Annotated in this window: 98 protein-coding genes and 1 tRNA gene (1 of these 99 only partly in view); 20 read left to right on the top strand and 79 right to left on the bottom strand. The window is 49.9% G+C overall.

Translation table 11 applies throughout. The features are described 5' to 3' along the window. The 4 genes from RN22_RS02500 to fabB all read right to left on the bottom strand — a co-directional run. Positions 1-2,971, bottom strand: a 2,971-nt coding sequence (locus RN22_RS02500) for a FimV/HubP family polar landmark protein (RefSeq protein WP_046302954.1), incomplete at its 3' end; no start/stop codon positions are given. 233 nt (positions 2,972-3,204) lie between these two features. Next, the gene (locus RN22_RS02495) at positions 3,205-4,230 is read right to left on the bottom strand and encodes an aspartate-semialdehyde dehydrogenase (RefSeq protein WP_046302949.1); all 1,026 of its coding nucleotides are present in this window, start codon (positions 4,228-4,230) and stop codon (positions 3,205-3,207) included. A 2-nt stretch (positions 4,231-4,232) separates the two neighbouring features. After that, positions 4,233-5,372: a 4-phosphoerythronate dehydrogenase gene (locus RN22_RS02490; protein ID WP_046302948.1), complete on the bottom strand. Its 1,140-nt coding sequence runs from the start codon at positions 5,370-5,372 to the stop codon at positions 4,233-4,235. A 229-nt stretch (positions 5,373-5,601) separates the two neighbouring features. Beyond that, positions 5,602-6,813 carry a beta-ketoacyl-ACP synthase I gene (gene fabB, locus RN22_RS02485; protein ID WP_046302947.1) on the bottom strand — a complete coding sequence of 404 codons (1,212 nt, stop codon included), beginning with the start codon at positions 6,811-6,813 and terminating at the stop codon, positions 5,602-5,604. Positions 6,814-7,012: 199 nt separating this feature from the next. On the opposite strand from fabB, the gene mnmC reads away from it, so the two are divergent. Next, a complete protein-coding gene (gene mnmC / locus RN22_RS02480) occupies positions 7,013-9,016 on the top strand; it encodes a bifunctional tRNA (5-methylaminomethyl-2-thiouridine)(34)-methyltransferase MnmD/FAD-dependent 5-carboxymethylaminomethyl-2-thiouridine(34) oxidoreductase MnmC (RefSeq protein WP_046302946.1) in 2,004 nt (667 codons plus the stop codon). 65 nt (positions 9,017-9,081) lie between these two features. Here mnmC and RN22_RS02475 read toward each other — a convergent pair whose 3' ends face one another. Continuing rightward, complete coding sequence (locus tag RN22_RS02475; protein WP_046302945.1) at positions 9,082-9,348, bottom strand: YfcL family protein; 267 nt, start codon at positions 9,346-9,348, stop codon at positions 9,082-9,084. A 9-nt stretch (positions 9,349-9,357) separates the two neighbouring features. Then, the gene (locus tag RN22_RS02470; RefSeq protein WP_046302944.1) at positions 9,358-9,882 is read right to left on the bottom strand and encodes an elongation factor P hydroxylase; all 525 of its coding nucleotides are present in this window, start codon (positions 9,880-9,882) and stop codon (positions 9,358-9,360) included. Between the two features lie 224 nt (positions 9,883-10,106). Here RN22_RS02470 and RN22_RS02465 point away from each other — a divergent pair, with 224 nt between their 5' ends. Beyond that, positions 10,107-10,766 carry a trimeric intracellular cation channel family protein gene (locus RN22_RS02465; protein ID WP_046302943.1) on the top strand — a complete coding sequence of 220 codons (660 nt, stop codon included), beginning with the start codon at positions 10,107-10,109 and terminating at the stop codon, positions 10,764-10,766. A gap of 120 nt (positions 10,767-10,886) precedes the next feature. Here the strand turns inward: RN22_RS02465 and aroC are convergent, their stop codons facing one another. Together aroC and prmB are read right to left on the bottom strand one after the other, a co-directional pair. Beyond that, positions 10,887-11,972, bottom strand: a complete 1,086-nt coding sequence (gene aroC / locus RN22_RS02460) for a chorismate synthase (RefSeq protein WP_002537805.1) — start codon at positions 11,970-11,972, stop codon at positions 10,887-10,889. Between the two features lie 220 nt (positions 11,973-12,192). Continuing rightward, on the bottom strand, positions 12,193-13,125 hold the full coding sequence (gene prmB / locus RN22_RS02455; protein ID WP_046302942.1) for a 50S ribosomal protein L3 N(5)-glutamine methyltransferase: 933 nt from the start codon (positions 13,123-13,125) through the stop codon (positions 12,193-12,195). Positions 13,126-13,234: 109 nt separating this feature from the next. On the opposite strand from prmB, the gene smrB reads away from it, so the two are divergent. Beyond that, positions 13,235-13,768: an endonuclease SmrB gene (smrB, locus tag RN22_RS02450; RefSeq protein ID WP_002537807.1), complete on the top strand. Its 534-nt coding sequence runs from the start codon at positions 13,235-13,237 to the stop codon at positions 13,766-13,768. A gap of 76 nt (positions 13,769-13,844) precedes the next feature. Here smrB and sixA read toward each other — a convergent pair whose 3' ends face one another. Beyond that, a complete protein-coding gene (gene sixA / locus RN22_RS02445; RefSeq protein ID WP_046302941.1) occupies positions 13,845-14,339 on the bottom strand; it encodes a phosphohistidine phosphatase SixA in 495 nt (164 codons plus the stop codon). 141 nt (positions 14,340-14,480) lie between these two features. On the opposite strand from sixA, the gene RN22_RS02440 reads away from it, so the two are divergent. Next, positions 14,481-17,258 carry an insulinase family protein gene (locus tag RN22_RS02440; protein ID WP_046302940.1) on the top strand — a complete coding sequence of 926 codons (2,778 nt, stop codon included), beginning with the start codon at positions 14,481-14,483 and terminating at the stop codon, positions 17,256-17,258. 74 nt (positions 17,259-17,332) lie between these two features. Here the strand turns inward: RN22_RS02440 and fadJ are convergent, their stop codons facing one another. Then, positions 17,333-19,453, bottom strand: coding sequence for a fatty acid oxidation complex subunit alpha FadJ (gene fadJ, locus RN22_RS02435; protein WP_046302939.1), 2,121 nt, complete (start codon positions 19,451-19,453; stop codon positions 17,333-17,335). Further along, a complete protein-coding gene (gene fadI, locus RN22_RS02430; protein WP_039849816.1) occupies positions 19,453-20,763 on the bottom strand; it encodes an acetyl-CoA C-acyltransferase FadI in 1,311 nt (436 codons plus the stop codon). Before fadI ends, fadJ begins: the two co-directional genes overlap by 1 nt. 777 nt (positions 20,764-21,540) lie before the next feature. Here fadI and RN22_RS02425 point away from each other — a divergent pair. The 4 genes from RN22_RS02425 to RN22_RS02410 all read left to right on the top strand — a co-directional run bounded on the left by RN22_RS02425 (position 21,541) and on the right by RN22_RS02410 (position 25,963). Next, positions 21,541-22,110 carry a sigma-70 family RNA polymerase sigma factor gene (locus RN22_RS02425; protein WP_002537816.1) on the top strand — a complete coding sequence of 190 codons (570 nt, stop codon included), beginning with the start codon at positions 21,541-21,543 and terminating at the stop codon, positions 22,108-22,110. Continuing rightward, positions 22,103-22,828, top strand: a complete 726-nt coding sequence (locus RN22_RS02420) for a DUF3379 family protein (RefSeq protein WP_002537817.1) — start codon at positions 22,103-22,105, stop codon at positions 22,826-22,828. The genes RN22_RS02425 and RN22_RS02420 overlap by 8 nt, the downstream gene beginning before the upstream one ends. Before the next feature lie 208 nt (positions 22,829-23,036). After that, the gene (locus tag RN22_RS02415) at positions 23,037-24,311 is read left to right on the top strand and encodes an outer membrane protein transport protein (RefSeq protein ID WP_046302938.1); all 1,275 of its coding nucleotides are present in this window, start codon (positions 23,037-23,039) and stop codon (positions 24,309-24,311) included. Positions 24,312-24,631: 320 nt separating this feature from the next. Beyond that, positions 24,632-25,963 (top strand): outer membrane protein transport protein, encoded by a 1,332-nt coding sequence (locus tag RN22_RS02410; protein ID WP_046302937.1) that lies wholly within the window; start codon positions 24,632-24,634, stop codon positions 25,961-25,963. Positions 25,964-26,026: 63 nt separating this feature from the next. Here the strand turns inward: RN22_RS02410 and RN22_RS02405 are convergent, their stop codons facing one another. The 10 genes from RN22_RS02405 to ccmA all read right to left on the bottom strand — a co-directional run bounded on the left by RN22_RS02405 (position 26,027) and on the right by ccmA (position 33,879). After that, positions 26,027-26,815 carry an MlaA family lipoprotein gene (locus RN22_RS02405; protein WP_046302936.1) on the bottom strand — a complete coding sequence of 263 codons (789 nt, stop codon included), beginning with the start codon at positions 26,813-26,815 and terminating at the stop codon, positions 26,027-26,029. A gap of 79 nt (positions 26,816-26,894) precedes the next feature. Beyond that, entirely contained in the window at positions 26,895-28,109 is a 1,215-nt protein-coding gene (gene ccmI / locus RN22_RS02400) for a c-type cytochrome biogenesis protein CcmI (RefSeq protein ID WP_046302935.1), read from the bottom strand. After that, positions 28,106-28,597: a cytochrome c-type biogenesis protein gene (locus RN22_RS02395; protein ID WP_002537826.1), complete on the bottom strand. Its 492-nt coding sequence runs from the start codon at positions 28,595-28,597 to the stop codon at positions 28,106-28,108. Before RN22_RS02395 ends, ccmI begins: the two co-directional genes overlap by 4 nt. Next, positions 28,597-29,151: a DsbE family thiol:disulfide interchange protein gene (locus RN22_RS02390; RefSeq protein ID WP_002537828.1), complete on the bottom strand. Its 555-nt coding sequence runs from the start codon at positions 29,149-29,151 to the stop codon at positions 28,597-28,599. Before RN22_RS02390 ends, RN22_RS02395 begins: the two co-directional genes overlap by 1 nt. A 2-nt stretch (positions 29,152-29,153) precedes the next feature. Further along, complete coding sequence (locus RN22_RS02385) at positions 29,154-31,130, bottom strand: heme lyase CcmF/NrfE family subunit (protein WP_046302934.1); 1,977 nt, start codon at positions 31,128-31,130, stop codon at positions 29,154-29,156. Continuing rightward, positions 31,130-31,612, bottom strand: a complete 483-nt coding sequence (ccmE, locus tag RN22_RS02380; protein ID WP_002537831.1) for a cytochrome c maturation protein CcmE — start codon at positions 31,610-31,612, stop codon at positions 31,130-31,132. Before ccmE ends, RN22_RS02385 begins: the two co-directional genes overlap by 1 nt. After that, positions 31,609-31,815, bottom strand: coding sequence for a heme exporter protein CcmD (gene ccmD / locus RN22_RS02375; protein WP_002537832.1), 207 nt, complete (start codon positions 31,813-31,815; stop codon positions 31,609-31,611). Before ccmD ends, ccmE begins: the two co-directional genes overlap by 4 nt. A gap of 2 nt (positions 31,816-31,817) precedes the next feature. Continuing rightward, a complete protein-coding gene (locus RN22_RS02370; protein WP_046302933.1) occupies positions 31,818-32,555 on the bottom strand; it encodes a heme ABC transporter permease in 738 nt (245 codons plus the stop codon). Positions 32,556-32,596: 41 nt separating this feature from the next. After that, positions 32,597-33,265 carry a heme exporter protein CcmB gene (gene ccmB, locus RN22_RS02365; RefSeq protein ID WP_039849818.1) on the bottom strand — a complete coding sequence of 223 codons (669 nt, stop codon included), beginning with the start codon at positions 33,263-33,265 and terminating at the stop codon, positions 32,597-32,599. Then, positions 33,265-33,879, bottom strand: a complete 615-nt coding sequence (gene ccmA, locus RN22_RS02360; protein WP_046302932.1) for a cytochrome c biogenesis heme-transporting ATPase CcmA — start codon at positions 33,877-33,879, stop codon at positions 33,265-33,267. Before ccmA ends, ccmB begins: the two co-directional genes overlap by 1 nt. Before the next feature lie 167 nt (positions 33,880-34,046). On the opposite strand from ccmA, the gene RN22_RS02355 reads away from it, so the two are divergent. Both RN22_RS02355 and RN22_RS02350 read left to right on the top strand, forming a co-directional pair. Continuing rightward, positions 34,047-34,826, top strand: coding sequence for a flagellar hook-length control protein FliK (locus tag RN22_RS02355; protein ID WP_046302931.1), 780 nt, complete (start codon positions 34,047-34,049; stop codon positions 34,824-34,826). Then, positions 34,823-35,116, top strand: a complete 294-nt coding sequence (locus RN22_RS02350; protein WP_002537839.1) for an EscU/YscU/HrcU family type III secretion system export apparatus switch protein — start codon at positions 34,823-34,825, stop codon at positions 35,114-35,116. The genes RN22_RS02355 and RN22_RS02350 overlap by 4 nt, the downstream gene beginning before the upstream one ends. A 17-nt stretch (positions 35,117-35,133) precedes the next feature. Here the strand turns inward: RN22_RS02350 and RN22_RS02345 are convergent, their stop codons facing one another. The 36 genes from RN22_RS02345 to RN22_RS02170 all read right to left on the bottom strand — a co-directional run bounded on the left by RN22_RS02345 (position 35,134) and on the right by RN22_RS02170 (position 71,314). Beyond that, entirely contained in the window at positions 35,134-35,559 is a 426-nt protein-coding gene (locus RN22_RS02345; RefSeq protein WP_002537840.1) for a DUF2802 domain-containing protein, read from the bottom strand. Continuing rightward, positions 35,559-36,047 (bottom strand): chemotaxis protein CheW, encoded by a 489-nt coding sequence (locus RN22_RS02340; RefSeq protein ID WP_002537841.1) that lies wholly within the window; start codon positions 36,045-36,047, stop codon positions 35,559-35,561. Before RN22_RS02340 ends, RN22_RS02345 begins: the two co-directional genes overlap by 1 nt. 33 nt (positions 36,048-36,080) lie before the next feature. After that, positions 36,081-37,250, bottom strand: coding sequence for a chemotaxis protein CheW (locus tag RN22_RS02335; protein ID WP_046302930.1), 1,170 nt, complete (start codon positions 37,248-37,250; stop codon positions 36,081-36,083). Next, complete coding sequence (locus RN22_RS02330; protein WP_002537843.1) at positions 37,240-38,019, bottom strand: ParA family protein; 780 nt, start codon at positions 38,017-38,019, stop codon at positions 37,240-37,242. The genes RN22_RS02335 and RN22_RS02330 overlap by 11 nt, the downstream gene beginning before the upstream one ends. Before the next feature lie 9 nt (positions 38,020-38,028). Then, positions 38,029-39,180, bottom strand: coding sequence for a chemotaxis response regulator protein-glutamate methylesterase (locus RN22_RS02325; protein ID WP_046302929.1), 1,152 nt, complete (start codon positions 39,178-39,180; stop codon positions 38,029-38,031). Between the two features lie 16 nt (positions 39,181-39,196). After that, positions 39,197-41,371: a chemotaxis protein CheA gene (locus RN22_RS02320; RefSeq protein WP_002537847.1), complete on the bottom strand. Its 2,175-nt coding sequence runs from the start codon at positions 41,369-41,371 to the stop codon at positions 39,197-39,199. A gap of 9 nt (positions 41,372-41,380) precedes the next feature. After that, positions 41,381-42,115 (bottom strand): protein phosphatase CheZ, encoded by a 735-nt coding sequence (locus RN22_RS02315; RefSeq protein WP_002537848.1) that lies wholly within the window; start codon positions 42,113-42,115, stop codon positions 41,381-41,383. A gap of 32 nt (positions 42,116-42,147) precedes the next feature. Next, positions 42,148-42,516: a chemotaxis response regulator CheY gene (gene cheY / locus RN22_RS02310; protein ID WP_002537850.1), complete on the bottom strand. Its 369-nt coding sequence runs from the start codon at positions 42,514-42,516 to the stop codon at positions 42,148-42,150. 49 nt (positions 42,517-42,565) lie between these two features. After that, a complete protein-coding gene (locus RN22_RS02305; protein WP_039849820.1) occupies positions 42,566-43,288 on the bottom strand; it encodes an RNA polymerase sigma factor FliA in 723 nt (240 codons plus the stop codon). Continuing rightward, positions 43,281-44,168 (bottom strand): MinD/ParA family protein, encoded by an 888-nt coding sequence (locus RN22_RS02300; RefSeq protein ID WP_046302928.1) that lies wholly within the window; start codon positions 44,166-44,168, stop codon positions 43,281-43,283. The genes RN22_RS02305 and RN22_RS02300 overlap by 8 nt, the downstream gene beginning before the upstream one ends. Then, the gene (gene flhF, locus RN22_RS02295; RefSeq protein ID WP_046302927.1) at positions 44,161-45,789 is read right to left on the bottom strand and encodes a flagellar biosynthesis protein FlhF; all 1,629 of its coding nucleotides are present in this window, start codon (positions 45,787-45,789) and stop codon (positions 44,161-44,163) included. The genes RN22_RS02300 and flhF overlap by 8 nt, the downstream gene beginning before the upstream one ends. A gap of 31 nt (positions 45,790-45,820) precedes the next feature. Next, positions 45,821-47,926 (bottom strand): flagellar biosynthesis protein FlhA, encoded by a 2,106-nt coding sequence (gene flhA, locus RN22_RS02290; RefSeq protein ID WP_002537856.1) that lies wholly within the window; start codon positions 47,924-47,926, stop codon positions 45,821-45,823. 118 nt (positions 47,927-48,044) lie between these two features. Further along, positions 48,045-49,178 carry a flagellar biosynthesis protein FlhB gene (gene flhB / locus RN22_RS02285; protein ID WP_046302926.1) on the bottom strand — a complete coding sequence of 378 codons (1,134 nt, stop codon included), beginning with the start codon at positions 49,176-49,178 and terminating at the stop codon, positions 48,045-48,047. Further along, entirely contained in the window at positions 49,178-49,975 is a 798-nt protein-coding gene (fliR, locus tag RN22_RS02280) for a flagellar biosynthetic protein FliR (RefSeq protein ID WP_046302925.1), read from the bottom strand. The genes flhB and fliR overlap by 1 nt, the downstream gene beginning before the upstream one ends. A gap of 13 nt (positions 49,976-49,988) precedes the next feature. After that, positions 49,989-50,258, bottom strand: coding sequence for a flagellar biosynthesis protein FliQ (gene fliQ / locus RN22_RS02275; protein ID WP_002537861.1), 270 nt, complete (start codon positions 50,256-50,258; stop codon positions 49,989-49,991). Positions 50,259-50,267: 9 nt separating this feature from the next. Then, positions 50,268-51,101: a flagellar type III secretion system pore protein FliP gene (gene fliP, locus RN22_RS02270; protein WP_046302924.1), complete on the bottom strand. Its 834-nt coding sequence runs from the start codon at positions 51,099-51,101 to the stop codon at positions 50,268-50,270. Further along, the gene (fliO, locus tag RN22_RS02265) at positions 51,091-51,480 is read right to left on the bottom strand and encodes a flagellar biosynthetic protein FliO (protein WP_046302923.1); all 390 of its coding nucleotides are present in this window, start codon (positions 51,478-51,480) and stop codon (positions 51,091-51,093) included. The genes fliP and fliO overlap by 11 nt, the downstream gene beginning before the upstream one ends. 121 nt (positions 51,481-51,601) lie before the next feature. After that, positions 51,602-51,991: a flagellar motor switch protein FliN gene (fliN, locus tag RN22_RS02260; protein ID WP_005506661.1), complete on the bottom strand. Its 390-nt coding sequence runs from the start codon at positions 51,989-51,991 to the stop codon at positions 51,602-51,604. Positions 51,992-52,012: 21 nt separating this feature from the next. Continuing rightward, positions 52,013-53,080, bottom strand: coding sequence for a flagellar motor switch protein FliM (gene fliM, locus RN22_RS02255; RefSeq protein ID WP_046302922.1), 1,068 nt, complete (start codon positions 53,078-53,080; stop codon positions 52,013-52,015). Between the two features lie 7 nt (positions 53,081-53,087). After that, positions 53,088-53,585 (bottom strand): flagellar basal body-associated protein FliL, encoded by a 498-nt coding sequence (gene fliL, locus RN22_RS02250; protein WP_002537867.1) that lies wholly within the window; start codon positions 53,583-53,585, stop codon positions 53,088-53,090. 65 nt (positions 53,586-53,650) lie between these two features. Further along, positions 53,651-55,600 (bottom strand): flagellar hook-length control protein FliK, encoded by a 1,950-nt coding sequence (locus RN22_RS02245; RefSeq protein WP_046302921.1) that lies wholly within the window; start codon positions 55,598-55,600, stop codon positions 53,651-53,653. A gap of 89 nt (positions 55,601-55,689) precedes the next feature. Further along, complete coding sequence (gene fliJ, locus RN22_RS02240) at positions 55,690-56,139, bottom strand: flagellar export protein FliJ (protein WP_002537869.1); 450 nt, start codon at positions 56,137-56,139, stop codon at positions 55,690-55,692. Positions 56,140-56,146: 7 nt separating this feature from the next. Continuing rightward, positions 56,147-57,463 (bottom strand): flagellar protein export ATPase FliI, encoded by a 1,317-nt coding sequence (gene fliI / locus RN22_RS02235; RefSeq protein ID WP_002537870.1) that lies wholly within the window; start codon positions 57,461-57,463, stop codon positions 56,147-56,149. Beyond that, complete coding sequence (gene fliH, locus RN22_RS02230; RefSeq protein ID WP_046302920.1) at positions 57,447-58,466, bottom strand: flagellar assembly protein FliH; 1,020 nt, start codon at positions 58,464-58,466, stop codon at positions 57,447-57,449. Before fliH ends, fliI begins: the two co-directional genes overlap by 17 nt. A 58-nt stretch (positions 58,467-58,524) precedes the next feature. After that, on the bottom strand, positions 58,525-59,565 hold the full coding sequence (gene fliG, locus RN22_RS02225) for a flagellar motor switch protein FliG (RefSeq protein WP_046302919.1): 1,041 nt from the start codon (positions 59,563-59,565) through the stop codon (positions 58,525-58,527). Continuing rightward, positions 59,558-61,318, bottom strand: a complete 1,761-nt coding sequence (gene fliF / locus RN22_RS02220) for a flagellar basal-body MS-ring/collar protein FliF (protein ID WP_046302918.1) — start codon at positions 61,316-61,318, stop codon at positions 59,558-59,560. The genes fliG and fliF overlap by 8 nt, the downstream gene beginning before the upstream one ends. 15 nt (positions 61,319-61,333) lie before the next feature. After that, positions 61,334-61,645: a flagellar hook-basal body complex protein FliE gene (gene fliE / locus RN22_RS02215; protein WP_046302917.1), complete on the bottom strand. Its 312-nt coding sequence runs from the start codon at positions 61,643-61,645 to the stop codon at positions 61,334-61,336. Positions 61,646-61,771: 126 nt separating this feature from the next. Further along, the gene (locus RN22_RS02210) at positions 61,772-63,193 is read right to left on the bottom strand and encodes a sigma-54 dependent transcriptional regulator (protein WP_046302916.1); all 1,422 of its coding nucleotides are present in this window, start codon (positions 63,191-63,193) and stop codon (positions 61,772-61,774) included. After that, positions 63,190-64,239, bottom strand: coding sequence for a PAS domain-containing sensor histidine kinase (locus RN22_RS02205; protein ID WP_046302915.1), 1,050 nt, complete (start codon positions 64,237-64,239; stop codon positions 63,190-63,192). The genes RN22_RS02210 and RN22_RS02205 overlap by 4 nt, the downstream gene beginning before the upstream one ends. A gap of 174 nt (positions 64,240-64,413) precedes the next feature. Next, positions 64,414-65,889, bottom strand: a complete 1,476-nt coding sequence (locus RN22_RS02200; RefSeq protein ID WP_046302914.1) for a sigma-54 dependent transcriptional regulator — start codon at positions 65,887-65,889, stop codon at positions 64,414-64,416. Positions 65,890-66,061: 172 nt separating this feature from the next. Then, positions 66,062-66,466, bottom strand: coding sequence for a flagellar export chaperone FliS (gene fliS, locus RN22_RS02195; protein WP_046302913.1), 405 nt, complete (start codon positions 66,464-66,466; stop codon positions 66,062-66,064). 12 nt (positions 66,467-66,478) lie between these two features. After that, positions 66,479-66,772 (bottom strand): hypothetical protein, encoded by a 294-nt coding sequence (locus tag RN22_RS02190; RefSeq protein ID WP_002537880.1) that lies wholly within the window; start codon positions 66,770-66,772, stop codon positions 66,479-66,481. 11 nt (positions 66,773-66,783) lie between these two features. Next, positions 66,784-68,154 (bottom strand): flagellar filament capping protein FliD, encoded by a 1,371-nt coding sequence (fliD, locus tag RN22_RS02185; protein ID WP_046302912.1) that lies wholly within the window; start codon positions 68,152-68,154, stop codon positions 66,784-66,786. 16 nt (positions 68,155-68,170) lie between these two features. Then, positions 68,171-68,593, bottom strand: a complete 423-nt coding sequence (locus RN22_RS02180; RefSeq protein WP_039849824.1) for a flagellar protein FlaG — start codon at positions 68,591-68,593, stop codon at positions 68,171-68,173. Between the two features lie 66 nt (positions 68,594-68,659). Beyond that, complete coding sequence (locus RN22_RS02175) at positions 68,660-69,799, bottom strand: flagellin (protein ID WP_046302911.1); 1,140 nt, start codon at positions 69,797-69,799, stop codon at positions 68,660-68,662. A gap of 372 nt (positions 69,800-70,171) precedes the next feature. Continuing rightward, entirely contained in the window at positions 70,172-71,314 is a 1,143-nt protein-coding gene (locus tag RN22_RS02170; RefSeq protein ID WP_046302910.1) for a flagellin, read from the bottom strand. Between the two features lie 492 nt (positions 71,315-71,806). Here RN22_RS02170 and RN22_RS02165 point away from each other — a divergent pair, with 492 nt between their 5' ends. After that, the gene (locus RN22_RS02165; RefSeq protein ID WP_046302909.1) at positions 71,807-73,903 is read left to right on the top strand and encodes a tetratricopeptide repeat protein; all 2,097 of its coding nucleotides are present in this window, start codon (positions 71,807-71,809) and stop codon (positions 73,901-73,903) included. Positions 73,904-73,957: 54 nt separating this feature from the next. On the opposite strand, the gene RN22_RS24445 is transcribed toward RN22_RS02165, so the two are convergent. Continuing rightward, a complete protein-coding gene (locus tag RN22_RS24445) occupies positions 73,958-74,962 on the bottom strand; it encodes an AraC family transcriptional regulator (protein WP_052737478.1) in 1,005 nt (334 codons plus the stop codon). Between the two features lie 109 nt (positions 74,963-75,071). Here RN22_RS24445 and RN22_RS02155 point away from each other — a divergent pair, with 109 nt between their 5' ends. Next, entirely contained in the window at positions 75,072-76,274 is a 1,203-nt protein-coding gene (locus RN22_RS02155; protein ID WP_046302908.1) for a hypothetical protein, read from the top strand. Positions 76,275-76,348: 74 nt separating this feature from the next. Here RN22_RS02155 and RN22_RS02150 read toward each other — a convergent pair whose 3' ends face one another. Beyond that, a complete protein-coding gene (locus RN22_RS02150) occupies positions 76,349-77,569 on the bottom strand; it encodes a sugar efflux transporter (RefSeq protein ID WP_046302907.1) in 1,221 nt (406 codons plus the stop codon). Positions 77,570-77,784: 215 nt separating this feature from the next. Between RN22_RS02150 and RN22_RS02145 the strand changes: the two genes are divergently transcribed. After that, positions 77,785-78,672 (top strand): AraC family transcriptional regulator, encoded by an 888-nt coding sequence (locus tag RN22_RS02145; RefSeq protein ID WP_046302906.1) that lies wholly within the window; start codon positions 77,785-77,787, stop codon positions 78,670-78,672. Positions 78,673-78,707: 35 nt separating this feature from the next. Here the strand turns inward: RN22_RS02145 and flgL are convergent, their stop codons facing one another. The 14 genes from flgL to RN22_RS02075 form a co-directional block, all read right to left on the bottom strand. Further along, positions 78,708-79,901 carry a flagellar hook-associated protein FlgL gene (gene flgL / locus RN22_RS02140; RefSeq protein ID WP_002537895.1) on the bottom strand — a complete coding sequence of 398 codons (1,194 nt, stop codon included), beginning with the start codon at positions 79,899-79,901 and terminating at the stop codon, positions 78,708-78,710. Between the two features lie 11 nt (positions 79,902-79,912). After that, on the bottom strand, positions 79,913-81,790 hold the full coding sequence (gene flgK, locus RN22_RS02135) for a flagellar hook-associated protein FlgK (RefSeq protein ID WP_046302905.1): 1,878 nt from the start codon (positions 81,788-81,790) through the stop codon (positions 79,913-79,915). Positions 81,791-81,960: 170 nt separating this feature from the next. Further along, positions 81,961-82,419, bottom strand: coding sequence for a hypothetical protein (locus RN22_RS02130; protein WP_046302904.1), 459 nt, complete (start codon positions 82,417-82,419; stop codon positions 81,961-81,963). Positions 82,420-82,473: 54 nt separating this feature from the next. Then, the gene (flgJ, locus tag RN22_RS02125; protein ID WP_046302903.1) at positions 82,474-83,454 is read right to left on the bottom strand and encodes a flagellar assembly peptidoglycan hydrolase FlgJ; all 981 of its coding nucleotides are present in this window, start codon (positions 83,452-83,454) and stop codon (positions 82,474-82,476) included. A gap of 3 nt (positions 83,455-83,457) precedes the next feature. After that, positions 83,458-84,549 carry a flagellar basal body P-ring protein FlgI gene (locus tag RN22_RS02120; RefSeq protein ID WP_002537900.1) on the bottom strand — a complete coding sequence of 364 codons (1,092 nt, stop codon included), beginning with the start codon at positions 84,547-84,549 and terminating at the stop codon, positions 83,458-83,460. 28 nt (positions 84,550-84,577) lie between these two features. After that, positions 84,578-85,369 carry a flagellar basal body L-ring protein FlgH gene (gene flgH, locus RN22_RS02115; protein WP_002537901.1) on the bottom strand — a complete coding sequence of 264 codons (792 nt, stop codon included), beginning with the start codon at positions 85,367-85,369 and terminating at the stop codon, positions 84,578-84,580. 15 nt (positions 85,370-85,384) lie between these two features. Continuing rightward, complete coding sequence (flgG, locus tag RN22_RS02110) at positions 85,385-86,173, bottom strand: flagellar basal-body rod protein FlgG (RefSeq protein WP_002537902.1); 789 nt, start codon at positions 86,171-86,173, stop codon at positions 85,385-85,387. A 16-nt stretch (positions 86,174-86,189) separates the two neighbouring features. Then, positions 86,190-86,939 carry a flagellar basal-body rod protein FlgF gene (flgF, locus tag RN22_RS02105; protein WP_002537904.1) on the bottom strand — a complete coding sequence of 250 codons (750 nt, stop codon included), beginning with the start codon at positions 86,937-86,939 and terminating at the stop codon, positions 86,190-86,192. 177 nt (positions 86,940-87,116) lie between these two features. Next, the gene (gene flgE / locus RN22_RS02100) at positions 87,117-88,424 is read right to left on the bottom strand and encodes a flagellar hook protein FlgE (RefSeq protein WP_046302902.1); all 1,308 of its coding nucleotides are present in this window, start codon (positions 88,422-88,424) and stop codon (positions 87,117-87,119) included. 21 nt (positions 88,425-88,445) lie between these two features. Next, a complete protein-coding gene (flgD, locus tag RN22_RS02095) occupies positions 88,446-89,201 on the bottom strand; it encodes a flagellar hook assembly protein FlgD (protein ID WP_002537906.1) in 756 nt (251 codons plus the stop codon). A 17-nt stretch (positions 89,202-89,218) separates the two neighbouring features. Further along, the gene (gene flgC, locus RN22_RS02090; protein WP_002537908.1) at positions 89,219-89,629 is read right to left on the bottom strand and encodes a flagellar basal body rod protein FlgC; all 411 of its coding nucleotides are present in this window, start codon (positions 89,627-89,629) and stop codon (positions 89,219-89,221) included. Between the two features lie 3 nt (positions 89,630-89,632). Then, complete coding sequence (gene flgB / locus RN22_RS02085) at positions 89,633-90,028, bottom strand: flagellar basal body rod protein FlgB (protein ID WP_002537909.1); 396 nt, start codon at positions 90,026-90,028, stop codon at positions 89,633-89,635. 198 nt (positions 90,029-90,226) lie between these two features. Beyond that, on the bottom strand, positions 90,227-91,054 hold the full coding sequence (locus RN22_RS02080; protein ID WP_046302901.1) for a protein-glutamate O-methyltransferase CheR: 828 nt from the start codon (positions 91,052-91,054) through the stop codon (positions 90,227-90,229). A gap of 3 nt (positions 91,055-91,057) precedes the next feature. Beyond that, positions 91,058-91,996, bottom strand: coding sequence for a chemotaxis protein CheV (locus tag RN22_RS02075; RefSeq protein ID WP_046302900.1), 939 nt, complete (start codon positions 91,994-91,996; stop codon positions 91,058-91,060). A 132-nt stretch (positions 91,997-92,128) separates the two neighbouring features. On the opposite strand from RN22_RS02075, the gene flgA reads away from it, so the two are divergent. The 3 genes from flgA (at position 92,129) to RN22_RS02060 (ending at position 93,665) form a co-directional block, all read left to right on the top strand. Next, positions 92,129-92,827: a flagellar basal body P-ring formation chaperone FlgA gene (flgA, locus tag RN22_RS02070; protein WP_046302899.1), complete on the top strand. Its 699-nt coding sequence runs from the start codon at positions 92,129-92,131 to the stop codon at positions 92,825-92,827. A gap of 85 nt (positions 92,828-92,912) precedes the next feature. After that, positions 92,913-93,230 (top strand): flagellar biosynthesis anti-sigma factor FlgM, encoded by a 318-nt coding sequence (flgM, locus tag RN22_RS02065; protein WP_039849825.1) that lies wholly within the window; start codon positions 92,913-92,915, stop codon positions 93,228-93,230. A 6-nt stretch (positions 93,231-93,236) separates the two neighbouring features. Beyond that, positions 93,237-93,665 carry a flagella synthesis protein FlgN gene (locus tag RN22_RS02060; protein ID WP_046302898.1) on the top strand — a complete coding sequence of 143 codons (429 nt, stop codon included), beginning with the start codon at positions 93,237-93,239 and terminating at the stop codon, positions 93,663-93,665. A 69-nt stretch (positions 93,666-93,734) separates the two neighbouring features. On the opposite strand, the gene RN22_RS02055 is transcribed toward RN22_RS02060, so the two are convergent. Next, on the bottom strand, positions 93,735-94,163 hold the full coding sequence (locus tag RN22_RS02055; protein WP_002537919.1) for an LPP20 family lipoprotein: 429 nt from the start codon (positions 94,161-94,163) through the stop codon (positions 93,735-93,737). A gap of 13 nt (positions 94,164-94,176) precedes the next feature. After that, positions 94,177-94,812: a FlgO family outer membrane protein gene (locus RN22_RS02050; RefSeq protein WP_046302897.1), complete on the bottom strand. Its 636-nt coding sequence runs from the start codon at positions 94,810-94,812 to the stop codon at positions 94,177-94,179. 200 nt (positions 94,813-95,012) lie between these two features. Between RN22_RS02050 and RN22_RS02045 the strand changes: the two genes are divergently transcribed. Both RN22_RS02045 and RN22_RS02040 read left to right on the top strand, forming a co-directional pair. Beyond that, positions 95,013-96,146 (top strand): flagella assembly protein FlgT, encoded by a 1,134-nt coding sequence (locus RN22_RS02045; protein ID WP_046302896.1) that lies wholly within the window; start codon positions 95,013-95,015, stop codon positions 96,144-96,146. A 79-nt stretch (positions 96,147-96,225) separates the two neighbouring features. Next, positions 96,226-96,301: transfer RNA gene (locus tag RN22_RS02040), tRNA-Arg, on the top strand. Positions 96,302-96,429: 128 nt separating this feature from the next. Here RN22_RS02040 and RN22_RS02035 read toward each other — a convergent pair. Beyond that, positions 96,430-97,530, bottom strand: coding sequence for a porin (locus RN22_RS02035; RefSeq protein ID WP_046302895.1), 1,101 nt, complete (start codon positions 97,528-97,530; stop codon positions 96,430-96,432). Between the two features lie 566 nt (positions 97,531-98,096). Between RN22_RS02035 and RN22_RS02030 the strand changes: the two genes are divergently transcribed. Next, positions 98,097-98,279 carry a hypothetical protein gene (locus tag RN22_RS02030; RefSeq protein ID WP_046302894.1) on the top strand — a complete coding sequence of 61 codons (183 nt, stop codon included), beginning with the start codon at positions 98,097-98,099 and terminating at the stop codon, positions 98,277-98,279. 58 nt (positions 98,280-98,337) lie between these two features. Here the strand turns inward: RN22_RS02030 and gltX are convergent, their stop codons facing one another. Beyond that, positions 98,338-99,762 carry a glutamate--tRNA ligase gene (gltX, locus tag RN22_RS02025; protein ID WP_046302893.1) on the bottom strand — a complete coding sequence of 475 codons (1,425 nt, stop codon included), beginning with the start codon at positions 99,760-99,762 and terminating at the stop codon, positions 98,338-98,340. A 211-nt stretch (positions 99,763-99,973) separates the two neighbouring features. Here gltX and RN22_RS02020 point away from each other — a divergent pair, with 211 nt between their 5' ends. Further along, positions 99,974-100,660, top strand: coding sequence for a DUF2057 family protein (locus tag RN22_RS02020; protein ID WP_046302892.1), 687 nt, complete (start codon positions 99,974-99,976; stop codon positions 100,658-100,660). Positions 100,661-100,780: 120 nt separating this feature from the next. Here RN22_RS02020 and tnpA read toward each other — a convergent pair whose 3' ends face one another. Continuing rightward, entirely contained in the window at positions 100,781-101,227 is a 447-nt protein-coding gene (tnpA, locus tag RN22_RS02015; protein ID WP_046302891.1) for an IS200/IS605 family transposase, read from the bottom strand. Positions 101,228-101,401: 174 nt separating this feature from the next. Further along, positions 101,402-101,619, bottom strand: partial view of a porin gene (locus RN22_RS02010; RefSeq protein ID WP_046302890.1) — the 3' portion only. It continues 802 nt past the right edge of the window; only the last 218 of its 1,020 coding nucleotides appear in the window; the start codon falls outside the window, past its right edge; the stop codon is at positions 101,402-101,404.

The raw sequence follows: 101,619 nt of genomic DNA, 5'->3' as shown, positions 1-101,619 counted from the left end.
CTTCTGCTTCTGCTTCTGCTTCAAAAGCGTCCTGTGGCTCTTCTTCTATTGCAAGGTCTTCAGGCTCTTGATCCGGTAATTCAGGCGCTTCAAGTTCAACTTCTTGCTCGGTGCTTTCTGTTTCTGGCTCAGCGCTCTCCAAATCCAGTGCTTCATCTGCAATGAGGTCTTCAGCATCTGTCGCCTCTTCAGAATCAGCAATGTCTTCTGACTCCGCTGACGTTTGCTCCGGCTGTTCCAGATCGGTAGGTTCTACGTCAGCTTGCTCAAATTCTTCAGAAGCCGTTTCTTCATCCAACAGACTGTCGAGAAGTTCTAAGTCATCAGCAGTGGCCTCTGGCTCTTCAATCGCCGTATCTTCGGCTAAAGGCTCGTCATCTTGAGGGGCTTCTACGTCTGTTTGCTCTTCCTGCTCAAGAACATCGTCAAGCAATTCCAAATCAGATTCAGACGCTTCTGGCTCTACCTCAAGGTGATCAGGGGTTTCCTCAACGAGAGCGTTCAGCTCATCAAGTGCTTCTGTGTCGTCAGCAACTAAAGACTCATCTGACTCTGGAATATCCAGTTCGTCTGAGGTTTCAAGGACATCATCCAATACATCCACTGGACTTTCATCGGCTGCTTCATCGAGAAGATCGCCATCAATATCGAGTTCATTGTCGATATCCAGCTCGTTATCGATATCAAGCTCACTGTCAACATCGAGGTCATTACCGAGCAAGTCATCGTCAGGGACTTCATCCAGCAATGCACTTTCGTCTTCAAGTGTGTCGCCATCATCAATCAGTTCGTCGAGCAGTACATCGGTTTCGCCAAGATCAACGTCTTCCTGCTCTTCCGAGTCACCCAGTACATCACTCAATAGGTCATCTTCATCGATAGACTCGTCAAGTAGTGCGCTTTCATCCAGCGGATCTATGTCGCCATCTTCACTGACCAGTTCATCAAGCAAAGCATCCGACTCAGACAGATCAGCTTCTGGTTCAGTGTCCAATGACAAATCATCGATGTCATCTTTTACTTCTGCCTCAACCGTATTGCCATCTTCATCAATCAGGTCATCGCCCAGCATTTCATCCAGAAGTGCGTCCGGATCTGCAATATCTTCATCTTCTGAGACACCATCACTGATGAGATCAATGTCTTCATCGAGCAGCCCATCCAGCATGGCAGAATTATCATCTGCGCTTTGTTCTGGTTCTGCGGCATCGCCGATAAGGTCATCGATATCGTCATCAGACAAATCGATATCCTGAGACAAATCCACTTCTGGCTCATCATCAAGTACCTTATCGAACAGGGCTTCATTGGTTTCAAGATCACCTTCTGAAGTCTCTTCTTCCTGTGCTTCCAGAGCGGGTTCAACATCTTCAGAATCCGTTTCTTCCGCAGTGGCTTCTTCGCTGCCACCTGACTGCTCTGCATTCAACAGAGCGTCAATGTCATCGACTTCTTCATCGTCGCCGCCACCCAGAGATTGCTCCCACATTGCAGCCAGTGCTTCATCAGGGCTCAGCTCGGACTCTTCTGGTTGGGAAGACATTTCATCAAGCGCGCGCTCCATGTCTTCAAGGCCGATTGCACCGTCAGTGTTGGCTTCGATATCTAAATCAGTGCTGGTATCGAAGTCATCATCCAAGCCAACATCCAGATTCGATGTCAGGTCAGTATCTGCATCAATGTCGAGGCCACCCTCTTCGGGCTCCTCTGAAAGCTCAAGGGTGTCTGACAGGTTAATGTCATCAAGATCATCTCCCATGTCATCGCCAAAGAGCTGATCGGCATCGATATCATCGGTAACTTCGAGTTCGTCATCTTCCAGAACCAGTTCGTCGGTGTCATCGTCCGCCACCATCACAGCGTCAAGTTCCGGATCTTCGCCGTCTAAACCTTCCGGCTCTTCCACATCAACATCTTCGTCTTTACGACGACGCATGATGAAGAAGGCAGCAGCACCAATCACTAGCAGTGCGGGAATAATCGCCATGGTCGCCAGCATCAGCGGGCTAGCCATCAAGGATTCAAAGAACGAAGGTTCTTTCATTTCCATCTGCGCCTGACGTAGACGCTGGATTTCGAGGAATTCGCGAATTTCTTCTGTCAGTTCTTCATCCGCGGACATTTGGTCTTTGAGAACAGCCAGTTCGTTTTGAACTTCAGCCAGACGGATTTTGAGGATGTGATTACTTTCAACCAACTTGCCCATTTGCAGGTCAGATTCATTAATCTGATTCTGAACGGTAGACATATTTGGCTTGGCTGGTGCACCGGATGTGTCCCCTTCAGGCTCCATCATCTCCTTCTCTTGCATTGGCTTGTTCTCAGCCATGGAATCCGTTTCAACGGATTCCATTTCTGGCTTCGCAGTTTCTGCCATTGCAGGTTCAGGTTTCGGCGCTGGCTTAGGCGCAGGTTTTGGTGTGGCAGCAGGTGCTTTAACTTGCTGACTCAACGGCTGGTTAGCAACGCGTTGTGCGTCTTTTCGCGCCTGATCAATTTGCAGGCGACTTGCTACGTCATCCGTACTTTCGCGGCGAATTTCCGTCAGGGTTGGCATCAACAAAGTGCTGCCAGGAGTCAGACCGTGAATATTGGCATCTTCGAACGCGCCTGGATTGAGGCGGAAAATGGCACCAATGGTCTGATAAACAGTCACAGAGTTATTTGGCTGATAACGCGATGCAATCGACCACAATGTGTCCGAGTCACGGGTTGGACCAACCGATTGGCGTCGGTTCACCGAAGATAGTGGCGCCTGATTTTGTTGAGCCAGAGGTGCAGCAGCATTAGGCGGAGGAGATTCTTCCACCGGGCCAAGAATACGAATAGCAGAGTGCGCAGAGAACGGAACACCGAGGCTCAGCAATAAAGACGAGACGACAAGCGTTTTGCCGAGACGACCACCTGATAAGTATGAAAAAAGAGTTCGCTTCATCGCGTTATAAAAATCTGGGTCAGACACTGCCCGCATTCCCCTATGGCAGAATAAAAGGCTTTTCACAATCGCGGCGCGTTTCCCTACTGAAGTCGTTGGGAGGTAAGGCGTTAAACACCTGCTGCGATTGATATTACTGGTTATTTCCCTAACTATATCGGAAGCCCAGCTGAAAACTGTAGTGTGAAGAGATAAAACTGTGTTTTGTGATCAAACAACCGGCAACAGATCACTGCTGCCGGCTGTTAGGTTGAATCAATCAAGGATGATTACAGGTAATCGCGGATCAGAAGTTCAGCGATTTGCACTGAGTTTGTCGCGGCCCCTTTGCGGACGTTGTCAGCAACAACCCACATGTTCAGGCCGTTCGGGTGGCTGATATCATTACGTACACGACCGACCATCACATGGTCTTTACCTGTCGCTTCTTTAACCTGCGTTGGGTAATCTTCACCGTAGTAGACTTCAACGCCTTCAGCACGGGATAGCAAGTCCATCGCTTCGGTGGCATCCAACGGCTGCTGACATTCAATGTGTACCGCTTCAGCGTGACCATAAAACACCGGCACGCGCACACAGGTTGGGTTTACCGCTACGGAGTCGTCACCCAGGATTTTCTGAGTTTCCCACACCATTTTCATTTCTTCTTTGGTGTAGCCGTTGTCCATGAACTCATCAATATGTGGCAGACAGTTAAACGCAATCTGCTTTTTGTAAGTGCTTGGCTCAGCTTCCTGACTGTTCAGCAGTTTCACTGTCTGGCCTGCCAGTTCATCAACGCCTTTCTTACCTGAGCCAGATACTGACTGGTAGGTTGCTACGTTGATGCGCTCAATACCTGCAGCATCGTAAATTGGCTTCAGTGCCACCAGCATTTGGATGGTCGAACAGTTAGGGTTCGCGATGATGTTACGGTTACGGAAATCCGCAATCGCTTCCGAGTTCACTTCTGGCACCACTAGCGGAACATCGTATTCATAGCGGAAACGTGAGGTGTTATCGATAACCACCACGCCTTCGTCTGCGGCAATCGGTGCCCAACGGTCTGAAGATTCCGCACCCGCTGAGAACAGTGCGATTTGAACCTGGCTCCAGTCAAAGTCTTCCACGTTTTTCACGCGGACGCTTTTACCGTTAAAACGGATGGTTTCACCGGCACTGCGCTCACTTGCCAGCAAGTGAAGGTTGCGCACAGGGAATTTACGCTCTTCCAACACCTCGATAATGGTGCGCCCTACCGCGCCTGTAGCACCTAAAACAGCGACGTCATAAGCCACATCGAATTCTTGTGTCATGATTATTCCTCTACGGTAAAACCTAAATTAGCGAGCGACTCTAACCCAAACGCTGCCTCGCCCGCTACTGTAATTGCACTGTACTCGCGTCTGTCCCAGTAATTCTTACGCAAGCGGTCAAAGCTTGCGCGTTGCTGCTCAACGTCGGCCACCGCTCGGCGAAACTCGGCATCATCACGGCGAATGTCATAAATGAGCTGGCACAGTGCCATCAGATCGCTTTCTTCCCAAGGTTTGCTCAGAGATACCTTTGGAATTGGCGCGACCGGCAGCAAAGACGCCGCTTCGACTTTTTCTTCCTGATTACCCAGAAACTCGCAGTAACTGTTGTAGATCATGGTGGTGCCGCGTGCTTTGCCTTCCAGTCCGTAACCCGCAACGTGCGGGGTGGCGAAAGCCAGCATAGGAAGAAGTTCCATGTCCACTTCCGGCTCAAACTCGAAAACATCCAGAACGGCAGTTAGCTGCTGTGTTTTCAGCGCAGCTTTCAATGCGTCATTACTGACCACTGGGCCTCGAGCCGCGTTGATAAGGATTGAACCAGGCTTCAGTGAAGCGATCTCCGCTTCACCCATCAGATGATGCGTTGGGTGTTCACCGTTTTTGGTTAGCGGCGTATGGAAGGTCAGAACATCACACTCTGCAATCAACGTCTGTAGAGGATGAAACTCGCGTGTGTCGCCTTCCGCTTGTTTGAGCGGGTCGCACAAAAGGTGTGGAATGCTTAGCGCTGACAGACACTTCGACAGGTAGCTACCCACCTGACCTGCGCCCACAATGCCGACCTTACGGTCAGCAATAGAAAAGCCCTGTTGTTGACTCAGCACCAGCAGCGCGCTTATCACGTATTCAGCCACACCCACTTTGTTACAGCCTGGCGCAGCAGTAAAGAAGATGCCTTTGCTGGCAAGCAGCTCCGCATCAACATGGTCGGTGCCTGCGGTTGCCGTACCGACAAATTTCAGTTTGCTAGCTTTTTCCAGCAGCGCTTCGTCAACCTTGGTGACGGAGCGAATCATCAGCGCATCAACGTCAATCAAGTCTTCTGCGGTCAGGGTACGACCTGCTTTTGCGGTAACCGTACCCAGCTTGCTGAACAGCTCAGCGGCATACGGCATATTTTCATCAATCAGAATGTTCAAGTGCGTTTACTCTTACATTTATTCCATTGGCGCTATTGTGACGGTTTTCTGCGCCAGATAAAACGAAAAAACCCGGCCAATTGGCCGGGCAAAATCCAGGATCTGAAAGGTAGAGATCGGCTCTCAACGATCTAAACCTGCGTCTGTTGTAGGCATAAAGCCAACGTCCCGGAAAACTGAAGAGCCTTTTGACTTTGATAGTCAGTGGCTCCGGGGACAAGTGAGACGCTTATCCCTCGTATTTTTTGATAACCAGCGTGGCGTTGGTACCACCGAAGCCGAAGCTGTTAGACATGACTGTCTTCAGCTCTACTTCACGGGTTTCCGACACGATATCCAGACCTTCAGCGGCTGGGTCCAGATTTTCAATGTTGATGCTTGGTGCAACGAAGTTGTTTTCCAGCATAATGGTGGAGTAAATCGCTTCGTGAACACCTGCCGCACCCAGCGCGTGACCGGTCATGGCTTTGGTTGCAGAAATGGCAGGGCTGTTGTTGCCGAACACTTCCTGAATCGCGCCCAGCTCTTTCACATCACCCACTGGCGTAGAGGTGCCATGCGTGTTGATGTAGTCGATTTGATCAACGTCCTGCATCGCCATCTTCATACAGCGGATCGCGCCTTCGCCTGATGGCGCTACCATGTCGTAGCCATCTGACGTTGCACCGTAGCCCACGATTTCACCGTAGATTTTCGCACCACGCGCCAGCGCATGCTCAAGCTCTTCGATAACCATCATGCCGCCACCACCAGAGATAACGAAGCCATCGCGGTCTGCATCGTAGGTACGTGATGCTTTTTCTGGGTTGTCGTTGTATTTGGTCGACAGCGCGCCCATAGCGTCAAACATCATGGTCAGTGACCAATCAAGCTCTTCACCACCACCTGCAAAAACAACGTCTTGCTTGCCCAGTTGAATCAGTTCAACAGCGTGGCCAATACAGTGTGCTGATGTCGCACACGCAGAGCTCATGGTGTAGTTCACACCACGGATTTTGAATGGTGTTGCCAGACAAGCTGAAACCGTTGAAGACATGGTACGTGGCACCATGTAAGGACCAACACGTTTTACGCCTTTCTCACGTAATGTGTCTGTGGCTGCAACCTGGTTAATTGACGATGCGCCACCTGAACCGGCAACCAGACCGGTGCGGTCATTAGACACCATATCTTCTGTCAAACCGGCATCTTCGATAGCCTGTTCCATTGACAGATAAGCGAAGCCCGCAGCATCGCCCATAAAACGAAACTTTTTGCGATCAATGTGATCAGCAGGATTGAGCTTTAAATCACCCCAGACATTACTGCGAAGCTTCATGTCTGCGAACTGTTGGGAAAAGCTAATCCCTGATTTACCCGTCTTTAATGACTCCAGCACTTCTTTAACGTTGTTACCGATGCTGGAAACAATTCCCATACCTGTAATTACGGCTCGTTTCATCTTTTGTTCCTACAATTCGAGTTCGCACCGATGATAGCGGTTTTGATACGCCTAAGTGGTCAGCTTTCCTAGAGTACAGGTGTAAGCTGAAATTTTTCACATACTGACACAGACCCGTTGTCGGTTCTGTATATTCCGTCGAATTGGCGATAGAATCCGCGCTCGACGTGCAACCCCCGTTTTTATTAAGGTAAGGCTTGTGACCCAAACCCGTATTGAACACGCCCAAATTCACTGGAATGACGCCGGAACACCGGTCTCTGACAACTTTGACGATGTTTACTTTTCCAATTCCAATGGTCTGGAAGAAACGCGCTACGTGTTCCTACAGCAAAACCAGCTACCAAACCGCTGGGATACCTTTTCACACGACCGATTCGTGATTGCGGAAACCGGGTTTGGTACAGGCCTTAACTTCTTGGCTGTGTGGCAGTGGTTTGCCCAATTCCGAAAGGAAAACCCTGAGGCTCAAGTCAACCAGCTTCATTTCATCAGCTTTGAGAAGTTCCCGGTCTCCGTCACTGACTTAGAAAAAGCCCACGCAGCCTGGCCAGAGTTGGCGGATTTCGCCGAAGCACTACGCAAACACTACCCAGCAGCAGTTTCTGGCTGCCACCGTTTGGTACTGGCAGATGGCATGATCACGCTGGATTTGTGGTTCGGCGACATCAAAGACTGTATGCCGCAAGTATGGACGTCTGATGACGGTATTGTGGATTGCTGGTTTCTGGACGGCTTTGCACCGAGCAAGAACCCAGAAATGTGGAGTCAGGCGCTGTTCGACGGCATGGCAAGACTGGCCAAACAGGAATGTACCGTGGCCACTTTCACAGCAGCTGGCTTTGTGCGTCGCGGCTTAATTGACGCGGGCTTTGAAATGAAGAAAGCCAAGGGCTATGGCACCAAACGCGACATGATTGTCGGCACCATGGTCGAACGTAACCAGCCACGCCAACAGGCTCCTTGGTATAAACGTACTGCACCACAAAATAGCAATGACATTGCGATTATTGGTGGCGGTGTGGCGAGTGCCACCTTGGCACTGTCACTGGTACGTCGTGGAAAATCAGTCACCCTTTATTGCGAACATGACAAGCCTGGACTTGCCGCATCTGGCAACCGACAAGGCGCGGTGTATCCACTTCTAAATGGCAGTGACGATGCCCTTTCTCGCTTCTTTGCGCCGGCATTTCTGTTCTCCCGTCAGTTTATTGAACAGGCAGCAGAAACGGTTTCGTTTGATCACGATTTTTGTGGCGTTACTCAATTAGGGTGGGATGAAAAAAGCGCGGACAAATTGGCGAAGATGCTGACAGGTGGTTTTCCGGAATCTCTTATCCACGGCATCACCAGAGAAGACGCCAAATCACTGACTGGCATTGAAACCGGGCACGGCGGCGTCACCTATTCTCTCGGCGGTTGGTTGTGTCCTCAGCAGTTAACCCAGGGCTTGATAACCAATGCGGAAAAAACTGGCCTGTTGACCTGTCATTACAATACCGAAGTGACGAAAGCCAGTTATAAGGACGGGTCGTGGACACTGGCTTCAAACCAAGGCGAACGGACTCACGATACCGTGGTGATCGCTAACGGTCACAAGTTCACCCAGTTTGAGCAAACCTCACCCATCCCGGCCTATGCGGTTCGTGGTCAGGTGTCCCACATCAATACCACGCCAGCGTTAAAGCAACTCAAAACCGTGTTGTGTTATGACGGTTACCTGACGCCGGCCAACCCAAAAAATGATACCCACTGCATCGGTGCCAGCTACAGCCGGAATGATACTTCCATGGACTTCCGCATGGACGATCAGGCTGACAACAAGCAGCGCCTGGTCGATTGCATTCCTGCTGAATGGCCAAAAGAGATTGATACTGACCATGGTGGTGGTCGCGTAGGTATTCGCTGTGCCAGCCGCGATCATTTGCCATATGTTGGTGATGTCTGCGACTTTGAAGCTTTGAAAACCCTATACAGCGAATTGCGTGACAAAAAAGACAGTGCCGAAGATGTGCCGGTTTACCCGAACCTCTATAGCCTGTTGGCACTCGGTTCCCGCGGTTTAACCTCAGCACCCATCCTCGGTGAGCTTCTGGCTTCACAGCTTTGTGGCGACCCACTACCCATGCCGGTTGATGTGCTTAACGCCTTGCATCCAGGACGTATGTGGGTAAGAAAACTGCTCAAGGGTAAAGCGCTTTAGTAGGGAATGATAATTCAAACAAAGAAGGCGCCAATTGGCGCCTTCTTCTTATCTGGATGCAGTGTTTAACCCGCCTGTTCTTGTAACGATGCCCAGAGGTTGCCCACCAGCACTTGATCAGAAGGGTTCAGCTCGTTTGAATTTTCTTTCAGGCTTTCGTCAACACGTACCTTCAGCGCAGACACATCTTCGATGCCGTCCTGCTCACAATCTGCGGCCGCCAGCGAGACATGACCACGCAGATAACCGCTGGCAAACAACTCATCATCAGATGCGGTTTCTACCATGGCATCAATCAGGTCGAGGATTTTCTCTTCGTATTCTTGGATCATTTTTAGCTCTCAGGAAAAGTCTGCTGGCGTTAAAGGAGGACGATTATAAAACGTTCGAAGGGCGTCTGAATAGGTTTTGGCGCGCGTAGGCATGCCGTCTTCCAGATATTTCATCACTTGCTTACGCACTTTTGCGGTAAATACCGGGCGGTCAGGTTCGAAAGAACCGTTTAGATTGTCGCAGCTTACCTGGAAGCGAAAGCCACAACTGGCCGACAGAATCCACTCTACCGCCTGAGGTTTGATTTCTACCTTTTCAAACTCGGCTTGCGTCTGCTCATCGCGTCCATCCGGTAGATACCAGTAGCCAAAGTCTTCCAGCAAACGGCGTTCGGGCCCGGCAATGCACCAGTGTGACACTTCATGAAGCGCAGAGGCATAAAAACCACGGGCGAAGATGATTCGGTGGTGTGGGTTGTCATCATCCGCAGGCAGATAAATCGGCTCATCGCCGCCCAGCAGCAATTCTGTATTGAAAGAATCAATAAAAGTCTGATTAAAGACAGAAATAAGATCGTTGTAATCGTGTTGCATGGCGCGAATTGTAATAATGAAGTTACAGCAAATTCAGTTAAGCGGGCATTTTACCTGCCAAAGCCCCCATTGTCGCAGCAAAAAGCGCCGTTTTAGGCCAATTCCACCATCAAAAGCATGAATTCAATTCATGCGTGACCTCACAACCTTTCATTGGATTGAGAGGTTAATCACAACTATGATTGCGCGAAATTATCCCATTCAAATGCAAGTTACTGAATATCATGTTGTTGTCCACGTTATACATCGTTGGAATTACCGCTGAAGCCATGACAGGCGCACTGGCGGCTGGACGCAGGAATATGGACTGGTTTGGCGTCATGCTGGTCGCAGCCTGCACAGCCATTGGCGGCGGTACCGTGCGTGATATTTTGCTCGGTCATTACCCCCTTGGTTGGGTCGCTAACCCGCACTATCTGGTGATTGTCTGCGTTGCCGGTATCGTCACGACCTGGATGGCATCCTGGGTGGCCCGCAATCACAAGCTTTTTGTTTGGCTGGACTCACTCGGTCTGATTGCTTTCAGCATTATCGGTTGCCGTGTGGGTATGGACATGGGGTTGTCGCCGCTGATTTGTGTGGTGTCCGCGCTGGTCACAGGCATCTTTGGTGGCCTTTTGCGCGACTTACTGTGTCGCCGTCAGCCAATGGTGCTGCATAAAGAGCTTTATGCTTCTGTCGCTTTCTTAGCAGGCGCTATGTATTGGGCACTGATGACCTACGGAAACCAGTTTGGCATTGATGAGAACATCGCGACCATTTCTACGCTGGTGACTGGCTTTGTCTTCCGTATGTCGGCGGTGAAGTTTGGCTGGAGCCTGCCGGTGTTTAGTTTTGAAGCGGAAGAACAAACCATTCTGGGAAAAGAAGGACCTAGATCCTAGGTCCTAGGAAGAGCAAAGAACAAAAAGAAGGGCTGGCGGTGTAGACCGTCAGCCCTTTTCTCTTGTATTGGCTTTTGCTAATTCTAGGACCTTCTTTTCCTAGGCCCTAGGATATTTCATTTAAATCTTCGGCGTATTGGTATGCACACCCGCATTCTGCGCGCGGTGGCGCAGCAGGTGGTCCATCAATACAATCGCAACCATGGCCTCTGCAATTGGTACCGCGCGGATACCGACACACGGGTCATGACGACCTTTGGTAATCACATCGACGGTTTCACCATCTACGTTGATGGTTTCACCCGGTACCGTGATGCTTGAAGTTGGCTTCAATGCAAGGTGCGCAACGATATCCTGACCAGATGAAATCCCACCAAGGATGCCACCCGCGTGGTTGGATTTAAAGCCTTCCGGCGTCAGTTCATCACGGTGCTCGCTGCCGCGCTGGTTGACGACGTCAAAGCCATCGCCCACTTCCACGCCTTTCACGGCATTGATACCCATCAGCGCGTAAGCAATGTCTGCGTCTAAACGATCAAACACTGGCTCGCCAAGACCAACAGGTACGTTATTCGCGACCACGGTCAATTTGGCACCAATAGAATCGCCTTCTTTTTTCAGCGCACGGATCAGTTCATCCAGCGCTTCCAGCTTTGTTTCATCCGGGCAGAAGAATGGGTTTTGCTCAACTTGATCCCAGTCGACCTTGTCGATGGTCACATCACCCATTTGAGAGAGGTAACAGCGGACTTCAATACCAAACTCTTGCTTGAGGTATTTCTTTGCAATCGCACCCGCAGCAACACGCATCGCCGTTTCACGAGCTGAAGAGCGGCCACCACCACGGTAATCGCGGTGTCCGTATTTTTGGTGGTAAGTGTAATCAGCATGACCAGGACGGAAGCGGTCTGCAATCTTGGAGTAATCCTGTGAGCGCTGGTCGGTATTTTCAATAACCAGGCCAATCGACGTCCCTGTCGTTTTACCTTCGAAAACGCCAGAAAGGAACTTCACTTCATCCGGTTCACGACGTTGAGTCGTATATTTTGAGGTACCCGGACGACGACGGTCCAGATCGACCTGTAAATCTGCTTCTGAAATTTCAAGTCCCGGTGGGCAACCGTCAACAATGCAGCCCAACGCCAATCCATGACTTTCACCAAAAGTGGTGACCCGAAAAACCTGACCTATTGAATTGCCTGCCATTACTTCCTCTGTTTCTCTCCGGTCGACGTATCACAACCGCATTAGCATGCACCTAATGAAACATAACCGCGATTGAGAAGCAAAAGCTTTTTTTATGTACAGGTGGAAACTCCCTGTAATACTGGGCTGGTTTCAAGAAATGAGGCAAAACCGGAAAGAGAGATACAAAAAAGGCCGAAATCTATAATTTCGGCCTTTTTCTTAGGGGCAAAGACAACAATTAGTCTTTATAGATAGAAAATTCGTCGGCAACACTGACCAGATCCTGATAAGTCATCAGGAAGACACCGTGGCCGCCATTTTCAAATTCCAGCCAAGTCAGTGGCAGGTGCGGATACTGCTCCTGAACGTGAATCATGGAGTTGCCCACCTCACAGATCAGAATGCCCTGCTCAGTCAGGTAATCCGGTGCATTGGCGATGATGCGGCGCATCAGTTTCAAGCCATCGGTCCCTGCAGCCAGACCCAACTCTGGCTCGTGACGGAATTCATCCGGCAGCGAGTTCATGTCTTCTTGATCCACGTATGGTGGGTTAGAGACAATCAGGTCGTATTTGTCTTTTGGAAGATCGCGGAACAAATCTGAGCGGATTGGGAAAACCTGCTGCTCCAGGCCATGCTCCTGAATGTTCATCTCTGCCACTTCCAGCGCATCGGTAGAAATGTCCACCAGATCTACTTCAGCGTCAGGGAACGCGTAGGCACAGGCAATACCAATGCAGCCACTGCCAGTGCACAGATCCATGATACGGCTTGGCTCGACTTCCAGCATTGGGCTGAACTGATTCTGAATCAGCTCACCGATTGGTGAACGTGGCACCAGCACACGCTCATCCACGTAGAATTCCAAATCGCAGAAGTACGCTTTGTTTGTCAGGTAAGCCACTGGCGTGCGCTCGTTGATACGACGGATTACGCGTTCAACAATACGGTGACGTTCACTGGTGGTCAGACGCGCAGTTTGCGTTTCTGCAGGCACATCGATTGGCAGATAAAGTGTCGGCAGTACCAGTTGTACCGCTTCGTCCCATGCATTGTCCGTTCCGTGACCGTAATAAATTCCTGCTGCATTAAAGCAACTTACCGTCCAACGTAGCATGTCTTGCAGCGTACGCAGCTCGTTGACGACTTCATCAACAATAATTCTATCCAAAATGGCCTCCAGTAGCCTCAACACATCACCGTCAGGGCGATTCCAACAGGAAAGCAGACATTGTTCTTATTTTAAGTAAAATGCAGCTAACAGAATTTGGAAATGACTTATGAGTAAGAAATCCCCGATCCCAGAAGATGACGACATGTCATTGTTCCGCGATGCGGTGAAAGGCGTTAAAAAACTGCAGCAGGATACCATAAACCCGCCAAGACGCCAGACAACAGAGCAAGCACGCAAAAAGCAGACAGAGTCCGCGGCGCGCGACCACACCTTCTATTTCTCAGACGAGTTTGAACCGCTGCTGAAAGAAGATGGGCCAACTCAATATGCGCGCACAGGTGTCTCCAAATACGAAGTAAAAAGACTTCGCCGCGGTGTTTACGTGCCGGATATGTTCCTGGACCTACACGGCATGACGCAACTGGAAGCCAAGCGAGAGTTAGGCGCACTGATTGCAGCTTGTATAAAAGAAGGGATCAGTTGTGCCTGTGTCATGCACGGTATTGGCAAACACATACTGAAACAGAAGACACCACTTTGGCTGGCACAGCACCCAGACGTGTTGGCATTCCATCAGGCACCACTGGAATTTGGTGGTGATGGCGCTTTACTGGTGCTGATTGAAATCCCGGAAAAATAGCCTGAAGCACAGATGCAAAAACGCCCTGTGTTGGGCGTTTTTTTATGTCTGCTTAAAGCTGTTTTCAACCAAGCGGTCAGGATGCGTAACCCATCACTTGCGACGGACTTTTCATCCACAGCACTTCGCTCTGTTCTGTTTGCGGATTGTATTCAATGCAGGAGATCGAAGAAGTCGGGAACATCGGCGGCTGAAGATCGGTTTCAAACTCTGCGGTGAGGTAACCCACCAGCGGGAGGTGCGACACCAAAAGAATCGACGCCGGATTATCAACGGAAACTAACGCGCGCAGGTAAGAAGCAACGTGCTCGCTGTCGCCATACGGCGTGATACCGTCTTCAGTCAAAACACTTTTCGCTTCAGGCAAAACGGCAGCACATGCCGACCAAGTCTGCTGTGCGCGTAAATAAGGACTCACCAAAACCAAGTCCAGTTTTCCCTCTGGCAGCTCTTGTGCCAGCCAGCGTGCCATTTCAACCGATTGTTGCTCACCACGATCGGTCAGCGGACGTTCTTCATCACTGGCGGCGAAGGTGTGTGCCTCACCGTGGCGCATAATATAAATTCGCATATCACAACAGCTGATTTTGAGTATTCTTCGATATGCTACCAGTCAATTCTTTAATCTGGAACGACTGATCGCACAGATGTTTGCCTCAATTTACTTACGTGGTCATAATTAAGACCTTGCCACTACCAGTGAAGGTGCTTTGTGCAAATCAGTCCCAACGATCATCGTAGCTACCGCCTTATTACTCTCGCCAACAATTTGAGGGTGCTTCTGGTAGAAGATGTGCAAGCACCGCGCAGTGCTGCTGCGTTAACCGTGAATGTGGGACACTTCTGTGATCCCGCTGATCGTGAAGGTTTAGCGCACTTTTTAGAACACATGCTGTTTCTCGGTACAGAGAAATATCCTGATGTCGGTGAGTTCCAATCTTTTATCAGTCGCCATGGTGGTAATAACAACGCCTGGACGGGAACCGAGAACACCACCTTTTTCTTCGATATCCGACACGACCATTTCGAAGAAGCGCTGGATCGATTCGGCCAATTCTTCTCTGCGCCTTTGTTCAATGCAGACGCAGTCGACAAAGAGCGCAACGCGGTTGACTCAGAATATCGCCTGAAGCTTCAGGACGATGTGCGCCGGATTTACCAGGTGCAGAAAGAGACCATCAACCCGGCTCACCCTTTCTCCAAGTTTTCTGTCGGTAGCCTCGACACCCTTGCCGATCGCGAGGGCAGTTCGGTGCGTGATGAGCTGATTGCTTTTTACAAGGCCCATTACAGTGCCAACCTGATGGCAGCCTCTATCACTGGTCCATTCAGGCTGGACGATTTGGAAACGCTGGCAAACCAAACTTTCAGTAATATTCCAAACCTTGACCTGTCGCCGTTTGTGCCAGACGTCCCGTTTGTCGATAAAGCCCAGTTGCAGCAGTTTGTCTGTATCGAGCCGCTCAAAGATGTTCGCAAGCTGACACTGGCATTTTCAATGCCAGCGACCGATGAGCATTACAAAATCAAGCCACTTTCCTACATTGCCCATCTTCTCGGTTATGAAGGTACTGGCAGTGTGATGTCTTTGCTCAAAGCAAAAGGGCTCATCAATAATCTGTCAGCAGGTGGTGGGATCAGCGGTTCGAATTTCCGAGAGTTTTCAGTCAGTGTCAGCTTGACCGAGGCGGGACTGACCAAGATTGACGATATCGTGACTTACATTTTTCAGGCTATCAGTCTTATCCGCGAGCAGGGGCTCGATGATTGGCGTTATGCAGAAAAACGTGCGGTGCAGGAAATGGCGTTTCGTTATCAAGAGCCGTCACGCCCTATCGATACCGTGAGTCATATGGTGCTCAACATGCAGCATTATCAGGATGCGGATGTGCTATATGGCGACTACATCATGCAGGAATATGACGAAGCCTTGATACGCCAGATGCTTGGCTATCTAACACCCGATCATCTTCGCCTGACGTTGATTGCCAAAGGTGGCAATTATGACCGCACGGCCAATTGGTACGACACCCCTTACAGCGTGAAACCATTCACTGAAGCTCAGCTCGAAAAATGGCGTGCGGCACATATCTCTCCCGCGCTGGCTTTACCAGAGCCAAACCCTTTTATCAGTTATGAACTCGACCCTGCAGATCTAGAAGCGCCAGAACAGCAACTACCTGAGATGATTCAGGAGTTACCGGGCTTTCGTTTGTGGCACTTGCAAGATACCGATTTCCGCGTCCCGAAAGGCGTGGTTTACGTTGCGATAGACAGCCCGCATGCAGTGCAATCGGTCGAGAACATCGTAAAGACCCGCGTCAGTGTTGAAATGCTGATGGAGTCGATCAATGAGACAGCCTATCCTGCCGAAGTTGCAGGGCTCAATTACAATCTCTATGCCCATCAAGGAGGTGTGACTTTGAAGCTCAGCGGCTTCAATGAAAAGCTGCCACTCCTGATGGACTTGGTATTGGATAAGTTTGCCAAGCGCGATTTCAACCCAGAGCGCTTTGAAATCATCAAAACCCAATTGCTACGAAGTTGGAACAACGCCACTCAGAACAAAGCCATTAACCGCTTATACAATTCGATGACCGGCATCTTGCAACCGAACAATCCAACGTATGAAGAGCTCATCGAAGCGCTGGAACCACTGCAGGTGACAGAGCTACCGGACTTTGTGCATCGCGTGATGTCGGAACTGCATGTTGAGATGTTTGTTTACGGTAACTGGCAGAAACAGCAAACACTGGATTTGGCTGAGCCTGTAAAAGATGCGCTTCGTGTGCACAATCAACGCTACCAGGAGTCCACCCGACCACTGGTTCTTTTGAAAGGTGCTGGTAGCGCGTCCTATCATCTGGGATGTGACAGTCAAGATTCAGCCGTATTGGTTTACTACCAGAGCCACGGCACTGAACCTCAGGATGTCGCCTTATTTACATTCGCTCAGCATTTGATGTCTGCCATCTTCTTCAACGAGCTGCGTACCAAGCAGCAACTTGGCTATATGGTTGGCTCAGGCAACATGCCAATGAACCGGCACCCAGGTTTGATCTTCTACGTGCAGTCGCCTCAGGCGGGACCGGCGAAATTGATGGAAGCAATAGACGACTTCCTCAACGCCTTCTTCCTGGTGCTGCTAGAGCTTAACGAAGCGCAATGGCAAGCCAGTAAACAAGGATTACTCGGACAGATAGAAGAGCCGGATGCCAATCTCCGCGCCCGCGGACAGCGTTTGTGGATCAGTATTGGCAATAAGGATGCAGAATTCACCCAGCGTCAGAACGTTGCAGCTGCTATCCGCGATATGGATCGCGCCGATATGGTGAAGTTTGTGGTCGAGCAATTGAAACCGCGCACATCAGATCGTCTGATCATGCACAGTTGCGGTGGCGCTCACCCTGATGAATGCAGCCTTGAAGGCACAAAGGAAATCGAATCTGTCACAGCGTTTCGTCGCAATCGCACCGAGCGAATTAACTAAGTGTTGATGGACTTTCCATGCTTCAGATATAAAAAATCCCCGGGCCAGCCGGGGATTTTTTGTTTAAAGCTTAATTAGTGGAACGTCTTACCTTCCGCAGCCATGGCTTTAAGCAGCTCACACGGTGCAAAGCGCTCACCATATTTGGCTTCATGCTGCTCAAGCATTTCCACCAAGCGCTTAATGCCAATGTGGTCCATATAGCGGAATGGACCACCAAGGAATGGTGGGAATCCGATACCGAACACAGCACCAATATCACCGTCACGCGCAGATTTCACCACACCTTCATCCAGACACTGGGCAGCTTCATTCAGCATCATCAGCACACAGCGGATGGCCAGTTCATGTGCGGATAGCTGACTTTTCAGCTCAACACCCAGTAAGGTGTAGACACGCTTATCGACTTCTTTTTTCTTACCGTTGTAAACGAAGAAGCCTTTGCCACTCTTACGACCTTTACGGCCATCATTGAGCATCACGTCGAACACATCCGGTGCGCGGAAACGCTCACCCAGTTCGTTCAACAAGATTGGGCTGATCTTCGCGCCAATGTCGATACCCACTTCATCCAGCAGTGTCACTGGGCCAACAGGGAAACCGAAATCCAACAGCGCATTGTCAATGTGCTCAACCGACTCACCGGACAGTAAGGTTCTTGCCGCTTCATTCATGTAAGGCGCAAGAATACGGTTCACATAGAAACCAGCCTTGTCAGCGACCACAATCGGCGTTTTACCTTGCTTCTTCGCAAGCTTCACCACAGTCGCAACGGCTTCTTCGGACGTGCCCGCATGTGGAATCACTTCTACCAGTGGCATTTTATCGACCGGCGAGAAGTAGTGCAGACCCACGATATTTTCAGGACGCTTTGCACCCTCGGCGATTTGATGGATTGGCAGTGACGAAGTGTTGGTGGCGAAGATGGTATCTTCAGCCAGATTCTCTTCTACTTCCGCAACCATTTGGTGCTTCAGTTTCAGATCTTCAAATACAGCCTCAACAACCACATTGTTACGGCTCATACCGGAATAGTCAGTCGTACCGCTAATGCGATCCATCTGCTTTTGCATTTCGGCTTTGGAAATGATGCGGCGCTTGCGCTTTTTATCCAGCAGTTTGTAGCTGTAAGCCATGGCATTCAGAATGCCATCGTTGCTGACATCTTTGACGCGCACTGGTGTATTCGCTTTGGTCGCAGACACATTAGCGATGCCAGCGCCCATCAAACCACCGCCCAGCACAGTCACGCCTGTCACAGTGCGAGGCTCAGCATCAGCGCCGGTTTCTTTTTTCATTGCTGTTGTCGCAAAGAAAATGCTGCGCAGTGCGGCAGATTCTGACGACATCACCAGCTCACCAAAGCGTTTTGCTTCCAACGCCAGACCTTTCTCTACGCCTTTATCCAAGCCGTGTTTGATGACTTCGAGGATAGCTTCAGTGGCAGGGTAATTACCGCGAGTTTTCTCACGGGTTTTCTTTGCAGCCTGATCGAACACAACAGAACGGCCAAGTGCATTGCCGCCCATCGCCCAATCCTGCCAGCTGCCTTTGCGCTTTGGCTTACCTTTCAGCGCCAACTCTTCAGCTACGCGAAGCAACACAGACTGGGGAGCCACATCATCGACAACGCCCATTTTCTTCGCTTTCTTAGCGCGAAGTTGTTTGCCCGTCAGGATCATATCCAACGCCCCCGGCACACCAATCAGTCTTGGAAGACGTTGCGTACCGCCGGAGCCTGGCAACAAGCCAAGCTGCACTTCCGGCAAACCTAAACGGGTTTTATCATCATCACTCGCGACTCGGCTATGACAAGCCAGAGCGAGCTCCAAACCACCGCCCAGCGCTGGGCCATGGATCGCTGCGACGACATGGAATGGCAGTTTCTCAATGCGGGAAAAAAGCTTCTGGCCATGCTCAGCTATGGCTTGTGCATCTTCTGCGGTATTGCAGGCATCCAACATGCGAACGTCAGCACCGGCCACAAAGTTATCCGGTTTTGCAGAGTGCAGCACCAAACCTTTAATATCACTTTTGCTTTCAAGCTCGCTCAGAATTGCACTGATTTCATCAACAAAGGTGGCTTGCAGGGTATTCATGCTTTCGCCAGGGACATCAATGCTCAGCCATGCCACACCGTTGTCACCGTAGCGCAGCGAGAACGCACCGTTTGTTGGGGTTGTTTGTTCCGTCATTATTCTGCCTCCAAGATCATCGCTGCACCCAGACCACCTGCTGCACAAGCAGTATTCAATGCCAAACCACCTCCACGGCGGCGAAGTTCATTCAAGGTTTGGGTTATCATGCGCGCACCGGTTGCGGCAAATGGGTGACCGTAAGCAATCGAGCCACCCAACACATTGAACTTGTCCATGTCGATTTCACCAATTGCCTGGCTACGACCGAGCTTCTGTTCTGCAAAGCTTTTGGACGCAAACATTTTTACGTTAGCCAACGTCTGCGCGGCAAACGCTTCATGCATATCAATCAGAGTTAGATCAGACAGCGTAATGCCAGCGCGATCTAACGCGATTGGCGTTGAGTAAGACGGCCCCATCAGCATGTCATGCTCAACCTGAATTGCAGAAAACGCGTATGAGCGGATGTAACCCAGTGGCGTTAGGCCAAGCTCTTTGGCACGCCCTTCACGCATCAGCATCACTGCTGCAGCACCGTCGGTCAGTGGCGTACTGTTTGCCGCAGTCACAGAGCCGTGCTTACGGTCAAAAGCAGGACGCAGTTTCGCGTAGCCTTCAACCGTGGAGTCTTCGCGAACATTGTTGTCTTTATCAATCCACTGGCGATAAGGTTCTGGGAAAGCCGTCATCACCTCATCACGAACCAATCCATCCGCCCAAGCTTTCGCTGCCAATGAGTGAGAGCGGTGTGCCAATGCATCTTGTTCCTCACGGGTGATGCCATGGCTCTTTGCCATTTGCTCAGCGGTTTGTCCCATGCTGAGGCCGGTCGAATATTCCGCTACAGCTGGTGGAACAGGCGCTAAGTCTTTGAGGGAGAGTGAGCTTAGGAGTTTTAAGCGCTTGCTCATCGTCTTAGCTTTGCTAAGCGCCAGCAGTGTCGCTGCCATGTGCTTAGAGACACCAATTGGCAGCACGGAAGAAGAATCTGCGCCACCTGCGATACCGATATCAACAGCACCGGCCATGATGCTTTCGGTGACGTTGACGACAGATTGGAAGCTGGTCGCGCAAGCGCGGCTGACACTGTAAGCATCAGTGTGAACATTCATACCTGTGCCAAGCACTATTTCACGTGCGATGTTCGGTGCTTCCGGCATTTGAACAACCTGTCCAAAAACCAGCTGGTCGATTAGCTTAGGATCAATGTCGGTACGGTTTAGCATTTCGCTAACAACCATCTTTCCGAGATCAACAGCAGGCACATCCGCATACGCGGTGGATTGTCGTGCAAACGGGGTACGTAAACCCGAGACGACAGCTATACGTTCACCCTGACGCGTAGTCAGATTCTGGGGAGAGTTCATTGCCGCTCCTTGCAATTATTAGAGGTCAGACCAGAAGAGTGTAACCAATTTGTTATCAGATTAAAACGTGCGTTTTAATTAAATCTGCCAAGCAAACATAGACCGTTACGACATTTTTGAAAATAAAAACTGAGCGAGAAGCGAAGTTGGAGAGTGACTAGAAACGAAAAGCAAAAAAAAAACCACACCTATCAGGTGTGGCAACGTATGTGGAAAGCAATCACGTATAAAATCAATTAACGTAAAGCCAATTGCAAATCAGGTCATAGACCTGAGGAGAAAGTAAAGTCAGCCTTCAAAAAGGAAGTTTGTCATCTTGCTCAACACGGTTTCATGCAACAGATTCGGTAAACCAACGAAGTCTGTAACACGTCACCAGATGACAGTGCCTACTATACCCACGCATCAGGAAGCGATTTTGAAGCAGATCAATTTTTTGTTTGATTACTCATCAATCGAAGGAAAGAGAGGCTAAAGCGAAGGGAAGATTGCGAGTTAGGTTGGATAAATATGCACTTGGTTGAATTTGTTTAATTCTTAGAAAGCTGTCTAAAACACTACAACCACTGCCTAATTGATTAAATTCAAACCAAATTACCTTCAGAAGGCAGGCTCCGTACATTTAACATGGTTATTTATTAGCCCAATCAACACTACAATTACAGCAAAGCGGCTAACCGTCTTAAAGCCAGATTGCTCACTTAGGGGCTGTTGACCTTTGGTGATGATTTTTGCAGCAATTTGGCATTTAATATCCTAAATAATCAGGATGATAGAATGGTTTTGAAATTATTTGGAAATAAAAAGTCAGAAACCAAGGTCTCTAGTGATATGGAAAAGCAGAGACGATACGAAGCGCTCGTGAGAGCCTGGCACAGAGACCTCTACCGTTATGCATACTGGTTGACGAAAGACCAGCACGTAGCGGAAGATTTGGTGCAGGAAACCTGCCTACGTGCATGGCGCTCGCTTGATAGCCTTCAAGATGACAACGCCGCCAAAGCTTGGCTGATCACCATCCTTAGGCGCGAAAATGCACGCCGTTTCGAGCGTAAACAGCTCGAATTGGTAGATATTGATGACCATCAGGTTGCAGACGATGCACGCCCTAGTGAAGAAGCCTCGGTAGAACAGCAATGGCTTCACAAGCAAATCATGCGTCTGTCACCAGAATATCGAGAACCGTTGGTGTTACAGGTCGTTGCCGGATTTAGCGGTGAAGAAATCGCTGAGATCTTAGACCTAAATAAAAACACTGTTATGACGCGTTTGTTCAGAGCGAGAAACCAATTGAAAGAGTTCATGGACAATCAAACTTCAGGCCAGCGAGGTGCGCTAAATGGATGAGCTCGAATTTCGTCGACGCCTTCTGGCGGACCCTCAGGATAAAGATCCTGAGATTCTGGCAGCAAAATCAGAGTCGCCAGCTAATCAAAAATTAGCATCAGAGCTAGATCAGCTAGATGCGCTATTAGATCAAACCCTGCGCGTGGATGTACCGGATGATTTGGTCGACAAAGTCCTGTTTAAACAAACCAGTGACGTAGTGCGAGAAGCAAGGAAGCCGCGCTTTCATCTGGCTATCGCTGCTTCTGTTGCATTTGCTTTCGGCATTATGCTGGGCCAATTCAATTGGCAGGCGCTACCGGTCTTGCCAGGACAAGCAAGCTTGGGACAAATTGCCCTAGAGCACTATTACCATGAAGAAGACTTCACCAATAACGTGTTCGAGGGTGCAACCTTGACCCAAGTGAATGCCAAGCTGTCACCATTAGGTAAAACCTTTAATGGTCAGTTACCTGGCGAAGTGTCGTACATCAACCATTGCAGCTTTGCCGATAAGCATGCTGTTCATATGGTGCTTAAAGGTAACAATGGCGAAGATTTCACTGTTTTTGTTGTGCCGCAGCAATCCAAAGCTATGGAAAACTATAGCGATGGCAATATGGAAGCTATTTCATTGCCAGCAGCCAATAACAGCAGTGTGATTGTAGTAGGCAAAGAAGGCGCAGATATCATGCCTGTCGCTGAACAATTGAAGCAACATCTCAATCAGAAGGCCTGATACAATCCATTACAAAATCTAGGGGAGCAGACGCTCCCCTTTTTCTTTTCCCGCAATTACAACCACCTAGCGCCACCTCAAGCATTTACAAAACAGCATGTTATAACTGGTCAGATTTCCAATAAAGCACCTACACAATAGAATTTGCGCAGCTCATTTTGAGCATAAATATCAAAAAAATTATAATTTTATTCGGAATATTCACATTATGAATAAGAAGCGTCTGTTTATCCGCTCAGCAGTGGCAATGGCTGTTGCAGCGAGCTCCACGTCAGCACTGGCTGCTGGCTTCCAACTTAACGCACAATCAGCAACAGGTATCGGCCGTGCTTTTGCCGGTGATGCTGTGATCGCAGATAACGCAGCTGTTATGGCACGTAACCCTGCGGCAATGGCCCTGTTTGATCAGAAGGCCTTCTCGATTGGCTTTGAGACCATCACAACTGATATCAAAGTCAGTGACGCTGAGTACTGTGGTGCGGCTTGCGAATTCACAGGTGGTTTGGTTCCTGCCACTCAAGTTGAGGATACTGACGATGTAGGCGGCACATCCGTCGCACCAAACGTCCACTTTATCATGCCACTTAACGAAAAGTTAGCTGTGGGTATCAATGCCTATTCTAACTTTGGCACCAAAACTGAGTTCTCTGATGACTATGTGGCAACTGAATACGGTGGTTTGACCGATGTGAAGAGCTTTAACCTCGGTCTTGCAGGCTCATATCGCTTGAACGACCAATGGAGTTTTGGTGCAGGTCTCGACATCATTTACGGTCAAGGCACAATGAAGCGTACCGCCAATAAAGATATTCCAGATATCGGAGGAATGGATCTGCTGAATGTTGACGGTGCCGACGGTTTTGCTGTGGGTTTCAATGTTGGTACGGTATACGAGCTGGATGAAAACAACCGATTCGGTTTTGCTTACCGTTACAGTCCAGAATTTGAAGCCAAAGATGACAAAGGCCAGAAGATCACTCTTCCTCTGCCTGATATCGCAGAATTCTCTGGCTTCCATAAAATTGAAGACACCAAATTCGCCGTCCACTATAGCGTTCAATACATTGGTTGGGGATCTTTCGATAAAATCGAATTTGAAAACCTTCAAGGCACAGTCTTGACTGGTTCATATAGCAAGCCGTACGAATGGCAAGATGGCTGGCACTATAGCATCGGTGGTACCTACTACCTGAACAATGATTGGACATTACGTGCTGGCTATATGTACGACACCAGTGCTCAAGATGAACTGACATCAATTTCTGTTCCAGACTCTGACCGTCAGTGGTTCTCTGCAGGTTTGACTTACAACCTTGATCAGAGCTCTACCATCGACTTTGGCTTTACTTATCTGATGGGTGAGAAGGTTTCTGTAAACGAAAGTACGCCAAACCCACTTAATGGGTCCACGCTGTCTTCTGTTTCCGCAACAACTCAAGCAAATGCGATTCTTATGGGTCTGCAATACAGCCGCAGCTTCTAATTGAATTAGAACACAGTGACTAAAGGGGAGCATTCGCTCCCCTTTTTGTTCGCTCAAATAAGTCCTAACGCAAACAACTTCAGTAAAACCAAGGCTTTTCAGCGTACACCAGTGCGCTTAACTGGCATTTATAATTAACACGTGTTCGCCGAAACTCAGCGTACACCTGTTCCAAACCACCGAACTTTCAGTGTCTTTTACTGAAATATATCAATCCGTCGATATATTTATCTAAATACATTCTCTCCCTATCATCAAAATTGCATATTGATTGCCTGTCAGTACCCTGTACCGACCACAATAATCAAGTAAATACTCTAATGAACAAGAACAAACTTCTTCCGCTGGCAATTGCTGCAGCACTTGGCTCTCTTTCTTCAACGTCTGCAATCGCAGCAGGTTTTCAACTGGCAGAGTATTCTGCAACTGGTCTTGGTCGCGCATATGCGGGTGAAGCTGCGATGGCAGATAATGCATCAGCCCAGTTCCGCAACCCAGCCATGATGACCTATCTGGAAGGCACCCAAGTTTCTACTGGCCTTATCTACGTTGATCCAAACGTGGATGTGGAAGGCACCATCACACAAACTGGTGAACACACATCATCTAAAGACTTTGCTGACTCAGCCTTTATCCCAAACTTTTACTTCTCTCATCAATTGAACGAGAAGGTTTATCTGGGTCTGGCACTGAGCTCCAACTTCGGTATGCACACTAAGCTGGATGACAACTTCAAAGGCACCCAGTTTGGTAATGAAGCGTCGGTCATGACCATGGAAATCAATCCAAACATCGCATACAAAATTAACGACCAGTTCTCTGTTGGTGCTGGTGTTAGATACGTATTGGGTGAAGGTAGCATTGGTGCAAAAAGCTCTGCAGATACAAAGCTTCTAAACATCATTCCGGTTGAAAAAGGTACAACCCTAAAATACATGGAAGGTGATGATACAGCTTGGGGTTGGCAGGCAGGTGCTGCATGGCAGATCAATGAGGACAGCCGTATTGGCTTTAACTATCGTTCAGAAGTTGACCTTAAACTTGAAGGTCACGCTGAAGGGCTAGGATTTAACCTATACAACGGCGGTACTTCCCCTTTAACCGAAATGGTGAAGTATGCAGGAAGCATGGATCTCACTCTACCTGCAACAGCAGAGTTGGCTAGTTTCCATCAACTCACTGATAAGGTTGCTATCCATGCTAGTGTAAACTGGACAGACTGGAGCACCTTTGAAAAGCTTGAAGCCAATGTTCCATCGCTAACAAAACCTAACCAACTGGTTAAACAAGAAAACTGGAAAGATAACTATCGTTTTGCAGTGGGTGCTACTTACCAGCTGAACACTAAAACCCAACTGCGCTCAGGTGTAGCATATGATACAGCTGCGGTCGACGACGCTAACCGCACCATTACAATTCCAGAAACTGACCGTCTTTGGTTAAGTCTAGGTGCAGGTTACAACTATTCAGACAACCTAACTTTGGACGCAGGTTTCACATATATCTTTGCAAAAGATGCAGACGTAAAAGAACCTCGCCCTCACATCAAAGATGAAGAAGAAAAACTTCCAGTAGCTTTCGGTGGTTCTTTCGAAGGCCAAACCTCTGGTAACGTTTGGCTGGCTGGTGTTCAAGCAACTTACCGCTTCTAATTACTGAGTAAATGTCAGATACAAAAATGCCACTCAATTGAGTGGCATTTTTTTGCGTAATTTTTAGTAGTCATCAATTTCGTCGAGCAGGTCATCATCAAGATAACTCTCATCTAGCTCTGGTAAATCGGCCGCCTTGCCGCCTCGGGCTTTAAACTCTTTATTCTGGAGGTAAGCATCACGTGCAAAGGCGTATGGATCCGGTGAGTTGGTCAGCAAGCTTTCCTGTTGAACCAGAGCCGCTCTGTCTTCCATCCCTTCAAACATCCATTTGAGGATAGATTGCGGAAGCGTTAACAGAGACAGCGGCGGATAAAGGCCATCGACCATATCCCCTGCTCCCTCACGCAACGTGATGGGTCCGTAAACGGGGAACATAAAGTAAGGCCCTTGCCCTATGTCGTAGTAACCCATGGCGTCACCAAACTGACGGTCAGAGATTTTCGGAACATTGGCAGCCGAAGCGATATCGATTAAACCACCAATACCAAAGACAGTGTTTAGCCAAAAGCGGTTAAAGTGGGTGAGAGCAGCATCACCATCAAGCATGACAATGCTGTTCACCATGCTTGCTGGCTCTTCGAGGTTACTGAGGAAATTAGAGATACCCGTTCGTGTCCAGCTTGGTACATAGTCGACATAAGCCAACGACACAGGCTTCGCGATATAAGGGTCTAGATAATCATAATTGACCGTCCACATCGCCCTGTTGAATCCTTCAAAAGGATCATTGGGATGCGAAATGTCGAATTCAGCATTGGTTTCAGCGTCAGCCTGAGATTCTTCCGGGGATTGGGCACAACCACTCAGTAAAACCAGCACGCCAACTGCCAGAATAAGTTGTTTCCACATTGTTATAACTTGTCCTTTAGGTAAAAAAGAGGCCGGTTAAATACCGACCTTTTGTCATTATTTTGGCAGTATAAAGCACTTACTGCTTTTGGTTAATCACTAACTGTGAACTTCCGCCGAGCTCAAACGGTACGGTTTCCCCAAACCAGTCACCGTCACGTGTCATTACGTTGCCGTCGTTGTCAATGCGGGCTTTCACCATCACCTCTGGCAATGAAGACATCAAACGCTCTGGGATCATGCTGTCCGCATCTGTCAGTTCAACTTCTACCGGGAAGCGGCTCAGCGGCAAACGCTTCGCTGCAACCGGCATTGGCGCACCATCCGCAGAGTGAACCGAAACAATCAATACACCTTCACTTGGCAATTGGACTTGTTCATCCAGCGAAATTGTCACAGAGACGGACTGCCCTTCGCCAGCGCCCATTTGTGCTTCTGCACGTTGAATGCTGCGATCCAACATAGAAATACGTGGATCGTCCGCTGGCAGCAGTTGTTTCATGGTAGACCAAGCAGCAACAGCCTCTTCATAAGCTCCGCGCTCAAAAGCATCAAAGGCCAGCAAAGAGAACGCTTGAAGGTTAGCGTGATCGACTCTGATCACTTCGCGCAGCAAGTTGCGTGCGGTATTGCTGTTTTGCTCGTCACCCGACAACATCAATGACTGTGCGTAACCCAGCTTCACGTCGCTGTCGTCAGGCATCAGGTTATAGGCTTTTGCCATCGCGCCTTCTGCTGTTTGTACATCACGGTTTGCAAGACCAATTCGGCCCAGCAATAGCCAACCCATCGCGTCATCTGGGGTTTGATGAAGCTTGGTACGAAGAGACAGCGTCAACTCCGCCATTTCCTGATCTGTCATCGGCTCATTGGTGTCAGACATCAAACGACGAGACAGATCCGGCAAGCGTGATGCCGTCTCCTGCCAGGAAACCACTTCACGATAGTTGCCCATAGTGTCGTACAAGCCATAGCTCATCAACACCATGATAAGGATGCCTGGCACCAAAACGACAAAAGGGACCTTACTTTGTGTCGCTGACTTCTCGTTGGCTGGAATGTCATCCAGCAATGACTGCTTAAGCTCAACTGCCAATTCATTCTGGTTTTCCACCAGACCTTCCTCGGCTTCTTCGTTAAGCTCTTCCATACGATCACGGAAGAAGGCTTTGTTCAGTTCATCGCGGCTCGCCGCTTCGTCCTGTTCCTTACCGCGGTAAATCGGCAAAACAAATAAGCCAACAGAGACCACCATCATTAAGGCTGTGATCAGCCAGAACCACATTTCAGTCATCCGTTGTTATCCTTATTTTTATTGTCAGCCGAGCCTTCATTGAGCAACGCATCCAGACGTGCCTGCTCTTCGCTATCTAGTTCAGCTTTAACGGTTTTCGCTTTAGGCTTGCGGCTGCGCATCACCAAGACAGTGAATCCGACCACCACAAACAATGCCGGGCCAGCCCAAAGAATCAATGTCGACGCCGTCAGTGGCGGGTTGTAAGTCACGAAGTTGCCGTATCGGTCAACCATGTAATCGACAATCTCGTCTTCGTTCTTACCTTGCTTGAGCATCTCATAAACCTTCAAACGAAGATCCTGAGCCAAGCCAGCATTGGAATCGGCAATATTATTGTTCTGACACTTAGGGCAGCGCAGTTCTTTGCCGAGTTTTTTGAAGGCCTCTTCTTGTTCAGGTGTGTCAAACTCATAAACTTCGATCGCTGCAGAGACTGTGAACGCAGCACTTGCAGCCAGCATGATTGCTAACAGAAAACGTTTCATTAGCCTTTTGCCTCCGCCAGCATTTGCTCGTACATCGGGCCTAATTTTTCGTTCCAGTTTCTATCATTCACATCACCGACATGACGGTAGCGAATCACACCATTGGCATCGATAAGGAAAGTCTCTGGCGCGCCGTAAACACCAAGATCCAGACCTAGCATGCCATCACCATCAAACAGGCTGACCAGATAAGGGTTACCTAATTGGTTGAGCCAGCCGATCGCTTTTACGCGATCGTCTTTGTAGTTAAGGCCAATGATTTTCACGCCATTGGCTGCCAACTCATTCAGGTAGGTGTGCTCTGCATAACAGGTAGGGCACCAAGTTGCCCACACGTTCAAAAGCAGAGGTTCGCCTTTGAAAATGTCCTGATCGTAAAGCTTGCCGGCTTGCGCCAAATCTTCCAGACGGAACGAAGGCACTGGCTTACCTACCAGCACTGACTCTAACTTAGTCGGATCATCACCTTCGGCGTTCTTGCCCAATTGCACAAAGAAGACACCAACCAACACCATAAACAGTGCAAACGGAATAAAGAGTAAAGGTTTGTTCACCCTTAAGCCTCCTTCACTGGCTCAGCAGACACTTCTGATTGAGCCTTCTTACGAAAACGGTAACGCTTGTCCGAAATAGCCAGCAAACCACCCAGTGACATCACCAGTGAGCCGAACCAAATCCAACGAACAAATGGTTTGTAGTAGATACGCACTGCCCAAGAGCCATCGTCCAAACGTTCACCCATTGCCACATAGAGGTCACGGGTAATGCCGCGGTCAATCGCCGCTTCGGTCATCATGGAACGCTGAACCGTGTAGAAACGTTTCTCAGCATGCAGTGTGTTTACGCGCTTATCGCCACGGTAAATATCAAAGTCCGCGATGTAACCGTCGTAGTTCGGACCATCTTTATCGCGAAGACCTGCGAAATGGAAATCGTAGCCTTGCAGTTCAATGCGATCGCCTGGTGCCATTTTCACGTCGCGCTCAATGTCATAGTTCTGAACCATTGCAATACCAAGCACGGTGATTGCCAGACCGATATGACCAAGCACCATTGCCCAGTGACTGCGACCCAGCTTACCGAGACCGGTGACGAAATCATGACGGTGAGTCGCACGCTGATACACCTCGATGCATGACAAAGTGATGACCCAAAGGCCCATCACCGCACCCAGCGCTGCCAACGGCATAAAGACATCAGCGAAAATCCACACCAGTGCAACACCCAGAACGACTGAAAGCACACCACTAAACAGCAGTTCCTTTTTCACGTTCTTTAGGTTGTCACGTTTCCAGCGGATCAGCGGGCCAATACCGAGAAGGAAGGCAAACGGAACTGATAGCCAAGTGAACAGAAGGTTGAAGAAAGGTTCACCAATGGAAACCGACCCCAGGCCAAGCTGTTTGTGAACCAATGGCAATAAAGTACCCAATAGAACAACAACCAGTGCAGCAACCAACAGAATGTTGTTTGCCAGCAGGACATTCTCTCGGGAGACCAGTTCGAAGTTACCGCGCACACGGACTTCTGACGCACGCAATGCATAAAGCAGCAGCGAGCCGCCGATAACCACCACAAGGAAGCCAAGAATAAACAGGCCACGGCTTGGATCAGAAGCGAATGCATGCACAGAAACCAGTACACCAGAACGTACCAGGAAAGTACCCAGCAAACTGAGTGAGAATGCAGACAATGCCAACAGTACAGTCCACGCTTTGAACGTGCCGCGCTTTTCCGTCACCGCCAATGAGTGCATTAACGCGGTACCCGCCAGCCAAGGCATAAAGGAGGCGTTTTCTACTGGATCCCAGAACCACCAGCCGCCCCAGCCAAGTTCGTAGTATGCCCACCAAGAGCCCAGTGCGATACCCAGTGTCAGGAATACCCAAGCTGCAGTCGTCCAAGGACGAGACCAACGTGCCCACGCCGTATCAAGGCGACCTGCCATCAAGGATGCAATCGCAAAAGCAAATGCCACAGAGAAACCCACATAACCCATATAAAGCATCGGTGGGTGAACAATCAGCCCCGGATCCTGAAGAAGCGGGTTGAGGTCACGACCATCAACAGGGAAATAAGGCAGTGTGCGCTCAAACGGGTTCGAAGTCAGAATGATGAACAGCAGGAAGCCGACACCAATCATGCCCATCACTGCCAATACGCGGGAGACAGACTCCAGTGGCATGCCACGGCTGAAAATGGCAACGGCCAGTGTCCAACCCGCTTGGATAAGCACCCAAAGAAGCAACGAGCCTTCGTGTGCACCCCAGACTGCCGTCAGACGGTAGTACCAAGGCAAGGCACTGTTTGAGTTACTCGCCACATAAGTGACCGTAAAGTCGTTAACGTAGAATGCCCAGCTCAATGCGATAAAAGACATCAATAGCATCAGGAACATGCCGATAGCCAATGGACGCGCGGAACGCATCATGGCCTGGTTTCCGACGTGAGCCCCCCAAAGAGGATAGATGCTCAGAAGGACGGAAAAACCAAGAGAGATAATAAGGGCGAAATGCCCTAATTCAGCAATCATTAGTAGCTACCCTGTTTTTGCTGCTCGGTGTATTCAAGCGGTTTATGCCCCTTGTTCATCGCTTCTGCGATTTCAGGCGGCATATATTCTTCATCGTGTTTCGCCAATACTTCGCTTGCGAACACGGTACGTTCATCAACCAGCACACCCTGTGCAACAATTCCCTGACCTTCACGGAAAAGGTCAGGCAGAATACCTTCAAATTCCACGGTGACTTCAGGGCCAACATCCGCAACACGGAAGCTCACTTTCAGAGATTCTGGGTCACGCTCCACTGAGTCAGTCACCACCATGCCACCAATACGCAGACGTTGACCGACCTCAGGTTTGGTACCATCCGGCTTACCATTCACCAATTCAGTCGGCGTGTAGAACAAGTCCATGTTTTGGTTCAATGCGTAAAGCACCAATCCAATCGTCGCGCCTACACCAAACACCAGGGCAAGAGCCAGCCCCAGTCGTTTCTTGCGTCTCGGGTTCATAGCGTGTTCTCCATTTTTTGGGCATTCTTAATACGTTGCTCTCGGGCAACTTTGTTTTTAATTTCTTTAAACAGTTTGCGTCGGGTGAAACGGGTCGCCAATGCTACCCAAGCCATCGCCACGAATGTAATGCCGAAGGCGCCCCAAACGTAACCAGCGTAACCACCCATCGCCAGAAATTCAGAGAAAGAATCGAAGTGCATGGTTATCCCCTCTCAACCAGTTCACGAACCCAAGGACGGTGCGCTTCACGTTGTAGAATTTTGTTTTTCAGCCCCATCAGCGACACGGCACCAAAGAACATAGCAAAGCCCAGAATATTCAGAAGCAAAGGCCACAACATATCTGATGCAATGGAAGGTTTCGCAAATTTAGTGATCGTCGCGCCCTGATGCAGCGTGTTCCACCATTCGACTGAAAAGTGAATGATAGGCAGATTAATCACCCCCACAATCGCCAGAATACCCGCAGCACGACCTGCAGTGCGGTCATCATCAAAGGCGTTGTAAAGCGCGATCACACCAAGATACAGGAACAGGAGAATAAGCTCAGAAGTCAGGCGTGCATCCCATACCCACCAAGCGCCCCACATTGGCTTACCCCAGATAGCCCCAGTCACCAGTGCAATAAAGGTAAATACCGCACCTACAGGCGCCATCGCCGCGGCTGCCCAATCAGACGTTTTGATTTGCCACACTAAGCCGATAAATGCCGCAATGGCCATCGACATATAAGCGCCCATAGACCAAATCGCTGCCGGAACGTGAATATAGATGATTCGGAAACTGTCACCTTGCTGGTAGTCCGAAGGCGCGAATGCCAGTCCCCAGATGGTGCCGGTGACCAAAGACAGGGCTGCCAAAACCACAAACCATGGCAACAATGTGTTACAGAGTTGGTAGGTTGCCTCGGGCTTGGCATAGGGGTGAAGCCATTTCCACATTGCAGATATCACTCTCAGTTAATATGTTGTAATAATTAGTATTATTGGACACTCACCCGCAGAGCAGCAGACACCGCAAACGGGGAAAGCGTGGCCGAACCTGCCAGCATCGCGCCCAAAATGGCTAGCTGACCGTTTATCGGAAATCCACCGGCTGCCATATCAATCGCCGATGTCGCGAAGATAAGCACCGGAATAAACAACGGTAAGACCAGAAGGCTTAGCAATGCGCCGCCCTTTCTCAGCCCTACCGTCAATGCCACACCAATCGCGCCAAGGAAGCTCAGCGTCGGCGTGCCTAACAACAGTGTTAGCACAACGGCTTTGTAAGCTTCCCAGTCTAAAGACAGTAATACCGCCAGAAGCGGACTTATGATCAATAGTGGCAGACCGGTCAGCAGCCAATGTGCGACAATTTTTGCGAAAACCAGAACTGACAAAGGTTCTGGCATCAGCAGCATCTGCTCTAACGAGCCATCCATAAAGTCATCACGGAACAAACGATCCAATGACAATACCGCCGCCAACAACGCAGCCACCCAGATAATCCCTGGTGCTATTTCAGCCAGTAAGTTGGGACCAGGTCCGACACCCAATGGAAACAAGGTGATGACAATGATGAAAAACCACAGTGGGTTCAGCATGTCAGATTGGCGACGAAACGCCACGAGCAACTCGCGACGGATCATGTGAAACATAGCTGATCCCATTACGCCCCCAACCTGATCCGGCGCAAACCCGGGTTGCCTTCGAACATATCTTGGTGGGTGGTAAACAACACCATGCCTCCATTATTTACATGCTGTTGAAAAAGGCTCTCAAGCACCTTTACACCCTGTTTGTCGATGGCGGTTAACGGCTCATCCAAAATCCAAAGTTTAGATTGGCTAATCCAAAGCCTTGCCAATGCAACCCGACGGTTCTGACCAGCAGACAGCTGCGCGGCAGGCACATCTTCCCGGCCAGCTAGCCCGACACGTGCCAATGCGTCCCAAAGACTGGCTTCATCCGCGTCACCATGCATACGCTGGTAAAATGCCAGATTTTCAAACGCAGTCATCTCACGTTTTACGCCAGTACTGTGGCCAAGAAACAGTAAATTGCCATAAAACTCTTCTCGGGCTTTATTCACCAATTCTCCGTCCCAGAAGACTTCGCCAGATTCCGCCAGCCCCAACCCGGCAATGATCCGTAACAATGTTGTTTTACCCGCGCCGTTTGGCCCTTCAATTTGGACAAGATCACCGGATGACACCGTAAAACTGAGATCTTCAAACAGCACCCTTTCATCACGGATACAGCTGAGCTCGCGCACTTCCAACATGAGAAATTGGCTTTCCCGATAAAGTTATGAAAAATTTGCCCGATAATACCATAGAGGCGTTTAAAGTCGTTAGCCGCGAGGTCTCGCTAATGTCACTCAAGCAATCAAATCCTACTGATTGATGAGGGCTGGGTATATGCGCTAAGCGTTAATAATTGTGAGTAAATATGAAAATCGACAATATCAATCACATCAATGCATTAGCGCAGGAAACATTGAAGAATGTTCCGGTTAAAAGCCTGCTTGATTTAGGGAAACCATTACAGCAACCCGGTCAGCAGCCCAATCTGAGCGATGGTCAGCGCTCCCAACTCTCTCAACTCTTGGCGCTTTTACCACTCCATTCACTGTTGAAAGGCACACGCAACGAAAACGGATCATTGCCGCCTGTGATGTTAACGCTGCTGAAGCAGCTCACCATGCCCGCTGATACAAAACAGGCCGCTAAATGGCTTGCGGAGCAGAAAGCGGATAAAGGGTTGCTGGAAGCATTGCGCCAGGCAACCGCACCAGCCAATGAGCAAGAAGGTTCGGGAAAGTTGAAATCTTTGCTGATGCTAATGGCTGAGCAGCGCATCAACGAGCAGACCAAACCCGGTGACTACCATTGGCTGTTTCCCTTCAGGGACAACAACCTCTCCCCGGTACACATTAACGTCGAGAAAAAGACCGGAAGAAAGAAGAAAAAGTTGCGCTGGTGCATCACGCTCAACCTGACTCTGGCAAAGAACCGTCACCTCACTGCGACAGCAGAACTTGAGGACAATTCACTTTCTCTCAGTTTTTCCACCGATGCTGAAGGCTTGAAAAAGCAGATTGAAACCGCCATGCCCAAACTCGAAGAAAAACTCGCCCAACATCAAATCGCGCTGCAGCAATGTGAAATCAATACGTTAGAAAGCGCACAGACGGAAACCATCTCGTCAGGAGTGAATATTCAGGTATGAAGAAAGCCAAAAGCGCAGTGGCGCTCAAATACGATGGTGTTAATGCGCCAAAGGTCTCTGCCAAAGGCTACGATGCGTTGGCTGAAAAGCTCATAGAGGAAATGGAGAAGAATGGCGGACTCATACATAGTGACGAAGCCCTGATGAATTGGTTGGCGGCATTGGAAGTGGGTGACGAAATCCCTGAACAACTCTACTTGGTGATCGCAGAATTAATTGCTTTTGCCTGGTACTTAGATGGAAAAACCCCGCCCGGATGGGAAGGGTCCATGGTCAACAAAACAGTTTGACGCTTTGGAATATCCGATTAACGCGTCATGCGTTGCTTTCTGATATTCAATAGAAGTTCTGCTTCTGCTTTCGGCAGATCACACTCTTCCATCAGTTCCCGCAGATCGGCACCAAGCTCCACCATTTTACTGGCACGGCTGTAGAGGCGACCGTCTGGGTCCTGCATTTCCATCTCGTTCTGTTTGTCGAGCAACTCATCAAAGCGCTGCGAGAGCTCAGCAAGTTTCTGGCTCATGCCAATAGAGCCTGCACGCAGTTCATTAAACTGCTTGGACAGGCCCTCATGCTGTTGACGGGCATTTTTATAAAGTAGCTCCATGGCCTGGAATTTTGCTTCCAGATTCTGGCGCGCTTTTTTTTCCCGTCTCAACATCAACAAGGCAACCACCGCGACACTCAGAGAGATGCCCAGTGGTAACCATTGCAACACCAAGTCGAGCATTACAGCATTGCCATCTCAGACCACTCTTCATCAGAGAGCAGTTTGTTCAGGTCAACCAGAATGAGCAGATGACCGTTACGGTTGCTCACACCTTGAATGAACTTGGCGCTTTCATCGGTACCTACGCTTGGCGTGGTGTCAATTTCAGACGTTTTGAGGTAAACCACCTCAGCCACACTGTCGACCATGATGCCAATCACTTGAGATTCTGCTTCAATCACGATCACACGTGTGTTGTCGGACACTTCACCTTGGGCAAGACCAAAACGTGAACGGGTGTCGATAACCGTCACGACATTACCACGCAGGTTAATGATGCCAAGAACGTAGTCTGGCGCACCTGGTACCGGCGCAATTTCGGTGTAGCGCAATACTTCCCGAACCTGCATAACGTTAATGCCGTAGGTTTCGTCTTCCAGCTGGAAAGTCACCCACTGCAAGACTTCGTCATTCACGTTTTCTTTTTGAACTTCAGCTACCTGAGACATTTATTTTCCTCTTTTCGTGCTGTGCTGCGTCACTTACGCCAACGCATTGGCATCAATACCCTGATTCAGCATGGCAATCAGCGCTTCGACGTGGATCAAGGCGCACATTTTTTCTTTGACTAATCCGGCCAACCAAGGCCGTTTGCCAGCTTGTTCGCGCCATCGCACTTGTTCTCCGTTGAGTGACTCTGTCCCCAGGAGGGCATTGCAAGCCAAGCCCCATTTGCTGTCACCCAAGATCACAATATAACTATAGTCATCGCGATGGTTGTTATCCGCTATTTTTTCCGGCATCACCCATTTGGCGGTATCGACGACATCCAACTGCTGATCCCGCTCTGTTTGCAGACCCAAATACCAATCGGGTCTGCCAATCAGGTGATTGCAGTCTTCGAGTCGGTGAATTCCCCCTAGTTCGGCAAGAGGAACGGCGTATGTCACGCCAAACGATTCGAAGAACAACACCTGAAACGCATATTCAGAAGCGATGTTTTGCCAAGGTGGTGCAACATCTTCCTCGGCCTGAGTTTCCGGCTCGTATGCGGTATCAGTCTCTATATCGACAGTTTCTGCCACTTCTTCAGCAACAGTTTCTTCAATTGCGACTTCAACCTCAGGCTCGGTGATAACCTCAGTGTCGAACGCTTCTTCGGCCACAGTATCCACTTCCGTTTCAACCATGGTTTCAAGCTCTTGCTCAACAGCGGTTTCCACTTCAACCGCCACTTCAGTATCAACGACAGTTTCTACTTCAACAGCAACGTCTGTTTCAACGTCCGTCGCGACTTCGGTTTCCACTTCCGTCTCAACGGTCGTTTCAACAAGCGCTTCCGTGAGAGTCTCGGTGTCCGTTTCTGTCAGAGTCAGCGCTTCAGTATAGGTTTCGACTGCCAGTTCGCTGTCGACAAGCACGTCCGTTTCCGTCAATTCCTCGACTTCCACTTCCATGTCTTCGTCCAACTTAAGCTGGCTCAGCAGTTTTTCTACCGAAGACATATCGCGTTTGTCTTTCGTCAGCGTCGCACCGCTGAATTTTTCAATCGGTTCCATCACCACAGGTTGCGGCTTCAGCTCAACGCTGGTCTCGCTGTCCTGCGGTGCTACATCCGTGTCATGCTGCTGGGAAAAGTAGTCTTCTTCCAGCAGGGCATCAAAATAGTCATCCAGCGCCTGAACACTGGATAAGGCACGGCTATCTTTCATCCTGTTCAAGTCGCTCCAGATAAGAGAGCAGCGTTTTATAGGCAAACACGCCGCGACAGTTTTTTGCGTAATACGATGGCGGCATGTGTTTTAAACTGGCATCGCGGAATTTGGTATCAATCGGTACCGCGGACGTCCAAACCTGATCCGGATAACGCACTTTAAGCTCTTGCAGTGTTTCCAAAGAAGCGCGGGTACGCTTGTCGTACATGGTCGGGATTATGCAAACCTTGAACGCTGACGCGCGGGACTTTTGCATGATTTGCAACGTCCGCACCATTCGCTCCAAACCTTTCATGGCCAAGAACTCGGTTTGCACAGGGATCAGAATACGGTTACTTGCTGCCAGCGCATTCACCATCATCACGCCGAGAATAGGCGGACAATCAATCAACGCATAGTCATATTCATCTTCAAGACATGCCAGGGTTTTCTTCAGCATCAAACCCATACCACCGCGGTTGCCCATGGCGCGATCAAGCGTTGCCAGAGACATGTGCGATGGCAAAATATCGAGGTTTTTGTACTCGGTATTCAGGATCAGCGGTTTGACGGTATCACGATTGATAGTTTGCAATTGGAACAGGTCGAACAAGGTGCGTGGCAACTGCTCCGAATCGTAATTCAGATACGTTGTCAGCGAAGCATGCGGATCGGTATCGATCAGCAATACACGCTTGTTCTTTTCACTGAGAAGCCCAGCGAGGGTAATGGTGGTGGTGGTTTTCCCCACGCCCCCTTTCTGGTTTGCAATGCTCCAGACTATCACAGCCGCTCCTTAAACGAGGTTGAGCTCAACGAGAATACGCTCGGTGATACGATCCAACGGCAAGTCTTCGGTTGAAATTCCCGCTTTAGCAACGGCTTGCGGCATACCGTAAACAACACAGCTTTCTTCGTCCTGTGCCCATACCGTTGAACCTTGTTGTTTCAACAATCTTGCACCGTCTCGGCCATCTGCGCCCATACCCGTCAACACCATCGACAATACTTTGTCGTTGTAGACTTTGGCTGCAGAGCCGAAGGTTACATCTACGCACGGCTTATAGTTCATACGATCGCCGCCGTCGATAATTTTCACACGTGCCGCCCCAGGGCGTCCATCGATCATCATCTGCATGCCACCCGGTGCCAGATAGGCGGTTCCCGGTTGCAATGGGTCGCCATCTTGCGCTTCTTTCACTGTAATTTTGCAAAGGCCATTGAGGCGCTGGGCAAAAGCTGCCGTAAAGGTGGAAGGCATGTGTTGAATAAGCACGATAGGCATCGGGAAATTCGCAGGAAGTCCCGTCAGCACTTTTTGCAGTGCGACCGGGCCACCTGTTGACGTACCAATCGCAACCAACTGGTAACGCTTGCCACTGGCTTTGAAGCGTGCTGCAGCAGAAGCGGGCCTAGTAGCTGGTGCAGTAGGCGCAGGTGCCGCTGTGCTTCCCCCGGTTGCCGGGCGCACTGGCGCTCGCGCAGTAGGAGCCGCCGTTGGCGCAGCCGTAGCAGGTTTTGCAGATGGGGCTGGTCTTCGCATAAACGCGCGCTTGCGGGCAATTTCGCTTACGCGCTGTTGTAGCAACGAGACCGCCTCATCACGGTTACGAGCAATGTCTTCGAATTTCTTTGGCAGGAAGTCGAGCGCGCCCGCGTCCAAGGCATCAAGTGTGGCTTTTGCCCCATCGTGCGTTAGCGAAGAAAACATCAGTATCGGCGTTGGATTGCTCTGCATGATCTCTCGAACCGCAGTAATACCATCCATCACAGGCATTTCGATGTCCATCGTGATGACATCAGGTTTCAGCTGTGCTGCCTTTTCAACTGCCTCTTTCCCGTTAACCGCACAATCAATGACTTGAAGGCGAGGATCCCCGTTAATAATTTCACTAACACGGCGGCGGAAAAAACTTGAATCGTCCACCACCAAAACTTTCACTGCCATGTCATTCCTTATGATTTTATCGGCCTGCGTATCGCTTGAGCAGATTCGGCACATCAAGAATCAAAGCGATGTGACCATCACTGGTGATGGTTGCACCCGCCATACCCGGCGTACCTTGCAACAATTCATCCAGCGGTTTGATAACCACTTCTTCTTGCCCAATCAGCGAATCGACCACGAAGGCTACTGGCTGGTGTCCCATTTGAATGATAACCACATGCCCGACCTCGCGATTCACCGAACCACGGCGAGGACACAGCCAATCTTGCAGATAGAAAAGCGGAATCGCTTTCTCTCTCACAATCAGGGTCAGTTGACCATCAACCGTATTGGTTTTAGATAGGTCCAAACTGATGATTTCATTCACATTCGACAATGGGAACGCGTATGGGTTGTCACCGATACCGACCATCAGAGTCGGCAGGATTGCCAGCGTCAGAGGCACTTTGATTGAGATAATGGTGCCGCGGCCCAGCTCTGAGTCGATAGAAATGGTACCGTTCAGTTGGGTAATCGCCGTTTTCACCACATCCATGCCTACACCACGACCTGAGATATCTGAGATCTCGGTTTTGGTTGAGAAACCTGCTGCAAAAATCAGGTTGTAGGCTTCGGTATCGCTTAGGCGTGCAGCTGCATCTGCATCCATCACACCACGTTCAACGGCGATGGAGCGAAGTTTCTCTGCATCCATACCGCCACCATCATCTTCGATGGTCAACAGAATGTGGTCACCTTCCTGCGAAGCCGCAAGGGTAATCGTACCTGTACGTGGTTTGCCTTTTTCCTCTCGGACATCCGGCATTTCAATACCGTGGTCAACCGAGTTACGCACCAAGTGGACCATTGGGTCTGCCAGTGCCTCAACCAGGTTTTTATCCAAGTCGGTTTCTTCACCGCGCATTTCGAGCACGATGTCTTTTTTCAGGCTTCGCGCCAAGTCACGAACAACGCGAGGGAAACGGCCAAACACCTTCTTAATTGGCTGCATGCGCGTTTGCATCACAGCACCTTGCAGGTCAGCGGTCACCACGTCGAGGTTGGTCACGGCTTTCGCCATGTTTTCGTCGTCGCTGCTTGCACCAAGGCTGACCAGACGGTTACGCACCAGTACCAGCTCACCCACCATGTTCATGATGGTGTCGAGTGTTGAGGTGTTAACACGTACAGTCTGTTCGACTTGAGGTGCAGGCGGCTTTTTGTCGTCAGTTTTTGCTGGCGGCTTAGCAGCCGGCGCAGGCGGTTTCGCTGCAGCAGGCTCTGCTTTTGGTGCTGGAGCTGGTGCAGGTTTTGGCTCTGCTTTCGGCGGCGGAGGTGGTGCCGAAGCCGCAGGGGCTGCACCACTGGCAATAGGGCTTTTACCCTTGCCGTGCAAATCATCCAACAGCTTTTCAAATTCATCGTCAGTTATTTCATCACTGGCAGGGCTTTCTACTGACGCGTTTTGTGGCGGTGGTGTTGCTGCTTCTGCCGCGCCGCCAGCCAGTGGGCCTTTACCCGTGCCATGCAAGTCATCCAGCAGTTTTTCGAATTCATCGTCAGTGATGTCATCGCCACCACCCGCCGCGTCGGCTGCTGGTGCAGGTGCGCTGCCACCGGCTTGCGGGCCTTTGCCTGCGCCGTGAAGTTCATCCAGAAGTCGATCAAATTCGTCATCTGTAATTTCGTCGACAGAGTCACCAGCAATCGCTTCACCGCCTTCAGCAGGGGCTTCAGCCACCACTTCTGGTTCAGGTTCTGGCTCTGGTTCCGGCTCGGGTTCTGGTGCAGGGGCAGCCGCTTCTACCGCTTCATCTTCTGATGCAGGACGGCTGTATCTGTGTAGTGCCTCAATCAGTGCCGGGTCTGCCGCTGGGACTGGCTCGCGCTCCTGAACACAAGCGAACTGCTCGTTAACCGTGTCCAACGACTGGAGGATAGTATCCATGACATCCGCAGTGAGTTCGCGGCCACCGTTACGCAGGTTATCGAAGATATTCTCTGCACCGTGACAGGTTTCTACCAGTTCGGTGAGTGAAAGGAAACCTGCACCACCTTTAACGGTATGGAAACCACGGAAGATTGCATTGAGCAGGTCTCTGTCATCCGGTGTTTTTTCCAGATCGACGAGTTGCTCCGACAGCAACTCCAAAATCTCACCGGCTTCAATTAAGAAGTCCTGGAGGATTTCTTCATCCATTTCAAAACTCATAACGCACCCCTAAAAGCCCAGGCTGGAAAGCAGGTCATCGACGTCATCCTGACTTTGCATCACTTGTTTCTCTTGACGCTCTTTCTCGGAGACCACTGGACCTTCAGCCACAATGCCAGATTGCTGTTGTTCTGCTTCTGTTTCTGGTTCTTTCTGCTCTTCGTCAAGACCAAAGGCAGTGAGGATTTCAACCAGTTGTTTTTCTACTTCTTGCACCAATTCGATGACGCGGCGAATAACTTGTCCAGTCAGATCCTGGAAGTCTTGAGCCATCAGAATTTCGGTCAGTTGACCGTGGAGTTTGGTGGTATCTCCTTCGACTTGTGTCAGTAAACCATCGATTTGGTGACACAAATCTTTGAAACTTGTTATGTCAATCCGCCCCCCCATAAGGTTGTTCCACTGAGGTCGAACCTGGGCAAGGCATTCTTGTAGGTTGTCGGCGATAGGAAGGGTTGCTTCCACTGCATCCATAGTTCGGTTCGCAGCAAGTTCCGTTTTTTCCATCACGAAGTTCAGGCGATCTTTCGCATCTGGAATCTCGCTGGTAGCCAGATCACTGACGCGAGGATCTAAACGGAAGTTGGACAACGAGTCATGCAGTTGCCGGGTCAGTTTTCCTACCTCATTGAAGAGCGGATTGCGCACATCACTGGCCAGCTTAGCCAGTAATTCATTCGCGCCGTCCTGATTCCCTTCTTCGAGCAAACTGACCAATTCTTTAGCTTGGTCGAGAGTTATCATCTAAATAATCCTTCACTGCGCGAAGAGGAAAATCACATGCGCTCGAAAATCTTGTCCAGCTTTTCTTTGAGCGTAGCGGCAGTAAACGGCTTGACGATGTAACCATTCACACCAGCCTGAGCAGCTTCAACAATTTGCTCACGCTTAGCTTCTGCGGTGATCATCAGCACTGGAAGATGCTTGAGCTCATCATCAGCACGGATGTTCTTCAGAAGGTCAATACCCTGCATGCCAGGCATGTTCCAGTCAGTAACGACGAAATCAATACCGCCTTTCTTGAGGATTGGCAGTGCTGTTAAGCCGTCATCTGCTTCAACGGTGTTGTTGAAACCCAGATCTCGAAGGAGGTTTTTTACGATACGGCGCATTGTTGAAAAGTCATCAACAACGAGGATTTTCATATTTGTGTTCAAAGTGGCCTCCAGTGAGGTTCCTTATTATTGTAGAAACTTACTTCGACCAAGCGGAAAGCTTGGTCCGTAACCGCTGCATTGCCTGATTTTGTATCTGGCAAACCCGGGATTCACTCACCCCGATAATGGCCCCTATCTCCTTGAGGTTAAGTTCCTCGTCGTAATAGAGAGAGAGTACCAAAGCTTCTCTTTCAGGAAGTCCGCGGATGGCATTCGCTAAGTGCGATTTGAAGCTATCCCCGGCAACCTCCTCAAAGGGAAGGTTTTCGTCGCGATGACTTTCTGTTACGAAAGCATCTTCTGAGACGCCCAGATCATCGATACCAATGAGTCTGCCTGCATTGATGTCGTTTTGAGCCTGATAGTATTGATCCAGACTCATCCCCAGGCGTTTCGCTATTTCTTTATCGTTAGGGTCTCGCCCTAACTCGCCTTCCAGCTGTGAAATCACTTCGCTGATCTGACGGTTATTCTTATGTACCGAGCGCGGTACCCAGTCACCTTTGCGGATATCGTCCAACATCGCGCCGCGAATGCGGATACCGGCATAGGTTTCGAAACTCGCCCCTTTTGAAGGGTCGTAGTTTTGTTGCGCTTCGAGCAGGCCAATCATGCCCGCCTGAATGAGATCTTCAACCTGCACATTCGGGGGCAAACGGGCGATCAGGTGGTGGGCAATTCGCTTCACTAATGTGGAGTATTGCTCAAACACCGTCTCCGTTGATGCTCCAGTCCTGCTGTAGGTGAGCGCCCTATTCACTGAGGTAATCCCCCGCTGCTTCGTCTCGAACCAGCAGTCTCTCAACAAAAAACTCTAAGTGTCCGCCCGGGTTTCGTGGCACAGGCCAGGTTAGGGCCTTGTTTGCCAGCGCATTGAGTGCAAGCGCGGCTGGAGACTTAGGGAACGCATCAATCACGACACGTTGCTTCTTCACAGATTGACGCACATGCTCGTCAAGTGGAACACATGCTACTAATTCTAGATTAGCATTTAAAAATCTTTCTGTTACACGAGTTAATTTTGTAAATAAATCGCGACCCTCGCGATAACTGCGCACCATGTTGGCGACAACCTTGAAGCGGGTCACGCCATGTTCACGGCTCAGCAGCTTGATCAGGGCGTAGGCATCAGTGATAGAAGTTGGCTCATCGCAAACCACAATCAATACGTCCTGCGCCGCGCGGGAGAAGCTCAACACCATGTCAGAGATACCTGCCGCGGTGTCCACCAGCAGTACATCGACATCTTCTTCAAGCGTACCGAATGCACGGATAAGACCTGCATGCTGCGCGGTGCTCAACTCTGTCATTCCACGCATGCCTGAGGACGCAGGAATAATTTTCATGCCATGTGGACCTTCAACAATAATGTCTTTCAGGTCGCAGACGCCTTGCATCACGTGGCTGAGGTTTTTACCTACCCGCAAGCCCAGCAGGACGTCGACATTGGCCAATCCTAAGTCAGCATCCAACACCATCACTTTTTTACCTTGCTTGGCCATGGCTGCTGCCATACCCAAAGTGATGTTGGTTTTACCCACCCCGCCTTTACCACCAGTAACAGTAATAACTTTGGTGCGAGTCGGGTTGGTCAGGCGGCGGAGGCCGCTTGCTTGATCATGCATGGTTGTCTCAATCATAAAAGTCCGCCGCATTCGACTCTGGTACATCATGACTCCAGAAATGGTTTCGCTGCTCTGAATCTTGATCCATCAGTTCACTCGCCTTGTTAACCAGGTATCTCCCACTTGCCTGGCGAATGTCCTCGGGTACACGCTGGCCATCAGCCAGATAGGTAACCGGAAGGGCGTTTTCTATGGTCACACTCAATAATTCCCCCAGACTGAGGGATTCATCCAACTTCGTCAGTACACACCCGGAGAGGGGAATACGTCGGAAGTGATCAATAGTCTCCTGCAGCACGCGACGCTGAGAGGTCGCTGGCAATACAAGAAGGCTTCGGATATGTGAACCACTGTTTTGGATAAGAGTATCAAGTTGTTCTGATAGCCTCAGATCTCGCTGGCCCATGCCTGCGGTATCCAACAGGATCAGTCGACGGTGACGTAACTGATACAGTATATCGGCCAGTTCATCCGCATCTTTAGCAACTTTTACGGGGCAACCCAAAATTCTGCCATAGGTTGCCAATTGCTCATGTGCGCCGATACGGAAGGTATCGGTTGTCACAAGGGCAATTTCTTCAGGGCCGAAGTCCATTGCGGCTCTGGCTGCTAGTTTTGCGATGGTCGTTGTTTTGCCCACACCGGTAGGACCAAGCAGTGCAATCACACCGCCTGACTCCAGTAGGTTCTCACTGGTGGTAATGACTTGATCTGCCACTAAATCCAGTAACTCCGACCACGCTTCATTCGGTGGTGTGTCTTCTGGGATATAACCCGCTAGCTGGTCAGCCAGTACCGGAGAGATACCCATTTTTTCCAGACGTTTGATCAGCATGGCGCGAAGCGGTTCTTTGCGCTCCACTTCCTGCCACATCAGACCGGAAAGCTGGTGCTCAAGCAGGCTGCGAATCGTCGCCATTTCTTTGCGCATCGCTTCAATTTCTTCGTTGCCCTGACGCGAAGGCTGACGACGCTGTTCGGTGCGCAACTCAAAACGGTCATCGCGACCCGGTGCGCGGCGATCCTGCTCGTCACGTTTTTGACGTAACAGGCGCTCAATCTCTTGCCCTTTTGCCTGTTGCTGAGCGCGGGAGAAACCATTGTTGCCGTTGTTTGCCCCGTTGCGGTTGCCGTTGTTCTGTCCGTTGTGACCATTTTGGCCATTCGGACGGCGGGCAGGCGCAGCGTTGTAGGTATTTTCGTTTTGACGAAGACGGGCATCATTTTGACGCGCCAACAATGCGCTTAAAGAATCGGCTTCCTGCTGAGGTTCATCGGTTGCGCTATTTTCCGGCAGTTGCGACTGATAGCGGTCAAGCAAGCTGGAGAACTTGCTGCCCAGTGCGCCGCCAAGTGGTTTGCGCGCAGCTTCTTTGCTGATGTCACGGCGCAGATGCACAGTATCGTCAGCGAGCCGGCGTGTTTGTTGAGCGCGGTCCATGCTCTGCGCCATCTGCGTTCTAGCCGCTTCTTTGCGCACATCACGGGTTGGTGCGTCAGTATCTACTGCCGCCACGATTTCGACACCGCCAGTCACTTTTTTGTTGGACATGATAACTGCGTCTGCGCCGAGTGCTTCTTTCACTTCGGCCAGCGCTGTTCGCATGTCTTTGGCAAAAAATCGTTTAATCTTCAAAATCGTCGTCCTGAGTTACTGATGCCGCACATCAGTTGCCAACCGCTCTTACAATTCTTATTTGTTTTTCATCCGGCACTTCCTGATAAGACAGGACTCGCAGCGACGGAATGGTGTTCTTCACAAATTTCGCCAGTGTGGAACGCAGTACCCCTGAAGTCAGCAGAACGGCTGGTTCGCCTTGCAGTTCCTGATGCTGGGTTGCTTCTGACAGACTTTGTTGCAATCTTTCTGCCAGTCCCGGTTCAATACCGGTTGATTCACCACCTGACGCTTGCATAGTTTTATGCAATATCTGTTCCAGTTCAGGAACCAAAGTAATAACCGGCAATTCTGGCTCTACCCCATTGATTTCCTGAACAATCAGACGTCGCAGTGAAATTCGGACTGCCGCCGTCAAAATGTCGGGATCTTGACTCTTCGGCGCGTACTCAGAGAGTGTCTGTATAATAGTCCGTACATCGCGGATAGGAATCGCTTCATTGAGAAGGTTCTGCATAACCTTGACCACAGCACCAAGGGTGATTTGATCAGGAATAAGGCCTTCCACCAATCGAGGTGATTGCTTAGCCAGCATATCAATAAGGTTCTGCGCTTCTTCGTGGCCCAGCAGTCGTTCAGCGTTGTTGGTCAACATCTGGCTTAAGTGGGTTGCCAGCACGGTCGCGGAATCAACCACCGTGTAGCCAAGTGCCTGGGCATGTTCACGCTGTGATTTTTCAATCCATACCGCTTCCAGTCCAAATGCCGGGTCAACCGTGCCTTCACCATCAACCGGCCCAAACACCTGACCCGGGTTAATCGCCAGTTCTTTGTCAGGGCGGATATCCGCCTCACCGACCGCAACGCCCATCAGAGTAATGCGATAGCTGTTCGGTGGCAGTTCCAGGTTGTCACGGATGTGGACAGGAGGGATAAGGAAGCCGAAGTCTTGCGACAGCTTCTTACGTACACCTTTCACGCGATCAAGCAACTCACCACCTTGGTCACGGTCAACCATAGGGATCAAGCGATAACCCACTTCCAAACCAATCACATCAACAGGCTGCACGTCGTCCCAAGACAGCTCTTTCGGCTTCGGCGGTGCCACTTCTTTGGTCGGCGCGGCTTCCGCTTCTTTCTTGATTCGGGCTTGCTCTTTGGTTTTCCAGTAAGCGAAACCACCACAAACTAGCGCTAGCGTTAAAAATGGAATGTGAGGCATGCCAGGCACAATACCCATCACGGTCAGAATGCCGGTCGCAATGATCAGTGCACGAGGGTTATCTACCAGTTGGAAGACCAGCTGTTGACCCATGTCTTCGTCAGTGTTCTGACGGGTCACCATGATGGCGGCGCCAATCGACAGCAAGAGTGAAGGGATTTGAGCAACCAGACCATCACCGATGGTCAGAAGGGTGTAGATTTCAATCGCGTCAGAGAAACTGACGTCATGCTGAATCATACCGATGGAGAGACCACCGATAATGTTAATCGCCAGGATCAGAATACCGGCGATGGCATCACCTTTAACGAATTTTGACGCACCGTCCATCGAACCGTAGAAGTCAGCTTCTTTGGTGACTTCCTGACGACGGGTACGTGCCTGATCCTGATTAATCAGGCCAGCATTCAAATCCGCATCGATAGCCATTTGCTTACCCGGCAAGGCGTCGAGGGTGAAGCGCGCGCTCACTTCGGAGATACGGCCCGCACCTTTGGTCACAACCATGAAGTTGATGATCATCAGGATAAGGAACACCACCAGACCAACGGCGTAGTTACCGCCAATCACCACCGAACCAAACGCATCAATCACCTGACCCGCTGCGCCTGGGCCTTCATGGCCATGAAGCAGCACCACACGAGTGGAAGCCACGTTCAATGCCAGTCGCATCAGGGTAGCTATCAGCAACACTGTCGGGAATGCGGCGAAATCGAGCGGTCTACGGGTGTAAACGGTAACCAACAGCACGACCAGAGAAAGGGCAATGTTAAAAGAGAACATCAGGTCGAGCAGCAACGGCGGCATAGGCAGCACCACCATCGCAAGGGTTGAGAGTACGAGGAGCGGTGCACCAATCGCTGGGAATGCATTCCCTCGCTTGAATGGGTTTTTGTCCTGTACCTTGTCGTAGAACGGCAAAGAAAGCTTCATGTGTCGTTTTAGGTTCTTCTGGGCTTAATCACTGAAGACCTCAGAAGCAAAAAACGAACCAGTTTTACTCTGCCTATTTATCAATAAGTTATTGGCAAATAAAAAGTGCAGTATCACATCAGCGACGTAAATCCGGCGGTATTGGCAGTTGTTGATCCGCCAGCGGGTTTGGCCGTCGTCCACGACCTTTCTTGTACTGTTTAAGCTGGAAGACGTAAGCAAGCAGCTGGGCGACAGCCGTAAACAGACCGTCAGGGATTTGTTGTTCAAGCTCCGTGCTGTAATACACCGCACGGGCAAGCGGTGGAGCCGGCACAATCGTGATGTCATGTTCTGCTGCAATTTCCCGGATTTTCAGCGCCAGGAAGTCAGAACCTTTGGCGACAACTACCGGTGCTTTGTCAATTTTACTGTCATAGCGAAGCGCGACCGAATAGTGCTCCGGGTTGGTAATAACAACGTCGGCAGACGGCACTTCTGCCATCATTCGCCGTTGTGCCATTTCGCGCTGAAGCATACGGATCCGCCCTTTCACCTCAGGCTTACCTTCAGTTTCCTTGTATTCGTCTTTGATTTCCTGCTTGGTCATCTTGAGCTGTTCGTTGTGCTGCCAGATTTGGAAAGGCACATCTATCGCGACGACCACCAGCAGGGAGCAACAAATCAACAATACGAAATTCAGCAGAATATCGAGGGCGTGATAGAGGTTGGTCGGGAAGGTTTCGATGTTCAGTTGGTAGAAATCATCAAGACTCACCCACATCAGATAGAAAGCCACACCAGACACCAGCGCCACTTTCAGTATCGACTTAAGAAGCTCAACCCAACTTTGTTTGCCGAACATGCGCTTGATGCCCTGCAACGGGCTCATTTTGGACAGCTTTGGTCTGGCGGCTTCCCAAGAGAAAGAAACCCCGCCAAGCGCGGAAGCACCAATCAAACCGGCGATAAACAGCATCAAAAGTACAAAGGTGATCGGCCAGACAATATGGAATATCGCGCCGTAAGAAATCAGCCCCAACGAGGTGACATCAAATATCTCTTCCCGCGTCAGCGTGAAGAGCTTCCGCATCATCTCCATCAAGGCTTTGCCAAGACTCTCGCCAAACCACATCAATGCCACTGCGCCCACGACGAGCACGGCGACTGATGCCAGTTCTCTTGAGCGCGGTACCTGACCTTTCTCCCGCGCCTGCTGTCGCCTTCGGGGCGTCGCGTCTTCTGTGCGTTCCTGACCGTCGTTCTCTGCCATCAGGCACCTCCCTCGACATAACACTCGAGACGGATAAGATCACAGATAGTCTTAAGTCCTGTGTCCCAGTGATTCAGGTAATGCGGCAAAATGCCGTTGAGCAGGTACATACAGATCAACAAGCCCACCAGCAAGGCGAACGAAAAACCAAGTGAGAATATGTTCAACTGAGGCGCGGCGCGGGTCATGACACCGAAAGAGAGGTTGACCGTCAGCAAAGCGATGATGCCCGCCAATGCCATGCCAAGCGCCACACTGAACATGATGCCAAACCAACTCGCCAGTGCGCGGTAATCGGCAACACCCAGCATTTCACCCACTGGCAGGGTTTTAAAACTCATCACCACCAGATTGAGCATCTGAAGATGTCCATCGGTGGAAAGGAAAATCATGGTGGCAACGAAGAGATAGAACTGACCCAGCAAGGGGGTGTTCTGACCGTTGGCCGGGTCGACCATGGAGGCAAAACCCAAGCTCGATTGCATACCGATAATTTGACCGAGCAACACGAAGGTTTGAATCACAAACTGGGTCACCGTCCCCATCGCGATGCCAATCAGGATTTGTTGCGCCAACACCACAAAGCCGCCAAAAGAAACCAACTGGATGGTTTCAGGCACTTGAGGAAGCGCGGGCATCACCGCAAAGGTGATAGCCAGAGACAGATACAAACGGATTCGAACCGGCACAAACCGGGCACCGAAAAACGTCATCGTCATCATCATTGATGAAATGCGCGTAAACGGCCAGAAGTACTGTGCCAGCCAATTGAGAATGATATCTGCCGGGTATTCCATGCCTGATGCTCAGTCAGTAAAGCAGCAGGGGTATTTCTTCAATCAAGCGGAAGAAATACTCCATCAGCATGCGCGTCATCCAATGGCCAAACACCATCAGAGCAACCAGTGTCGCAATCAAACGCGGCAGGAAGCTTAAGGTCTGTTCGTTAATTGAGGTTGCAGCTTGGAAAATTGCCACCAGCAAACCAACAATAAGACCGGGAATGATAATGGCGCAAACCATGACCAGGATGAGGTATAAGGCATCCTGGAACAGTTCGACAAACGCTTCTGGTCCCATGGCTCACTCCTACCCGAAACTGCCTGCGAGGGTCGACAGGATCAGGTTCCAGCCGTCCACCAGCACAAACAACATCAGCTTAAATGGCAGTGATACAATCATTGGCGAGAGCATCATCATACCCATCGCCATCAGTACCGAGGCTACCACCAGGTCGATAATCAAAAACGGCAGGAAAAGCATAAAGCCTATCTGGAACGCCGTTTTCAGCTCTGAGGTAATAAACGCAGGGATAAGCACCGTCATCGGTACCTCTTCCGCTTCAGTCACTTGTGAGCCAGACATATTCACAAAGGTTTCGAGATCTTTGACTCGCGTCTGTTGCAACATGAACTCACGGAGGGGCACCTGCACACGGTCAAACGCTTCGCGTGAAGTGATTTCTTCATTGAGATAAGGCTGCACCGCGGTCACGTTCATACGGTCAATCACCGGTGACATGATGAAGAAGGTCAGGAACATGGCGATACCGATGATCACCTGATTCGATGGTGTCTGCTGCAAGCCCATGGCTTGACGCAAAATCGCCATCACCACCACGATACGGGTGAAAGAGGTCATCAGGATAACAATCGCTGGCAGGAAGCCGAGCGCTGTCATCAACGCCAGGATCTGCAGGGTGACCGAATAATCCTCGCTGCCATCCGGGTTAACGGTCATGGTCAGCGCAGGAATACCGCCACCGTTGCGCGCCTGAATCATCGAGGCTTCGCCTGCATCGTTGATCAGGGTTTCAGTAATGGTTTCTGACGCTGGAGCTGGCTCTTCTTCAGCCAGCGCAAACGGGGTGACAAAAAAGCAGCAAAGCGCCAGAAAAATGGCAGTGACGGATTTAAGACGCATCATTTTTCTTCAGAATCTGGTTGAATTGGGAAGAGAAAGATTTGGTGGACTCCGCTTCAGTGATCGGATTTTCCAATGATTTAATCAGCGTGATTTGCTGAGGTGTGACACCCACGAGCACTTGCTCACCGTTCACATCCAATACCACGACACGCTCTTTCTGGCCTAACGGCAGTTGGCTCACCACCTTCAGCCCAGATTTCGCGCCCATCAGCGAAGGAACCTGCATGCGTTTGAGCGCCCAAGCCAGGCCGAAGATCACGCCAATCACCAGTACTAACGCACCGAGTGTCGTCGCCAGATCCTGGCCATCAGGCGCGGCGGCGTAAGCGCCCGGGGCAAACGTCAATCCAATTACAGCTCGTCGCAGAAATACCATGAACTCTCTTTCTCAGCCTGTGTTTTTCGGGTAATACACCCTTTAAGCAAAATCCAGGCCTAAAAAAACGCCCACCGCAAAGCGGCAGGCGTCTTCCATTCAACAAGCGAAGGGGTTGTCGTTAACGCAGCTTTTTAATTCGTTCTGTTTGGCTGATAACGTCAGTGAGTCGGATACCGAACTTGTCGTTCACCACCACGACTTCGCCATGGGCAATCAGGGTTCCGTTAACCAGCACATCCAGTGACTCACCGGCCAGACGGTCCAACTCGACCACCGAGCCTTGGTTCAGCTGAAGCAGGTTACGAATGTTGATGTTGGTGCGTCCCACTTCCATCGAAATGGTCACCGGAATATCAAGAATCGCGTCCAGCTTTCGGGCTTCATCCGCATTGATGGGTGGTGTTTCATCGACCAACTCATCTAAAGGGGCAGTTTGTACATCATCACCGCCTTCCACTTCCGCCTGTTCGGCAAGCGCTGCAGCCCAATCGTCTTCTACATCACTCATGATTATCTACCAACGTATTAATTAATCTTCAGAATTTTGTCCATCGGTGCCCAAGTCTTCAAGCAGCTCGATTGGATCGTCTTCTAACAAGGTCACTGAACTCTTCATCACTTCCGGTCGTTTGAGTTTGTCAGTGATCTTAATCGCCAGATTGTCGTTTGACTGGCCCATCTTGCCCCGGAAGGTCGGCAAGTCTTCAATATAAATCGTGCAGGCATCCGGCATTTTTACCGGAATCACATCACCGGCTTCCAACTCCATCAAATCACGGAGTGACAGTTGGGTTTCCAGCAGCTTAGCCGTCAGCCCCACTTCCACATCCATCACTTCATCCTGCAGCGCTTTCGACCAGCGCTTGTCGGTATCCATCTTGTCACTCTGGATACCTGCGTCGAGCAATTCACGGATAGGCTCGACCATGGAATAAGGCATGACAACGTGGAAATCACCGCCACCACCATCAAGCTCGATGTGGAATGAGCTCACAACAATCACTTCTGTCGGGCTCACGATGTTCGCCATCGCCGGGTTCACTTCTGAGTCGAGATATTCGAACTCGACCTTCATGACCGGTGCCCAAGCGTCTTTGTAGTCTTCAAATATCAGCTTGAGCAGCATTTGAATGACACGACGCTCGGTTGGGGTAAATTCGCGCCCTTCGATACGTGCGTGGAATCGACCGTCACCACCAAAGAAGTTTTCTACCAGAATGAACACCAGGCGCGCTTCCATGGTGACCAACGCGGTCCCTTTCAGCGGACGGAAGCGAACCATGTTCAAACTGGTTGGGACAAACAGGGTGTTTTGGTATTCACCAAACTTCACCATTTGTACCCCGTTAATCGACACTTCAGCCGTTTTGCGCAGCATGTTAAACAAGCTGATACGCATATGACGCGCAAATCGCTCGTTTATCAGCTCCAGGGTGGGCATGCGCCCACGGACGATTCGGTCTTGAGAAGAGAAGTCAAAATTCGAGGCCGAGGCGATATCGCCGCCACCGCCGCCGGAATCCTGTTCCTCTTCTTCAACGTCGTCTACACCATGAAGAAGCGCATCAATTTCGTCTTGACTGAGGAGATCGGTCACATTGCACCTATTGCATTACAAAGCCAGTAAATAACACCCGCTCAACCACTGTTTTGCCGGTGACTTTTTCCATTGCAGCCTGCACGGTATCGACAGCCTGCTTGCGGACTTCCACCTGTCCTTGCGGCGTGCGCAGTTGCTCAACGGTTGCCGCCCCGAACGTTGTCAGAAGGCTGTGCTCAACCAAAGGCAAATTCTGCTTCGCCAATGTTTCGTTCTGGTCGCCACGCACCAACAGCTGAACTTTAACTTGTACCAACCGTTGTTGCATGTCGCCGGTTACGTTAAACACAAAAGGCTGCGGTAACGTAACGTAAATTGCTTGAAGGTTCACTGGTTCAGGCTCTTCAATCACAATGTCTTCCTGTGGCGCGCTTTCACCGCCCATCAGGAAAAAGAAAGCACCTGCACCACCACCGAGTAACAACACTGCCGCCACGATGATAATGATCAGTTTCTTTTTACCGCCACCACCGCCGCCAGCTTCAATATCTTCATCTGCCATGATTCACCTCAGTTTCGGGTTAATTCGATTTCCAGTTTCAAAACAAGCGCAGCAAGAATGCTACATTAAGCATAATAGTCAACACGATCTTTTGATGTATTGACATAGAGCTCAGTGTTTACCACAGAGTGATCTGCGTCCTGTTCATTTCCCCTGCCAAATCGAGATGAGTCACCTTGTCCACTCTGCCCGCTCTGACCTTCACCCTGCTGGGCTTGGTTACCTGCAAATTGCTGTCTGCCGCCTGCATCCTGATGTTGAACAGAGGACTGGGACAATTGCAGACCTTGCTGCTGCATCATTTCACGAAGACGCGGCATGGACTGTTCCACCAAATCCCTTGCGGCCTGATTCGCCACCGTAAACTGCACCGAAGCCTGATCGTTATTCACCGACAGTTTGATTTGCAGCCTGCCCAATTCAGGTGGGTCGAGACGAATATCCACATGCTTGAGGTTTTTCGACATCATCATGTTGACGCGCTCAGACAAGGCATTCGCCGCTTCTGTCTGGTTTTGGCTCATTTGTAACGGTGTTTGCGCCGCTGCGGCATCCAGTTTTGCTGCTGTGGTTCCCGCTTGCTGACCAAAGCTTGAGGCCAGTTGCTGAGCAAGGTGATCCGCTTTTGCTTCACCCGGACGCGCGGTTTCCGTCAACTGTTGGGCGGCTGTCGCTTCAAGTACTGCTTGGCTGGCTGCAGGCTGTGGTTGGTTAGCACTATTTTGCATCCCTGCCGGCGTCCATGGGATTGCGGCAAACGCTGACATTGGGGTAGTTTGCTGAGCTTGAGGGTTCACCGCTGCTTGTACCGCAGAGGCGGCTTGACTCATGTTTGCCTGTGCAGTCGGCGTTAACCCTTTCGCCTGCAGTTCTGCCGCGAGTGCTTTCTCTGGCTCACCATTCATCGTCGATGCTGCCGCCATTTGGGCTCGCATCATCATATCCTGCTGGGCTTTTGTTCCCGCCCACTCAGGTGACTGACTGGCTTTCGCCATCATTTCCGGTGTAATTTCCACGTCACCGTTCGCGGCTACCATTGAAGCTGCCTGAGCCACTACCGGCGCTGCGACAATCGGTGAATCGGGTTGTGTGATTTCTTGTGCTGTCGATGCGCGAAGGGTATCCACTGCCGCAATCAGTTCTGCGTCGCTCAGAGGTTTGGCATCAGCCTCAACACTGCTTTTTACGGGTGAAACGTTCAGGGAATCCGCTTCTACCTTGGCAACCAGTTGTTGAATGACAACTTTTTCTTCATCGGTGAGCATATTGACTGGCTTAGAAAGCAAGGCATCCACTTCGGCTTCAACAGCTTTATCCAATGCTGGCTTGGCGCCATCTACCTGTGTTTCTGTATCAAGCTGAGAAGCCCCCTTTGCCAATGCTGGCTTTAGCATTTCAGCCTGTATTGCCAACGCGGGTTTTACCTCTTCAGGCATAACTTCGGTGTTGGCTTTCTGTGGCGGCAAGCTTTTGCCATCAGCCATCACGGGTTCAACCTGCACGGCTTTAAGTTCTGGTGATGAGGTATCGGGTTTGGCCTGAAGTGCCTGATTGGACTCATTAAGGCGCTGCAACAAGACTTCGCCATCTTGCTTAGCGACCTGTTGACGTGTCACAACAGCGTCTTCGCCATTTTCCTCAGAAGCCGTGGCTTTCAGCACCTGTTCTTCAGCTTCTCCGTTTGCCACTGGCTTGGTGACGACTTCTTCGCCTTCAGCGTCAAAAATCACTTCGTCCAGCGCCAACTTTTCGGCATCTTCACCTTCGCCACTGGCGAGTGCTTTCGTCAAAGCGGCATTAATCGCCTCTTCACTCGCAGCATCACCTTCGGCAGAAACAGCTTTTTCACCAACAACCACGTCGGCTTCACCATCACCAGAAACCAGCTGCGTCAGTTGTGCAAAGAAACCTTCTCCTTCACTTTCAGACACTTCTGGAGACATGACAGCTTTACCCTCCCCAACAGGGGCTTTGCTGCTTGATAAACCGGAAAGTAAGAAACTGGTTTGGCTCATAATTATCCCGCTTCAGATTCTTTATCGTTTGACGCCGGCAACCTTGCCCGGCAACGTGTTACAAAGGTAAAAGCAATTATCAGGCCAGCTTAGAATTTCGTGGCATTTTGACGGGTATAAATGAGGGTGGCGAACTCGTCCATCTGTTTTTGCTCCAGACGTTCAGCCCGCATTTTTGCTTCGTTCTGGCGTTTTTCAACCAGCCATTCGAGGGACTTGGTTTTCTGTCGACATTGCTGCCAGTGCTCTCGGCACTGCTCGACATTGTCTTCGAAATCCATTGCAGCCTGGCGTTGTTTTGCCAGTGTTTCATCCAGTTGGACAATAAAGCGGTTCAAGTGACCATAGCTGCTGGCACTCAGGCCCGCCTGTCCACGCTCGGACATTTGGCGGAAGTAATCCAGACGGTAACGCTCAATCTGTTCTACCTGAAGGTGGTAATTTTGAAGTTCTTGCTGGGCAGCTACCAAAGCCAGCTGAGCCTGTTGTTCCTGCTCTTTGGCTTGGTCGATCAGAAGGTTCATTGCGGCTTCAGACATGGCTCACCTACTGAAGCGTTGAACGCAGCATGTTGACGCACATGTCGTAAGGCACCACATCTTTCATCCCCTGTTGCAGATACATGTCCAAACGGGGTTTGAGGGTGAACGCCTGATCGATCCCTTGATCGGTGCCCGGCTTATACGCGCCAATCGACACCAAATCCTGATTTTTACGACACACGGAAAGCACTTGCCGCACAGCTCGCGCCATCAGCATATGTTCGTCATCAACAATATTAGGCATCACACGACTGACTGAGCGTTCGACATCGATCGCCGGATAATGCCCAGCGTCTGCCATTTCACGGGACAGTACAATGTGACCATCAAGAATCGCACGCGCAGCATCTGCGATAGGATCCTGCAGGTCATCCCCTTCGGTTAACACGGTAAAGAATGCCGTGATAGAGCCCTGCCCTTCATTGCCGTTACCCGCACGTTCTACCAGTGCAGGCAGTTTCGCAAACACCGAAGGCGGGTAACCTTTGGTGGCAGGCGGTTCGCCAACAGACAACGCAATCTCGCGCTGCGCCTGAGCGAATCGGGTCAGTGAGTCCATAAGAAGCAGGACATCCAAACCCTGATCACGGAAAAACTCGGCAATAGTGAGTGCAGTCTGACAGCCCTTTAAACGCATCAAAGGTGACGCATCGGCAGGGGCCGCAATCACCACTGAGCGCTCACGGCCTTCTTTGCCAAGGATTTCATCAATGAATTCTTTCACCTCACGGCCACGCTCACCAATCAACCCCACCACAACTACCTGTGCAGTCGTGCCTCGGGTCATCATGCCGAGCGTCACCGATTTACCGACACCAGAGCCAGCAAACAGACCAATACGCTGACCTTTACCTACGGTTAACAGGCCATTGATGGCTTTAATGCCGACATCCAGCGGTGTATCAATAGGCTTTCTTGCCAGTGGGTTGATGGCCGCAGGCGTAAAAGGCGCCGTTTGTCCGGTAAAGATATCCCCCAGTCCATCCAGCGGATTGCCCACACCATCAATGACGCGACCAAGTAACTCTAGGCCAACAGGAATGCCCTGTTCGCCAACCATAGGGGTGACGCGCGCGCCCGGTAATACACCGGAGATTTGCTCGCTTGGCATCAGATATAGGGTTTCGCCAGAAAAGCCCACAACTTCGGCTTCAATGGTGCCGTTGAGGGTTTCGACTTTGCACAGGCTGCCAACCGGGGCGCGGCAACCAATGGCTTCTAAAGTCAGACCAACCACACGCACCAGTTTGCCTGAGGCTACCGGACGAGTGGAAAGATTATCGGTTTTCAGCGCGGCGAGGCGCTCAGACAGGCTGACCATCGTCTTCTCCTGCCTGAACGTCTGCATCAGGAATTTCTTCGATGGCAGGTTCAACATCTTGTGCTGGTTCTGGTTCACCGGCAGAAGCGAGCGCGTCCTGTGGTTCAGACAAAGATTCTTCTGGCTGCTCAGGCATCTCACCTGTCACCACTTTGTCTGCACCTTGAAGAACGTCAGCACCCAAGCCATCAGCAGGTGCTTCTGGATCTCTCGCCATATTCTGGCCAGCAAATCGGGTCAGCATTTCACGGATGCGATCTTCCATGCGGTAGTCCACCACAGAGTCGCCGCATGCCACCTGAATATCACCACGGTTAATCGAGGGTTCTGCAATCAAACGCCATTCGCGGTCGCGAAGGGATTCAACATTGTGCGCGGTTGTCACCACATCCAGATCTTCCGGATGGAGGTAAATGGTAATTTGACGCCCACTCATCGGCAGCGCATTGACGGCCTCACGTAAGGTGTTAAGGATCACCTGGGGATTGGTTTGCACTTCAGTTTGAATCACGGCTTTTGCTAAGTGCAGCACCAGTTCAACCATCTGGTTTTGTACCTGATGATCAACCTGTACCAAAGGGAATGCTAGCTTGGAAAGAATGGCATCAAGTTGGTGACAGCGGTTTTCAATTAACTGCTGACCTTCTTCCATGCCTTGCTGATAGCCTTCTTCCTTACCTGCATCAAAGCCTTCTGTTTTGCCTTCTTCAAAGCCCGCTTCTTTGCCTTCGGTAAAGCCCGCTTCACGCCCTTCTGCCATACCTTCTTCAACAGCAGATTGGCGGATTTGCTCAAGCGCATCAGCAGTCAGCATGGAAAGATCGAGTTCAGGCTCCTGGTCGTCTTCTTCCAGTTCAGCAGGTTCCCAACCCGGATCGTAGTTCATTGCGGTATCGCGCGGAGGGGCATTCGCTGGGTCATAGTTAGGGATGTCCCAACGCTCCAGAACGTCTTCTGTTTGCTCGCTTGCGCGAATGTATCCGCGACGACGTTCTAAACTCATGCTGTTACCTTATAAAACGCTGTGTTCAAGCTTGGTTGATTGGACAAAAAGTACGGAATTACAGGAATTCGTCCGCACCGCCGCTCGCCAGCATGATTTCGCCAGCATCGGCCAGTTTGCGTGCCACAGACAGAATTTCTTTCTGCGCCGCTTCCACATCTGCCACGCGAATTGGACCCATGGCTTCGAGATCGTCCTGCAGCATTTCTGCAGCACGTTTCGACATGTTGCCCAAAATCTTGTCGCGGAGCCCTTCCTCTGCACCCTTGAGAGCTTTGAGCAGTGCTTCCTGAGGAACGTCTTTGAGGATAGCCTGAATACCGCGGTCGTCCACGTCTGCCAGGTTGTCGAAGACGAACATGAGATCCTGAATTTGCGATGCCATTTCTTCGTCGTTCTGACCAATTTGCTCCATCAGCGCAGACTCGAGCGCGTTGTCCATGTAGTTCATGATATCGGCAGCCGCTTTCAGGCCACCAATCTTCGCGGCCTGTGCACCTGCTTGACCCGCGAACTGTTTCTCCATGATTTCATTCAGCTCATGCAGTGCCGCAGGCTGAACTTCTTCAAGGTTGGCAATACGCATCACCAAATCGAGGGCATCACGTTCGGCAAACTGAGAAAGAATAACCGCTGACTGCTCCGGTTCCAGGTAAGAAAGTACGATGGTCTGGATCTGCGGGTGTTCGTTGATGATGATGGAAGCCACCTGACGAGGATCCATCCATTTGAGTGAATCGAGGCCTTTTGAGCCACTGCCAAGCACAATCTGATCAACCAGATTGTTGGCTTTGTCCTCACCCAATGCTGCAACCAGAGCATTACGAACGAAGTCTTCACTGCCCATGCCAATAGCCGTGTAGCCCTGAATGTCTTCAAGGAAGGCGCGATGGACAGCATTCACTTTGTCCTGATTAAGATCAGCCAACTGGGTCATGGCACTACCCACCTTCTGAACCTGTTTTGGTTCAAGGTGGCGGATGATGCTGGCTGCGTCCTGCTCAGTGAGACTGAGAAGGAGAATAGAGGCCTTTTCTATGCCTGATAGCTGCGACACATCAAAGGTGTTCGCAGGTAAGTCTTTTTCGTCTTTAGCCATCGTTGCTTACCCAGCTTTTCACTACCTGAGCTGCCAAATCAGGTTCATTGGCAACCAGTGCCCGAACTGCTTTCAGCAGGTCTTCATCTTTATGGAGGTCTGGCAGGTTCAGGTTCGAAGAACTCATGCCGAAGTTGTTCGAGCCATCGAGCTCTGCACCAATCAGGCCAATATCGTCGTCTGGGCTGAGAGGCAAGCCATCTGGCCCCAGCATCTCGCCGTTTGGTCCCAGTAAGCTGTCGTCGTCTTTCGCTGGGTTGATAAGTTTGGACATCGCTGGGCGAATCAACACCAATACCACCACTATGATAACCAGAGAGGCCGCCAGCCAACGCACCCAGTCGTTGAAGTTCTGGTGTTCCCAGATTGGCACGTCACCCAAGGCCACTTCTTCCGGCGTCACGAACGGTACGGAAATCACTTCCAGAATATCGCCGCGGTTTTGCGCGTAGCCTACACCACCGACAAGCAGGCGGCGGATTTTTTCCAGCTCTGCGTCTCCAACAGGCGTACGGGTAATTTCACCGGTTTCAGGATTGGTGGAAGCAATGTAATCCACGGCCACTGACACCGTTTGACGGGCAATGGTGCCTGTCTGTCCGCGGCGGTGACTGATCGTAGTATCCAGCTCGTAGTTTCGGGTCGCTTCGCGGCTGAGTGAACCCTTGTCACCCGCACCGCCGTTTTTCAGATCCTGCACGTCTTGCGGAATCGCTGAATCAGCGGGTGGCTGGTTACTCAACGCGCCCGGAATACCGGCAACATAGTCGGTATTGTTGTAGTTCTCACGGGTGTATTCGCTTCTGGTCGAGGACGTAGCCGGGTCGAAACGCTTACGGGTTTCTTCAATGGAGCTGAAATCCATAGTGACATCGACCTGAGAGGTGTAATTACCCAAGCCCAGAACGGGGATCAGAATCGCGTCAATTTTGTCTCTAAGCGCCTGTTCTTGCTTGCGCTCCAACTCATATTCTTTGCGGCGTTGAGAAGCCATTGGGTCCTGACTGCCTGAACTTAGCAAACGGCCATGTTGGTCAGTCACTGTCACTCTGGAAGGCTTCAGGCTTGGTACTGCAGACGCCACCATATCAACAATCGAGTCCACTTCTTCCTGACCCAGCTGAGTGGTACCGCGCACGGTAAGGAACACGGTTGCGGAAGCTTCTTGGTTGTGGCGAACGAACACACTTTGTTTTGGCATCGCCAACAGCACGCGGGCTTTGCTGACTGCACGGATTTTCTCAATCGCTGCTGCAAGCTGACGTTCTCGGCTCAGTTTAAGACGCTCACGTTCAAGTTGCTGAGAAACACCAAAACCCATGTCCTGCATCAGAATATCGTCACCGGCCTCGGTAACAGAATTCAGACCGGCACGGCTGAGGTTGAGTTTGATGGTCGAGTAATCTTTCGCAGGCACACGAATCGTGTTGCCTTCCAGCTTGTAATCGATTTTCTGTTGGTCAAGATGGTCAAGAACCGGGATCAGCTCTTCCGTTTCGTAGGTGCCCAACGGGCGCATTTCTGGTTCTTGAACCCAAAGGAAAAGCAGCACAACAAGAGAAATACAAATAGCGACGGCTGCAACGAGGATCAGTTGGCGTGCAATATCAATCCCACCCAGTGGACCGGTTGGGGTGACATTTCGCTCCATCATGTCCGGATCGGCAAGCGACGATCCGCCATCGGTGGTGGCAGGTAATGCTGCTGCACCATCGTTTAGAGCGAGTTGTGTGTTGTCGTTGTCTTCCGCCACAGGTTACGTCCTACGTTAAACAGGCATGTTCATCAGTTCTTTGTACGCTTCGACCAGCTTGTTGCGGGTCTGCACCGTTGCTTCAAAAGCAACGCTGGACTTGTTACGCGCAATCATCACGTCTGAGAGGCTGACGCTGCGGTCGCCTTCGTCAAAACGTGTCGCCAACTCACTGGACGTCTTTTGAATGCCATTCACAGAATTGATGGCACCGGACAAAAGTTCGCCAAAGTCTTGAGAGACTTGTTGACCAGTCGCAGCACGTGACATGTTCTGCGCTTCCAATGCCATGGTCTGCATTTCATGCTGCATCGGGTTAATTTTCATAGGTCGTCCTCGCTGTCAAAACTTTGGCAATTCCCGTCAGTTCGGGCTTCTTGGGCTATCTGATTACTATTTATGCAATTATTAAGCCAGTTATTATAACGTAGTCACTCAGCAAAAAGCACCGATTCACTGAGGAATGTCGATCCCTGCATCACGCATTTTGGCGAGTTTATAGCGCAAGGTTCTTGGACTGATGCCTAAACGCTCAGCCACATCTTTCCGGCGACCTTCACAGGCACGAATCGTATCCAGAATGATGGCGAACTCCTGATCGCGAAGTTCACTCCCCAGACTGTCAGAAGATGCAGTAACAGGTTCGGAATGGTAAGACTCAACGCGATTTGGCATGGCTTGTGGTTGAATAGTCGGTGACACAGCTTCACTGCCCGAGACCAGATTCTGCAAGCTGCCAGCGTCTTGCCAGTCAACGCCTTCCAGAAGGATGTCGACAGCTTCAATCACTCCCTGATTGCAAAGGATCAAAGCGCGTTGCATCACGTTGTCCAGTTCACGCACATTCCCCGGCCAGCGATACTGTGTCAGTTTTTCGGCAGCGCCTTGGGTCAGTTGCGGAACCGCTTGTCCCAGCTTGCAGCAATGGCGTTTCAAAAGGTGTTCGGCAAGCGGAATAATATCTCCAGCGCGCTCACACAGCGGCAACCAGGAGATTGGGAAAACATTCAGACGGTAGTAAAGGTCTTCTCGGAAATTTCCTTCTTCCACGTACTGGCGAAGATCGCGGTTACTGGTTGCAAGTACGCGCACATCCAACTTGATGCTCTTGCGGCTGCCCAGACGCTCGACTTCGCGCTCCTGGAGCACGCGCAGCAGCTTGGCTTGCAGTGCCAAGTCCATTTCACTGATTTCATCCAGCAAGATGGTGCCGCCCTGAGCCTGTTCAAATTTACCCGGGCACGCCTGAACCGCCCCGGTAAATGCGCCTTTCTCGTAACCAAACAGGGTCGCTTCCAGCATATTTTCTGGAATCGCCGCACAGTTGATGGCGACAAAAGCTCCTTCAGAACGCAAAGACTGACGGTGAATATGGCGCGCCATGACTTCTTTACCTGAACCGCTTGGGCCAAGGATCATCACGTTGGCATCGGTCTTCGCTACACGGTCAGCCAATGCAATCAGTGCCTGACTTTTCGGGTCAGCGACCACAGCATCACTCGTGTCAGCCTTAACCGGCGCATAACGGCTCACCATATTCAGCAGCACTTCGGGCGCAAACGGTTTGGCCATGTAATCAATCGCGCCTTCTTTCATGGCGGCGACTGCATCCTGAATATTGGCGTACGCCGTCATCAGCAGCACTGGCAGGTTGGGGTAATTCAACTTGAGGTTTCTCAAAAGCCCCAGACCGTCCATCCCTGCCATCTGAACATCAGAGACCACGATGTCGACAGTTTCATTTTTCAGCAGTAGCAGAGCCTGTTCGGCGCTGTCTGCTTCAAGCCACTGGTAACCTGCAAGTGCAAGGGTATCCACCAAGGCTTCACGCAAGCCTTCATCATCTTCAACGATAAGTACTTTGCTCTGATTCATTGTGCTTCTCCTGATACCTCTTCCTGCGTGGTATCGCAGTTGTCTGCCAGCGGTAGGCAGAGCGTAAAACAGGCACCCTGGCCCGGTTGAGATTGAAGAGTCAGCCTGCCTTTATGGGCATGACAGACCATTTGAACAACAGCGAGACCAAGGCCAGTGCCTTGCTGTCTCGTTGTGAAAAAGGGTTCGAGAATTTTGCTTTGAAGTTCCGGCTCGATACCGGGACCATTGTCGGCAACCGACAAGAAGAGTTGTCCTTGTATTTCGCGGGCATCGACAACCACTTTGCTGCCTTTACCCGCCACCTGAATGGCGTTAACCACCAGATTCGACAGGGCGCTGGCCAGCGCATTCATATTGCCGAGCAGCTGGTGGGATTCATCATCACAGTTGATTTCAAAGTCGACTTGCTGACTGCTCACTAGGGCTTCGACCATAGGCTCAAATTCATTCAGCAGGTGCTCGAGGGTAAAAGTGTTCACGACTTTGTTGTCACCACCTTTGGCAAACAACAACATGTCATTGACCTGCTTTTCAAGATCGTGAAGCCTGTCCACCAGCTTCATCTGGAAGCGTTTACGGGTAGGCTCATTAAGGTTTGGCGCGCCAAGGTTTGCCGCATAGAGCAAAGCACTGGAAAGCGGGGTACGCACCTGATGGGCCAGTGAGGCGACCATCTTACCCAACGAGGACAGACGCTGGAGATCGCTCACACGTGATTGCAACAGGCGGGTTTCTGTCATATCGGTGATCAGAATGAGCTGACCGGAATCAGAGGCGGAAATGCCGAGTTTCACCTTGCGTCCGTCACGCAGTGAAACTTCATGACCATCATCTTCACGGGGCGAGAAGGCCCGGTTGATCACATCAACCCAACGCTCTTGTGTTAACGGTGTACCAAGCAAGCGAAATGCTTCCGGGTTGGCTTCCGCCACACGGCCATAAGGATCGAGCAGAATCACGCCTGCTGGCATGACATCTAACACTTGTTTGTATCGTAGAACCTGCTGATCAACGGTTCCCAAAGGAGAATGATTCGCTTCCATGATGCTCGACTATTTAGCTCTCTTTTTCTGACGCTAAGTAGCTCTAAGCAGGGAATGTGCCAATTATTAAATCATTGAAAATCAGTAGATTAAACAAGGTGGAAACAAAAAAGCGAAGTCAAAAAAATGACTTCGCTTTACGCGGTTAACCTTTTTAATGAAAGATGTTTACAATCAGGTCACGTCTTCTTTGTTGAGGCCGTACTTACGCATCTTCTCAACCAGCGTGGTACGTCGCATACCCAGCATGTCGGCTGCACGGGCAACAATACCCATTTGCGCTTCGAGTGCCTGACGAATCATTTCCACTTCCAGATCTGCCAGCATAGCTTTCAGATCAACACCTTCCGGTGGTAGCCCTGCTGCAGAAGGACTCGTAAAGCCCGGCATTTCTTCTTCCGGCTCGTCCATCGCAAACACCGCGTGCAGTGCGTCACGCTCCAGGTCTTCCTCGGCTTCCAAACCGCCCAAGGTTTCTGGTTGGAATTCCGGGATATCGCTGTAGCGATATTTCTTCGGCAGTCGGTTTACATCCACCATCTGACCCGGGTACAGAATCACCATGCGCTCGATGAGGTTAGCGAGTTCGCGGACGTTGCCCGGCCACTCGTGCTCCATCAAAGAACTGATCGCACGTGGCGTCAGGTGAACCTGATTGGCTCCTTCTGCTTCCAAACGCGCCATGAGTTCTTGAATCAAAAGCGGAATGTCTTCAATACGTTCGCGTAGCGCTGGCATTTCGATCGGGAACACGTTCAGGCGATAGAAAAGGTCTTCACGGAACGAGCCCTCTTCAATCATGGTATCGAGGTTGCGGTGTGTCGCCGCGACAACGCGCACATTCACCTGAATGGTCTTATTGCCGCCAACTCGCTCGAAACAACGTTCTTGAAGTACACGCAGCAGCTTAACCTGCATTGGCTGCGGCATATCACCAATTTCATCCAAGAACAGCGTACCACCTTCTGCTAACTCAAAACGGCCTTTACGCGCAGATATCGCGCCAGTAAATGCCCCTTTTTCATGGCCGAACAGCTCACTTTCCAGCAGCTCAGGTGGAATCGCACCACAGTTTACAGGCACAAATGGCCCTTTTCCGCGTTGCGAATGGTAATGGATGTTACGTGCGACAACTTCTTTACCGGTGCCGGATTCACCCAGAATCAGTACGCTGGCATCGGTACCTGCAACTTGCTCAATAAGATGACGAACATCGGCGATCGCTTCACTGCGACCGACCATGCTTCTGAATAGCGTATTTTTTCGGCTAAGTTGAGGAATATTGAATGCGCGCTTGCCGGAAAACTCCTGACAATGTCGGAGTGCATCAGCAAGTTGGGGATAATTTAGTGGCAGCTCAAGCTCACCGACGAAGTTTGGCAGTCCAGACAATTCCGCTTTGTGTTTTGCAAGCGCAATAATAGGAATGTGATTATTAATCGCCAAACTATCCAGCACTTGGGATAAGCGCTGCGGTGAGTGGATGTTACCCAGAAAACAAGCACCCTCGGCCTGCTTCCAGTGCGAATCATTTAGCTCAGTGGTTGAACATAGCAGGTATTGCTCACCAATAAACTCCAAGATAACGCCTAAATCGTGACGAAATTTTTCATCATCCTCGATAACAAGAATCTTCGTTAAACCTTGCATGTGTGAGATATATCTGCCCTAAAACCATCTAAGTCATCGGCGCGACGGATGTCACCAATAACAGAATAATCCAGCTATTGTAATTATTGCTTGGTATAAGGCAACTAGAGACACAATAAAGCTGTGACTCCAGTGCCAAGACAGATTAGATTGTAGTGAATCTGACGCGTTTTTATGCGTCTGCAGAGGTGATATTGTGATACTCAGCCGGTATTTGATCCCACGCTGATTTAATTTCGCGCAAAATATCGACAACTTCATCGATCGGCGCTTCCAGGTTGTCTCGGTTAGCCTCTGAGATTTGGCGGATCATGTAGTCGTAAAGCGCATCAAGGTTAGAAGCAATCTCCCCCCCCTCTTCCATCGACAAACAAGTACGCAAGCTGATGATAATATCCAGCGCCTTACCCAGACGTTCACCTTTCACTGCAATGTCGCCTTGCAACATCGCTGCTTTGCCCTGAACCAAACGTTCAATAGCACCTGCCATCAGCATTTGAATCACTTTATGTGGTGATGCCGCACTCAACTGGCTGTCTATTGAAACCTTTTTGTAGGCCTGAAGTGACCCTCTCATAACATTCCTCACCTACTCGAACTTTTTGTAAATTTGCACTGACTGACGCCCTTTCTTAAAACGACTGGCATGGGCTGCAGCACTATCACGTTGTACTTTTATAAGGCTAAATAACTGCTCAGTTCTGGCAATAGCCTGTGACCAAGCGGCTTGTTCCGGCTTCTCCGGCAACATCGTGATTTCTGCCAGACATTGTTTTCGAATATTCAATAACCGTGCCATCTCATTGGAGTCAACAGGGTCTGAATTCAGTACTGCCAGAAGCTGTTCATCAATCTCTGACAGTTGGGATAGCAAAGCGTGCATCGTTGTCTCGCTTACATCGACGGCATGATATTCATCATGGCCGACAGTTGAGATTGCATCTCTGCCATCGCGTTATCCATGGCGGAAAACTGCTTTAATGTGCGGTTTTCCAAATCTTCCATTCGGCGATCCAATGTTTGCTGCTCATCTTGCAGGCGCATACGCTGATCGCCCAAGCTGGATTCGCGGTTGCGAATAGCACCGCCAACACCAGTAAAGTTCTGTACGGTTTCTTCCACCTTGCGAGCGAAACCCTGATTACCACCGAAGAAACCTTCCAATGCCCCGAAGTTGCGTGTCAATTGTTTGTCCAGCAGGTTGTAGTTGATTTCCAACCGGCCATCCATCGTGGTGGAGATACCGAGCTCGCTCAATGTTTTGAGCGAATCAGGCGCACCTTCAATTGGCGTAGAAAACAAAGAGCGCATCTGGTTAACCGCGGAGCGAATCACGCTGTCACCCACCAAAGGGCCGCCCTGTTGGGTTTCAGGGTCGTACTTCGACAACGCTTTTGTCACTTGGTAGAACGCGTTGTAGGCGTCCACAAACTCTTCCAGTGACCCTTTCACCGTGTCCCTGTCTTCGTCCACAGTGACAATCACAGGGCCATCTGACGGCGAAGTCAGCTGGGACACATCGATGTTGACGCCGCGAATGGCATCAGAAAACGTATTGGTGTCGCTGGACACAGATGCCAGACCATCAATCAGAATGCGGGCATCCAACGCCGCCTGCATCTCATTCATTGAGTTGCTCGGGCTGGCAGGGTCATAAGCCAGTGCTTGCAGCGGTGACGTCACCGGTGCGTTCACACTGACGGAAATTTGGTTATCGACACCGGTTTTATCACCACCAAGGATCAATCGCGCACCGCTGTCATCATTGATAACGGACGCTTTGATACCAGGATTATTCGCACTGCTGTTGATGGTGCGGACGATATCGAGTAAGGAGCTGCTGTTTTCGTCGATATCAATGGTGGTGGTTCGGCCGCCCAGACTCAGCGTGATTTGCCCTGCGCCAAAATCAGCTTTGGCATCTAAACCGTCAGAGACGAGTTTATGAGACTGTGCGAGTTGCTGAACGTCGATGGAGTAAACGCCGGTAACGGCTTGGTGGTCGGCGGATGCGGAGACAGCTTCTTCGTTGCTTGAAACTGTACTCCGCGCCGCGAAGGTATTGTTACGGCGAAAGTCATACATTAAGTCTTTCATCGTATCGAGGGAGGTCTTGAGTCTACCGTAGGCGCTGATGTTAGTTTCAACATCGTTCAGGCCTTTAACGATTCGCTCTTGTTTAGGCGCACGCTCAGCTTCAACAATTTTGCTGACCATGGAGTTGATGTCCATGCCACTGCCGAGGCCCGTTGCGCTTAAACCCATTTTTCACTCACCTCAGTTATACCTTTTCTGCAACGAGCCCCCTCGCATGAAGAGACAGTTGCTGTGCTAGCTCTAGCATTTCTTTCTCAGGAATCTGTCTGATGATGTCACCGCTACTCATTTCGTAAACAGTCACAACACTTCTTCCAGAACTCTCATCAAGTCGAAATGACAAGCCTTTGTTAAAGGTAGACACAAACTCATCCAGTCGCTCAACCAGCATTTCGAGCTGTTCTTGCTGCATCTCCCGTGTAGCTTCAAGTTTTTGGACTTGTTCTACCCGGCGTTGAGACAGCTTTTCAACATTCTCTGCCATCTGCCGCTGGTTCGTGATGTTGGGTTGAGTCCCCTCCACAGATTGTTTACTGCTAGCAACTTTCGTGCCTGACTGTGGAGTCACATGAGACAGGGATGACGTAGAAACGGATGATAGGTCCATCGTAGTTCACCTCCTGTTAGCTATTGACGGTGAGGGGCAAGCTCACCGTCATTTTTGGTCTTGCTATTAGCCTAACAGGCTCAGTGCAGCTGACGGTGCTTGCTTCGCTTGTGCAAGTATAGACGTACCAGACTGCTGCAGGATCTGAGATTTAGTGAACTGCGTCGTTTCCTTAGCAAAATCAACGTCTCGGATACGGCTGTTAGAAGCACTCACGTTCTCGTTAACGTTATCCAAGTTAGAGATTGCGTGGCTCAGACGGTTCTGCTTCGCACCCAGTTCTGCACGGTGTGAATCGATGTATTGCATCGCGTTATCCACCAGGCCAACAGCGCGCTGTGCACCACCAACAGTACTGACGTCAACGTCTTGTACAGTTTGGTCAACTTTCGCTGCACCTGCGATACCCAGAGAGGTCGCCAGTGCGCCGGTGAATGCTACGTCTGCGCCAGAGGCAGAAACGATTTGCAGTTCGCCGTTTTCAGTCACAGATGCAGAAACTTTGCCGTCTGCTTGACCGTTGATGTAGGTTGCCACTTCTTCCACATCGTCGCCTGCTTTCGCAGAAACGTTGATGGTTGCTGTGGTACCGTCAGCGTTGGTGATAGCCATAGACAGTGTTGCACCACCCGTTGCGGTCCAAGCAGCCATGTCAGCAGACGCAGCTACAGTCGCTTTATAGGTCGCACCACCCATCATTGCTTCGTCAGCACGGATGTTCTTGAACTCCATGAAGACCGCTTCACCAGCGTCAGCACCGATTTGGAATGCTTTGGTACCGTAAGTACCGTTCAGCAGTTTCGCACCACCGAAAGAGGTTGTTTCTGCGATACGGTTCAGTTCGTCTTGCAGAGCAACGATCTCTTCCTGGATTGCCACACGCTCTTGGTCACCGTTAGCACCGTTAGCAGATTGCAGTGACAGGTCACGCATACGCTGCAGGATGTTGGTGGATTCTTCCATCGCACCTTCAGCGGTTTGTGACATTGAAATACCGTCGTTTGCGTTACGTACTGCAACGTCCAGACCACGGCTTTGCGAAATCAGGCGGTTAGAGATTTGCAGACCTGCTGCGTCATCCTTTGCGCTGTTGATACGGAAGCCCGAAGACAGACGCTCCATCGAATTGTTCAACGCATCGGTTGAGCTGTTCAGGTAGCGCTGAGCGGTCATTGCAGGCACGTTAGTGTTTACTGTAATAGCCATAACTATTCTCCTTTGGTACTAAGTCCGGCTTCCGCCCAGCAACCCAGGGAAAACCAGTTCTAAATCTCTCACAACCCATGTAACGGCACGTTTGGAAAAACCTTTACACCTTTTTTCCTACTTTTTTTACAAGCCACCTTGGAGGGTGAAAAGCCGTAAAATCATGGTGCTATGAAGGTTTTCGCCTTAAAGGAAGAAAACTTTAGAGATGATTTAAAAAATTTGTCGGCAAAAATACGCTGAGGACAGAAAAATCCATTAATAACAAGGCATAACAAGGAGAGAAGCCAGATAGGGAGTCAGTCTTTTCGCTGAAAAAACGCACAAAAAAAGCGGCAATGGCTTGCCGCTTTTCGGGATCTATATTCCAGATTACTGGAGGAGGTTGAGCGCCGCCTGTGGCAACTGCTTCGCCTGCGCAAGAATAGAGGTACTTGCCTGCTGCAGAATTTGCCCTTTGGTGAGCTCTGTCGTTTCTTTCGCGAAGTCAGTATCGCGGATGCGGCTGTTAGACGCAGAAACGTTCTCTTGGATGTTCGACAAGTTACTGATGGTATGGCTCAAGCGGTTTTGCTTCGCACCCAGGTCAGCACGCTGACTGTCGATGTACTGCATCGCTGAGTCGATAATACCCACGGCCATCTGTGCACCACCCGCATCACTGACGTCGATGTCTTGCGTTGTGGTTGCAGCACCTGCACCGGTCACTAAGCCCAGAGAGGTTGCCAGACCACCACCAAAGGTGACGTTACCAGAGAGCTTCTCTTCCGCGATGAAAACTTGCAGTTGACCTGCTTCGTCGACAGATGCCGTCACCATCTCGTCAGATTGACCATTAATATAGGTCGCTACTTCCTCAATATCGTCGCCAACTTTGGCATCAATGTTCAGGTTGATGGTATTGCCGTCTTTCGTGGTAAACGCCATGGTCAGTGTCGCGGCAGTACTTGCCACTTCCCAACCTGCCGATTTGCCGTTTGCGGCGATAAACTCGGTACCACCCATGCGGAAATCATCAGCACGAATACTGGTTAAGCCCATGATGATGGCCTCACCCGAATCAGCACCAATTTGGAAAGATGCTTCACCGAAAGAACCATTCAGCAGTCGACGGCCACCAAACGCAGTGGTTTCTGCGATACGGTTAAGTTCGTCCTGAAGCGCTGATACTTCTTCCTGAATCGCGATACGCTCAGACTTACCATTTGCACCGTTAGCCGATTGCAGGGAAAGGTCACGCATACGTTGCAGGATGTTTGTAGATTCCTGCATTGCACCTTCTGCAGTCTGGGCAATGGAGATACCATCGTTAGCGTTGCGCATCGCAACATCTAGGCCACGGGTCTGGGCTATGAGTCGGTTCGAAATCTGCAGACCAGCGGCATCATCTTTCGCACTGTTGATCCGACTACCAGACGACAAGCGTTCCATCGACGTATTTAGATCGTTTGTCGACTTGTTCAGGTAACGCTGCGCAGTCATCGCAGACACGTTGGTGTTAACTGTTACACCCATTTTGCTCTCCTTTGACTTTCGCGTATTTTGCGAAACAGCCTACCCGCGACAAACTTGTCCGAATGTAGAAGCGGGACCAGCCTTCAGTTCGTTATCAGGAACGGTATCAGTGCAACTGACACCTCATGCCGAATGTTATTCAAATAGCATGCCAATTTTTGGAAAGTCTTGTTTATCATCAACTTAGGAGCAATGAGAGCGGAGTCGATTAACAAAACGGCAAATAATTTGATTTTCTCCTCAAGAAAATCGGCAACTTGCCGCCTCCGGTCATTGCCTCTTCATAACCATAGCACCAGATCTTGCAATTAAGAGGGATGAATCACATTTTGTTCGAATAAATTTTTATTCTCAAAACAGAGACAAAGCAGTCCGCCTTCTAAACACGTGCGAATTTATCCATAAAGTAAGCGTCTTCCGGCACGGTATTTGCTGTCTTTTATTTAGTTTAAAAACTTAAGTTTTTCGCTCGAATAACTATATGGATTCCTTATGAACAATCCCTCCCAAACCAATGAAAGTGCTATGACACTGGAACAAGCGTTTGAGCATGGCGTTTCGCTCTATCAACATCAGAAAAAACGCGAAGCCAGAGAGGTGTTCGAACACATTCTTTCCCATGCGCCTGATGCCCTGCCTGTCCTGCAGGTACTGGCGGTGATGGACAGCGAAGGAGGTGCCTGGCAAGAGGCACTGAAAAAGCTGGATCATGCGCTGACCGTTGAGCCCGGCGATGCTTCAATTTTGTTTGATAAAGCGACGCTACTGGCACAAAACGGCATGAATAAAGACGCTCTCGAGATCGTGGATGCCTTGCTTGGCGTGGCACCGGATCACCAAGAACTGCTCGCCATGCGGCAACAACTTACCGCGGCAATCGGCAATCTGGGCGAAAGCCGTCGTACGGCAAAGCAAATGCATCAGGCGTCAGCGCAAAAAAATGCCGCCATGGATGCCGAAGTTCAGGAGACACTGGCGCTGGCTGACCAAATGGTGGCAAGCGGCAATCTGGATCAAGCTAAACAGCTCTATAACGCCGTGATCAGTGTGGTGGGAGACAACCCAACGGCATTGCTTGGTTTGGCAAAGCTTTATATGGGCGAGGAAAACTTTGGCCTTGCACGCCAAAACCTGCTTCGTGCGTTTGATATCGAGACGTCAGAAAAAGAAGTCGTGGTTCTGCTTAGCCACAGCGCTATCAAGATTGAAGATTTCAAAGCGGCACGTGAACATGCCCGCTTCGGCCTAAAGACCTGGCCGGCAGAGCCTCTCTTTTGCCGCTTGATTGTGTTGAGCTACGAAAAAGAAGAAAACTGGCTGGAAGCCTACCGACAGGCGAAAACTTTCATCAAGCCATACCCAACTGACGTGGATTTGCTGAACAGACTGGCAACAGCAAGCTTCCAGTTGCTGCGCACTCGCCATAATTTCACGCCAGCGGCAATTTTGGAATGTCAGCAACACATCCAACAGGCGGCAAGCGTGGCAAACGAAGAAAACAAGCTGCGTCTTTCCACTTATCTTGCGGAAGTACTCTGGTACAAAGGTGAAGCCAAAACCTCAAAAGCCCTGCTTGAAGATTACATTGCCCAATACCCTGACGATGTAGAAGCGGGTTTCAACATCAGTTTTGTTTACCGTACCCTCGGCGAATGGGAAAACTACTACCGTGCCAATGAGCTCGGCCTGACTTGCCATCGTCGCCTCCAATACAGTGGCAACATGCCTCAGTGGAACCTTGAACGCCCGAAAGATGACGTTGTTCTGGTGATGCCAGAGCAAGGCGTGGGGGATGAAATCCTTTATTTCCATAATCTTGCTTTGGTTTTGGAAAACACCCAAAAGGTTTACGTCGCCTGTGACCCTCGCTTGGAATCTGTGCTCAACCGCGCGTATCCAGAGGCAATCATGGTGCCGATCAAACGTATTGAAGGCGAAAGCATTCATATTCCAGAGGCAGTGATGAACGACATTACCTCTTGGGTGGCGGGCGGCAGTCTGGCTGGCATCTGCTTTGAAAAACATGGCCGTCACGTTTACCAGTCTGGTTACGTGAATTTGCCGGAAGACACCAAAACGCACTGGCAATCGAAATTAGCAGAGATTCGTTCAGTTAACGCAGACAAGAAACTGATTGGTATTTGTTGGCGAAGTGGCCTTGCCGCCGCAACCCGTAACATCCATTACCTGATCGCAGAAGAAGTCGCGCACTTGGTGAAGCAATTCCCGGATGCGGTGTTTATCAATCTTCAATACGGGGATTGCAGCAAAGAACTCAACAAGATTGAAAAGCTTTCCGGCGTGCGCATCATGCAGCTTGATGGTCTGGATCTGCGCGATGACTTTGAAGGCACTGCTGCGGTGATTAAAGGATTAGATGCAGTGATCACTGCGGGTACCGCAGTGCATCGTCTGACCACTGCCGTTGGCACACCTTGCCATGTATTCTTTGCCGGCACGGAAGAGTCTGATTTCAACCAGCCTGAACCTTTGTATTGCGACAGCGAGTTTGGTTACTTCTACCCACCTATGCTGGAAAACAAATATCCGCTGCTGGAATCCATTGTACGCCACATTCAAGCAAACTGATTCACAGCCAAAACAAAAAGGCCGCATCATAGTGATGCGGCCTTTTTTCTGAATTCACTGAACAAATTCTTTCGGCGTGCACCCTTCCCAGCGCCGGAAAGCTCGGTGAAAAGCTCTGGGCTCCGAAAATGCCAACCAATAGCTGATTTCCTTAATACTCAGCCTGCCCTGCTTTAAGTAAGCCACAGCCAAATCATGCCTAGTCGTATCCAGAATATCCTGAAAGGTTTCCCCTTCGGCTTTGAGCTTTCTGTATAGCGATTGCGCGCTGACCCCGAGACTGTCTGCAATCTCTTCTGCACTCGCTTTTTGGTGATGAAGACTGTCCACAATCCGCTTTTTCACTTCATTGGTAAAGGAACCCGAAGCGGCAATCTCTTGCATCAATTGCCTGGCATGTTCCGATAAAACGCCATGAATATATTCATTACTGCCACTTAACGGCATGTTGAGGAATCTTGTGTCGAAGACCAGTTGATTAAATGCTTTGTTGCCCAACACTTCACACCCCAGTAATTGGCTGGCTGCTGTTTGTTCTGCCTCAGATAAATGGCGGGTCAATTCGATATGCGCATTCTGGACCGCATCCGGCGGCAAATTCTGACCAGAGAAGGCCACGAAGCCGCCCAGCATCCTGTCTGTATGTTTCTCCAGTTCCCACGCCTCGTTTTCATTCAGTATCCGCAGGTAGACAATATCCTCCTCTTCCACTAATACGATACGCTGAGCTTGGTTTAGCAGCGGTGACATTTCGCTGAGTTGCTGCAGAGAATGACGCAACGTCGGGCTATGTTTGACGGCCTGGCCTAATGCACTTGCACCTTTGAAATCCGGATCAATGCCAACCCTAAATCCAAGGAGCGGATCGTTTCTCTGAGCCAAAGCCAGTTTCCAGAACGCGTTATAGGTATTAAGCCCGCATCTCTCATCTGGCGAGCTTTTTAAGTCTTTCGGCAGTTTTAGCTGTGTTTTAATCGCTTCGGTATCCCATCCCAAATCTGACAGGATCCTGTCGAGCCCCAGCAAAAAGCCCATGACCAACGTTGGTGAAGTGTCCATTTCCATCCCTTGATGACCAGAGTCCCTATTTGATGTCTACGGTCTCTGTGACTGTCATGGCTCCGATACTAACATTTGAAAAAAATGCAAAGGGAACGAGGGAAGAAAAATGCGTGAAGAAACAAATGGCCGCCGTAAGTTTTTAAAAGGATTGATGGGTGTCGGTGTTGTGGTCGCTGGCGGTACCGTCTATCGTGCGGTTGATAACGGCGTATTCAGCGTCGGTAAAGGTGAGCCATTTACACCTTGGACCGACTGGCAATCGGCGTCAAAAAGCGGTGAACTCGCCATCATTAACGCAGCCGTGCTTGCCGCAAACCCCCACAATACCCAGCCTTGGATTTTTGAATTGCGCGACAATGCGATTTGGCTCTACGCAGATACAGCGCGCCATTTGGGCACCATGGATGTTTATGGCCGTGAACTTTGCATAGGTTTGGGATGCGCCGTAGAGAATATGGTTCAAGCCGCTCCCGCGTTCGGGTTTGAAGCGACAGTATTGCTTGGCGACACAGACCTGACCAAACAAACCTGGAGCGGCGTGCCTATGCATGTCGCGACGATAACCCTGACACCGACAGGAAAGCAGGAGCAAAGCGAGCTTTACCAAGCCATTGGTCACCGACATACCGATCGGGGGGAATACCAGCGCGATACGCCGATCGATGCTTCGTCAATGTCAGCATTAACGGCAATTGCCAACGAGAGCTTTCCTGATGTCAGCCTTTCCCTGCTGACCACAAAAGCACACCGTGACGACTTTACCCAACAAACGGTCAATGCCACCCGCTTTATTGCCGCCGATCATCAGATGTCTTCTGACAGTTTCCGGTGGTTCAGACTGAGCCATAAAGAGATGCAAGCGCACCGTGATGGTGTTTACATTGATACTGCTGGGTTGCCTCCGGCCATCAGAGCCATCAGTAAAATCATGCCGACCTTATCTGAAGAGTCATCGAATCAATATTGGATTGAAGGTACGCAACGCACCATGGAATCCACACCAATGCATGGCTTGATCACACTGAATAATCTCTATAGCTCAAAGCAGAACATTGAAGCAGGCAGATTGTGGCAACGCATTCATCTTTGGGCGACGACACAAGGTATTTCGATGCAGCCAGTTAACCAAACCTGTGAAGTGATAGACAGACAAAAACAGCTAGAACAGCCGCAGACTTTTGCAGACGACCTGCGCGCGTTATCCGGCAAACCTCAATCCGCCACTTTTGCTTTCCGGGCTGGCTACCCAACCCTGACCGCGATCCCCAGCCCTCGTCGCGCCCTGAAAGACGTGGTGGCCAACGCATAAATACGGTCTATTGAGCTTTGGTATCAAAAAGAAAAAGGTCAGCATGTGCTGACCTTTTGACTGTGTAGTGACTTTTATGCTTCCGCGACCAACTGCGATGGGCATGATGGGCGTCGGGTCTCTCTTGCCGATAGCAGCAACAAACCAAAAGCCACAGCGCCTGCCAACAGCATCGCCAAAATCACGGTGTGATAGTTGTAGAGCTCAGCAACAAAACCAACCGTCACGCTGGATGCCAAACTTGCAATCATGATGGCGTTATTGAACAAGGTTGTCGCCACACCCATCTGGTTTGGCATCTTGTTCTGAATCACCACCATCCCGAGACTTGCACTGATACCAACCGCCAAGCCGTTCAGCATTTGCAACGCATACATTTGCCAAAGTGCACCCGCATTAAACAGCAAGGCATAGAAGAGGCATGCCGCTGCCGCACTGAGCACCATCAGGCGTTGAGGGGCAATTTTAGCAGCCCACAGGCCCGCCAGTACCATCACGGGAATTTCCACAAACGCTGCCAAGCCGAGTAACTGACCCGCCACTGATCCTGCCATATCCAGTTCCTTTGTCACATACAAAGGGATCGACATGACATACATGTTGTTGGCCAAAAACAACATGAACACCGCACCCAGATATAACGGCGCTCCCGGGATTTTGCGCCATGACAGGCGCACTTCTACTTCACCTTGAGTATCCGTTTCTTTGATTTTGGTTGACGGGAACATACGCCAAACAATCAATACCGAAATCACCATGGTGACAGCAGCAAACAAGAATGCGCCGTTAAAACCGAAGGCATCGTACAGGATGAAAGCCAGTGGCGGGCCAATAACCCAAGACAAGGACATCATGGCGCGCATCAGCGATACAAACAGCGTGCTGTTATCGCCAAGGTTCTTGTCCGCAAACTCGCGGCCAAGTGCAAAAGTCTGTGGTAAAGCGGCGGCCGAAAAGCTCGAGATGAAGATCATCACAGCCAAAGCCAGATAGAAGTCGCGGATCATCATGAACAGTGCCATCACAACGATAAACGCGCCTTGCGCCAGCAAGATGATTTGGCGGCGTTCCCAACCCACATCTGACAACTTGGCAATACGCTGCGAAACCATCACTCCGCTAAAAATCGAGATGGCGAGAAACACGCCCATTTGCAACGGCGTGGCGTCCAATCCATCGACAACAAAAATCCCTAAAAGTGGATAGAAAAAGCCACCGCCGAGACCAGCAAACAAGCTGACCAGCAGGTAACAAAGCGCGGCTTTATTGGTCAAAAAACTTACGTAGTTTTTCATGAATTATTTCCCATAAAAATGGTGTACACGAACGTCTGATTGAACAGTCTGTCTGACTATCTCTTTCTTATTTGCGATGCAGTTTAGGGACAAATATGCACCTCGTGTGATAGCTATCGAGCAACCGCTGATACTATTCATTCAATTTCTTCCAACCCACTGACAATCCGGGTAAAACTACAACTGCACCAACCTTTACCAAGCGAGAGAACTTCATGCGGCCAACCATTGAACGTGTTCATAAAGCCGTCAGCCCTAGCTGGCACTTTACGGATTACCATTGCACCGAGCCTAAGATTGGCGTGCAGTGCGGCTGGCATTACCACGATGAAATCGAGCTGGTGCTGTACTACGACCCTCATCATGTGGCACCCGGTAAAATCATCATTGATGATTACGTCGGCGAAGCGGCACATGGTTATGCCTATCTCACCGGTCCCGGTTTACCGCATATGCTGACCCGAGTGGCTTCGACGGCCACGCCGGAACGCCCCAGCAGCTCACATGTGCTCTGGCTTGATCAGTCTTGGATTCAATCCCTGGTGGTCACGGTGCCGGCATTGTCTGCCGTCAGTGACATGTTGGTACGCGCAAACAAAGGGCTGATGTTGTCCAAAGCGACGTTCGATGCTTTGTACCCTTTGATGAATGGCGCGTCGCAGCTGAAACCTGCCGCACAGTTTGTGCGGGTGGTGGAAATCCTTATGCTGCTGTGTGAAGACAAATCAGCGCAAACACTGACTTCTCGCCCTTTCTGCTTTTACGTGGCGAAAGATACGCCAATTCTCGACAAGCTGGAAAAAGCGCAGCAGTTTATCGCCGACAATTACAATGCGCAAATATCTGTTCAAGATATATGCAGCCACCTCCACATGAGTGAAAGCTCGGTGTACCGGATGTTTGAAAAGCATTTCGATGACAGCTTCTCAGATCACCTTAAAAATTATCGACTTGGAAAAGCCTGCGAGATACTGGTGCGCTCCAATATCCCAGTGTCAGTTGTGGCGGAGCGGGTGGGATTTTCTAACCTGTCGAACTTCAACCGGCAATTCAAAACAGCAAAAGGGATGACCCCAACCGAATTCAGGAAGCTGTTTGGGTAGAATAAGAGTTCCCAGTGTCTGGGAACTCAATCACGTTAGATGTAGTTGAAGAGCGAGAGATCTTTGGTCTTGGCAAAAGCCTGCTGAGAAGCCTGCAATGCCAACATGTTTTCATTCATGTCGATCACCGCTGTCGAGTAATCCAAATCTTCCATGGTGCCAAGCGAGCGGTTAAGCACCAGCTTGAAGTCTTTGTGCATGCCTTCCTGTCTGTCCAACGTCGTCAGACGGGTACCGACTTCAGAGCGTGCTTTGTTGAGATGCTTGAACGCAGCAGAAAACTGTTCGGTGACCTGATGCAACTCTGCCGTCGCTGAAGCATTGAAGATACTCTCGTGTGATAGCTCGATACCTTTCTTGAACGCATCAAACACGTTAAACGTATCCTGACGCTCCAGCACAATCTTGTCACCATCCAGCATTTCGCCCTCAAAACTCAGGCTAAGTGTTCCCCACTGCACACCGTTTTGCGGATCGTAGACACCGGCACTGACCACGCTGCCATTTTGGGTCAGCTCATAAGTGGTTTGGCCGCCACTATCCACGCTAAAGCTCACCGCATAGTCAGAGTTATCAGCATTATTGGTGTTTTTGGCTTGTGCCAGCAACAGCAAGGAACCGCTGTTCAAATCGTATTCCGGTTGATAGTCACCGAACGGGTTTTTGATTTCCATAAACACCTGATCGCCCGGATCGCTGGTTTGCACTTCAACCGCCGGAGCGACTTGCGCGGTGCGGTGATAACTGTCGCCGGCATAACGCACATTCAGCGCACTGTCGCGATAGAAAGGTTGCTTACTGGACTGGGTACCAGAGAACAGGAAATTGCCTGATTCATCTTTCGCGTTGACCAGATTCATGAAGTTGTCGAACAGACCTTTGAGATCCTGGCGGTGAGCCGTGCGGTCATCATCAGACAAGGAACCGTTGATCATTTCCATCGTCTTACGTTTCGCACTATCGACCAACTGTTCGGCATCATCCACCGCGATTTCCGCACGGGTTTGGCGGTTGCGGGCAAGGGTGATCGAATCGATGTATTGATCGAGCTGTTTATCCTGCTGGCGGAAGTTCTGGATATAAATCGAGGAAACTGGATCGTCCCCCGCTGTCAGCACACGCTTACCCGTGGCAAGCTGGTCTTGGTTATCCTGCAACTTCACCTGCTGACGCATCAGGTCATTCGAGACTGACTGGTAGTTGTGAAAACTGGCAATACGGCTAATCATCACTCAGATCCTTATCGGGTTGCATTCAGCAGAGTTTCAAAGGTTTCATTCGCGGCGGTCATGATTCGGGAAGACGCCATGTAGGCTTGCTGGAATTTCATCATGTTTGCCGCTTCTTCATCGAGGTTAACCCCGGAGATCTCTGCTACACGCCCAGCCGCTGCATCATGTTCAACGCGGCTGACATCCTCAAGGCGGGCAAAGGAGGCTTTCTGTACACCTAAATCCGTGTTCAGGCCTTCATAAACGTCAATCAGACTGGAACGGCCACCATCCATCAGTTTCTGGGTTTGAAGCTGCTGCATGCGGATAAGGTTACCGTTTTCACCGTCGGCAGGAAGCAAACTCACTGCAAAGATATCTTCTGCCGCCGCGCCCGGTGTCAGCTCAAACGTGGTGCCATTGACAGTCACCGGAGATGCTGGCGGATAGGCTTGCGGTGCAAGGAGAATATTGCCTTTCATGTCCAGAACAGCGAATTGAGAGGCATCAGGAGAAATCGCCACCTGAAACTCTTGTTGCGCGCCTTGTTGAAGCACTTTCAGATTTCCCTGACCAGTGATAACAGAGGTGGAGCTGATATAACTCTGGGCGGCAATTTTTGCCGGGTCTTCCATGGTGACGGCAATCTGGCCGGCACCTTGACGCACTGGACGGAGAATGACGCGTTCGCCCGCAGCCAGACCTACATCAACCTGAATGCGCAAACCATCATATTCAATCGACGGTGGCGAACCGGAAGGCGTAACAGCAACCATGTTCTTTTCCGGATCGACCAAAGTGTATTGGCTACCATCAAACTTCAAGTGGTAATCGCCAATTTTCAGTTGCGCCAATTCGTCGATATAGACTTTCAGTTCGGCTGTGGAATCCGACGCTTTCACCACGCGATCACGGGCGAAGTCTTCGCTGTTGAAATCCACATAAATGTTTTCACCCACCTGACCAGCAAGATCAAAACCCTGCGATTGCAGCTCGTTGATCGACATGGCAAAGCCTGCGGCTAAGCGGCCAAGTTCATCACGGGCCTGTGCCAGCGTGTTATCACGGTATTCGAACATCGCCCCCAGCTTGCCGCGAATGTCACCATTGTCGATGGGTTTGAGTGCTTTACCTTCCACCAGTGCTAAACGGCGTTTCTGGTAGTCCGGTGTGCCCGGCACCGTTTGCAGTTCACTGGCATGCAAGCCGGAAACCAATGTATGACCGCTACCGATAATGACGTTATACAAGCCATCATCACGCTGGTTCACACTGACTTGGGTAAATTCAGAGAGCTCATTGATAAGCTGCTGGTGACGGTCAAGCAAATCGTTATCCACCGCCTGCGATTTAAGGATCGCTTTATGGATATCCACAATCTCCGCACCAATGTCATTCATGCGTTTTAGTGTGGCGTCGATTTGGACGGTGGTATCCGCTTCCTGGTTTTGCAGAACATTATTGATGTCGTTGAGACCGGCAGCAACCAGACGAGATTTTTCCAGCACCACTTTACGGGCGCCCATGTCACTTGGGCTGTCTGCCAGCCCTTTTACCGCGCCATAGAACTCATTCATGTTCTCTGGAATTTTCTTCGCAGAGTGAGACATCATGTCATCCAACATGGTGAGTTGACTGTTACGGGTTTGAGCGTGAGCCAATGCAGAGGTGGTGATATTCAATTCGTTAACGGCAAACTTGTCGTAGTTGCGGCGAACGGCTGCCGCGTGCACGCCGTGGCCCCATTGGTTTGCCGACCAATAGGCAGAGTCATTGGCACGCTGCTCAACGGACTGACGGCTGTAGCCATCAGTATTCACGTTCGAGATGTTGTGACCCGTTGTGTTCAGCTGCCGCTGTGCTGTCAGAACGCCCTGAGAACCGAGCGTCAGCAGATCAAACCCCATTCTGCCCCCGTATGCGGAAACGCATAACCTACGAAATTGTCTATTGAGCAGAATAATTCAAGAATCGTGCCACAGGGTATAAGGTCTAAAATTCAATGAGATGGGTGATACTTTCAACAACTTGGCGTCGACTTGTGCCGCCAAAGGCAAGGGATTGCCGCCAAACAGTATCAACTGTTAAGCCAGCTCCAAAGCCCCAGCGAGAAATTGGGCAAAAGATCGATACCCAGGAATGACTTCAGCAAATAGAGAGAGGTGATCACAATTGAGAACAGTACGAAGCTACTCAATAGCAAAACCAGTACACGTCCGGCATTGGCTGCCTTCTCTTCTGCACGGGTAAGTTCACGGCGGTTACGGCCAAAGAGGAATACCAGGTAGTAGTTCCACCCAAACCCACCAATGACAGTTCTGAAATCGATGGCATGGCGAGCCTTCGCACGGGTGCCAAACATGAGTTTAAGCTGGAGTAATTGCGCATCGGTGAAGGATTCCGCAACATCCTTCGGAGTTCTCTCCAGAAATGAGCGGATAAACGGATCGCTGTGGATTGAGCCGCTGGCATGCTCTGAGATGGTTTTTGGTCCCTGTTCGGGTTCTCTTTCCTGCTTGGGTAGTTGCTCTGCCATTTGCCTTCACCTTTCGCTGCGACAGAGCGGAAAACAACAAACCGCCCTTGCGGATTATTGTTCCATCATGCCTTTAACACGGTTAAACACACTGATCACTTTGTCGGAGTACTTAGGATCCGTTGCATAGCCCGCTTGATGCAGACCACGGATAAACTGTTCAGGCTCTGCGGTCTGTTGTAGGGCGGTGGCATAACGCGGATTCCGGTTCAGAAAACTCACGTAATCATTGAAACTGTCTTCATATGAAGCATAGGCACGAAATGACGCCATTTCCTGCACCGGGATATCATCATGAAATTCCAGCGTCTGGGTGGCTACTTTGTTACCATCCCAGCGGGGATCCGCTTTGATGTTAAAAAGGTTATGGCTGGAACCACGCGCATTGGCGATCACTTTCTTGCCCCAACCCGTTTCCAGTGCGGCTTGCGCAATCAAAATGGCAGGATCTGTCCCTAAGGTACGAGCGGCCTTTTTCGCGTATGGCGTTAAGCGGCTAACAAACTCATCCGGGGTTTCAAAAGGCTTACTGGCTTCTACTTTTGGTACAGCATTTTGCTGCGCCAACATGTGAGCGCTTGGAATAACGGTGTCATCAGAAAGCGGCGGCAATACTTGCTGTGCAGCCTCCTCTTCCGTCATGTTTGGCGCGAGTGGCAGCGTTTGCTGCAGGCGAATACGATCGCTCGCGCTGTTGTCACCCACATCCATCGGTTCGCTGTTTTGCAATCCTTTGAATTGCTGAACAATCAGATCGGCCAGCCCCAACGAGCCTTCGCGGGAAAGCGCACTAGAAAGCTGTTCGTCTGCCATTTGTTCATAGAATTTGGACGTGCGGTTATCAATCAAATCTGACTCGAAGGCTTCGTTGGCACTTCGCATCGATTTGAACAGCATTTGGGTAAACAGAGCTTCAAACTGTTCTGCCGCTGCGTGCAAGGCGTCGTCTGATTGCTCGCCGTTCGCCGCTTTCTGGCGAAGAATGTCCAATCGGCTGAGGTCGTGAATAAATCCGGTATCTAATGGTGCTTTCATGGCTTAAATCACTATCAGTTGACCGTCGATAGCGCCCGCTTGCTTGAGCGCCTGCAAGATTGCCATCAAGTCCGAGGGTGCCGCACCAACGCCATTAACGGCGCGAACCAAATCATCCAGCGTAACACCGGGTTTGAAGTGGAACATGCGGCCATCTTCTTCCGTCACTTCCACACCGGAATCCGGCACGACGACGGTTTCACCGCCAGAGAATGCACCTGGCTGGCTGACCTGCAGATTTTCGTTAATGGTGACTGTCATGCCGCCATGTGTGATGGCCGCAGGACGAAGACGTACGTTTTGACCCACCACGATGGTGCCCGTGCGGCTGTTCACGATGATTTTTGCCGCAGCATCGGCCGGAACAAACTCTAGGTTTTCTACCGTAGAAAGGAAGGCAACACGTTGGGACAGATCACGGGGTGCACGGACACGCACTGAGGTGGCATCCATTGCTGATGCGGTATTTGGCCCAAGGAAACTGTTGATGGAGTCCGCCATGCGCTGCGCGGTGGTGAAGTCCGATTCGAACAGGTTGAAAGTGATGTGATCGCCACGGCCAAACGGTGAAGGCACTTCCTGCTCGACCGTCGCGCCGTTGGTGATGCGGCCAACAGTTGGCGTGTTACCGACGATAGATGAACCGTCTGCACCTTCCGCACTGAAGCCACCCACAATCAGGTTACCTTGTGCCACGGCATAGACTTTACCATCCAGACCTTTCATGAAGGTTTGTACCAGCGTACCGCCGCGCAAGCTCTTTGCAGAACCGATGGACGACACTGTGATGTCAATTTTCTGGCCTTGCTTTGAAAATGGCGGCAACTCAGCACTAACGGCTACGGCTGCCACATTCTTGGTTTTCGGTTTGGTGCCCGGTGGCAATTGAATGCCGAAGTTTTTCAGCATGGCATTAAAGCTTTGATCGGTAAACGGCGTGCTCTCACCTGTTCCGGCAAGACCTACCACCAATCCGTATCCCACCAATTGGTTGCTACGTACACCCGCCACTTCCGACACATCTTTAATGCGGGCAGCTTGTGCCGCTGGGGCAACCAATAGGGCGATTAAAAACAGCTTTAGCCAACTCTTCACGTCAATTCTCCGGCATCTTTTCTATGCGTTATAGAACGACATTAAAGAATCGTGCCAAGAATCCCTGATCCTGCGTATCCTGACGATCGCCAGTGCCTGAATACTGGATGCGGGCATTGGAAATACGCGTCGAGGCGATGGTGTTCTCTGACGTGATGTCGTCTGGGCGAATCGTACCGCTCAAACGGATATATTCATCGCCAGTGTTCAGCGTCAGCCATTTCTCACCACGGATCAGCAAGTTACCGTTCGACATCACATCAATCACTTCAACGGAAATCGAACCGGAAATGCTGTTGCTCTGGTCTGCACTGGTCGAGCCGCTGGTAGAGTTATCATGCGCGGCGGCATATGACAGGTTGCGGTCGCCAATCGTCACTTCCTGACCACCTAACGACAGTGGGTCCATGCTCAGGTCGCTCGATTTTGCCGCGTCGCTGCTGGCGCTCTTTTTCGCCTGCGTTTTCTCTTCCAGCATCACAGTCACGATATCGCCAATGCTGCGCGGTTTGGTGTCATCGTAAAGATCTTGCGCACTCACTGCACTGAACAGCGAGCCTGTTGCCGTCGCATAGTGTTCCGGCTGGCGGGTCGGATGAAGTGGTGTCCAGTTTGGATCACCAGCTACCGGATCTTCGCGTTCACGAAGCAGGCCAATCAGCCCTTCACTACCCGGTTCGGTATTACCTTCAACCGCGTCAGTTTCTGTTGTGCCCTGCACGACTTCGCTTTGATTTTCCGCCAAAAAGGCTTCTGGATTCATCATTTCGCAACCGGAAACCGTCGCCAGCATAAATCCTGTGATCAGTAACTTTTTCATCCGCCTTTTACTCCTTTATAGCTGCTGGTTGACGTAGCTCAGCATCTGGTCGACAGACGAAATCACTTTGGAGTTCATTTCATAAACCCGCTGCGCTTCGATCATGTTGACCAATTCTTCGGTGACGTTAACGTTGGAGGTTTCCAGCATTGATTGTCTGACGCTGCCAAGGCCATCAAGACCCGGTACACCCTCTTGTGGGTCGCCACTCGCGCCCGTTGGCAGGTAGAGGTTTTGCCCGATAGGCTCAAGACCGCCTGGGTTGATGAAGTCAACTGTCGTGATCTGTCCGATAACGGCATTGGCCTGCTGTCCACGCAATCTCGCAGAGACTTCGCCATCAGTACCGATAGTCACCTGAATGGCATCCGGCGGTACGACAATTTCTGGCTCCAGTGGATAGCCCGCACCAGAGGTCACAATCACGCCTTCGTCATTCAGCGTGAATTGACCGTTGCGCTGGTAACCGATGTTGCCGTCTGGCAGCAAAATCTGGAAGAAGCCGTCGCCTTCGATCATCAAGTCGAGGGCGTTGTTGGTAGTTTGGGCATTACCATTGGTGTGAACGCGCTGCGTTGCCACCACTTTCGAACCGGCCCCCAACATCAAGCCGCTTGGCAGTTCGGTGTTCTGTGAAGACTGACCGCCAGGCTGGTTGATGTTTTGATAAAACAGATCTTCAAAAACCGCGCGGGACTTTTTAAAGCCCACTGTCGAGGCGTTCGCCAAGTTATTCGAAATGGTCGAAATGTTGGTCTGTTGTGCGTCTAGGCCGGTTTTACTCACCCACAGTGCTGGATGCATACTGAATTCCTCTCAATTAACCCATGCGCAGCAGAGAGTTAGATGCTTGATCCATTTCCTCTGCGGTTTTCATTAGTTTGACTTGCATTTCAAAGTGACGCTGAAGGTCAATCAGTCCCGTCATCTCATTGATCGGGTTGACGTTACTGCCTTCCAGTGCGCCAGTCAGAAGTGACACTCCTGCGTCAGCTTCATACACGGTGCCGGGATTAATCGGCTTGAATACACCGTTTTTGTCTTTAAAAAGCTCATCGTTATTCGGGCGGACAAGCTTGATGCGGTCGACTTCTTCCATCGCTTCCGGTGGCGCGCCTTGTGGCAACACAGACACTGTACCGTCAGTCCCGATTTCAATTTTCGAAACCGGTAAAGGAAGGAAGATTGGCGCGCCACGCTCTCCCAGGATCAAATGGCCGTGACCATTTTGCAGCATTCCCGTTTGGTCAACTTTTAGGTTACCGACTCGGGTGTAGCCCTCTTGACCTGTGCCATCCAAAACCGCCAGCCAACCGTCACCTTTAATGGCAACGTCAAGTTCACGACCAGTGGTGATAGTTGAACCTTGTGCAAAGCTGTACCCAGGACGCTCTGTCATGTTGAACACACGGGTCGGTAAGCCTTCTCCGTATGCTTGCATAGCACGAGCCTGTTCCAGGTCTGCGCGAAAGCCAGTGGTACTGGCGTTTGCCAGGTTGTTGGCACGCAGCTGTAAAGCCTGCATATCTTGTTTGGCGCCACTCATGGCGAGAAATAGTGCGCGATCCATTAAGACGTTCTCCTGTCGCTTATGCATTAAAGTAAGCAAGAAGAGTGCCAAAATGTAATATTATCGAATTACAACAAGTTAGTGCGAGAAGTGAGCAGATTGAGGAGAAAGATAAGAATAATTCTGGGAAAAGAATTGCCGCCCGGTCGCCGAGCGGCAAAAGAACACATATAGCGATTAACGAATCTGGAGAATCGTCTGTTGCATCTGGTTACCTACTTCCAGCGAGCGTGAGTTCGCCTGGAAGTTGCGCTGTGCGGTAATCAAGTCCACCAGCTCTTGGGTCATGTCGATGTTTGACTGTTCAATGGTACCGCTTTTCACTTTACCGAACGCGCCCTGCATCGCTTCACCCCATACAGCTTCACCTGACTGCTGGGTCACTTTCCACTGGGTATTACCAGCCTGGGAAAGGCCTTGCTGATTAGATACTCGAACCAGTGCCACACGACCCAGTGCAACGTTTTCACCGTTACTGTAAGTCGCCATGATGGTGCCTTTCGGGTCGATATCCACTTTGGCCAGATAGCCCGTGGTCGCACCATCTTCCGTGAACTTGCGCATTTCAAATGGCGATGCGTACTGGGTTGGTTCTTCAAAGTTGATCGTCAACGCTTGTGAACCGTCGGCACCGTTCATTTCAAGGCCAGCACCGTTAGGACCAAACTCTACGGTCTGGATTGGCGCGCCATTGTTTACGGTATTCACTGAACCGTCGCTGTTAAATTCAATCGAGTGACCGACCTGACCGGTTGCACTGGTGAATTCACCGGCAGTCAGACTCAGCGGCTTTTCACCGGTCGCGTCTGTTGCCGTGTAATAAACAGCCCACTTGTTCGGTGTCACGTTATCTTTGACGTAGTAAGTGGTCAGTTTGTATGGCTGACCCAGTGAGTCAAAGATCGTGGCTGATGTCGATTTGTTGTATGTGTCTGGGTCTTCAGGATTGAATAGCGCTGGATCTTTCTCTGCGCCACCTGCTGGCAGGTTCAAACCAATATCGACATTTTCAGATGCACGTGGCTGACCAAACTGATCTGGCACGTTCAGCGCTTTCGGCTCAAAAGAACCGACTTGCAATGTTTCATTATCAACGTTGTAGCCCAGCAGGAACTGACCCTCTGAGTTAACAATGTTGTTGTTTTTATCAAGGTGGAAAGCACCGTTACGGGTCAACACGTTGTTTTGCGTTGCCAGGTTGTCGTTAGCAACCGCGAAGTAACCGTTACCACTCACGCGCAAGTCCAGCGGGTTATTGGTGTAGATACTGGAGCCTTCATGGAACTGCTGCGCAACAATCGAGGTTTGCACACCACTACCCGTTGTGGTCTTTGCGTTCGAGAAGATCGACGCAGAGTAAACGTCACCAAACTCAGCACGCGACTCTTTAAAACCAAAAGTGTTGGCGTTCGCAATGTTGTTACTGGTGGTATTCATGTCTTTTTGAGCTGCCGCCAGGCCACTCAGTGCGATATTTAAAGCCATTGCTGGAACTCCTCTGTCCTTTTAGCTCTTGCTCACGTTGCCAAGGCTGGATGATTTACCTACTTCAAGCACTTCGGTGAGCTTGACCGGAGATGCGTAACCGGCGATGTTCAACATCACGTTACCGTCGCCATTCCCCAATAGAACACTGTTGACGTTCGCGTAGGTGGAAAGCTCAAGATCCTGAGACTTACCATCAATGTTGCCGCTTACGTTGACTTTGTAATTACCTTCCGGCAGTGGGTTGCCAGCATCGTCTTTGCCGTCCCACTCAACACGGTGATCCCCTGGAGACTTGGCACCCATGCTAAAGGTTCTCAGCAACTCGCCACGCTCGTTCTGGATTCGGACAATCACATCGTTCAGGGCCTGTGGCAGTTTCACCATACCGGCAATGCCACCTTCCGCTGATTTGAAGCCTTCGTTACCTGGAACCAATACATCCTGACCTACCAGAGAGGATGCCTGCAGCGCTTGACTGGATGTCATGGCCGCATTCAGGGAACCGAATTGGTCGTTCATTTTGCCGATGCCGTCTACGGTCGCGAATGATGCCATCTGTGCAATCATCTGCTCGTTATCAACAGGCTTGAACGGATCCTGGTTTGCCAACTGCTTGGTCAGCAGTGACAGAAAATCTTCTTGCTTAAGGTCGGTCTGGCCAGTGACTTTCTCACCAGTATCACCACGCTCAGCACGTTGTTTTTCTTGCAGCGCTTTTAGCTGGTCGATGTAGCTACCGCCACCTGCTCCGCCTGCGCCGTCAATAGGATTCATAGTGCCGTACTCCTACCTTATTTGCCCATTTGTAGTGTGCGCATCAGCATTTGTTTGCTCGCTTCTGCCACTTCTACGTTGGTTTGATAAGAACGGGATGCTGAAATCATGTTAGCCATTTCTTCCATCACGTTGACATTGGGCTTGTAAATATAGCCTTCCGCATTGGCCATTGGATGCTCAGGGTTATACTCTGCGCGCAGTGGCTTTTGGCTTTCAACAATACCTGCAACACGAACCGGTACGCTATCGCCTTGCTGGTATTTGTTTAGCTCTGCTGCGAACACAGGATGACGTGCTTTGTACGTCTCTGCCGCTGAACTGCTCACTGAGTTAGCATTTGCCAAGTTACTGGAGGTGGTGTTGAGTCGAACGGACTCTGCACTCATGGCAGAACCTGTGACATTAAATACGTTAAACAGACTCATCCATTATTCCCCTTTCAGTGCCTTGGACATGTTTTTAAACTTGGAGCCAAGGAAATCCAATGACGCTTGATATTCAAGGGCGTTTTGCATGAACAGGTTACGTTCTACCTGCGCATCAACGGTGTTGCCGTCGCCGGTATCAGGCTGGTTTGGAATGCGGTACATTTTCTGGCCGTTCACCTGAGAGGTGGCAGGGATATGCCGCTCGTTGGTACGACTCAGGCCAAAGTTTGCCCCAGAGGTTGCCGCTTGCAGCGCACGTTCGAAGTCAACATCCTGCGCTTTGTAGCCCGGCGTGTTGGCGTTTGCCAAGTTGCTCGACAGGGTTTCCGCCCTTTGAGCACGCACACCGACTGTGTGTTGATGAACGCCAAGCGCTTTGTCGAATGATATCGCCATACGGCACCTCCAAAAATCTTCTACCGGATAATTTGCAAGTAAGATGCCAACTTTAAAACCTCATTCACCAAAGGTGTTAGCATCTATAAAATCATAAACTTAGTAGTATCCGGCTATTTGTTAAGCGGCAATGCGCTTTTCAATAGATACAAAAAAAGCGGCAACTTCTGTGCCGCTTTTCCGAGACGTAGGTAAAACCTACTTTAATTTATAGATGATACCGGGGTTACAACGGATCATATCAAATCTGTCTGTCAGCCCCGTCAGGGATTCTGATGCACCCAGCAACAGATAACCGCCTGGGTTCAGGCTACCCGCCATCTGGTTCAACACTTTGGATTTCATGTCAGGTGAGAAGTAAATCAACACGTTACGACAAAAAATAATGTCAAACTTGCCCAGCATGCCATAGCTTTCCATCAAGTTTTGTGGCTTGAAGGTCACCATGCGTTTGAGCGTGTCTTTCACCTTCATTCGCCCTTCGCCGGCATCTTCAAAGAACTGACGTTTGCGTTCCGGTGACAGGCCTCGGCTCAATGCCAGGTTGTCGTAAATACCGGTGCGGCAATTTTCGAGCATGGTGGAAGAAATATCTGTCGCTGTTATCGATACATTTCCCAACATACCCGGCTTCTTTTGCTGCACTTCCTGAATGGTCATGGCAATCGAATAAGGTTCTTGTCCGGATGAGCTTGCCGCTGACCAAATTTTGATTGGCCTTTTGCTTTCTGCCACTTCTGGCAAGAGACGGTTGGCGAGCACCTCAAACGGATAGGAATCCCTGAACCACAAGGTTTCGTTTGTGGTCATGGCATCAATGGCTGAGACAGCCAGATCGCGGTTACGGTTTGTAAGAACAAGCTGAAACAGTTCAGTCATTGAAGCAAGCTTGTATCGCGTTAGCAGAGGGCTGAGTCGGCTTCTAACAAGATATTGCTTGCTATCACCTAGAACAATGCCACATTTGCTTTCGAGGTACTTACAAAAATCACGATACTCTTGTTCTGTTATCGCTATATTCGTCATGGATTAGTTTTCTTGACCTTTACCTTTCACCGCGTTCATTACGGCTTCGCCGAGTTCATCTGGGTCGAACTTCGGAATGAATGCATCTGCCCCAACTCGCTGTACCATCGCTTCATTGAAGACACCACTGAGCGACGAGTGCAATACTACATGAAGATCTTTGAGGTTAGGATCTTTTTTGATTTCAGTCGTTAAGGTGTAACCGTCCATCTCTGGCATCTCGATATCAGAGATGACAAGTGCAAGATCATTGATGGTGCCTTCCGCCGCCATGCCCTGCAATTTATCTAGTGCATCTCGTCCATCATGCGCCAAAACAACGTTGTAGCCAATGGTTTCTACTGCACGCTTCACCTGACGACGAGCCACACTTGAATCGTCAGCTACCAATACGGTAGTTGGCGCTGTGCCGCCTTCCTCAAACACAGGTTTGTTCGCCAGCACTTCTTCACTGATGTCTTCGTTCACTGGCGATATCTGATTCAGAATTTTTTCTACGTCAAGAATCTCCACCAGCTCACCTTCGATTTCAGTCACTGCGGTCAGATAGTTAGAACTGCCGGTACCTTCTGGTGGTGGCAAGATCGACTCCCAGTGCATATTCACAATTCGCTCTACTGAACCCACCAAGAATCCCTGCGTTGAACGGTTGAACTCTGAAATGATGATAAAGCGGTTTTCTGGGTCTGTGATCGGCATGCCGCCTGTTGCCAGACTCATATCGATAACTGAAATGGTTTGTCCGCGGATGTGTGCCACACCTTTAACCAGCGGATGTAAATTTGGCATGGAAGTCAGCTTCGGGCACTGGAGTACTTCCTTTACTTTAAAAACGTTGATGCCGTAACGCTGCTTACGCATCAAACGAAAGGTCAACAGCTCTAAGCGGTTTTGTCCGACCAGTTGCGTACGCTGATTGACCGTATCAAGAATCCCCGACATAAGATAAACTCCATATTGCCCTGTTTTTGTTATCGTATTGCAGCAAACATCTTCGTTTTCACCCGCATTCTTGGCATGCGAATTGAAGGAATCACTGCATCTAAATTCACCATACTAACCAATATGTGACATATGTGTTATCAACGATTAGTCTGGCTCTTTATCGGCACGTTTCTCTATAGCTTTAGCTCAATTATAGCCGCTGCACCATTAAGTCAACTCGATGCAGTAAAAGAAGCCGCAGAAGCGCATGTAGAATCTCTGATCACCGCTCCCGAATATGGAAAGCTTGAAGTTCAGGCAAGCAATCTGGACAGTCGCCTACAGCTGTCTCACTGCCCTTCGCCATTAAAGGCAGATGTTCCTGGCAGGCAATCTCTCAATAAGAGTGTCACTGTGATGGTGAGCTGTGAAGAAGATGGCTGGCAAGTATATGTGCCCGTGCAAATTAAACTACTCACCCCCGTCGTTGTCGCTCGTCGTCCCTTGGACAGGGGCATGACGATCTCCCACGATGACTTGATTGTGCAGCTGGTCGATGCGCGCTTTCAACGCGGACAAACCTACACAGATGGCACAACCATTGTGGGCTCCCGCATCAAACGCGTGGTCGGTATTGGCGAGCCCATCAGTGGTAATGATATCTGTATGGTCTGCCGTAATGACGAGGTGATTATTACTGCGTCCGGTAGTGGACTGAATATTATTGCAAAAGGGACAGCATTAAGTGACGGTGCTCTCGGTGAGCAAATTAAAGTCCGTAACAGCAAATCCAATCGGATAGTCGATGGTACAATTACCGCAGTCGGTCAAGTAGTAGTAAAATTCTAATTTAATGCAATTAAGTGCTAAAGTTCATATTAATGCGGCCGATACTGTGAGCAACAGAAGGTTCGGACAGAGATAAGGCTTTATTATGGCAAGTATCGATCATCTGCGTTCTGGTCAGCCATTGAGCACGAACAGAAGCAACCAAAGTAAGACGCAAAGCACCGCCGCCGAAAGCGGTAATGCTGGCGAAGTGCGCAATCATCGCGGGGATGCATTCTCTATGAGTGACGAAAGCCGCGCAATTGGCGCACTCAATCAGCAAATGGCGAGTGAAGCCCATTTTGACAGCGCGAAGGTAGCTGCAATTAAAGCCGCTATCGCTAACGGCTCGTACAAAGTGGATGCAGACCGACTGGCTGCAAACATCATGAAGCACGAAGACGATCTTCGTGGAATGAAGTAATTCGTCATGTCTGAAGCACTCTCTTTTGAGCAACTTCTTCAGGCACAAGCTGAGAATGTTAACGCGCTGCTTGAAGTCATGGAAAACGAAACCTCGGCCATTGCCTCCCGAAAGGCAACCGACATAAACGCGTGCGCGAAGCAAAAACTCACTCTGATTCAAAACATCCAGCTACGAGATGCCCAACTGGCAAAATGTCCCGAGCTTCAATCACCTTCTGAAGAAAGCATCGCGGTTATCTCAAGCATCAAAACGTCCCTTGAAAAGTGCCACCAGTTAAATGACGCCAACGGTGTTGCACTTCAGCGTGCTCAACTTAGCATGCACAAGCTTCGTAACCTGTTCCAGGAAGCTGCAGGGAAAAATGAAATGACTTATGACAGCGAAGGTCAGGCATCAGGCAGCCGAACACTAGGCACTAATGTTAAAGCCTGAAACTTAAGCATGAATCCAAAAAGAAAGCCGCTCTACTGAGCGGCTTTCTTTTTATCCAATGTCTATCTTCTAGAAAATAATCGAGTCATCTCTAGGCACATGATGGGATTCACCATAATCTGACATCTTCTTCATTTTACGCAGATTCAGCTGCAGCTCAGTGACATAGCTGTCACCCACTTTGTAACTGGCAATCACTTCTGCCGCACGGATGATGCCATCTGATGCACCATGGGTTCTATCCTGCCCCAATTGCTGATCCTCCACCTGGGTCAAACCACTCACGCGAATGCCGTACACTTGCTCAGACAGCTCTTTATAAGCTTCTAGTTTCGACGCTCTCATGGCACGGAACTGTTTTTCTTCTTCCGTTTCGCCACGTTGTGCGCTAATTGATGCCGTGCCTACCGCTGTCAAAATGTCATCTGAGCGAATAGTGGTAATAGGTTGGCAAGCGGTCAACATCAATAGCATTGCCAGAGTTAGCCAAGTTTTCATATTCACTCCAGAATTACGGTTTCAAGATAATGGTGTCAGTAGGATGTTTACGCTGATCGCCACGGATGATCACGCCATCTTCAATGCGAACTTTACGTAAGGTATCGATGTCGCGGCCAATTCTGTCCGCTGGGAGGAAGCCCTGTGCCGATGCGACCACGACACGAGAACGCATACCAACGATGCGGGCATTAACCAGCACACCACCACCTTGGCGCAGCATGGTGCCAGTAAGCACGTAATCGATTTGCTGCTCTGGGTGTAACTCTTTCCAATCTCGGCTTAGTGAAAAATCGCCGTCTTTGGTTACCCGGATGGTGCCGGTATTTTTGAAGTCAATGACAGTAAAGCCGCGTCGCTGCATCTGGTAAATCATGCCTTCAGTCACGGAGTTCCCCAGCCAGTTGGTTTCATCCATCTCTTCAACATCGACAAAAGACACAATCGCCATCGGCGTTCTGGCAGTCAGGTAGTTGTTGGTCTCCAACAACTCTTCCGCCAAACCGTCCATAAAGTAATCCAATGTGTGTCTTGGGGTTTGCTGCAACAGGAACTGGCTACCCGAATACGGTTCTTTACCGTTGTAAATCGGGTTATAGGCGCAAGATACGGTTGCTAGACTGAGTAATATCACTATCCAGTTTTTCATTGTCGTCTGGCTCCGGACACGATTTAGGACTGACCTGTTACACCTAGGGCAAAAGCCCAGTCCACTGTTCATCCCTATTTCGGGAACATTATTTGCATTGAGTGGCTATATTCTCGCTTTATTGGCTAACCACCTTGCCGCTTTTTCAGCGATGTTATCTGGTCTAGCAATTTTTATACCTACTATTGGAAACCAAGGTTATGCGCAAAAGAATTCTTAAGCCTCTCGTCGCTTGTATCGCGCTGGCATCTGCCTCTGTTAACGCTGCGTGGTACGAAGTGACTGGGGTTAGCACGGTTTTGGAAAGCAAAGAGCAGGCAAGAGAAAGAGCCTTGGAAGATGCGATTTATCAGGCATTAAAATTCTCCGGCGCAGATATTGCCGGGCTGACAAGCATCCGCCCTTACTTGAAAGAAGCGAAAAACGACTATCTGTTCAGTGGTGATGAAATACGCCACATTCAGGTTCTGGAAACGAAGGAGAAAGGCGGCGTCATGAAATTGACAGCCCGCATCGATATTTACCCAACGGCAAATGCTTGCCACAAGCATCAATACAAGAAAGGTCTGGTCATGGGCCGTTTCGATATTGTTTCTCCACAACACGCGGCGTTGGGCGGCATCTTCCAATTTGGCGATGATTTCACAGTCCTGCTTCAGCGACAATTTGAAACCCAAGCACAAAGCTTTGTTGTTCAGGGTATTACACCTTACTCAATTTCTCCGACTCAGCCTGATGTTGCCACTATGGTGGCGGAAGATACTGGCGCACAGTATCTGTTAGTCGGCACGATTACTGATATGACGGCAACCATTGACCAAAAAGTGCTGAGAAAAGATCAGACAAACCGTCAACTGGCATTGTCAATTGATGTGATTGATGGGAAATCCGGTGAGGTAATTTATCAAAATATCTACCGCGACATCGCTACCTGGCCGTTTGAACGACACAGTAAAGTCGATACAAAAACAGCTCGTTTCTGGGCTTCGCCCTATGGCGAAATGGCACAGCGAATGAGCCGCAATATTTTGTTGGATCTCGAAAGTAATCTGGCATGTAGAGCGACAACCCCAGAGATCGTCTCGATCAACGGTCAAACAGGGCAAATCAATGCCGGTCGTATTCATGGTGTGAAACATGGTGATGAACTGGCGCTATGGCACAACGCCTCTTTCACTGATCAATATGGCATTCACCGTACCCAAATGAAAAAAAGCGCCATTGGCCTGTCAGTGACCCGTGTTTACGAGAGTTCTGCGGAAGTTGCGGTGTCTCCTGTCGAGCTGGGTTCTAGCATTCAGATCGGCGACTTGGTGACCAAATACACTCAGTAACTTCTTTAAAGCCTTAACGTTACGGCACAATTGGGTATACTAAACATCCGGCGTTGATATTCTCCACATCAGCGCCAACGCTCCCATAGCTCAACAGGATAGAGCAGTCGCCTCCTAAGCGATCGATCGGGGTTCGAGTCCCTGTGGGAGCGCCATTTTTAATTCTCCGCGTTCCATTTTGTTCGTATCCCCTCTCCATCGAATACAATTTCTTGCCATATGCCCTAAATGAAAAACGGGCCACAAGGGCCCGTTTTGGAGATAAAGACAACGTTCTAAGAGATTAGAAGTACCATTCAGTACCGATACGAATCATTGTATCTTCGCCTTTGTAGCTACCTGCTGCATCACTTTGCTGCGCTACACGCAGGAAGGTGTATACAGAATTGAAGCTGTGACCTACTTCACCGGTGATGGTTTCACGCTTCAGGAACTCATCTTTCGCGCCATCAGTTTCGCCGTCTTGAGATGCATAACCCAGACGGAAGTTAGTTGCGCCCATATAGTAGTTAGCTTGGATGGTGTAAGCATCGATTTCGCGCTTATCGTAACCATTGGTTACTGCGCCGGTGCGGTCAAACTCGCCTGATTTGTATGCTGCAGCAATCATCACACTGTCGATTGGACGCAGCTCAAAACCAGCAAACCAGTTGCTCGTATCACCAACAACATTCTCGTTGTGTTTAACAACAATGTCCTTACCCTGTGAGTCAGTACCAATAATTACTTTGCTTTCCTTTGAATCGAAAATCGTGTCATTGGTATTTTCAAATGCAGCGTGCAAAGTCAACATTTGTACGGGTTTAATAGTGAAACTACCACTGTAGAATTTGGAGTCTTCAGTATTTTCGCTACCGTTACCACCAGAGATGGAGAACTTAACCATGTCTGCAAACATTGGTGAGTCGAAGCGGATTTGCTGGCTCTTACGGTCAAAGTGGAAACGCTCACCGGGACGCCAACCACGGTCAAACGTCGTACCCATGTTTGAAGCACTGTATGGCCAGTCAACCAGTTCGTACATAGGTGTCAACATACGACCGAAGCGTACTTGACCCCAGTCATCACCACGCATACCAACAAAGGTGTCACGGTTACCGATATCAGCACCAGCATCACCCATCCAGCCAGATTCCATCTGAACGAATGCTTCAACAGAATCGCTCATTGCTTGAGACGCACGGAAACCGACTCGAGATTCGTTTTCTAGCGCGAAAGTGCTGTCTTTAGTGCCATAGTCTACAGCTGAGATAGAAACAACACCGTAAAGCTCTACTGAATTATCTTCAGTTTGCGCGATAACGTAAGCATTTGCAGCTGTTGAAGCCATAACTGCTGCAGCTACAGCCGAGCCAATTACTGTGCGTTTAAAAAATTTGTCCATGGAAAACTCCTAATAAAAATGAGTGCCTCTGATGGAGAGTTCTCCTTCTTTTAGTTGGCCGCCGAAAGAAAGAGAGCATCAGTGCTACTTATTGATTTCGTTTATCAACACCGCAGAGATTAATTAATTTCAAACAAAAAAAAACCACTTACTGAATGAAGTTTGAATCACCTCACCAGACACATATAAATAGTTATAAAAACCAATTTTAACAATAGGTTACTAGATAATAAAATCACATAAAACGCACTCTTATTTAGATTGCTTACACACATAGAGATCAAACGCACAGGAACATGCCTCAACCCAGACATCTAAATTCTTATAAATTGGAAATGAAGGTTATATCCGTGATCAAGATCCATCGAACAGTGCGCATTGGAGCAAATCAGTCAGGACCTCTGCCTCAGACATTTCTCAACCAAAAGCACGAATATTTCATGCAACTAACTTATTAATCAACAAAAAACATGATCACGTTCTAACTTTGTAGTGACGGCTGGTATTACACCAACTGCATCATAATGAAGACAAAACTTATAAAGTTAGAAAGGAAGAGGTTTGATATGAAGTATTTTTACTCGATAGGTGCTGCTATCACACTGGCTTTTAGCATCAATGCATCTGCTTATGTAGTGGATGGTACTGAAGTAACTGTACCTAAGGAGATAATGCAGCAATGTGCGACGATGAACAATTTTTGGGTTTGTGTTGAAAACCAAAAGCGCATCATCGAAGCAAGAAACTAGAACAGACAAAGAGCCCATATCATATGGGCTCTTTTAAGAATCGATGTTTAACGTTCAATCACAGAGTAGTTTCACGCTCACGTATAAATTCAACGGCGCGAGCGATTCGAGAGACAACACGATCTTTACCAATCAAGCTCATCACAGCATCAACTGATGGCGATTGACCTTGACCAGTTACAGCAACACGAAGTGGCATACCCACTTTGCCCATACCCAACTCTAGTTCAGAACAAACATCAGCAATAAGTTGGTGGAGATTTTCAGTGTTCCACTCTTCAAGAGACTCAGCTTTACTGCACGCGAGTTCCAATGCCTCTTTTGCCACAGGGCGAAGGTGCTTTTTCGCAGCGCCAGCCTCAAATTCTTCGAAGTCTTGGTAAAAGTAACGGCATTGTTCTGCTAGTTCAATCAAGGTGTTACAGCGCTCTCCGACAAGCTTGATCACATCAGTGATAGCCGGACCGTTGCTAACATCAATCTCTTTCGCATCAAGATGCCACTGCAGGTATTTCGCTACATACTCTGCCTCAGACGTCTTAATGTAGTGGTTGTTCAACCAAAGCAGTTTGTCCGTATTGAATGCAGAAGCCGACTTACTAACCGATTCAAGGTTAAACAGACTAATCATCTCCTCCAAAGAGAAGATTTCCTGATCCCCATGGGACCAACCAAGACGGACAAGATAGTTCAGCAATGCTTGAGGCAGGTAACCGTCATCTCGGTATTGCATCACACTCACTGCGCCATGGCGTTTTGAGAGTTTTGCGCCATCATCACCCAGAATCATTGAGCAATGTGCGAACTCTGGTACTGCCGCACCAATGGCTTTGTAAATGTTGATCTGGCGAGGAGTGTTGTTGATGTGATCTTCACCACGAACAACCTGAGTAATACCCATATCCCAGTCATCAATGACCACACAGAAATTGTATGTCGGGCTGCCATCGGTTCGACGAATAATCAGATCATCTAACTCACTGTTTGCGATTTCGATGCGGCCACGGATTTTGTCATCAAAAACCACAGAGCCGTCTTTCGGGTTGCGGAAACGAATACAAAATGGAGATTCTTCCGTTGCAGCTTGATTTGCAGCCAGCACTTTTGGGTGACTTGCGTCGTAGCGTGGTTTTACGCCTGCTTCCATTTGCTCTTCGCGGATTTCATCCAGCAGTTCTTTTGGCGCATAACATTTGTATGCTTTGTCTTCTGCAAGCAATTGATCTACAACTTCGTTATATCGATCGAAGCGTTTAGTTTGATAGTAAGGACCTTCATCCCAATCAAGTCCCAGCCACTCCATGCCTTCGATGATGGCATCGATAGCTTCTTGGGTTGAGCGCTCTAGATCAGTGTCTTCAATTCGAAGTACAAACTCACCATTTGCGTGCTTTGCACAAAGCCAGGAATATAGTGCAGTACGCGCACCACCTACATGCAAGAAGCCTGTTGGGCTTGGAGCGAAGCGAGTTTTGACTGTCATTTTACCACCTAAGTTATCTAAAAACGTGGGAGCCGTGTTTTGGGGCGCTATTGTATCATCGGCCTTCTCAGACACAATTCCTGACGGAGATATTTTTCTTAGCTTCATCCCTCAATTTTAATCGGGATACCTACCTTATTTTTTGAAGCAAAAGTAGAATCATCCAAACATATCAGCAAAAGCACTAGCATTGGCTTTGTAAGGAGTAAAGGTGTTAAAAAAATCAGTCCTAGCAATAACTGTTTTAGGTATCAGTACAAGTGTTTTCGCAGACGTCTCTGTAAAAATCCCCAATGGTGTACAGGTGTTAGTGGAGAATGGAAATGAAACAAATTTTTCTAATCTAGGGTTCGATTCAAAGGACACCGTCATTTTTCCTAATGGTAATAACCAATTGGTTTTTAGGCTGTCCCATATTGTTCAAGAATCTGGAAGTAAGAAAACCAAGTATAAATCTGTTCCTATGATAGCAACATTTACAGCGAATGATACCACGCTTAATCTTAAGATTAACAAAAGGATAACTACGCTTGACGAAGGGCGGACGTTCAATAAAAAACCTAATTTTACTATCGAGGATAACGGGTCACCTATAGAGGTAAAATCTGATGTTCTACCTGTGGGGTTTGACTTAATGACTGATTTTTCGGCTTTAATGCGAACTTATAACGAAGGTGATCACTTAGCTAGCTGGAAATTGGAAGATGATTTTTCAGTAGTACAAAAAAAGACTCCTGTACAAATGAATAACCTAGACACTTCAACTTTTAGCTCAACAACTGAAAATAGCGGAAACGTTGAATCAGAGCAAATGCTTAAGTTTTGGTTTTCTCAAGCAAGTTCACAAGAGCAAAAGAACTTCCTAAGCTGGGCAATACAAAACGTGAAACAGCAATAAGGCATAGTTGAAAAAAGCTTTTCTATTTGATTAGTATTTAGCCAACCATAAGAACAATGTAAGACGCCACCTGAAGTGCAGGTGGCTTTGAAACGGCCCTCTAGAAGGGGGCTGTCGACATTAATGTTTTATATCTAACTCCATTTGGCGTAGCTCCTCTTCCTTGGCAACCTTGTCTTGATATCTTACGTATCTTCTAATTATCTCTTCTTTAGCTCCTACAGAATCGACAATGTATCCCCTTTGCCAGAAGTGGCTACCCCAGAGTTTCTTCTTTCTCAAGTACGGAAATTTGGCAAACAGCTTTATCGGTGTTCTACCTTTTACAAATCCTACTAGCTCCGAAACGCTCAAGCTCGGAGGCGTTGTCACCACCAATTGAACATGATCTATTTGAACGTTCAACTCGACTATTCGGCATTTCTTCATGCTGAAAAATACATGGATACATCGGTAAACCTCCTTTGCAACATTACCCTTCAGTATTTTAAATCTGTATTTCGGGGTCCAAACTATATGATACTGACAGCGATAAAATACATGCGATGATGAGTCATATCTGCTCATGCTATTTACTTCTCCGATTTGCTGGTAACAAACGAGGACAGTATCTAGAATGAGCTCTTTACGGGCTTAGCCCCGATTAAACGATCACCACCTCCATAGGGGGTGGTTTAAGACTGACAACAAAAAGCCCGGCACTAGCCGGGCTTGGTTCTATTGGTTCTATATAAGTACTGCTTAGAAGTAGTATTCCAGACCGAAACGCCAGCCCAGATCACTATCTTGGTTAGCACCGTCTTTGTCTAAGTGCACCAAACGGCCGTAAACTACTGCTGATGGGTCGAGGCTATACATCAGCTGAGCAGTAATAGCGCGCGTACCTGTATCAGCTTGCTTAACACCACCATTTTCGAAGTCGTTTGCTTGCGCATAGTTGAAGTTAGCAGTCCAGTAAT

The organism is Grimontia sp. AD028, assembly GCF_000973155.1.
GTDB lineage: Bacteria > Pseudomonadota > Gammaproteobacteria > Enterobacterales > Vibrionaceae > Enterovibrio > Enterovibrio indicus.
Note: the sequence above shows the minus strand (reverse complement) of the source record. Positions and strands in the feature narration are given on the sequence as shown.

Excerpts from the sequence above, each read along its gene's own strand:
- RN22_RS02495 (WP_046302949.1), bottom strand. The coding sequence starts at position 4,230 with ATGACACAAGAATTCGATGTGGCTTATGACGTCGCTGTTTTAGGTGCT.
- fabB (WP_046302947.1), bottom strand. The coding sequence starts at position 6,813 with ATGAAACGAGCCGTAATTACAGGTATGGGAATTGTTTCCAGCATCGGT.
- RN22_RS02475 (WP_046302945.1), bottom strand. The coding sequence starts at position 9,348 with ATGATCCAAGAATACGAAGAGAAAATCCTCGACCTGATTGATGCCATG.
- RN22_RS02470 (WP_046302944.1), bottom strand. The coding sequence starts at position 9,882 with ATGCAACACGATTACAACGATCTTATTTCTGTCTTTAATCAGACTTTT.
- RN22_RS02465 (WP_046302943.1), top strand. The coding sequence starts at position 10,107 with ATGTTGTTGTCCACGTTATACATCGTTGGAATTACCGCTGAAGCCATG.
- aroC (WP_002537805.1), bottom strand. The coding sequence starts at position 11,972 with ATGGCAGGCAATTCAATAGGTCAGGTTTTTCGGGTCACCACTTTTGGT.
- smrB (WP_002537807.1), top strand. The coding sequence starts at position 13,235 with ATGAGTAAGAAATCCCCGATCCCAGAAGATGACGACATGTCATTGTTC.
- sixA (WP_046302941.1), bottom strand. The coding sequence starts at position 14,339 with ATGCGAATTTATATTATGCGCCACGGTGAGGCACACACCTTCGCCGCC.
- fadJ (WP_046302939.1), bottom strand. The coding sequence starts at position 19,453 with ATGACGGAACAAACAACCCCAACAAACGGTGCGTTCTCGCTGCGCTAC.
- fadI (WP_039849816.1), bottom strand. The coding sequence starts at position 20,763 with ATGAACTCTCCCCAGAATCTGACTACGCGTCAGGGTGAACGTATAGCT.
- RN22_RS02425 (WP_002537816.1), top strand. The coding sequence starts at position 21,541 with ATGGTTTTGAAATTATTTGGAAATAAAAAGTCAGAAACCAAGGTCTCT.
- RN22_RS02420 (WP_002537817.1), top strand. The coding sequence starts at position 22,103 with ATGGATGAGCTCGAATTTCGTCGACGCCTTCTGGCGGACCCTCAGGAT.
- RN22_RS02415 (WP_046302938.1), top strand. The coding sequence starts at position 23,037 with ATGAATAAGAAGCGTCTGTTTATCCGCTCAGCAGTGGCAATGGCTGTT.
- RN22_RS02410 (WP_046302937.1), top strand. The coding sequence starts at position 24,632 with ATGAACAAGAACAAACTTCTTCCGCTGGCAATTGCTGCAGCACTTGGC.
- RN22_RS02405 (WP_046302936.1), bottom strand. The coding sequence starts at position 26,815 with ATGTGGAAACAACTTATTCTGGCAGTTGGCGTGCTGGTTTTACTGAGT.
- ccmI (WP_046302935.1), bottom strand. The coding sequence starts at position 28,109 with ATGACTGAAATGTGGTTCTGGCTGATCACAGCCTTAATGATGGTGGTC.
- RN22_RS02395 (WP_002537826.1), bottom strand. The coding sequence starts at position 28,597 with ATGAAACGTTTTCTGTTAGCAATCATGCTGGCTGCAAGTGCTGCGTTC.
- RN22_RS02385 (WP_046302934.1), bottom strand. The coding sequence starts at position 31,130 with ATGATTGCTGAATTAGGGCATTTCGCCCTTATTATCTCTCTTGGTTTT.
- ccmE (WP_002537831.1), bottom strand. The coding sequence starts at position 31,612 with ATGAACCCGAGACGCAAGAAACGACTGGGGCTGGCTCTTGCCCTGGTG.
- ccmD (WP_002537832.1), bottom strand. The coding sequence starts at position 31,815 with ATGCACTTCGATTCTTTCTCTGAATTTCTGGCGATGGGTGGTTACGCT.
- RN22_RS02370 (WP_046302933.1), bottom strand. The coding sequence starts at position 32,555 with ATGTGGAAATGGCTTCACCCCTATGCCAAGCCCGAGGCAACCTACCAA.
- ccmB (WP_039849818.1), bottom strand. The coding sequence starts at position 33,265 with ATGGGATCAGCTATGTTTCACATGATCCGTCGCGAGTTGCTCGTGGCG.
- ccmA (WP_046302932.1), bottom strand. The coding sequence starts at position 33,879 with ATGTTGGAAGTGCGCGAGCTCAGCTGTATCCGTGATGAAAGGGTGCTG.
- RN22_RS02355 (WP_046302931.1), top strand. The coding sequence starts at position 34,047 with ATGAAAATCGACAATATCAATCACATCAATGCATTAGCGCAGGAAACA.
- RN22_RS02350 (WP_002537839.1), top strand. The coding sequence starts at position 34,823 with ATGAAGAAAGCCAAAAGCGCAGTGGCGCTCAAATACGATGGTGTTAAT.
- RN22_RS02345 (WP_002537840.1), bottom strand. The coding sequence starts at position 35,559 with ATGCTCGACTTGGTGTTGCAATGGTTACCACTGGGCATCTCTCTGAGT.
- RN22_RS02340 (WP_002537841.1), bottom strand. The coding sequence starts at position 36,047 with ATGTCTCAGGTAGCTGAAGTTCAAAAAGAAAACGTGAATGACGAAGTC.
- RN22_RS02335 (WP_046302930.1), bottom strand. The coding sequence starts at position 37,250 with ATGAAAGATAGCCGTGCCTTATCCAGTGTTCAGGCGCTGGATGACTAT.
- RN22_RS02325 (WP_046302929.1), bottom strand. The coding sequence starts at position 39,180 with ATGGCAGTGAAAGTTTTGGTGGTGGACGATTCAAGTTTTTTCCGCCGC.
- RN22_RS02320 (WP_002537847.1), bottom strand. The coding sequence starts at position 41,371 with ATGAGTTTTGAAATGGATGAAGAAATCCTCCAGGACTTCTTAATTGAA.
- RN22_RS02315 (WP_002537848.1), bottom strand. The coding sequence starts at position 42,115 with ATGATAACTCTCGACCAAGCTAAAGAATTGGTCAGTTTGCTCGAAGAA.
- cheY (WP_002537850.1), bottom strand. The coding sequence starts at position 42,516 with ATGAAAATCCTCGTTGTTGATGACTTTTCAACAATGCGCCGTATCGTA.
- RN22_RS02300 (WP_046302928.1), bottom strand. The coding sequence starts at position 44,168 with ATGATTGAGACAACCATGCATGATCAAGCAAGCGGCCTCCGCCGCCTG.
- flhA (WP_002537856.1), bottom strand. The coding sequence starts at position 47,926 with ATGAAGCTTTCTTTGCCGTTCTACGACAAGGTACAGGACAAAAACCCA.
- flhB (WP_046302926.1), bottom strand. The coding sequence starts at position 49,178 with ATGGCAGAGAACGACGGTCAGGAACGCACAGAAGACGCGACGCCCCGA.
- fliR (WP_046302925.1), bottom strand. The coding sequence starts at position 49,975 with ATGGAATACCCGGCAGATATCATTCTCAATTGGCTGGCACAGTACTTC.
- fliQ (WP_002537861.1), bottom strand. The coding sequence starts at position 50,258 with ATGGGACCAGAAGCGTTTGTCGAACTGTTCCAGGATGCCTTATACCTC.
- fliP (WP_046302924.1), bottom strand. The coding sequence starts at position 51,101 with ATGCGTCTTAAATCCGTCACTGCCATTTTTCTGGCGCTTTGCTGCTTT.
- fliO (WP_046302923.1), bottom strand. The coding sequence starts at position 51,480 with ATGGTATTTCTGCGACGAGCTGTAATTGGATTGACGTTTGCCCCGGGC.
- fliN (WP_005506661.1), bottom strand. The coding sequence starts at position 51,991 with ATGAGTGATGTAGAAGACGATTGGGCTGCAGCGCTTGCCGAACAGGCG.
- fliL (WP_002537867.1), bottom strand. The coding sequence starts at position 53,585 with ATGGCAGATGAAGATATTGAAGCTGGCGGCGGTGGTGGCGGTAAAAAG.
- RN22_RS02245 (WP_046302921.1), bottom strand. The coding sequence starts at position 55,600 with ATGAGCCAAACCAGTTTCTTACTTTCCGGTTTATCAAGCAGCAAAGCC.
- fliJ (WP_002537869.1), bottom strand. The coding sequence starts at position 56,139 with ATGTCTGAAGCCGCAATGAACCTTCTGATCGACCAAGCCAAAGAGCAG.
- fliI (WP_002537870.1), bottom strand. The coding sequence starts at position 57,463 with ATGGTCAGCCTGTCTGAGCGCCTCGCCGCGCTGAAAACCGATAATCTT.
- fliH (WP_046302920.1), bottom strand. The coding sequence starts at position 58,466 with ATGAGTTTAGAACGTCGTCGCGGATACATTCGCGCAAGCGAGCAAACA.
- fliG (WP_046302919.1), bottom strand. The coding sequence starts at position 59,565 with ATGGCTAAAGACGAAAAAGACTTACCTGCGAACACCTTTGATGTGTCG.
- fliE (WP_046302917.1), bottom strand. The coding sequence starts at position 61,645 with ATGAAAATTAACCCGATGCAGCATGAAATGCAGACCATGGCATTGGAA.
- RN22_RS02210 (WP_046302916.1), bottom strand. The coding sequence starts at position 63,193 with ATGAATCAGAGCAAAGTACTTATCGTTGAAGATGATGAAGGCTTGCGT.
- RN22_RS02205 (WP_046302915.1), bottom strand. The coding sequence starts at position 64,239 with ATGGAAGCGAATCATTCTCCTTTGGGAACCGTTGATCAGCAGGTTCTA.
- RN22_RS02200 (WP_046302914.1), bottom strand. The coding sequence starts at position 65,889 with ATGCAAGGTTTAACGAAGATTCTTGTTATCGAGGATGATGAAAAATTT.
- fliS (WP_046302913.1), bottom strand. The coding sequence starts at position 66,466 with ATGAGAGGGTCACTTCAGGCCTACAAAAAGGTTTCAATAGACAGCCAG.
- RN22_RS02190 (WP_002537880.1), bottom strand. The coding sequence starts at position 66,772 with ATGCACGCTTTGCTATCCCAACTGTCAGAGATTGATGAACAGCTTCTG.
- fliD (WP_046302912.1), bottom strand. The coding sequence starts at position 68,154 with ATGGGTTTAAGCGCAACGGGCCTCGGCAGTGGCATGGACATCAACTCC.
- RN22_RS02180 (WP_039849824.1), bottom strand. The coding sequence starts at position 68,593 with ATGGACCTATCATCCGTTTCTACGTCATCCCTGTCTCATGTGACTCCA.
- RN22_RS02175 (WP_046302911.1), bottom strand. The coding sequence starts at position 69,799 with ATGGCTATTACAGTAAACACTAACGTGCCTGCAATGACCGCTCAGCGC.
- RN22_RS02170 (WP_046302910.1), bottom strand. The coding sequence starts at position 71,314 with ATGGGTGTAACAGTTAACACCAACGTGTCTGCGATGACTGCGCAGCGT.
- RN22_RS02165 (WP_046302909.1), top strand. The coding sequence starts at position 71,807 with ATGAACAATCCCTCCCAAACCAATGAAAGTGCTATGACACTGGAACAA.
- RN22_RS24445 (WP_052737478.1), bottom strand. The coding sequence starts at position 74,962 with ATGGACACTTCACCAACGTTGGTCATGGGCTTTTTGCTGGGGCTCGAC.
- RN22_RS02155 (WP_046302908.1), top strand. The coding sequence starts at position 75,072 with ATGCGTGAAGAAACAAATGGCCGCCGTAAGTTTTTAAAAGGATTGATG.
- RN22_RS02150 (WP_046302907.1), bottom strand. The coding sequence starts at position 77,569 with ATGAAAAACTACGTAAGTTTTTTGACCAATAAAGCCGCGCTTTGTTAC.
- RN22_RS02145 (WP_046302906.1), top strand. The coding sequence starts at position 77,785 with ATGCGGCCAACCATTGAACGTGTTCATAAAGCCGTCAGCCCTAGCTGG.
- flgL (WP_002537895.1), bottom strand. The coding sequence starts at position 79,901 with ATGATTAGCCGTATTGCCAGTTTTCACAACTACCAGTCAGTCTCGAAT.
- flgK (WP_046302905.1), bottom strand. The coding sequence starts at position 81,790 with ATGGGGTTTGATCTGCTGACGCTCGGTTCTCAGGGCGTTCTGACAGCA.
- RN22_RS02130 (WP_046302904.1), bottom strand. The coding sequence starts at position 82,419 with ATGGCAGAGCAACTACCCAAGCAGGAAAGAGAACCCGAACAGGGACCA.
- flgJ (WP_046302903.1), bottom strand. The coding sequence starts at position 83,454 with ATGAAAGCACCATTAGATACCGGATTTATTCACGACCTCAGCCGATTG.
- flgH (WP_002537901.1), bottom strand. The coding sequence starts at position 85,369 with ATGAAAAAGTTACTGATCACAGGATTTATGCTGGCGACGGTTTCCGGT.
- flgG (WP_002537902.1), bottom strand. The coding sequence starts at position 86,173 with ATGCATCCAGCACTGTGGGTGAGTAAAACCGGCCTAGACGCACAACAG.
- flgF (WP_002537904.1), bottom strand. The coding sequence starts at position 86,939 with ATGGATCGCGCACTATTTCTCGCCATGAGTGGCGCCAAACAAGATATG.
- flgE (WP_046302902.1), bottom strand. The coding sequence starts at position 88,424 with ATGGCTTTAAATATCGCACTGAGTGGCCTGGCGGCAGCTCAAAAAGAC.
- flgD (WP_002537906.1), bottom strand. The coding sequence starts at position 89,201 with ATGAATCCTATTGACGGCGCAGGCGGAGCAGGTGGCGGTAGCTACATC.
- flgC (WP_002537908.1), bottom strand. The coding sequence starts at position 89,629 with ATGAGTCTGTTTAACGTATTTAATGTCACAGGTTCTGCCATGAGTGCA.
- flgB (WP_002537909.1), bottom strand. The coding sequence starts at position 90,028 with ATGGCGATATCATTCGACAAAGCGCTTGGCGTTCATCAACACACAGTC.
- RN22_RS02080 (WP_046302901.1), bottom strand. The coding sequence starts at position 91,054 with ATGACGAATATAGCGATAACAGAACAAGAGTATCGTGATTTTTGTAAG.
- RN22_RS02075 (WP_046302900.1), bottom strand. The coding sequence starts at position 91,996 with ATGTCGGGGATTCTTGATACGGTCAATCAGCGTACGCAACTGGTCGGA.
- flgA (WP_046302899.1), top strand. The coding sequence starts at position 92,129 with ATGTGTTATCAACGATTAGTCTGGCTCTTTATCGGCACGTTTCTCTAT.
- flgM (WP_039849825.1), top strand. The coding sequence starts at position 92,913 with ATGGCAAGTATCGATCATCTGCGTTCTGGTCAGCCATTGAGCACGAAC.
- RN22_RS02060 (WP_046302898.1), top strand. The coding sequence starts at position 93,237 with ATGTCTGAAGCACTCTCTTTTGAGCAACTTCTTCAGGCACAAGCTGAG.
- RN22_RS02055 (WP_002537919.1), bottom strand. The coding sequence starts at position 94,163 with ATGAAAACTTGGCTAACTCTGGCAATGCTATTGATGTTGACCGCTTGC.
- RN22_RS02050 (WP_046302897.1), bottom strand. The coding sequence starts at position 94,812 with ATGAAAAACTGGATAGTGATATTACTCAGTCTAGCAACCGTATCTTGC.
- RN22_RS02045 (WP_046302896.1), top strand. The coding sequence starts at position 95,013 with ATGCGCAAAAGAATTCTTAAGCCTCTCGTCGCTTGTATCGCGCTGGCA.
- RN22_RS02035 (WP_046302895.1), bottom strand. The coding sequence starts at position 97,530 with ATGGACAAATTTTTTAAACGCACAGTAATTGGCTCGGCTGTAGCTGCA.
- RN22_RS02030 (WP_046302894.1), top strand. The coding sequence starts at position 98,097 with ATGAAGTATTTTTACTCGATAGGTGCTGCTATCACACTGGCTTTTAGC.
- gltX (WP_046302893.1), bottom strand. The coding sequence starts at position 99,762 with ATGACAGTCAAAACTCGCTTCGCTCCAAGCCCAACAGGCTTCTTGCAT.
- tnpA (WP_046302891.1), bottom strand. The coding sequence starts at position 101,227 with ATGAGCAGATATGACTCATCATCGCATGTATTTTATCGCTGTCAGTAT.